General features: G+C 65.4%; 92 protein-coding genes, 1 other RNA gene and 3 pseudogenes (1 of these 96 running past the window's edge). 66 read left to right on the top strand and 30 right to left on the bottom strand.

The window, feature by feature from the left end; genetic code table 11:
- On the bottom strand, positions 1-547 hold the 5' portion of the coding sequence (locus tag DNK34_RS08865; protein ID WP_131175417.1) for a DUF808 domain-containing protein. It extends 404 nt beyond the left edge of the window; the window shows 547 of its 951 coding nt (coding positions 1-547); the start codon lies at positions 545-547; its stop codon lies off the left edge, out of view.
- A gap of 560 nt (positions 548-1,107) precedes the next feature.
- Here DNK34_RS08865 and DNK34_RS08860 point away from each other — a divergent pair.
- The 6 genes from DNK34_RS08860 to azu all read left to right on the top strand — a co-directional run bounded on the left by DNK34_RS08860 (position 1,108) and on the right by azu (position 7,152).
- Positions 1,108-2,229 carry a branched-chain amino acid ABC transporter substrate-binding protein gene (locus DNK34_RS08860; protein ID WP_131175418.1) on the top strand — a complete coding sequence of 374 codons (1,122 nt, stop codon included), beginning with the start codon at positions 1,108-1,110 and terminating at the stop codon, positions 2,227-2,229.
- 297 nt (positions 2,230-2,526) lie between these two features.
- Entirely contained in the window at positions 2,527-3,441 is a 915-nt protein-coding gene (locus tag DNK34_RS08855) for an ABC transporter permease subunit (RefSeq protein WP_131175419.1), read from the top strand.
- A 4-nt stretch (positions 3,442-3,445) separates the two neighbouring features.
- The gene (gene livM / locus DNK34_RS08850; protein WP_131175420.1) at positions 3,446-4,726 is read left to right on the top strand and encodes a high-affinity branched-chain amino acid ABC transporter permease LivM; all 1,281 of its coding nucleotides are present in this window, start codon (positions 3,446-3,448) and stop codon (positions 4,724-4,726) included.
- Positions 4,723-5,595, top strand: a complete 873-nt coding sequence (locus tag DNK34_RS08845; protein WP_131175421.1) for an ABC transporter ATP-binding protein — start codon at positions 4,723-4,725, stop codon at positions 5,593-5,595. Before livM ends, DNK34_RS08845 begins: the two co-directional genes overlap by 4 nt.
- Positions 5,592-6,311, top strand: coding sequence for an ABC transporter ATP-binding protein (locus DNK34_RS08840; RefSeq protein ID WP_131175422.1), 720 nt, complete (start codon positions 5,592-5,594; stop codon positions 6,309-6,311). The genes DNK34_RS08845 and DNK34_RS08840 overlap by 4 nt, the downstream gene beginning before the upstream one ends.
- 391 nt (positions 6,312-6,702) lie before the next feature.
- Entirely contained in the window at positions 6,703-7,152 is a 450-nt protein-coding gene (gene azu, locus DNK34_RS08835; protein ID WP_131175423.1) for an azurin, read from the top strand.
- A 545-nt stretch (positions 7,153-7,697) separates the two neighbouring features.
- Here azu and DNK34_RS08830 read toward each other — a convergent pair.
- From DNK34_RS08830 to DNK34_RS08805, 6 genes are all read right to left on the bottom strand, one after another.
- The gene (locus tag DNK34_RS08830) at positions 7,698-8,270 is read right to left on the bottom strand and encodes a HupE/UreJ family protein (RefSeq protein WP_131175424.1); all 573 of its coding nucleotides are present in this window, start codon (positions 8,268-8,270) and stop codon (positions 7,698-7,700) included.
- A gap of 34 nt (positions 8,271-8,304) precedes the next feature.
- The gene (ureG, locus tag DNK34_RS08825) at positions 8,305-8,919 is read right to left on the bottom strand and encodes an urease accessory protein UreG (RefSeq protein WP_131175425.1); all 615 of its coding nucleotides are present in this window, start codon (positions 8,917-8,919) and stop codon (positions 8,305-8,307) included.
- 14 nt (positions 8,920-8,933) lie between these two features.
- Entirely contained in the window at positions 8,934-9,608 is a 675-nt protein-coding gene (locus DNK34_RS08820; RefSeq protein ID WP_131175426.1) for an urease accessory protein UreF, read from the bottom strand.
- Positions 9,605-10,105 (bottom strand): urease accessory protein UreE, encoded by a 501-nt coding sequence (gene ureE, locus DNK34_RS08815; protein WP_131175427.1) that lies wholly within the window; start codon positions 10,103-10,105, stop codon positions 9,605-9,607. Before ureE ends, DNK34_RS08820 begins: the two co-directional genes overlap by 4 nt.
- A gap of 151 nt (positions 10,106-10,256) precedes the next feature.
- Positions 10,257-10,901, bottom strand: a complete 645-nt coding sequence (locus DNK34_RS08810; protein WP_131175428.1) for a TetR family transcriptional regulator — start codon at positions 10,899-10,901, stop codon at positions 10,257-10,259.
- Between the two features lie 293 nt (positions 10,902-11,194).
- Positions 11,195-11,635 carry a Z-ring associated ZapG family protein gene (locus DNK34_RS08805; RefSeq protein ID WP_131175429.1) on the bottom strand — a complete coding sequence of 147 codons (441 nt, stop codon included), beginning with the start codon at positions 11,633-11,635 and terminating at the stop codon, positions 11,195-11,197.
- A 131-nt stretch (positions 11,636-11,766) separates the two neighbouring features.
- Between DNK34_RS08805 and DNK34_RS08800 the strand changes: the two genes are divergently transcribed.
- The 3 genes from DNK34_RS08800 (at position 11,767) to zapE (ending at position 15,423) form a co-directional block, all read left to right on the top strand.
- The gene (locus tag DNK34_RS08800) at positions 11,767-12,396 is read left to right on the top strand and encodes an alpha/beta hydrolase (RefSeq protein ID WP_131175430.1); all 630 of its coding nucleotides are present in this window, start codon (positions 11,767-11,769) and stop codon (positions 12,394-12,396) included.
- Between the two features lie 145 nt (positions 12,397-12,541).
- A complete protein-coding gene (locus tag DNK34_RS08795; protein WP_131175431.1) occupies positions 12,542-13,891 on the top strand; it encodes a tryptophan--tRNA ligase in 1,350 nt (449 codons plus the stop codon).
- A 437-nt stretch (positions 13,892-14,328) separates the two neighbouring features.
- A complete protein-coding gene (gene zapE / locus DNK34_RS08790) occupies positions 14,329-15,423 on the top strand; it encodes a cell division protein ZapE (RefSeq protein ID WP_131175432.1) in 1,095 nt (364 codons plus the stop codon).
- A gap of 32 nt (positions 15,424-15,455) precedes the next feature.
- On the opposite strand, the gene DNK34_RS08785 is transcribed toward zapE, so the two are convergent.
- Entirely contained in the window at positions 15,456-16,475 is a 1,020-nt protein-coding gene (locus tag DNK34_RS08785) for a GlxA family transcriptional regulator (RefSeq protein WP_131175433.1), read from the bottom strand.
- A 129-nt stretch (positions 16,476-16,604) separates the two neighbouring features.
- On the opposite strand from DNK34_RS08785, the gene nfi reads away from it, so the two are divergent.
- Positions 16,605-17,318: a deoxyribonuclease V gene (gene nfi / locus DNK34_RS08780; protein ID WP_131175434.1), complete on the top strand. Its 714-nt coding sequence runs from the start codon at positions 16,605-16,607 to the stop codon at positions 17,316-17,318.
- Positions 17,319-17,469: 151 nt separating this feature from the next.
- On the opposite strand, the gene DNK34_RS08775 is transcribed toward nfi, so the two are convergent.
- Entirely contained in the window at positions 17,470-18,507 is a 1,038-nt protein-coding gene (locus tag DNK34_RS08775; protein WP_131175435.1) for an NADP(H)-dependent aldo-keto reductase, read from the bottom strand.
- A gap of 246 nt (positions 18,508-18,753) precedes the next feature.
- Here DNK34_RS08775 and rplM point away from each other — a divergent pair, with 246 nt between their 5' ends.
- The 7 genes from rplM to DNK34_RS08740 all read left to right on the top strand — a co-directional run bounded on the left by rplM (position 18,754) and on the right by DNK34_RS08740 (position 24,025).
- Positions 18,754-19,182: a 50S ribosomal protein L13 gene (gene rplM / locus DNK34_RS08770; RefSeq protein WP_007928449.1), complete on the top strand. Its 429-nt coding sequence runs from the start codon at positions 18,754-18,756 to the stop codon at positions 19,180-19,182.
- A gap of 14 nt (positions 19,183-19,196) precedes the next feature.
- Positions 19,197-19,589 (top strand): 30S ribosomal protein S9, encoded by a 393-nt coding sequence (gene rpsI, locus DNK34_RS08765; protein ID WP_131175436.1) that lies wholly within the window; start codon positions 19,197-19,199, stop codon positions 19,587-19,589.
- A 616-nt stretch (positions 19,590-20,205) separates the two neighbouring features.
- Positions 20,206-20,799 (top strand): ubiquinol-cytochrome c reductase iron-sulfur subunit, encoded by a 594-nt coding sequence (gene petA, locus DNK34_RS08760; RefSeq protein WP_131175437.1) that lies wholly within the window; start codon positions 20,206-20,208, stop codon positions 20,797-20,799.
- Positions 20,799-22,010: a cytochrome b gene (locus DNK34_RS08755; protein WP_131175438.1), complete on the top strand. Its 1,212-nt coding sequence runs from the start codon at positions 20,799-20,801 to the stop codon at positions 22,008-22,010. The genes petA and DNK34_RS08755 overlap by 1 nt, the downstream gene beginning before the upstream one ends.
- Positions 22,010-22,792 (top strand): cytochrome c1, encoded by a 783-nt coding sequence (locus tag DNK34_RS08750; protein WP_131175439.1) that lies wholly within the window; start codon positions 22,010-22,012, stop codon positions 22,790-22,792. Before DNK34_RS08755 ends, DNK34_RS08750 begins: the two co-directional genes overlap by 1 nt.
- 141 nt (positions 22,793-22,933) lie before the next feature.
- On the top strand, positions 22,934-23,551 hold the full coding sequence (locus DNK34_RS08745) for a glutathione S-transferase N-terminal domain-containing protein (RefSeq protein WP_131175440.1): 618 nt from the start codon (positions 22,934-22,936) through the stop codon (positions 23,549-23,551).
- A 60-nt stretch (positions 23,552-23,611) separates the two neighbouring features.
- On the top strand, positions 23,612-24,025 hold the full coding sequence (locus DNK34_RS08740; RefSeq protein ID WP_131175441.1) for a ClpXP protease specificity-enhancing factor: 414 nt from the start codon (positions 23,612-23,614) through the stop codon (positions 24,023-24,025).
- Positions 24,026-24,243: 218 nt separating this feature from the next.
- Here DNK34_RS08740 and DNK34_RS08735 read toward each other — a convergent pair whose 3' ends face one another.
- The 4 genes from DNK34_RS08735 to DNK34_RS08720 all read right to left on the bottom strand — a co-directional run bounded on the left by DNK34_RS08735 (position 24,244) and on the right by DNK34_RS08720 (position 27,629).
- Complete coding sequence (locus DNK34_RS08735; RefSeq protein WP_131175442.1) at positions 24,244-24,777, bottom strand: BON domain-containing protein; 534 nt, start codon at positions 24,775-24,777, stop codon at positions 24,244-24,246.
- Complete coding sequence (locus DNK34_RS08730; RefSeq protein WP_131175443.1) at positions 24,774-25,367, bottom strand: phosphoheptose isomerase; 594 nt, start codon at positions 25,365-25,367, stop codon at positions 24,774-24,776. The genes DNK34_RS08735 and DNK34_RS08730 overlap by 4 nt, the downstream gene beginning before the upstream one ends.
- A gap of 121 nt (positions 25,368-25,488) precedes the next feature.
- Complete coding sequence (locus DNK34_RS08725) at positions 25,489-25,854, bottom strand: YraN family protein (protein ID WP_131175444.1); 366 nt, start codon at positions 25,852-25,854, stop codon at positions 25,489-25,491.
- Entirely contained in the window at positions 25,851-27,629 is a 1,779-nt protein-coding gene (locus DNK34_RS08720; RefSeq protein WP_131175445.1) for a penicillin-binding protein activator, read from the bottom strand. The genes DNK34_RS08725 and DNK34_RS08720 overlap by 4 nt, the downstream gene beginning before the upstream one ends.
- 187 nt (positions 27,630-27,816) lie before the next feature.
- On the opposite strand from DNK34_RS08720, the gene rsmI reads away from it, so the two are divergent.
- The 18 genes from rsmI (at position 27,817) to lpxC (ending at position 47,247) form a co-directional block, all read left to right on the top strand.
- Positions 27,817-28,683: a 16S rRNA (cytidine(1402)-2'-O)-methyltransferase gene (gene rsmI / locus DNK34_RS08715; RefSeq protein ID WP_131175446.1), complete on the top strand. Its 867-nt coding sequence runs from the start codon at positions 27,817-27,819 to the stop codon at positions 28,681-28,683.
- Between the two features lie 109 nt (positions 28,684-28,792).
- Positions 28,793-29,151: RNase P RNA component class A (gene rnpB / locus DNK34_RS08710), an RNA gene on the top strand.
- A 302-nt stretch (positions 29,152-29,453) separates the two neighbouring features.
- Positions 29,454-29,909: a division/cell wall cluster transcriptional repressor MraZ gene (gene mraZ, locus DNK34_RS08705; protein ID WP_131175447.1), complete on the top strand. Its 456-nt coding sequence runs from the start codon at positions 29,454-29,456 to the stop codon at positions 29,907-29,909.
- Complete coding sequence (gene rsmH / locus DNK34_RS08700; RefSeq protein WP_131175448.1) at positions 29,906-30,853, top strand: 16S rRNA (cytosine(1402)-N(4))-methyltransferase RsmH; 948 nt, start codon at positions 29,906-29,908, stop codon at positions 30,851-30,853. The genes mraZ and rsmH overlap by 4 nt, the downstream gene beginning before the upstream one ends.
- A complete protein-coding gene (ftsL, locus tag DNK34_RS08695; protein WP_131175449.1) occupies positions 30,850-31,143 on the top strand; it encodes a cell division protein FtsL in 294 nt (97 codons plus the stop codon). The genes rsmH and ftsL overlap by 4 nt, the downstream gene beginning before the upstream one ends.
- Positions 31,140-32,879 (top strand): peptidoglycan D,D-transpeptidase FtsI family protein, encoded by a 1,740-nt coding sequence (locus DNK34_RS08690; protein ID WP_131175450.1) that lies wholly within the window; start codon positions 31,140-31,142, stop codon positions 32,877-32,879. Before ftsL ends, DNK34_RS08690 begins: the two co-directional genes overlap by 4 nt.
- Positions 32,879-34,342 (top strand): UDP-N-acetylmuramoyl-L-alanyl-D-glutamate--2,6-diaminopimelate ligase, encoded by a 1,464-nt coding sequence (locus tag DNK34_RS08685; protein ID WP_131175451.1) that lies wholly within the window; start codon positions 32,879-32,881, stop codon positions 34,340-34,342. Before DNK34_RS08690 ends, DNK34_RS08685 begins: the two co-directional genes overlap by 1 nt.
- Positions 34,335-35,714: a UDP-N-acetylmuramoyl-tripeptide--D-alanyl-D-alanine ligase gene (locus tag DNK34_RS08680; protein WP_131175452.1), complete on the top strand. Its 1,380-nt coding sequence runs from the start codon at positions 34,335-34,337 to the stop codon at positions 35,712-35,714. Before DNK34_RS08685 ends, DNK34_RS08680 begins: the two co-directional genes overlap by 8 nt.
- A complete protein-coding gene (mraY, locus tag DNK34_RS08675; RefSeq protein ID WP_131175453.1) occupies positions 35,715-36,797 on the top strand; it encodes a phospho-N-acetylmuramoyl-pentapeptide-transferase in 1,083 nt (360 codons plus the stop codon).
- Between the two features lie 7 nt (positions 36,798-36,804).
- Positions 36,805-38,151, top strand: a complete 1,347-nt coding sequence (gene murD / locus DNK34_RS08670; protein ID WP_131175454.1) for a UDP-N-acetylmuramoyl-L-alanine--D-glutamate ligase — start codon at positions 36,805-36,807, stop codon at positions 38,149-38,151.
- Positions 38,151-39,377 (top strand): putative lipid II flippase FtsW, encoded by a 1,227-nt coding sequence (ftsW, locus tag DNK34_RS08665; RefSeq protein WP_131175455.1) that lies wholly within the window; start codon positions 38,151-38,153, stop codon positions 39,375-39,377. Before murD ends, ftsW begins: the two co-directional genes overlap by 1 nt.
- Entirely contained in the window at positions 39,367-40,437 is a 1,071-nt protein-coding gene (gene murG, locus DNK34_RS08660) for an undecaprenyldiphospho-muramoylpentapeptide beta-N-acetylglucosaminyltransferase (protein ID WP_131175456.1), read from the top strand. Before ftsW ends, murG begins: the two co-directional genes overlap by 11 nt.
- Positions 40,430-41,878, top strand: a complete 1,449-nt coding sequence (gene murC / locus DNK34_RS08655; protein ID WP_131175457.1) for a UDP-N-acetylmuramate--L-alanine ligase — start codon at positions 40,430-40,432, stop codon at positions 41,876-41,878. Before murG ends, murC begins: the two co-directional genes overlap by 8 nt.
- On the top strand, positions 41,875-42,825 hold the full coding sequence (locus DNK34_RS08650; protein ID WP_131175458.1) for a D-alanine--D-alanine ligase: 951 nt from the start codon (positions 41,875-41,877) through the stop codon (positions 42,823-42,825). Before murC ends, DNK34_RS08650 begins: the two co-directional genes overlap by 4 nt.
- Before the next feature lie 2 nt (positions 42,826-42,827).
- Positions 42,828-43,685, top strand: coding sequence for a cell division protein FtsQ/DivIB (locus tag DNK34_RS08645; RefSeq protein WP_131175459.1), 858 nt, complete (start codon positions 42,828-42,830; stop codon positions 43,683-43,685).
- A 20-nt stretch (positions 43,686-43,705) separates the two neighbouring features.
- The gene (gene ftsA, locus DNK34_RS08640) at positions 43,706-44,953 is read left to right on the top strand and encodes a cell division protein FtsA (protein WP_131175460.1); all 1,248 of its coding nucleotides are present in this window, start codon (positions 43,706-43,708) and stop codon (positions 44,951-44,953) included.
- Positions 44,954-45,032: 79 nt separating this feature from the next.
- Entirely contained in the window at positions 45,033-46,223 is a 1,191-nt protein-coding gene (gene ftsZ, locus DNK34_RS08635; RefSeq protein ID WP_131175461.1) for a cell division protein FtsZ, read from the top strand.
- A 112-nt stretch (positions 46,224-46,335) separates the two neighbouring features.
- The gene (gene lpxC / locus DNK34_RS08630; RefSeq protein ID WP_131175462.1) at positions 46,336-47,247 is read left to right on the top strand and encodes a UDP-3-O-acyl-N-acetylglucosamine deacetylase; all 912 of its coding nucleotides are present in this window, start codon (positions 46,336-46,338) and stop codon (positions 47,245-47,247) included.
- Positions 47,248-47,424: 177 nt separating this feature from the next.
- On the opposite strand, the gene DNK34_RS08625 is transcribed toward lpxC, so the two are convergent.
- The gene (locus tag DNK34_RS08625) at positions 47,425-47,883 is read right to left on the bottom strand and encodes a DciA family protein (protein WP_131175463.1); all 459 of its coding nucleotides are present in this window, start codon (positions 47,881-47,883) and stop codon (positions 47,425-47,427) included.
- 84 nt (positions 47,884-47,967) lie between these two features.
- Between DNK34_RS08625 and DNK34_RS08620 the strand changes: the two genes are divergently transcribed.
- The 9 genes from DNK34_RS08620 (at position 47,968) to DNK34_RS08580 (ending at position 59,612) form a co-directional block, all read left to right on the top strand.
- The gene (locus DNK34_RS08620) at positions 47,968-48,894 is read left to right on the top strand and encodes a M23 family metallopeptidase (protein ID WP_131175464.1); all 927 of its coding nucleotides are present in this window, start codon (positions 47,968-47,970) and stop codon (positions 48,892-48,894) included.
- 212 nt (positions 48,895-49,106) lie between these two features.
- Positions 49,107-51,860 carry a preprotein translocase subunit SecA gene (gene secA, locus DNK34_RS08615; RefSeq protein WP_131175465.1) on the top strand — a complete coding sequence of 918 codons (2,754 nt, stop codon included), beginning with the start codon at positions 49,107-49,109 and terminating at the stop codon, positions 51,858-51,860.
- A gap of 553 nt (positions 51,861-52,413) precedes the next feature.
- Entirely contained in the window at positions 52,414-53,631 is a 1,218-nt protein-coding gene (argJ, locus tag DNK34_RS08610) for a bifunctional glutamate N-acetyltransferase/amino-acid acetyltransferase ArgJ (protein ID WP_131175466.1), read from the top strand.
- 171 nt (positions 53,632-53,802) lie between these two features.
- Positions 53,803-54,429, top strand: a complete 627-nt coding sequence (locus tag DNK34_RS08605; protein ID WP_131175467.1) for a glutathione S-transferase family protein — start codon at positions 53,803-53,805, stop codon at positions 54,427-54,429.
- A 5-nt stretch (positions 54,430-54,434) separates the two neighbouring features.
- Positions 54,435-55,388: a Nudix family hydrolase gene (locus tag DNK34_RS08600; protein WP_131175468.1), complete on the top strand. Its 954-nt coding sequence runs from the start codon at positions 54,435-54,437 to the stop codon at positions 55,386-55,388.
- Between the two features lie 67 nt (positions 55,389-55,455).
- Positions 55,456-56,385 carry an AEC family transporter gene (locus DNK34_RS08595; RefSeq protein WP_131175469.1) on the top strand — a complete coding sequence of 310 codons (930 nt, stop codon included), beginning with the start codon at positions 55,456-55,458 and terminating at the stop codon, positions 56,383-56,385.
- A 49-nt stretch (positions 56,386-56,434) separates the two neighbouring features.
- The gene (locus tag DNK34_RS08590) at positions 56,435-57,118 is read left to right on the top strand and encodes a response regulator transcription factor (RefSeq protein WP_131175470.1); all 684 of its coding nucleotides are present in this window, start codon (positions 56,435-56,437) and stop codon (positions 57,116-57,118) included.
- The gene (locus DNK34_RS08585; RefSeq protein WP_131175471.1) at positions 57,108-58,415 is read left to right on the top strand and encodes a sensor histidine kinase; all 1,308 of its coding nucleotides are present in this window, start codon (positions 57,108-57,110) and stop codon (positions 58,413-58,415) included. Before DNK34_RS08590 ends, DNK34_RS08585 begins: the two co-directional genes overlap by 11 nt.
- Positions 58,416-58,718: 303 nt before the next feature.
- Complete coding sequence (locus DNK34_RS08580) at positions 58,719-59,612, top strand: pseudouridine synthase (protein WP_131175472.1); 894 nt, start codon at positions 58,719-58,721, stop codon at positions 59,610-59,612.
- Positions 59,613-59,732: 120 nt separating this feature from the next.
- On the opposite strand, the gene DNK34_RS08575 is transcribed toward DNK34_RS08580, so the two are convergent.
- The 4 genes and pseudogenes from DNK34_RS08575 to DNK34_RS08560 form a co-directional block, all read right to left on the bottom strand.
- Entirely contained in the window at positions 59,733-60,308 is a 576-nt protein-coding gene (locus DNK34_RS08575) for a cob(I)yrinic acid a,c-diamide adenosyltransferase (RefSeq protein WP_131175473.1), read from the bottom strand.
- A gap of 24 nt (positions 60,309-60,332) precedes the next feature.
- Positions 60,333-62,339, bottom strand: coding sequence for a HAMP domain-containing sensor histidine kinase (locus DNK34_RS08570; RefSeq protein WP_131175474.1), 2,007 nt, complete (start codon positions 62,337-62,339; stop codon positions 60,333-60,335).
- A gap of 46 nt (positions 62,340-62,385) precedes the next feature.
- The gene (locus tag DNK34_RS08565) at positions 62,386-63,297 is read right to left on the bottom strand and encodes a putative 2-dehydropantoate 2-reductase (RefSeq protein ID WP_242675325.1); all 912 of its coding nucleotides are present in this window, start codon (positions 63,295-63,297) and stop codon (positions 62,386-62,388) included.
- Positions 63,298-63,310: 13 nt separating this feature from the next.
- A pseudogene (locus tag DNK34_RS08560) lies at positions 63,311-64,282 on the bottom strand (GGDEF domain-containing response regulator); the annotation flags it as partial.
- A 139-nt stretch (positions 64,283-64,421) separates the two neighbouring features.
- Between DNK34_RS08560 and DNK34_RS08555 the strand changes: the two are divergent.
- Positions 64,422-64,901, top strand: a complete 480-nt coding sequence (locus tag DNK34_RS08555) for a YajQ family cyclic di-GMP-binding protein (protein WP_131175477.1) — start codon at positions 64,422-64,424, stop codon at positions 64,899-64,901.
- Between the two features lie 128 nt (positions 64,902-65,029).
- On the top strand, positions 65,030-65,863 hold the full coding sequence (locus tag DNK34_RS08550) for a mechanosensitive ion channel family protein (protein WP_131175478.1): 834 nt from the start codon (positions 65,030-65,032) through the stop codon (positions 65,861-65,863).
- 303 nt (positions 65,864-66,166) lie between these two features.
- Here the strand turns inward: DNK34_RS08550 and DNK34_RS08545 are convergent, their stop codons facing one another.
- Positions 66,167-67,729, bottom strand: coding sequence for an AmpG family muropeptide MFS transporter (locus DNK34_RS08545; RefSeq protein ID WP_131175479.1), 1,563 nt, complete (start codon positions 67,727-67,729; stop codon positions 66,167-66,169).
- A 46-nt stretch (positions 67,730-67,775) separates the two neighbouring features.
- Positions 67,776-68,144, bottom strand: a complete 369-nt coding sequence (locus DNK34_RS08540) for an MGMT family protein (RefSeq protein WP_242675118.1) — start codon at positions 68,142-68,144, stop codon at positions 67,776-67,778.
- Positions 68,145-68,308: 164 nt separating this feature from the next.
- Between DNK34_RS08540 and DNK34_RS08535 the strand changes: the two genes are divergently transcribed.
- Positions 68,309-69,313, top strand: coding sequence for a DUF481 domain-containing protein (locus tag DNK34_RS08535; protein ID WP_131175481.1), 1,005 nt, complete (start codon positions 68,309-68,311; stop codon positions 69,311-69,313).
- 81 nt (positions 69,314-69,394) lie between these two features.
- Here DNK34_RS08535 and DNK34_RS08530 read toward each other — a convergent pair whose 3' ends face one another.
- On the bottom strand, positions 69,395-70,153 hold the full coding sequence (locus DNK34_RS08530; protein WP_131175482.1) for an SDR family oxidoreductase: 759 nt from the start codon (positions 70,151-70,153) through the stop codon (positions 69,395-69,397).
- Positions 70,154-70,256: 103 nt separating this feature from the next.
- On the opposite strand from DNK34_RS08530, the pseudogene DNK34_RS08525 reads away from it, so the two are divergent.
- The 6 genes and pseudogenes from DNK34_RS08525 to DNK34_RS08500 all read left to right on the top strand — a co-directional run.
- A pseudogene (locus DNK34_RS08525) lies at positions 70,257-70,385 on the top strand (heme iron utilization protein); the annotation flags it as partial.
- A 267-nt stretch (positions 70,386-70,652) separates the two neighbouring features.
- Positions 70,653-71,252: pseudogene (locus DNK34_RS08520) on the top strand (HugZ family pyridoxamine 5'-phosphate oxidase); the annotation flags it as partial.
- Positions 71,253-71,316: 64 nt separating this feature from the next.
- Positions 71,317-71,781: an FxsA family protein gene (locus DNK34_RS08515; protein WP_131175484.1), complete on the top strand. Its 465-nt coding sequence runs from the start codon at positions 71,317-71,319 to the stop codon at positions 71,779-71,781.
- A gap of 524 nt (positions 71,782-72,305) precedes the next feature.
- Positions 72,306-72,599: a co-chaperone GroES gene (locus tag DNK34_RS08510; protein WP_131175485.1), complete on the top strand. Its 294-nt coding sequence runs from the start codon at positions 72,306-72,308 to the stop codon at positions 72,597-72,599.
- Positions 72,600-72,647: 48 nt separating this feature from the next.
- Entirely contained in the window at positions 72,648-74,288 is a 1,641-nt protein-coding gene (gene groL / locus DNK34_RS08505) for a chaperonin GroEL (RefSeq protein ID WP_131175486.1), read from the top strand.
- A 199-nt stretch (positions 74,289-74,487) separates the two neighbouring features.
- Complete coding sequence (locus DNK34_RS08500; protein ID WP_131175487.1) at positions 74,488-74,715, top strand: hypothetical protein; 228 nt, start codon at positions 74,488-74,490, stop codon at positions 74,713-74,715.
- A gap of 121 nt (positions 74,716-74,836) precedes the next feature.
- Here DNK34_RS08500 and DNK34_RS08495 read toward each other — a convergent pair whose 3' ends face one another.
- Both DNK34_RS08495 and DNK34_RS08490 read right to left on the bottom strand, forming a co-directional pair.
- On the bottom strand, positions 74,837-77,881 hold the full coding sequence (locus DNK34_RS08495; protein WP_131175488.1) for a multidrug efflux RND transporter permease subunit: 3,045 nt from the start codon (positions 77,879-77,881) through the stop codon (positions 74,837-74,839).
- 29 nt (positions 77,882-77,910) lie between these two features.
- Positions 77,911-79,056 (bottom strand): efflux RND transporter periplasmic adaptor subunit, encoded by a 1,146-nt coding sequence (locus tag DNK34_RS08490; protein WP_131175489.1) that lies wholly within the window; start codon positions 79,054-79,056, stop codon positions 77,911-77,913.
- Between the two features lie 217 nt (positions 79,057-79,273).
- Between DNK34_RS08490 and DNK34_RS08485 the strand changes: the two genes are divergently transcribed.
- Complete coding sequence (locus tag DNK34_RS08485) at positions 79,274-80,104, top strand: isocitrate lyase/PEP mutase family protein (RefSeq protein ID WP_131175490.1); 831 nt, start codon at positions 79,274-79,276, stop codon at positions 80,102-80,104.
- A 2-nt stretch (positions 80,105-80,106) separates the two neighbouring features.
- Positions 80,107-80,796 carry an extensin-like domain-containing protein gene (locus DNK34_RS08480; protein WP_131175491.1) on the top strand — a complete coding sequence of 230 codons (690 nt, stop codon included), beginning with the start codon at positions 80,107-80,109 and terminating at the stop codon, positions 80,794-80,796.
- A gap of 80 nt (positions 80,797-80,876) precedes the next feature.
- Here the strand turns inward: DNK34_RS08480 and DNK34_RS08475 are convergent, their stop codons facing one another.
- Positions 80,877-81,287, bottom strand: coding sequence for a hypothetical protein (locus DNK34_RS08475; RefSeq protein WP_131175492.1), 411 nt, complete (start codon positions 81,285-81,287; stop codon positions 80,877-80,879).
- A gap of 98 nt (positions 81,288-81,385) precedes the next feature.
- On the opposite strand from DNK34_RS08475, the gene DNK34_RS08470 reads away from it, so the two are divergent.
- On the top strand, positions 81,386-82,162 hold the full coding sequence (locus tag DNK34_RS08470; protein WP_131175493.1) for a class I SAM-dependent methyltransferase: 777 nt from the start codon (positions 81,386-81,388) through the stop codon (positions 82,160-82,162).
- 321 nt (positions 82,163-82,483) lie between these two features.
- Here the strand turns inward: DNK34_RS08470 and DNK34_RS08465 are convergent, their stop codons facing one another.
- Positions 82,484-83,119: a TetR/AcrR family transcriptional regulator gene (locus DNK34_RS08465; RefSeq protein ID WP_131177509.1), complete on the bottom strand. Its 636-nt coding sequence runs from the start codon at positions 83,117-83,119 to the stop codon at positions 82,484-82,486.
- Positions 83,120-83,211: 92 nt separating this feature from the next.
- Here DNK34_RS08465 and DNK34_RS08460 point away from each other — a divergent pair, with 92 nt between their 5' ends.
- From DNK34_RS08460 to DNK34_RS08435, 6 genes are all read left to right on the top strand, one after another.
- A complete protein-coding gene (locus DNK34_RS08460; RefSeq protein WP_131177508.1) occupies positions 83,212-84,315 on the top strand; it encodes an efflux RND transporter periplasmic adaptor subunit in 1,104 nt (367 codons plus the stop codon).
- A gap of 6 nt (positions 84,316-84,321) precedes the next feature.
- Positions 84,322-87,390 carry an efflux RND transporter permease subunit gene (locus DNK34_RS08455; RefSeq protein WP_131177507.1) on the top strand — a complete coding sequence of 1,023 codons (3,069 nt, stop codon included), beginning with the start codon at positions 84,322-84,324 and terminating at the stop codon, positions 87,388-87,390.
- A 101-nt stretch (positions 87,391-87,491) separates the two neighbouring features.
- Positions 87,492-88,634 carry a non-hydrolyzing UDP-N-acetylglucosamine 2-epimerase gene (gene wecB, locus DNK34_RS08450; protein ID WP_131177506.1) on the top strand — a complete coding sequence of 381 codons (1,143 nt, stop codon included), beginning with the start codon at positions 87,492-87,494 and terminating at the stop codon, positions 88,632-88,634.
- On the top strand, positions 88,631-90,805 hold the full coding sequence (gene nfrB / locus DNK34_RS08445; protein ID WP_131177505.1) for a cyclic di-3',5'-guanylate-activated glycosyltransferase NfrB: 2,175 nt from the start codon (positions 88,631-88,633) through the stop codon (positions 90,803-90,805). The genes wecB and nfrB overlap by 4 nt, the downstream gene beginning before the upstream one ends.
- Positions 90,802-93,933 carry an NfrA family protein gene (locus DNK34_RS08440; protein WP_131177504.1) on the top strand — a complete coding sequence of 1,044 codons (3,132 nt, stop codon included), beginning with the start codon at positions 90,802-90,804 and terminating at the stop codon, positions 93,931-93,933. The genes nfrB and DNK34_RS08440 overlap by 4 nt, the downstream gene beginning before the upstream one ends.
- Positions 93,930-94,859 (top strand): DUF4434 domain-containing protein, encoded by a 930-nt coding sequence (locus DNK34_RS08435; protein WP_242675258.1) that lies wholly within the window; start codon positions 93,930-93,932, stop codon positions 94,857-94,859. Before DNK34_RS08440 ends, DNK34_RS08435 begins: the two co-directional genes overlap by 4 nt.
- Before the next feature lie 16 nt (positions 94,860-94,875).
- Here the strand turns inward: DNK34_RS08435 and DNK34_RS08430 are convergent, their stop codons facing one another.
- The 3 genes from DNK34_RS08430 to DNK34_RS08420 all read right to left on the bottom strand — a co-directional run bounded on the left by DNK34_RS08430 (position 94,876) and on the right by DNK34_RS08420 (position 99,964).
- On the bottom strand, positions 94,876-95,553 hold the full coding sequence (locus DNK34_RS08430; protein WP_131177503.1) for a DUF4197 domain-containing protein: 678 nt from the start codon (positions 95,551-95,553) through the stop codon (positions 94,876-94,878).
- A 131-nt stretch (positions 95,554-95,684) separates the two neighbouring features.
- Entirely contained in the window at positions 95,685-96,776 is a 1,092-nt protein-coding gene (locus DNK34_RS08425) for a peptidoglycan-binding domain-containing protein (RefSeq protein ID WP_131177502.1), read from the bottom strand.
- Positions 96,777-97,243: 467 nt separating this feature from the next.
- The gene (locus DNK34_RS08420; RefSeq protein ID WP_131177501.1) at positions 97,244-99,964 is read right to left on the bottom strand and encodes a cation-transporting P-type ATPase; all 2,721 of its coding nucleotides are present in this window, start codon (positions 99,962-99,964) and stop codon (positions 97,244-97,246) included.
- Between the two features lie 135 nt (positions 99,965-100,099).
- On the opposite strand from DNK34_RS08420, the gene DNK34_RS08415 reads away from it, so the two are divergent.
- Positions 100,100-100,948 (top strand): universal stress protein, encoded by an 849-nt coding sequence (locus tag DNK34_RS08415; protein WP_131177500.1) that lies wholly within the window; start codon positions 100,100-100,102, stop codon positions 100,946-100,948.
- Position 100,949: 1 nt separating this feature from the next.
- On the opposite strand, the gene DNK34_RS08410 is transcribed toward DNK34_RS08415, so the two are convergent.
- Together DNK34_RS08410 and olsB are read right to left on the bottom strand one after the other, a co-directional pair.
- Positions 100,950-101,717: a lysophospholipid acyltransferase family protein gene (locus DNK34_RS08410; RefSeq protein WP_131177499.1), complete on the bottom strand. Its 768-nt coding sequence runs from the start codon at positions 101,715-101,717 to the stop codon at positions 100,950-100,952.
- A gap of 239 nt (positions 101,718-101,956) precedes the next feature.
- Positions 101,957-102,715 carry an L-ornithine N(alpha)-acyltransferase gene (gene olsB / locus DNK34_RS08405; RefSeq protein WP_131177498.1) on the bottom strand — a complete coding sequence of 253 codons (759 nt, stop codon included), beginning with the start codon at positions 102,713-102,715 and terminating at the stop codon, positions 101,957-101,959.
- A 434-nt stretch (positions 102,716-103,149) separates the two neighbouring features.
- On the opposite strand from olsB, the gene DNK34_RS08400 reads away from it, so the two are divergent.
- The 3 genes from DNK34_RS08400 to DNK34_RS08390 are packed head-to-tail and all read left to right on the top strand — an operon-like array spanning position 103,150 to position 115,186.
- The gene (locus DNK34_RS08400) at positions 103,150-103,446 is read left to right on the top strand and encodes a hypothetical protein (protein WP_131177497.1); all 297 of its coding nucleotides are present in this window, start codon (positions 103,150-103,152) and stop codon (positions 103,444-103,446) included.
- Between the two features lie 40 nt (positions 103,447-103,486).
- Entirely contained in the window at positions 103,487-114,727 is an 11,241-nt protein-coding gene (locus DNK34_RS08395) for a hemagglutinin repeat-containing protein (RefSeq protein ID WP_165497346.1), read from the top strand.
- Complete coding sequence (locus DNK34_RS08390) at positions 114,728-115,186, top strand: hypothetical protein (RefSeq protein WP_131177495.1); 459 nt, start codon at positions 114,728-114,730, stop codon at positions 115,184-115,186.
- The last annotated feature ends 157 nt before the right edge of the window (positions 115,187-115,343 follow it).

Raw genomic sequence — 115,343 nt, 5'->3', positions numbered from 1 at the left:
CCAGGGCGATGCCGGACAGCACCAGCACCTGGGTGGTGAAGCTGGCCGTGGCGACGGTGCCCAGGGTGATGGCGATGATTTCCGCCGAGAGGATGAAGTCGGTGCGGATGGCGCCGCTGATCTTGCTCTTCTCGAAGGCCAGCATGTCCACCCCGGGATCGGCCAGGGCCTGGACGCGCTCGGCATGTTGCGCATCGCCCTCATCCTTGGCGTGGAGAAAGCCGTGGGCCAGTTTCTCGAAGCCTTCGTAGCAGAGGAAGGCGCCACCGAGCATCAGCAGCGGCGTTACCGCCCAGGGCGCCACCGCACTGATCAGCAGCGCCGCCGGCACCAGGATCAGCTTGTTCCTCAGCGAGCCCTTGGCCACCGCCCAGACCACCGGCAGCTCCCTGTCGGCGCGCACGCCACTGACCTGCTGGGCGTTGAGCGCCAGGTCGTCGCCCAGCACGCCGGCGGTCTTGCGCGCGGCGACCTTGGTCATCGCGGCGACATCGTCGAGCACGCTGGCGATATCGTCGAGCAGGGTCAGAAGGCTGGCACCGGCCATGGTCAGGTTCCTTTTCAAAGCGGGAGAGGGCTGTTCGCGCCAATTCTACACATGAAGTTACAGGCGGCGACCCCAAGGTCTGTTGATGTTTCCGTGCAAATCGAAGGGCCGGGCCCGTTTCTGGTGCGCGCTGCCTGGCCGTTGTTACCGGTTACAGCCGCAGTGCTCGACGGATTGCCGCCAGGGTGACCAGCCTGGCGGAGGGGATCGCTCTGGCATGCTCGTTCCAGCCGTTGCTGCCGGATCGGCGCTGGTGCGCCCGCGGATGGGAACCGATGAGGCCCTTTGGTGCGATGTGTCGGTTGGTTGCACCAGCATGGGCGATGCGGCGGACGCGGTGCTTTGCCGGCCTGGAGGGCCCCGGTTCGACGCCGGCGACGCTGGCGCCTTTTCTATCGAAAATGACGCATCTTATGACTACCTGGCGGGAAAACAATCGCCGAAGGGTGTTTTTCGTTCACAGCGCTCATTTTCTGCATCGCCCTAGCGTTTCGCGATGAGGATGGCACAGGGCTTGCTCCGGCACAGGCGCCAATCAAAACTCCCTCAGGAGCAACTCCATGCCTCACAAGTCTTTCAAAAAAGCTTTCCTGGCGCTTGCGGTCACGGGTGCGCTGGGTCTTTCCTCCATCGCCAGTGCCGATATCGTGATCGGTGTGGGCGGTCCCATGACCGGCGGTAACGCGGCCTTCGGTGACCAGCTCTGGCGGGGTGCCGAACAGGCTGCCGCCGATATCAACGCCGCCGGCGGCATCAACGGCGAGCAGATCAAGCTGGTCAAGGGCGATGACGCCTGCGAGCCGAAGCAGGCCGTTTCCGTGGCCAACCGCATGGTCGACTCGGACAAGGTAGTGGCGGTGATCGGGCACTTCTGCTCCTCGTCGACCATGCCGGCCTCCGAGGTCTACGACGAGGCGGGCATCCTGGCCGTTACTCCGGCGTCGACCAACCCGCAGGTCACCGAGCGCGGCCTGACCGCGATGTTCCGCATGTGCGGCCGTGACGATCAGCAGGGCATCGTTGCCGGCGACTACATCGTCGACGTGCTCAAGGCCAGCAAGGTCGCCGTGGTGCACGACAAGGACACCTACGGCCAGGGCCTGGCCGATGCCACCAAGGTGCAGTTGAACAAGCGTGGCGTGAAGGAAGTGATGTACGAAGGCCTGACCCGTGGCGAGAAGGATTTCAACGCCCTGGTCACCAAGATCCGTGCGAGCGGCGCCGAGGTGGTCTATTTCGGCGGTCTGCATGCCGAAGCCGGCCCGCTGGTACGGCAGATGCGCGAGCAGGGTGTGACCGCCAAGTTCGTCTCCGGCGACGGCATCGTCACCGACGAACTGGTCGGCACCGCCGGTGGTGCGCAATACACCGATGGCGTGCTGATGACCTTCGGCGCCGACCCGCGCCTGATCGCCGACGGCAAGGCGGTGATCGACAAGTTCCGCGCCAACGGCTACGAGCCGGAAGGCTACACCCTGTACTCCTATGCCTCGCTGCAGGTCGTGGCGGCGGCCTTCGCCGGCATCCAGGGCACCGATGGCGCCAAGGCCGCCGAATGGCTCAAGGCCAACCCGGTCGACACCGTGATGGGCAAGAAGGAATTCGACGACAAGGGCGACCTGAAAGTCTCGGACTACGTGATGTACCAGTGGGGCGCTGACGGCAAGTACAAGCAGCTTTAAGAGAGGAGCCCGTTCACGATCTCTCGGGCAGCGCCGGGCGTTGAACGACGAGACGCCTCGGCCGGTGGCTGCTGCTTTTGTGTGGGAGGGGCTTTTAGCCGCGACAGGGCCGCGCAGGGCGCAAGGCGCTCGCGGCTGAAGCCCCTCCCACGATAACGGTTTGCTGCTTACGCCTTTTTACGGCCGTGCAGATCGTGAACAGAGGTTCCAAACCCGGTGGGTCATGGCCTGCCGGGGCTGCTGCGGTCGCCTGCGACCGCGCGCTTCTTTCTCCGTCACTGACTCAGAGATTTCTCAATGGACGGCATCTTCCTGCAACAGATGATCAACGGCCTGACCCTCGGTTCGGTCTACGGCCTGATCGCCATCGGTTACACCATGGTCTACGGCATCATCGGCATGATCAACTTCGCCCACGGCGAGGTGTACATGGTCTCCGCCTACCTCGCCGCCATCGCCATCGCCCTGCTGGGCTTCTTCGGCGTGCATTCCTTTCCGCTGGTGATCCTCGGTACGCTGATCTTCACCATCGTCGTCACCGGTGTGTACGGCTTCGCCATCGAGCGCATCGCCTACAAGCCCCTGCGCAATTCCACACGGCTGGCACCGCTGATCTCCGCCATCGGCATGTCGCTGATCCTGCAGAACTACGTGCAGCTCAGCCAGGGGGCACGGCAGCAGGGTATTCCGACCATGCTCGAAGGCGCATTGCGCCTGCACGTGGGCGACGGTTACGTGATGATCACCTACACCAAGCTGTTCATCATCGCCGCGGCCATCATCGGCATGCTGGCGCTGACCTTCATCATCCAGAACACCCGCCTGGGGCGCATGTGCCGCGCCACCCAGCAGGATCGCAAGATGGCGCAGATCCTCGGCATCAATACCGACCGGGTGATTTCCTACGTGTTCGTCATCGGCGCCGCCATGGGCGCCCTGGCCGGGGTGCTGATCACCCTCAACTACGGCACCTTCGATTTCTACGCCGGCTTCATCATCGGCATCAAGGCCTTCACCGCCGCGGTGCTCGGCGGCATCGGCTCGCTGCCCGGCGCCATGCTCGGCGGCCTGATCCTCGGGGTGGCCGAGGCGCAGTTCTCCGGCATGGTCAACTCCGATTACAAGGACGTGTTCAGCTTCTCCCTGCTGGTGCTGATCCTCATCTTCCGACCCCAGGGCCTGCTGGGCCGTCCCCAGGTAACCAAGGTGTGAAGCCGTGAGTACGATTACTTCTTCTATCGATGTGAAAAAGAGCCTGATCGACAGCCTGATGGCCGGTCTGATCGCGCTCATCGTGTTCGGCCCCATCGTCGGCGTGGTGCTGCAGGGCTATGACTTCAACATGCGGATCGACCGCGTGGCCTGGATGGTCGGCGCGGTGATGGTCGGCCGCCTGCTGCTGAGCCTGTTCCTGCAGACCAGCAAGGGCCGCATGGTGCTGGAAGGCTTCGAGCGTTCCGGCGGTGGCGTCGGCGTGCAGCCTCCGGGCTACGTGTCGAGGATGCGCTGGATCATTCCGGGGCTGATCGTGCTGGCGATCATCTTCCCGTTCTTCGCCAACAAGTACCTGCTGACGGTGATCATCCTCGGCCTGATCTACGTCCTGCTCGGCCTGGGCCTGAACATCGTGGTCGGTCTGGCCGGGCTGCTCGACCTGGGCTTCGTCGGCTTCTACGCCATTGGCGCCTACGGCCTGACCATGGGCTACGAGTACCTGGGCCTGGGCTTCTGGAGCATGCTGCCGCTGGCCGCGGTGATGGCGGCCCTCGCCGGGACGATTCTGGGCTTTCCGGTGTTACGCATGCATGGCGACTACCTGGCCATCGTCACCCTCGGCTTTGGCGAGATCATCCGCCTGGTACTGACCAACTGGCTGGCGGTCACCGGCGGTCCCAACGGCATGAGCGCCCCGGCGCCGACCTTCTTCGGCCTGGAGTTCGCCCGCCGCGCCAGGGACGGCGGCGTGCCGTACCACGAGTTCTTCGGCGTGGCCTACAACCCCAACATGAAGTTCCTGTTCATCTATGCGGTGCTGGTGCTGGTGGTGCTGCTGGTGCTCTACGTCAAGCACCGGCTGACGCGCATGCCGGTCGGCCGCGCCTGGGAAGCCCTGCGCGAGGACGAGATCGCTTGCCGCTCCATGGGCCTGAACCACGTGCTGGTCAAGCTCTCGGCCTTCACCCTCGGCGCTTCCACCGCCGGTATCGCCGGGGTGTTCTTCGCCACCTACCAGGGCTTCGTCAACCCGACCTCGTTCACCTTCTTCGAATCGGCGCTGATCCTCGCCATCGTCGTGCTCGGCGGCATGGGCTCCACCGTCGGCGTGGTGATCGCCGCTTTCGTGCTGACCATCACCCCGGAATTGCTGCGCAGCTTCGCCGACTACCGGGTGCTGCTGTTCGGCATCCTCATGGTGGCGATGATGATCTGGCGGCCGCGCGGGCTGATTCGCATCAACCGCATCGGCATCGCCCCGCGCAAGGGGGTGGCGCCATGAGCGACAAGATCCTCTCGGTCGACAGCCTGATGATGCATTTCGGTGGCATCAAGGCGCTCAACGACGTCAACTTCTCCATCAAGCGCCACTCCATCTCGGCCCTGATCGGCCCCAACGGCGCCGGCAAGACCACGGTGTTCAACTGCCTGACCGGTTTCTATTCGGCCACCGGCGGCAAGATCCTGCTCAACGCGCAGAGCAAGCAGACCGACGTGATCCAGATCCTCGGCGAACCCTTCCAGCTGGACGATTTCGTCAAGCCGCGGCAGTTCGGCTCGCGGCTCTGGTACAAGATGTTCGGCGGTACCCACCTGGTCAACCGCGCCGGTCTGGCGCGCACCTTCCAGAACATCCGCCTGTTCAAGGAAATGACCGTGCTGGAGAACCTGCTGGTGGCCCAGCACATGCTCGCCCAGCGCAGCCTGATCAAAGGCATCCTCAACACGCCAGGTTACCGCCGTGCCGAGAGCAAGCTGCTGGATACGGCCTTCTACTGGCTGGAGGTGGTCGACCTGGTCGAGCACGCCAACCGCCTGGCCGGCGAGCTGTCCTACGGCCAGCAGCGGCGCCTGGAAATCGCCCGGGCCATGTGCACCGGCCCCGAACTGATCTGCCTGGACGAGCCGGCCGCCGGCCTCAACCCGGCGGAAACCCATGCGCTGAGCAAGATCATCCGCCTGCTGCGTGACGAACACGGCCTGACCGTGCTGCTGATCGAGCACGACATGGGCATGGTCATGAGCATCAGCGACCATATCATCGTCCTCGACCATGGCCTGGTCATTGCCCAGGGCGGCCCGGACGCCATCAAGAACGACCCGAAAGTGATCGCCGCCTACCTCGGCGCGGACGAGGAGGAAGTGGCATGAGTGCGACACCGATACTGGCGTTCAAGGACGTCGACGTGCACTACGGGCAGATCCAGGCGTTGAAGAAGGTCAACCTGCATATCGACGCCGGCGAGACGGTGAGCCTGATCGGCGCCAACGGCGCGGGCAAGTCCACGCTGCTGATGTCGATCTTCGGCCAGCCGCGGGCCAGCGCCGGGCAGATCCTCTACCAGGGCCAGGACATCAGCCGCAAGAGCACCCACTTCGTCGCCTCCAACGGCATCGCCCAGTCCCCGGAAGGGCGGCGGGTATTTCCCGACATGAGCGTGGAGGAGAACCTGCTGATGGGCACCATCCCCATCGGCATGAAGCATGCCCAGGAAGACATGCAGCGCATGTTCGAGCTGTTCCCCCGGCTCAAGGAGCGGCGCAACCAGCGGGCCATGACCATGTCCGGCGGCGAACAGCAGATGCTGGCCATCGCCCGGGCGCTGATGAGCCGGCCCAAGCTGCTGCTGCTCGACGAGCCGTCGCTGGGCCTGGCGCCGATCGTGGTCAAGCAGATTTTCGCCACCCTGCGCGAACTGGCGCAGACCGGCATGACCATCTTCCTGGTCGAGCAGAACGCCAACCACGCGCTCAGGCTCAGCGACCGCGCCTACGTGATGGTCACCGGCGAGATCCGCATGAGTGGCACCGGCCAGGAGCTGCTAGGCAACCAGGAGGTGCGCAACGCCTACCTGGGCGGGCACTGAGGGCATCACCCGCGGGGGGGGCTCCTACGTGGCCGGTGCTTCGGCCCGTTCCCGTAGGAGCTGCGGGGGCGCCTGGCCTTGCCGGCGATGCGATGTCACCCGCGTGCAGGCTGTGGTTTCACTACCGCTATCGCCCGCAAGCGGGCTCCTACGGCTATAGTGGTGGATCCGAAGATGGCTGCTCGCGGCTTGTACGGTCGCCGTCAATCGGGGCCAAGCCTGGGCGCAACCTGCGCCGTGTGACATAGTCGTGACGCTTGATTGTCCGGATCACCCGATGGGTTTTTCCGGAGAAGGCTGCGGTCCGTTGCCTCAGGTCATGGGAAATGACCGCTCGATGAGGCACGCTTCGACCCAGTAACAGATGCTTTTCACTGCCAAGGAGACTCCAATGATTCGCAAGCTTGTCGTCGCATCCGTGCTGGCCCTGGCCAGTGCTCCCCTGTTGGCCGCCGAGTGTTCGGTGGAAGTGCATTCGACCGACCAGATGACCTTCGATACCAAGGAAATCAAGGTAAGCAAAAGCTGCAAGACCTTCACCATCGACCTCAAGCACGTCGGCACGCTGCCGAAGAACGTCATGGGGCACAACGTGGTGCTGAGCAAGACCGCCGATGTCGCCGCCATCAGTGCCGACGGTATCGCCGCCGGTGTCGACAAGGATTACCTGAAGGCCGATGACGAGCGCATCATTGCCCACACCAAGCTGATCGGCGGTGGCGAATCCGATTCGGTCACCTTCGACGTGGACAAGCTGGCGGCTGGCGAGAGCTATCAGTTCTTCTGCTCCTTCCCGGGCCATTCCTCGCTGATGAAAGGTGCCGTGACCCTGGTCGACTGAGGGCCTGCGCCGCTGCATCAAGGCCGCTGCTTCGCCAGCGGCCTTTTCGTTGCTGCCGTTTGCGCAAGTCCCGCTGGAAGTTACCCACATAGCCTGTGGATAAGGCTGTTGCAAAGCTGGGGGAAACCGTCTGCGAGGCTTTGCTGACGCCGCGTGGCCTGTCCCGCGCTTTTTTTGAGCAGCGATTTTTTCTTGATAAAACAGTAACTTGTTGATCTATCGAAAAGCCTCGGGAAGTTTTCCACGACGCTTGTGGGTAGGGCTGTGGGTAACTTCAGTATGCCTTGACGCAGGCGCCGCGATACGGGCGATGCAGCATATTGATCAATAGTTGATCAGGATTCTCGCCTGCGAAAAAGGTTGTGGGTAACCTTCGCATGTCAAGAAATAATCCAGTTATTTCAAGCCGTTGTTGGGCGACGAAAGAGGATGAAGGCCGGTTATCCACGCCGGCTGTCGGGCCGTCTGTGGATAAGCCCAGCGTGTCTGGCTCCAGGCCTTGGCGGACAAGGCCTGGAGCCATCCGTCGCTTTACCGTGCAGCGCTCAACTGGCCAGCAGCCAGGCGCCGGCCAGAGCGGTGGCGCCGCCGGCCACTCGCACCAGGGGCGTGGCGGCCTGGGGGAGAAGCCGTACCACCGCGTAGCCGGCGGCATGCAGGGCGGCGGTCGCGGCGACGAAACCGAGGGCATAGCCCCAAGGGCTGGTTTGTACCGGCAGTTCCAGGCCATGGGCGATGCCGTGGGTGAGAGCGAACACGGCTGTCAGCCCCAGGGCGATGGCCATCGGCAGACGGATCGCCACGGCGACCAGCAGGCCGAAGGCCAGCACGGAGGCGGCGATGCCGGTTTCCATCAGCGGAATCTGCAGGCCGGCGAAACCGAGCAGGCCGCCGAGCAGCAGGGTGCCGACGAAGGTGGCCGGCAGGGCCCAGCGTGCTGCGCCGCTTTGCTGGGCTGCCCACAGGCCGACCGCGAGCATGGCCAGCAGGTGATCGAGGCCGAACAGCGGATGGGCCAGGCCGGCCATCAGGCCGGACGAGCCATGCCCGGGGTGGGCCAGCGCCAGGGCCGGGCTGAGGAGCAGGGCGAGGGCGAGCAAGGTTTTGTGCGGGGTCATGGACGTTCCTTTTTCTGCGAGGTGTTGATGGGGCTCAAGCGGCGCTGAGCATGCCGTGGCGTTCGATGAAGGCGATGATCTCGGCGAGGCCCTGCCCGGTTTTCTGGTTGCTGAAGACGAAGGGCTTGTCACCGCGCATTTTCCTGGCATCGCGATCCATCACCTCGAGCGAGGCGCCGACCAGTGGCGCCAGGTCGATCTTGTTGATCACCAGCAGGTCCGACTTGCAGATACCCGGGCCGCCCTTGCGCGGCAGCTTGTCGCCGGCGGAAACGTCGATCACGTACAGGGTCAGGTCGGACAGCTCCGGGCTGAAGGTCGCCGACAGGTTGTCGCCGCCTGACTCGACGATGATCAGGTCGAGGCCGGGAAAGCGTCGGTTGAGCTGGTCGACCGCCTCGAGGTTGATCGAGGCGTCTTCGCGGATCGCCGTGTGCGGGCAGCCACCGGTTTCCACGCCGATGATCCGTTCCGGCGCCAGGGCCTGGTTGCGTACCAAGAACTGGGCGTCTTCCTGGGTGTAGATGTCGTTGGTCACCACGGCCAGGTTGTAGCGTTCGCGCAGCGCCAGGCACAGGGCCAGGGTCAGGGCGGTCTTGCCGGAACCGACCGGGCCGCCGATACCGATGCGCAAGGGTTGGCTGTTCATCTGGGTTGTCCTCATCAAGAGCGGAATAAACGGCTGTACTGGCGCTCGTGCGCCATGCAGGTCAGGCTCAGGCCGAAGGCCAGGCTGCCGATGTCGTCGAGGGGCGTTGCGCTGGCCAGCGTCTGCGCCCGATCGAGGCTGGGCAGCAGTTCGGAGGTCAGTCGTTGTGCGGCCTGCTGACCCAGCGGCAGGGTTTTCATCAGCACCGCCAACTGGTTCTCCAGCCAGCCCCAGAGCCAGGCGGCCAGGGCCTGGTCCGGGCTGATCCGCCAGGCTCGCGCGGCCAGGGCCCAGGCCACGGCCAGGCCGGGTTCCGGCAGCTCGGCGAGCAGGGCGCGGGCGCTGTCATCGAGTTCCGGCAGGTCACGCAGCAGCTGTTCCAGGGAATAGCCCATCTGCCGGCTTTCCAGGTGCAGCTCGCGGGTTTCCCGGCTGGCGCGCTGGCGTTCGGCGAGGTGCCGCAGGGCCGGCCAGTCCTCGCTGGCCGCGGCGCGACAATGGGCCAGCAGCAGGGGCGCGTCGAAGCGCGCCAGGTTGAGCAGCAACTGGTCGTCGAGCCAGCGCCGGGCGCTGTCGAAGCCGTCGACCCGTTGCTGCTCGACGGCCATTTCCAGGCCCTGGGAGTAGCTGTAGCCACCGATGGGCAATTGCGGGCTGGACAGCCGCAGCAGCGCCCACTGCGCCGTCACGTGCGTGTCCCGAACTGGTGCAGGCGCGGCGCATAGCTGAACGCGGCGTCGCCGGCGTGGGAGTGGTGGTGGCCACCGCCATAGGCGCCTTGCTCCGGCTGGTAGGGCGCCTGCACGGATTCGACGCTGGCGCCGAGCTGTTCGAGCATGGCCTTGAGCACGTAGTCCTCGGGCAGGCGCAGCCAGCCATCGCCCAGTTGCAGGGCGACATGGCGGTTGCCCAGGTGGTAGGCGGCGCGCATCAGTTCGAAGGGATTGGCGCAGGTGACATGCAGCAGGCTTTCGGGGCGCGCGCGGACCCGTACGATACGGCCGTCCTCGGCGCGCAGGCATTCGCCGTCGTGCAGCGGCGGCTGGCCGCGCTCGAGAAACAGGCCGACGTCCTCGCCCTCGGTGGAGTAGCAGCGCAGGCGGCTTTTGCTGCGTGCTTCGAAGCTCAGTTCCAGTTCGGCATCCCAGGTGTCCTGGGGTTGGATACGGTGGTGGATCACCAGCATGGGGCAGTTCCGCACAGTTCGGGTTGGGTCAATAGAGCAAGGGGCTTGCCAAGCTGGCCGAGCACGCGTGGCTGCGGCCCGGCCGGCGAGGATGGCGATAGTTGGGCAATGAGTCAGGTTTTTTTGGTGCGCCGATTATTGTGTTGCCCCATTATTGTGCGTTGATCTTGCCCGCGCTCAGCCCATGCCAGCGCTTGGCGCCGATGAAGATGAAGCGCAGTTGCTCGATGATCTTCGCCTCGGCCCTCTGGTGATCGCCCTGTTCGTGTTGCGGCGGGTCGATCAGCTCCGGCAGGGTGGCGAACACGGTTTTCACCACCAGGTCGGCGAGCACGCCGCGGGCGGCATGGTCGAGGTGTTGCCACTTGGGCATCAACGCCAGGTCGGCGGCCAGATCGGCGGCGATGCCTTCGCGCAGGCTGGCCAGTGCCTGGCGTACCGGCAGCGAGCCGCCGAACTGCTCGCGGGCGAGAAACAGGAACTGCCCGCGGTTGGCCGTTACCGCCTCGAGAAAGATATGCACCGAGGCGTCGATGATGCCGCCCAGTTCGAATTCGTTGCGGCGTACCTGGCGCAGGGTATCGCGAAAGGTTTCCCCCACTTCGGCGACCAATGCCAGGCCCAGTGCGTCCATGTCGGCGAAGTGACGGTAGAAGCCGGTGGGCACGATGCCCGCACGGCGCGCGACTTCACGCAGGCTGAGGCTGCCGAAACCGCGCCCGCTGTCCATCAGGCCGCGCGCGGCTTCCATCAGCGCGTGGCGGGTCTGGCGTTTCTGGGCGTGACGCGGTGACATCGGATCGCTTCCCTTCAGTACGAACACCGGGCTGGCATGCAAAACCCGCCAGGAGGCGTAATGCCGGTCAATCAAGCCTCTGGCGGCTCGACCAGGCTTTGTAGGAGCCGCGACCCCGCGGCGATTGGTCGGTTTGTGGAATGACCACAATCGCATCGCGCCGAGGTCGACGCTCCTGCACAGCCGGCGGTTTGCCGCTTTTATACGCCCCAACTCCCCTGGATGGGAGATGAGGCAAAAAACCTGAGCTGATCGGCATTGGCCAGGCGGCGGGCTCGAGGGGCGGGTGGCGATCAGTACCTGTTCTTCAGGCCGTAGCCTTCGTCGAGCATGCCCGGTACATCGGCACCTTTCGGCGCGTAGTCCTTGGGCGTCTCGGCGGTGCGCGGCGGCGTCAGGCGTTCGCGTTTCTCGCCGCTTTCCTCGGCATGCAGGGCCGCGAGCAGGCGTTGCCGGGTGACTTCGTCGAGCGCCAGGCGATCGGCGCCCTGGGACAGGTGCTCCTGCACGTCGTGATAGCTCTGGGTGAGCTTCTTCAACAGGTTGGCGGTGGTGTTGAAATGGGTCACCACTTCGCTCTGGTACGCTTCGAAGCGTTCCTGCATGTCGTCCAGTTGACGCTGCGTGCGGCTGGGAGCGGCATTGGGCGCCAGGCGGGCGATCAGAAAACCGATGGCGATGCCAGCGACCAGGGTAAGCGCCGGTAGCAACCAGGCGGTGAGCGTCTGTTCCACGAGTCCTTCCTCTCTAAACGGCTTTGCTTTACGTTAACGGCTGGAACCTGCGCTGTATACCGCTATGTTCGGCTGTGCCGCAGGCTGAATGCTAGACGAGTCGACCCTGTTCGAGGTCACGGAGTTCACTGTTGCTCATCCGCGAAACCCCCGTAATGATCGATGGCCCCTGCGGCCAGTTGGAAGCCCTGTTTCTCGAGGTACCCGATGCCCGTGGCGCCGCCCTGATCTGCCACCCCAACCCGGTGCAGGGCGGCACCATGCTCAACAAGGTGGTCTCGACCCTGCAGCGTACGGCCCGCGATGTCGGCCTCAGCACCCTGCGCTTCAACTACCGTGGCGTCGGCGCCAGTGCCGGCAGCCATGACCTGGACAGTGGCGAAATCGACGATGCCCAGGCCGCGGCCCAGTGGTTGCGGGCGCGCTGTCCCGAGCTGCCGCTGACGCTGCTGGGCTTCTCCTTCGGTGGCTTCGTCGCCGCCAGCCTCGGCGCGCGCCTGGAGCAGCAGGGTGTGGAGCCTGCGCGACTGTTCATGGTGGCCCCGGCCGTGAGCCGTCTGAACGCGGACAACCCGCCAGCGCAGCGCTGTCCGCTGGTGGTGATTCAGCCGGATGCCGACGAGGTGATCGACCCGCAGGCGGTCTACCGTTGGTCCGCCGGCCTGGGACGTGCCCATGAGCTGCTGAAAGTGGCAGAATGCGGGCACTTTTTTCACGGCAAACTGACCGATCTGAAAGATCTGCTGCTGCCTCGTCTCTGATCTGCTGCGCGTCGATCTGGCGTCGTTAAAAACAGGCTCGGATGCTCATTTACTTCAGTAAACTCCGCTTCCTCGCCTGTTTTTGCCTAGCCAGCTTCTAGCTCGCGAGATCATCAAGCTGGTTCAAGTAAAAGCGAATCTGACCATGACCACTCGTATCCTCACCGGCATCACCACCACCGGCACCCCGCACCTGGGCAACTACGCCGGGGCGATCCGCCCGGCCATCGTCGCCAGCCGCAGCGCCGACATGGACTCCTTCTATTTCCTGGCCGACTACCACGCGCTGATCAAGTGCGACGACCCGCTGCGCATCCAGCGTTCGCGCCTGGAGATCGCCGCCACCTGGCTGGCCTGTGGTCTGGACGTGAACAAGGCGACCTTCTATCGCCAGTCCGACATCCCGGAAATCCCCGAGCTGTGCTGGCTGCTGACCTGCGTGGCCGGCAAGGGGCTGCTCAACCGCGCCCATGCCTACAAGGCCGCGGTGGACAAGAACGTCGAGGCCGGGGAAGACCCCGACGCCGGCGTGACCATGGGCCTGTTCAGCTACCCGGTGCTGATGGCGGCGGACATCCTGATGTTCAACGCCCAGCGCGTGCCGGTCGGCCGCGACCAGATCCAGCACGTGGAGATGGCCCGCGACATCGCCCAGCGCTTCAACCACCTGTTCGGCCAGGGCCGGGAGCTGTTCGCGCTGCCCGAGGCGGTGATCGAGGAAGACGTCGCCACCCTGCCGGGGCTGGACGGGCGCAAGATGTCCAAGAGCTACGACAACACCATTCCCCTGTTCGCCAGCGCCAAGCAGCTCAAGGACGCCATCGCCCGCATCGTCACCGACTCGAAACTGCCGGGCGAGCCGAAGGACCCGGACAGCTCGCACCTGTTCACCCTGTATCAGGCGTTCGCCGCGCCGACCCAGCAGGCGGATTTTCGCGCCGCGCTGCAGGACGGCCTGTCCTGGGGCGAAGCCAAGCAGGCGCTGTTCACCTTGCTCGACGGCGAGCTGGGCGAGGCGCGCGAGCGCTATCACGCGCTGATCGAGCGTCCGGCCGAGCTGGAAGACATCCTCCTCGCCGGTGCCGCCAAGGCGCGCAGGATCGCCACGCCGTTCCTCGGCGAACTGCGCGAAGCGGTCGGTCTGCGGTCGTTCCGCAGCCAGGCCAGCGCTGCCGAGACGGTGAAGAAGAAGGCCGTCAAGCGCGCCCGCTTCGTCAGCTTCCGCGACGAGGACGGCAGTTTCCGTTTCCGCCTGCTGGATGCCGAGGGCGAGCAGTTGCTGCTGTCGCCATCCTTCGCCGACGGCAAGGCGGCAGGGCAGGTGAGCAAGCGCCTGCAAGCCGGCGAGGCGCTGGACATCCGCGTGCAGGGCAACGCTTTCGGCCTGTGGCTGGATGGGCAACGGGTGGGCGAAAGCCCGGCCTTCGCCGATGTGGCGAGCACCGAGGCCGCCATCGCCCGGCTGCGCGAGGCGCTGGCCCCGGAAGAAACCTGACACCTAAATCAGGCCGTTGAAACCTAGGCGAGGCCGGCAGTTCTTGCAGGGTGGATCGAGGCGCGTAGCCGACGCCTCACCTACGTGGCCCGATCCGTCCGCCATTTGGCGACTGCAATAGTGGATCGGTGAAGCGTGATCCACCCTACAGGATTCAGCAACAAGCGCGCAGAATGGCCACATTTGTGTGGGAGCCGCGACCTCGCGGCGAATCGTGGCCATACCGCGATCTTTGCAGCATGGCCGCTATCGCATCGCGCCGGGGGGCACCGCTCCTACTTGTGAACCCTGACTGCGAACGGGCTCTTGCAGGCCAAGGATCAAGACGGTATCCATGGCCGGCTGCAAAGTCCTCTGCGCCCATAGGGCCAATTTGCCATTCCGCGGGGGCGTCGTTAAAGTGGCGCCCCCGTTTTTACTTGCCCGGTTCACGAACTATGACTCCGCTCGAGCGCTACCAGGCCGACCTCAAACGTCCGGATTTCTTCCATGATGCCGCGCAGGAACAGGCCGTGCGCCACCTGCAGCGTCTGTATGACGAGCTGGTCGCCGACGAGCGCAACAAGCCCGGCGTGTTCGGCAAGCTGTTCGGCAAGAAGACCATCACCCCGGTCAAGGGCCTGTATTTCTGGGGCGGCGTCGGCCGTGGCAAGACCTACCTGGTCGATACCTTCTTCGATGCGCTGCCGTTCAAGGAAAAGGAACGCACCCACTTCCACCGCTTCATGAAGCGTGTGCACGAAGAGATGCGCACCCTCAAGGGCGAGAAGAACCCGCTGACCATCATCGGCAAGCGTTTCGCCGAGCAGGCCCGGGTGATCTGTTTCGATGAGTTCTTCGTCTCCGACATCACCGACGCGATGATCCTGGCGACCCTGCTCGACGAGCTGTTCAAGAACGGCGTGAGCCTGGTGGCGACCTCCAACATCGTGCCTGACGGTCTGTACAAGGACGGTCTGCAGCGCGCGCGCTTCCTGCCGGCGATCGAGCTGCTCAAGGTGCACACCGAAATCGTCAACGTCGACAGCGGCATCGATTATCGTCTGCGCGCCCTGGAGCAGGCCGAGCTGTTCCACTGGCCGCTGGGCGCGGCCGCCGAGGAAAGCCTGGAGAAGAGTTTCAGGAGCCTGCTGCACGAGAACGTCAGCGTGCAGGAGAACGAGCCGCTGACGATCGAGAACCGCTCCATCACCGCGCGCAAGCTGGGCGACGACGTCGGCTGGTTCGAGTTCCGCGAACTGTGCGACGGCCCGCGCAGCCAGAACGACTACATCGAGCTGGGCAAGATCTTCCATGCCGTGATGCTGTCCAATGTCGAGCAGATGGGCGTGGCCAAGGACGACATGGCGCGGCGTTTCATCAACCTGGTGGACGAGTTCTACGACCGCAACGTCAAGCTGATCATTTCCGCCGAGGTGGAGCTCAAGGATCTGTACACCGGCGGCCGCCTGACCTTCGAATTCCAGCGTACCCTGAGCCGCCTGCTGGAAATGCAGTCCCACGAATTCCTCTCGCGCCCGCATAAACCCTAGAGCAGCCTCAAGCCGCAAGTGAACGTCCGGCGTCAGTCGGGCTGTGCCTTTGCTTGCAGCTTGTGGCTTGCCGCTTGCCGCTGCCTGTATTGGTTGGGCGACAGGCCCGTGTGCAGGCGGAACAGGCGGGCGAAGAAGCTGGCGTCGTCGTAGCCGACCTCGTAGCTCACGGTCTTGATGCTCTTGCGCGAGGTCGACAGCAGCCCCCTGGCCGTTTCGATCCGTAACCGCTGCAGGTAGTGCAACGGTTTGTCGCCGGTGGCGTTGTGGAAGCGGCGCATGAAATTGCGAATGCTCATGCCGTGTTCGCGGGCCACGTCCTCGAAGCGGAAGCGCTCGGCGAAATGCTCCTCCAGCCAGTGCTGGATCTGCAGGATGTTGAGGTCGTGGTGCTGCTTCTGGCCGCCGAAACCGATACGCCCCGGGGTGTAGTTGCGCCGCACCTCGTAGAGGATGTCGCGGGCCACGCCCTGGGCCACGCTGGTGCCGCAGAAACGCTCGATCAGGTAGATGTACAGGTCGCAGGCCGAGGTGGGGCCGGCGCAGCAGTACAGGTTGTCGGCGTCGGAGAGGTGCTTGTCCTGATTGAGCAGCACCTGGGGAAAGCGTTCGGCGAACTCGCCGAAGAAGCGCCAGCAGGTGGCGGCTTCCTTGCCGTCGAGCAGGCCGGTGGCGGCCATCCAGAACACCCCGGTGGCCTCGCCGCAGAGGCTGGCGCCCGCCGCGTGACGTTCCCGCAGCCAGGGGAGTACCTGGGGATGGCGCTCGCGCTGCGCATCGAAGTCATCCCAGAAGGCGGGCAGGATGATCACGTCGGCGTCATCGAGGGCGCCGTCCACCGGGATGAGCACATCGCTGAAGCTGCGCACCGGCAAGCCGTCCGGGCTGACCAGGCGTATCTCGAAGGTCGGCACCAGACCCAGGCCCTGGCGCTTGCCATGGCGCAGACTGGCCATATGAAAGAAATCTCTGGCTTGCATGAGGGTCGAAGCGAATACGCCGGGCGTGGCGAGAATGCTCACGCGAGTGAGCGGGGATGGCAGGCTGGGCATGGCTGTTGTTCTTATTCGAGTGATGGGGTCAGGCTGATGGTAAAGCCGTCAGGCCGTGGCTGAATCGTCTTCTTTTATGCCGGCTGCGTCCAGCCTGGTCTTGTCATCTTTGTCTTGGGAGCTTTCGCCATGATCGCCTTTTCCGAACTTGCCGCCTCGCCATTCGCCGACTGGGATGGCACCCCGGCCGCGGCGAGAATCCTGCAGAAACAGCTCGCTGAACAGGTCCGCCTGGAAGATGACTATCCGCCGCTGCGCCTGCTGGCGGGCGTCGACGTCGGCTTCGAGGAGGGCGGCGAGATCACCCGCGCCGCGGCGATACTGCTCGACGCCGAGACCCTGCAGCCGATTGCCGAATGCGTGGCGAGAATTCCCACCAGCATGCCGTACGTGCCGGGCCTGTTGTCGTTTCGCGAGCTGCCGGCGCTGATCGACGCGCTGGCGGGTTTGCCGCAGGAGCCGGACCTGATCGTGGTCGACGGCCACGGCATCGCCCACCCGCGGGGGCTGGGGATCGCGGCGCACCTCGGTGTGGTCAGCGGCCGACCGACCATCGGCGTGGCGAAGAAGATCCTCACCGGCCATCACGGCGAGCTGGGGGAAGAGCGGGGTGACAGGGTCGAGTTGCTCGATCGTCAGGGGCGACAGATCGGCTGGGTGCTGCGCAGCAAGCGCAAGGTGCGGCCACTGATCGTCTCGCCGGGCCATAGGGTGAGCATGGCTCGTGCGGTAGAACTGGTGCTGGGTTGGGACGGTGGTTATCGACTGCCTGAGCCGACCCGCCTGGCCGATCGCCTGGCATCGCGGCGCGATGCCAGGGACAGGCAAGCGCCCCTGCTGTAAGTCGTCGAGGCCCAGGGCTTCAGCGATGTCGGGATTATCATCGTCTGCACGATCGATCCTGGGTATCGCTGCGCTCAACCTCAGGCTACGAGAGCGAGGCGATGTTGCCGAAGGTACATCGCCACTTGCCGCTTGAAGCTTGTGGCTGCTTTCAGGGCGCCGGGTTCGGCTGGGTCTTGTGAATGGCTTCGATACCCTCCAGCACCGCGTCACTGAGCTGCAGCTCGCTGCTCGCCAGGTTGGCCTCCAGCTGTTTCGGCGAGGTGGCGCCGATGATGTTGCTGGTGACGAAGGGGCGGCTGGTGACGAAGGCCAGGGCCATCTGTGCCGGATCCAGGCCGTGTTCGCGCGCCAGCGCCACGTAGCGCGAGCAGGCGGCCTCGGCCTGCGGGTTGGTGTAGCGGGTGAAGCGGCTGAACAGGCTGATCCGCGCATTGTGCGGGCGGGCACCGCCTTCGTATTTGCCGGAGAGCATGCCGAAGGCCAGCGGCGAATAGGCCAGCAGGCCGCACTGTTCACGGATCGCCACTTCCGCCAGGCCCACTTCGAAGCTGCGGTTGAGCAGGTTGTAGGGGTTCTGGATCGAGGCGACGCGGGCCTGGCCGCGGCTTTCGGCCAGGTGCAGGAATTTCATGGTGCCCCAGGGCGTTTCGTTGGACAGGCCGATGTGGCGTATCTTGCCGGCCCTGACCTGCTCGTCCAGAACGTCGAGGGTTTCCTCCAGCGGCGTGCTGTCGCTTTCCTGGTGCTGATAGCCGAGTTGGCCGAAGAAGTTGGTCGGGCGTTCCGGCCAGTGCAACTGGTACAGGTCGATCCAGTCGGTCTGCAGGCGCTTGAGGCTGGCGTCCAGGGCCGCGACGATGTGCTTGCGGTCGTGCTTGAGCTGGGCGTCGCGGATGTGGGTGATGCCGTTGCCCGGGCCGGCGACCTTGCTGGCCAGGATCCAGTCGGCGCGGTCGCCACGCTGCCTGAAGTACTCGCCGATGATCTGCTCGGTCTTGCTGTAGGTCTCCGCCCGGGGCGGCACCGGGTACATTTCGGCGGTGTCGATGAAATTGATGCCGTACGCCTTGGCGCGGTCGAGCTGGGCGAAGGCTTCATAGGCGTCGTTCTGCTCGCCCCAGGTCATGGTGCCCAGGCACAGGGCACTGACGTCGAGATCGGTTCGGCCGAGCTTGCGGTATTCCATGAATTGCTCCTTTGGCAAAAGAGTCATACAAGCAGGTTGAAATTTTTTTCGCAATCGGCATAATTCCGCACCTCTTTCTGCAGTGGAAGTGATGCGCCGCCTGCCGAAGAATCTTGCCGTACGCGGACGCGCTGACCCGAGCCCCCGATAGCGTCTGTAGCCGGCTGCCTTTGACTTGTCAAAGTACGCACTATTCAGTAAGATCCGCCGTCTATTTTCGCTGGACGGCCCCTGAGGCTATAAAGAATGAAAACTTTTACTGCTAAACCGGAAACAGTAAAACGCGACTGGTTCGTCGTTGACGCTGCTGGTCAGACCCTGGGTCGTCTGGCCACAGAAATCGCGAGCCGTCTGCGTGGCAAGCACAAGCCTGAGTACACCCCTCACGTTGACACCGGCGACTACATCGTCGTCATCAACGCCGAGCAGGTCCGTGTGACGGGTGCCAAGACCACTGACAAGATGTACTACTCCCACTCCGGTTTCCCGGGCGGCATCAAGTCGATCAACTTCGAGAAGCTGATCGCCAAGGCCCCTGAGCGCGTGATCGAGACCGCGGTCAAAGGCATGCTGCCGAAGAACCCGCTGGGTCGCGACATGTACCGTAAGCTGAAAGTCTATGCGGGCGCTGCTCACCCTCATACTGCTCAGCAGCCCCAAGAACTGAAGATTTAACGGAATAGTTCATTATGTCGGCGACTCAAAATTACGGCACTGGCCGTCGCAAGACCGCAACCGCACGCGTTTTCCTGCGTCCGGGCACTGGCAAGATCTCCATCAACAACCGCACCCTGGATACCTTCTTCGGTCGTGAAACGGCCCGCATGGTCGTTCGCCAGCCGCTGGAGCTGACCGAGACCGTCGAGAAGTTCGACATCTACGTTACCGTCATCGGTGGCGGTGTCAGCGGCCAGGCCGGCGCGATCCGTCACGGTATCACCCGTGCGCTGATGGATTACGACGAATCCCTGCGTCCGGCCCTGCGCAAGGCAGGCTACGTGACCCGCGATGCGCGTGAAGTCGAGCGTAAGAAAGTCGGTCTGCGTAAAGCACGTAAGCGTCCGCAGTACTCCAAGCGTTAATTCGCTGCTGCGTTCGAAAGGACGCCCAGTTTCCTCGCGGAACTGGGCGTTTTTTTATGGCCTGCCATCCCTGGCAGCCCCGCCGTCGCAGGCGACGTTAAAAATGGCTCCCGGCCATTTCCGGCGGCCATCCTCTCCGGGTCGTCGCCAGGCGACATGAACATGCCCCGGCGATTTCATGTGCCCACCTTTGCGTCCCGCATGCCGCCGCTCATCGCCTTTTCCGCGCCTTCCTTGATGCGCGTCATGAGTCCGTGCGCGCGCCTGTGCGAACCTCGCGCCGGGCTGTACCGAGGGCTGTTGTGAAGGAGGGCTTGTCCATCCGTGCGCTGACGGCCTGCGCGCATTCCCTTGCTCGCCAAGGGGACTTTTTCCGTGCCTTTGCAGCCGATCGTCGGGAATGGGGCTACAGTCTTTGATGGATGCGCGATCACTTGCGGCAACATGCCGCAGCGTTGCAGCCCGCGCCCTGCAAGGCTTTCAGCCTCCTGGGCAATGGTAAGTCCCTTGTAATTGAAGGGTCTTTTTAATTACCATCTGGCCACTTTTCGCGCGACCAACACTTACTTATTAGAGGCCTGAACAACAGGCCGGAAAGCCGATGGGAGACGACTGAATGAGCAATGACGGCGTGAATGCGGGCCGGCGTCGCTTCCTGGTGGCAGCCACTTCGGTGGTGGGCGCTGCCGGAGCGGCGGGAGCTGCGATCCCGTTCGTGGGGTCATGGTTCCCGAGTGCCAAGGCCAAGGCGGCCGGTGCACCCGTGAAGGTGAATGTCAGCAAGATCGAGCCGGGGCAGCAGATGGTGGCCGAGTGGCGGGGGCAGCCGGTGTTCATCATGCGCCGTACCGAGGAAATCCTCGGCAACCTGACCAAGCTCGAAGGGCAGTTGGCGGATGTCGAGTCCAAGGACTCCGTGCAGCCTGCTTACGTCGATCCGAAAACCCGCTCGATCAAGCCGGAAATCCTGCTGCTGGTCGGGCTCTGTACGCACCTGGGGTGTGCACCGTCGTTCCGCCCCGAAGTGGCCCCGGCCGACCTGGGTCAGGCCTGGGTCGGGGGCTATTTCTGCCCTTGCCACGGCTCGCGCTACGACCTTGCCGGGCGGGTCTACAAGTCTCAGCCGGCGCCCTTGAACCTGCCGGTGCCGCCGCACAGCTACGAGTCGGACGACGTGATCATCATCGGCGTGGATCAGGAGCAAGCATGATGAGCAAATTCATGGAATGGGTGGATGCACGCTTTCCCGCCACCAAGATGTGGGAAGACCACCTGAGCAAGTATTACGCGCCGAAGAACTTCAACTTCCTGTATTTCTTCGGCTCCCTGGCGCTGCTGGTGCTGGTCAACCAACTGGTCACCGGCGTCTGGCTGACCATGAGCTTCACGCCGTCCGCCGAGGAGGCCTTCGCCTCGGTGGAGTACATCATGCGTGACGTCGAGTACGGCTGGATCCTGCGCTACATGCACTCCACCGGCGCCTCGGCGTTCTTCATCGTGGTCTATCTGCACATGTTCCGTGGCCTGCTCTACGGCTCGTACCAGAAGCCCCGCGAGCTGGTGTGGATCTTCGGCATGCTGATCTACCTGATGCTGATGGCCGAAGCCTTCATGGGCTACCTGCTGCCCTGGGGGCAGATGTCCTACTGGGGCGCCCAGGTGATCATCTCGCTGTTCGGCGCCATTCCCGTCGTGGGCGATGCGCTGACCGAGTGGATCCGTGGCGACTACCTGATTTCCGGGATCACCCTCAACCGCTTCTTCGCCCTGCACGTGGTGGCGCTGCCGATCGTGATCCTGGGGCTGGTGGTGCTGCACATCCTGGCCCTGCACGAGGTCGGTTCGAACAACCCGGATGGCGTCGACATCAAGAAGCACAAGGACGAGAACGGCATCCCGCTGGACGGCATTCCCTTCCATCCGTACTACACGGTGAAGGATATCGTCGGGGTGGTGGTGTTCCTCTTCGTGTTCTGCTTCGTGGTGTTCTTCTTCCCGGAAATGGGCGGCTATTTCCTGGAGAAGCCCAACTTCGAACAGGCCAACGCCTTCAAGACGCCGGAGCACATCGCCCCGGTCTGGTACTTCACCCCGTTCTACGCCATCTTGCGCGCCATCCCTGACAAGCTGATGGGCGTGGTCGCCATGGGCGCGGCGATCGCGGTGCTGTTCGTCCTGCCATGGCTGGATCGCAGTCCGGTCAAGTCCATGCGCTACAAGGGCTGGCTGAGCAAGATCTGGTTGCTGGTGTTCTGCGTGTCCTTCGTCATTCTCGGCGTGCTGGGTGTGTTGTCGCCGACTCCGGGTCGTACGTTGCTGTCGCAGGTATGCACGTTCCTGTACTTCGCGTACTTCATCCTGATGCCCTTCTACACCAGGATGGAAAAAACCAAACCGGTTCCTGACAGGGTGACAGGCTGATGAGAAAGCTATTTGCTGCGTTTGTAGTGGCCGCACTGCCGGTCTTGTCCTGGGCGGCCGGTGGCCATGGCGTGGAGCTGGACAAGGTCGAGATCGACCTGGCCGACAAGGCCGCCCTGCAGGATGGCGCGCGTACCTTCGCCAACTATTGCATGGGCTGCCACAGCGCCAAGTTCCAGCGCTACGAACGGGTCGCCAGCGACCTGGGCATTCCCGAGGAGGTGATGCTGGAGAACCTGGTGTTCACCGATGCCAAGATCGGCGATCACATGACGATCGGCATGACGACCGAAGACGCCAAGCGCTGGTTCGGCGCCGCGCCCCCCGACCTGACCCTGGTCGCCCGGGTACGCGGCAACGACTGGTTGTACACCTACCTGCGCACCTTCTACGACGATCCCGCGCGGCCGCTGGGCGCCAACAACGTGGTCTTCCCCAATGTCGGCATGCCCAACGTGCTGGTTGGCCTGCAGGGGCGTCAGTACATGGGCTGCAAGCAGGTTCAGGTGGTCGAGAACGGCAAGCGGCAGTTCGATCCGCTGACCGGCACGCCGCTTACCCATGAGGCCTGCGATCAACTGGTGATCGAGCCGAACAGCGGCACGCTGAGCGAGGCGCAGTTCGACGAGAAGATCCAGAACCTGGTGACCTTCCTGGCGTACTCGGCCAATCCGGTGAAACTCCAGAGCCAGCGCATCGGCACCTATGTGTTGCTGTACCTGGCCTTCTTCTTCGTCTTCGCCTACCTGCTCAAACGCGAGTACTGGAAAGACGTGCACTGACTCCTTCCGTTATCATTGCCGGCCTGCGCGCTCCCCTGGGGGCGCGCAGGTTTTTTTATATCCCGGATTCAGCCTGTGCCGAGGTTTCGCTGCATGCAGCGAGGCGTTGGCCGGGCCTAATTACAAGCGAGGAGGATCACCATGGGCGTGACCAACCGGTTGGCCTGTTATTCCGACCCCGCCGACCACTATTCCCACCGCGTACGCATCGTGCTCGCCGAGAAGGGTGTCGGTGCCGAGATCATCAGCGTCGAACAGGGCCGCTTTCCGCCCCGGCTGCTGGAGGTCAATCCCTACGCCAGCCTGCCGACGCTGGTCGATCGCGATCTGGCGCTGTACGAGTCGACCGTGGTGATGGAGTACCTGGAGGAGCGTTACCCGCACCCGCCGCTGATGCCGGTGTATCCGGTGGCGCGCGGCAATACCCGGCTGCTGGTGCATCGCATCCAGCGCGACTGGTGCTCGCTGGTCGACCTGATTCTCGATTCGCGCAGCAAGGAGCCGGCACGGGTGCAGGCGCGCAAGGAGCTGCGCGAGAGCCTGACCGGCGTATCGCCGCTGTTCGCCGACAAGCCATTTTTTCTCAGTGAGGAGCTGAGCTTGGTAGACTGCTGCCTGTTGCCGATTCTCTGGCGCCTGCCGGTGCTGGGGATCGAACTGCCGAAGCCAGCCAAGCCGCTGCTCGATTACATGGATCGGCTGTTCGCTCGTGAGGGTTTCAAGGCCAGTTTGTCCGCGCTCGAGCGCGACATGCGCTGAGCCTGTGAAGCCGTTTTCCCTGCACGCTGCCGGCCGGCGTGCCAATGCCGAGGAGGTTCGATGAACTCCAGTCGTCCCTATTTGATTCGTGCCCTGTACGAATGGATCGTCGATAACGATTGCACGCCGCATCTGCTGGTCAATGCCGACTATGCTGGTGTCCAGGTGCCGTCGGGGTTTGCCAGCGACGGGCAGATCGTACTCAACGTATCGCCCAGCGCGGTGCGCCATCTGCACATGGACAACGACGCGGTGAGCTTCGAAGGCCGTTTCGGCGGCGTGGCCCATAGCCTGTACGTGCCGTCGGCTGCGGTGCTGGCGATCTATGCCCGGGAAAATGGCCAGGGCATGGTGTTCGACCTGGAGCCTCCGGTGGCCGAGGGCGAAGCCGCGGCCGAGGTGGATGAGCAGGGGCCACCCGATGACGAGCCGCCGCGGCCGAGCGGCCGGCCGAGCCTCAAGGTGGTCAAGTAGATGGCTGTGGCCGCATAGGGAACAGGGCGCCGATGGCGTAATGCCGGTCAGTTGGGCATTTGGCCCGTAAAACGGCGGCTTGCCCGGCTCTGTAGGAACCGCGATCACGGGCCGCACCACGGGGGGCCGCCATCGCCTCGCGCCGAGGTCGGCGCTCCTACACAGGCGGCGGTTTGCCGCTCTTTTGTGGGCGCCCTCGTTCCGACCGCGCGGGTCGTTCAGTCGGTGTACTGGAACAGCTTGATGATCTTCTGCACGCCGGAAACGTTCTGTACCAGGTTGCTGGCGCGGTTGGCTTCCTGGCGGCTGACCACGCCGAGCATGTAGACGATGCCGTTCTCGGTGATCACCTTGATGCGGCTGCCCGGGACGCTGCTGTCGGTGAGCATCTGAGCCTTGATCTTGGTGGTCAGCAGCGAGTCGTTGCTGCGCGCCAGCAGCGAGGTCGGTTGCAGAACCTGCAGTTCGTTGTGCACCTTGCGCACGCCCTGCACCTTGCGGGTCGCCTGTTCGGCGATGTTCTTCAGTTCCTCGCGCGGGGTCTGCCCGGCGAGCAGGATCACGCCGTTGTAGCTGGTGACCACGATGTGCGAGGTGGGGCTGGCCAGATCCGCATGAGCCCGGGAGATGGCGTTGGCGACATCGGGCGCGACGAACTGGTCGTCGATCTTGTTGCCGATGCTGCGGCTGCCGCAGCCGCCGAGAATCAGGCTCAGTGCCAGAGCGGCGAAGATCAGTGGTGAACGGGTCATTCTTCACTCCCAAACAGTTGACTGTCGATAAGGTCGCACAAGCAGTGGATGGCCAGCAAATGGACTTCCTGTATACGCGCCGTGACTTTGCTGGGCACGCGAATCTCCACGTCCTCCGGCAGCAGCAGCGAGGCCATGCCGCCGCCATCGCGCCCGCTCAGGGCGACTACGGTCATCTCGCGGTCGTGGGCCGCCTGAATCGCCTGGATCACGTTCGCCGAGTTGCCGCTGGTGGAGATGGCCAGCAGCACGTCGCCGGGTTGTCCGAGGGCGCGGATCTGCTTGGAGAAGATCTCGTTGTAGCTGTAGTCGTTGGCGATCGAGGTGATCGTCGAGCTGTCCGTGGTCAGGGCGATGGCCGGCAGGCTGGGGCGCTCGCGTTCGAAACGGTTGAGCAGTTCCGAGGAGAAATGCTGGGCGTCGCCAGCGGAGCCGCCGTTGCCGCAGGAAAGGATCTTGCCTTCGCTGAGCAGGGCCTGAACCATGACCTGGCTGGCGTGCTCGATGAAGGGCGCCAGCACCTCCATGGCGTGTTGCTTGGTCTCGATGCTGGCTTGAAACAGCTGGCGAATACGGGCTTGCATATCCATGTGGACTTTTAACCTTGACTGTATCGGCTCGTCGAGCCGGTTCGGTGCCTGCAGCGCACGGGGCATGCGGCGCCGTTTGCAATGCTGGCGAATGTCTGTCGTGCGAACCTGGATTCGACTGTCAGCTATCGAATGCGTTCTTGATCCACTCCAGCGGCGATGATTGGCCGGAGCCGATGGCGATCACGTCGAAGCGGCACGGCTGTCTGGCCCAGCGCGGCTGCTGCTGGAGAAACTGCATGGCCGTGGCGATCAGCTTGTCGCGCTTGCGCCCGTCCACGCTCTCGATAGCGCCGCCCCAGGCACTGTGCTTGCGGTAGCGGACTTCGACGAATACTACTGTATCGCCATCGAGCATGACCAGATCGAGCTCGCCGCGGCGGCCGCGCCAGTTCTGTGCGAGCAGGCGCAGGCCGTGTCGCTCGAGGTACTGGCGGGCGCAGGCTTCGGCCTCGCGCCCGCTGGCGTGGCGGGGGTCGTCGCTCAATGGCTGCTGTCGGGCAGGCGCTGAACCTGGCCGCCACGGAACTCGGCCCAGGGCAGCTGGCGTTCGATGCGCTGCGCCGGGTTCAGGCCAAGGCTGCCGGAGAGGCCGGCGACGCGATTATCCGGCAGCACCTTGAGCTGGCCCAGGCGCGGTGCCAGGCGAAAGGCGTCGACGCCCATGGCGTACAGCCGGCCCAGGCTGCCACCGGCTTGCGGCCACTGGCTGTTGACCTGCTGGCGCAGCGGGTCGTTGACGTCCAGCAGCCAGGGGGTCTCGCAGAAGCGAATGCCTTCGAGGTCGCGGTACTGCGCGGCGTTCATGCTGCCGCTGAACAGGTGCGAGGTGGCGTATACCGGCACCTCGCCAGCGTACTGGTAGGCCAGGGTCGGCTTGATCTGCTGGGCCTGCTGCGGGGTGGCGGCGAGGAAGATGAAGTCCACGTCCTGGCGGCGCGACGGCTCGCCGGCGGCGCCTCCCGCGGTGCCGCGCAGCTGGAACAGGTCGGCGATCTGCCGGGCCATGTCCACCGGCTGGTCGATGTGTTCGGCGCCGAGCAGGGTGCCGCCAGCGGCCTGCCAGCTCTGGCGGAAGGCATTCAGCACACGGTCGCCCCAGTCGCCCCTGGGCACCAGGGCCACGGCGTTGCGCATGCCGTCCGCCCAGGCGCGGCGCGCCACTTCGCGGGCTTCGTCCTCGGCGGCCAGGCCGAACTGGAACAGCTGGGGCGGGCCTTCCTGGCTGGATTCGCTGTAGTTGAGGGCCAGGGTGGTGATGGGCAGTTCGGCACGGTTGCCCAGTTGGGTGACCAGGTTCTTTTCCAGAGGGCCGACGATCAGTTGCACGCCATCGGCCTGGGCCTGGCGGTAGAAATCATCCAGGGAGGTCAGGCGGGCGCTGTCGTACAGCTGGATCTGCGGCGGGTTCTCGCCGGCCTGCTGCGCCTGGTAATGGGCGGCGAGAAAGCCGTCGCGCAGGGCGCGGGAGACGGAGGCCAGCTGGCCTTCCTGGGGCAGCAGCAGGGCGATCTTCTGCAGCGGCTGGCTGGACAGCGCCAGCAGGTCGGCCAGTGCCTGCGGCAGTTGCAGGGCGGCCGGGTGGCTCGGGTGCTGGGCCAGCCAGTTGTCGATGGCATTCTGCTGTTGCTCCAGGGTGCCGACGGTCTTGGCGGCCTGGGCCAGGCTCAACCAGCCGGAGAGGTCGGCGTCGCCGCCGGGTTGCAGGGCCTCGGCGGGCAGGCTGGATACCAGTTGCCAGATGCGATCGTGATTCTGCCGGGCTTGCTCGCCACTCAGCAGGGGGGCGATGAACACCCGCTCGCGGGCGGCGGCGAGGGTCTGGCCGTCGTCCTCCAGGGCGGTGGCACGGGCCAGTTGGGTGCGTACCTGTTGCTCCACCGGTAGCTCGCCGAGGCGTTCCAGGCTCGGGTGGGTCAGGGCCTGCAGCGCGGCCTTGGGGTCATTGCCGGCAAGCGCCAGTTCGGCGGCGAGGGTGCTGGCGTAGATCTGCTGGGCGGGTTTCAGGGTTTCCAGGTTGACCTGGGCAAGGATGCTCGAGGCGCGGCCCACGTCGTTCTGCTGGTAGGCCAGGTCGGCAGCGGACAGGCGCAGCAGCTGCGCGTCTTCGCTCTGGCTGTCGCCAGCTTGCTGCAGCATCTGTTCGAGGCTGGCCTGAGGGGTGCGCGGCAGTTCGCCCAGACTGGAGGAGGGCGAACTGCTACAGGCGGCGAGCAGGCCGACGAGGCAGAGTGCGGAGAGCGGACGCAGGCAAGCGATCATGTAAACGATCCCGGTTCTTGAGCGAATGAGCGACGAATTGTACCCAAGGGACGGCGCGGGTGCGATGTCGAAGGTGTTAACCGCTGCCCAGTTGGCGCCTGTGCCTGCCCGTTGCGCCTGCCGCGCAAGACCCTGAGGCGTCAGCCACGTTACAATGGCCGCTTTGTGAATCTTGCGAGGCGTTGCCGTGACTGCTAGCGGAGTACCCAGTGGCACCCCCGGTATCCTGTATGTGGTGGCCACGCCGATCGGCAATCTTGAGGACCTCAGCGCGCGTGCCCTCAAGGTGCTGAGCGGTGTGGCCCTGATCGCGGCCGAGGATACCCGCCATTCGGCGCGGCTCATGCAGCATTTCGGCATCGGCACGCCGCTGGCGGCCTGCCATGAGCACAATGAGCGCGACGAGGGCGGGCGCTTTCTCGGGCGGCTGCTGGCCGGCGAGGACGTGGCGCTGATTTCCGATGCCGGTACGCCGCTGATTTCCGACCCGGGCTATCACCTGGTGCGGCAGGCGCGGGCCGCCGGTGTGCAGGTGGTGCCGGTGCCGGGCGCCTGTGCGCTGATCGCGGCGCTGTCGGCCGCCGGCTTGCCCTCCGATCGTTTCGTCTTCGAAGGTTTTCTGCCGGCCAAGACGGTTGCCCGGCAGGCTCGCCTGGAGCGGGTGCGCGAGGAACCGCGCACGCTGATTTTCTACGAGGCCCCGCACCGCATTCTCGAATGCCTGCAGGACATGCGGCAAGTGTTCGGTGGTGAGCGTCAGGCCGTGCTGGCCCGCGAACTGACCAAGACCTTCGAGACGCTCAAGGGCTTGCCGCTGGCCGAGCTGTGCGCCTGGGTCGAAGCCGACGCCAATCAGCAGCGCGGCGAATGCGTGGTGCTGGTGGCCGGCTGGCAGGCGCCGGAAGGCGAGGAGGCGATGAGCACCGAGGCGCTGCGCGTGCTCGACCTGCTGCTGGCGGAAATGCCGCTCAAGCGCGCGGCGGCGCTGGCCGCGGAGATCACCGGGGTGCGCAAGAACCGGCTCTATCAGGTGGCGCTGGAGCGCCAGCTCTAAGCCGCAAGCCACAAGCTTCAAGTAAAAGCGAGGCGGTTCGGTCGTTTGCGCTTTAGCTTGCGGCTTGAAGCTTGCCGCTTGAGGCTGCACCCGTTACCCTTGGCGGCGGAGAGTCGATCGGACAGTCGCTGCCGTGGGTCGTCATGCGATTCGCGGGGGAGGAAAGTCCGGGCTCCATAGGGCGGAGTGCCAGGTAATGCCTGGGGGGCGTGAGCCTACGGAAAGTGCCACAGAAAATAACCGCCTAAGCGCTTCGGCGCCGGTAAGGGTGAAAAGGTGCGGTAAGAGCGCACCGCGCGGCTGGTAACAGTCCGTGGCTAGGCAAACCCCACTCGGAGCAAGACCAAATAGGGTTCCATTGGCGTGGCCCGCGCTGGAACCGGGTAGGTTGCTAAAGACGTACAGTGATGTCCGTCGTAGAGGAATGACTGTCCTCGACAGAACCCGGCTTACAGATCGACTCTCCACCTCCCCTCGCTTTTCCGTTCATCGTCTCATTTCCCGATACCGAAAAAATCCTGCTCTTAACAAACTACTTTAAGTTTGTGTGGCAGGTTCTTGTATGTGCTTGTTTTTACCCCGCCTCTTGCCTCGCAAGCTCTGTCCCGCTCCCTCCTTTACTCGCTAAATCTCCGTTCTATAAGGACTTTTCCCTGTTGGCGCGCCTTGACGGTGGGGTGCGCGCGTTCCTATAGTGTGCTCCGGTGGTGAAAAGTGGCATGAAGTGGGTTTTTTTGGATGCAGATGGCTGATTAAGGGGAAACGCAACAGTGTTTCGCGGAGCTAACGCCATAAGTCTCGACGCCAAGGGGCGACTCGCGATGCCTAGCCGGTATCGGGACGAGCTCGTGTCGCGTTCGGCTGGCCAGCTCATCGTCACCATCGATGCCATCGACCCTTGCCTCTGCGTTTATCCGCTGCCCGAGTGGGAAATCATCGAAAACAAGCTGCGCGAGCTGGCTTCCTTCCGGGAAGAGAACCGTCGCCTGCAGCGTTTGCTGATTGGTAATGCCGTCGACCTGGAGCTGGACGGCAGCGGTCGTTTTCTGGTGCCGCCGCGCCTGCGTGAGTACGCCAAGCTGGACAAGCGCGCGATGCTGGTGGGGCAACTCAATAAATTTCAACTGTGGGATGAGGATTCCTGGAATGCCGTGGCGGATGCCGATCTGGCCGCCATCAAGCAACCCGGTGCGCTCTCCGACGAACTACGTGACCTGATCCTGTGACCATGACCAGTAGCCTGCGCCATATCACCGTGTTGCTCGACGAGGCCGTCGAGGGGCTGGCCGTGCGCGCGGATGGCTACTACCTGGACGGCACCTTCGGGAGGGGGGGGCACAGCCGGCTGATCCTCGAGCGGCTCGGACCGGATGGTCGCCTGCTGGGGTTCGACAAAGATCCCCTGGCAATTGCGACGGGAAATACGCTGGCGGCCGAAGACGGCCGCTTTGTCGTTGTACAGCGCAGTTTTGCGGAACTCGGCGACGAACTTGTTGTCCGCGGGCTGGCTGGCCATGTCAGTGGCGTGCTGCTGGATCTGGGCGTGTCCTCGCCGCAGCTCGACGATGCCGGGCGTGGTTTCAGCTTTCTCAATGACGGCCCGCTGGACATGCGCATGGATCCGACGCGCGGCGTCAGCGCCGCGCAGTTCATCGCCAGTGCCGACGAGGACGAGATCGCCCGGGTGTTCAAGGAGTACGGCGAGGAGCGTTTCGCCAAGCGCATGGCCCGGGCGGTGGTGGCGCGGCGTGGCGAACAGCCGTTCGAGCGCACCGCGGATCTGGCCCAGGTGCTGACCGTGGCCAATCCCGCCTGGGAAAAGGGCAAGAATCCGGCGACCCGGGCCTTCCAGGGCTTGCGCATCCACGTCAACAACGAACTGGGCGACCTGCAGCGCGGCCTCGATGCCGCCCTGGAGGCGCTGGAAGTAGGCGGGCGCCTGGTGGTGATCAGCTTCCATTCCCTGGAAGACCGCATCGTCAAACAGTTCATGCGCAAGCATGCCAAGGGCGAGCTGGACACGTTGCCGCGCGACCTGCCGATCATCCCCAAAGCCTTCGAGCCGCGTCTGAAACTGATCGGCAAGCCGCAGTTCGCCTCGCCGGCCGAGCTGCAGGCCAACCCGCGCTCGCGCAGTGCGGTCATGCGTGTTGCGGAGAAGCTGCGATGAACGGTCTGTTCGCCAAGCGTTTTCCCAGGGGCAGCCTGCTGATGCTGGTGCTGTTCGTCTCGGTGCTCGGTTCCGCCCTGGCGGTTTCCTACAGCGCGCACTGGAATCGGCAACTGCTCAACAGCCTGTACGGCGAGCTCAGCGTGCGCGACAAGGCGCAGGCCGAGTGGGGCCGGCTGATCCTCGAGCAGAGCACCTGGACCGCGCACAACCGTATCGAGACCCTGGCCAGCGAACAGCTGAAGATGCGCATTCCCGATGCCGCCGAAGTGCGCATGGTGGCGCCATGATGAGGCTCGAAGGCGCTCTCTATCCCTGGCGTTTCCGCCTGGTCATGCTGCTGCTGGCGCTGATGGTCGCGGCCATCGCTGCGCGCATCGTCGAGCTGCACGTGTTCGACCATGATTTCCTCAAGGCCCATGGCGATGCCCGCAGCGTGCGGCATATCCCCATTCCGGCGCACCGTGGCCTGATCACCGACCGCAATGGCGAGCCGCTGGCGGTCAGTACGCCGGTGACCACGCTGTGGGCCAACGGCAAGGAACTGCAAGCCGGCAAGGCTCAGTGGCCGGTGCTGGCCGCGGCCCTGGGGCAGGAGCCGGACGCCTTCGCCGCGCGGCTGCAGGCCAATGCCGAGCGCGAGTTCATGTACCTGGTGCGTGGCCTGACCCCGGAGCAGGGCCAGCGCGTGCTCGATCTCAAGGTGCCGGGGGTCTATTCGATCGAAGAATTCCGCCGCTTCTATCCGGCCGGGGAAGTGACCGCGCACATGGTCGGCTTCACCGATATCGACGACCGTGGCCGCGAGGGTGTCGAACTGGCGTTCGAGGACTGGCTGGCGGGCGTGCCCGGCAAGCGCCAGGTGCTCAAGGATCGCCGTGGCCGGCTGATCCGCGACGTGCAGGTCAGCCAGAACGCCAAGGCCGGCAAGGCGCTGGCGCTGTCCATCGACCTGCGCCTGCAGTACCTGGCCCACCGCGAGCTGCGCAATGCCCTGACCGAGTTCGGCGCCAAGGCCGGCAGCCTGGTGATGGTCGACGTCAAGACCGGCGAAGTGCTGGCCATGGTCAACCAGCCGACCTACAACCCCAACAACCGGCGCAACCTGCAACCGGCCGCCATGCGTAACCGCGCCATGATCGACGTGTTCGAGCCGGGCTCGACCATGAAGCCGTTCTCCATGAGCGCGGCCCTGGAAACCGGACGCTGGAAGCCCACCGACAAGGTCGACGTCAAGGGCGGTACCCTGCAGATCGGGCGCTACACCATCAAGGACGTTTCCCGCGCTCCGGAAGGCGTGCTCGACCTGACCGGCATCCTGATCAAGTCCAGTAACGTCGGCATGAGCAAGATCGCCTTCGATATCGGCGGCGCGGCCATCTATGACGTGATGCAGCAGGTCGGCCTGGGTCAGGACACCGGCCTGAGCTTCCCCGGCGAGCGCGTCGGCAACCTGCCCAACCACCGCGAGTGGCGCAAGGCGGAAACGGCCACCCTGTCCTACGGCTACGGCCTGTCCGTCACCGCCGTGCAACTGGCGCATGCCTATGCCGTGCTGGGCAACGGCGGGCGCAGCGTGCCGCTGTCGCTGACCCGCACCGACCGTCCGCGCGATGGCGTGCAGGTGATTCCCGCGGATGTCGCGCATACCCTGCAGGGCATGCTGCAGCAGGTGACCGAGGCGCCGGGCGGTGTGTTCCGCGCCCAGGTGCCGGGTTACCACGTGGCCGGCAAGAGCGGTACCGCCCGCAAGACCGCAGCCGGCACCAAGGGCTATACGCCCAATGCCTACCGTTCGCTGTTCGCCGGTTTCGCCCCGGCGAGCAACCCGCGTATCGCCATCGCCGTGGTCATCGACGAGCCGAGCAAGAGCGGCTACTACGGCGGCCTGGTCTCGGCGCCGGTGTTCAGTCGGGTCATGGCCGGTGGCCTGCGCCTGATGAACATCACCCCGGACAACCTGCCGGAAACCGCCGCGGCAAAGGCCGAAGCGCCGCTCGTCAACGACAATGGAGGGCGCGGCTGATGCCCATGCCATTGAACCAGTTGCTGCCGCAGGCGCAGAGCGCCGTACTGATCCGTGAACTGACCCTGGACAGCCGCAAGGTGCGCCCTGGCGATCTGTTCCTGGCCGTGCCCGGTAGCCAGCAGGACGGCCGCGTGCACATCGTCGACGCCATCGCCCGTGGCGCTGCCGCCATCGCCTATGAGGCCGATGGCGCCGAGGCCATGAGCGCCGAGAGCGCCGAACTGGTGCCGATCAAGGGCCTGGCCGGGCAACTGTCGGCCATCGCCGGGCGCTTCTATGGCGAACCGAGCCGCGGCGTGCACCTGGTCGGCATCACCGGCACCAACGGCAAGACCAGTGTCAGCCAGTTGCTGGCCCAGGCGCTGGATCTGCTCGGCGAGCCGTGCGGTATCGTCGGCACTCTGGGCAACGGTTTCTACAATGCCCTGGCCCAGGGCCTGCACACCACGCCGGATCCCATTGGCGTCCAGGCCACCGTGGCCGGATTGAAGAAGGCCGGCGCGCGCGCCGTGGCCATGGAAGTGTCGTCCCATGGCCTGCACCAGGGCCGCGTTGCCGCCCTGGACTTCGATGTGGCGGTGTTCACCAACCTGTCGCGCGATCATCTGGATTACCACGGTTCGATGGACGCCTACCAGGCCGCCAAGTCGGCGCTGTTCGCCTGGCCGAGCCTGCGTTGCCGGGTGCTCAACCTGGATGATGCGGTCGGTCGCCAACTGGCCGAAGAGCCCCGCGAGTCGCGCCTGATCGGGTACAGCCTGGAGGATTCCGGCGCCTACCTGTTCTGCCGCGACATCCACTTCGATGACCAGGGCGTGCGCGCCACCCTGGTCACCCCGCGTGGCGAGGGCCGCCTGCGCAGCCCGCTGCTGGGGCGCTTCAACCTGAGCAACCTGCTGGCCGTGGTCGGCGCCCTGGTGGCCATGGATTACCCGCTCGACGAGATTCTCAGGACGCTGCCGCGCCTGCAGGGGCCGGTCGGCCGCATGCAGCGCCTGGGTGGGCAGGGCAAGCCGCTGGTGGTGGTCGATTACGCCCATACCCCGGATGCCCTGGAGAAAGTGCTCGAGGCCTTGCGCCCCCATGTCAGCGGACGCCTGCTGTGCCTGTTCGGCTGCGGCGGCGATCGCGATCGCGGCAAGCGTCCACTGATGGCCGCCGTGGTGGAGCGTCTCGCCGATGGCGTGCTGGTCACCGACGACAACCCGCGCAGCGAGCCGGCCGAGCAGATTTTCGCCGATATCCGCGCCGGCTTCGTCGCCCCCGAGCGCGTGCGTTTCGTCCATGGTCGTGGCCAGGCCATCGCCCAGTTGATCGCCGAGGCCGAGAGTCGCGACGTGTTGGTGCTGGCCGGCAAGGGCCATGAGGATTACCAGGAGATCAATGGCCAGCGCCAGCCGTTCTCCGATCTGGATCAAGCCGGTCAGGCACTGGCGGCATGGGAGGCAGCGCATGCTTAGGGCGATGCATTTGAGCGAAGTGGCCGGCCCCCTGGCCGCTCGTCTGCAGGGTGAAGACCGTGCCTTCGATGCGGTGAGCACCGATAGCCGCAGCATCGTGCCCGGCCAGTTGTTCATCGCCCTCAGCGGGCCACGCTTCGACGGCCACGACTACCTGGCCCAGGTCGCCGCCAAGGGCGCCGTGGCGGCGCTGGTCGAGCGTGAGGTGGCGGGTGTCGATCTGCCGCAACTGGTGGTGGCCGATACCCGTCGCGCCCTCGGCCAGTTGGGTGCGCTGAATCGGCAGGCCTATGGTGGGCCGCTGGCGGCCGTGACCGGTTCCAGCGGCAAGACCACGGTCAAGGAAATGCTCGCCAGTATCCTGCGCGCGGCGTTCCTCGAACTCGGCGGTACGGTGCTGGCCACCCGTGGCAACCTGAACAATGAACTGGGCGTGCCGCTGACGCTGCTCGAACTGGCCCCGGCGCATAAAGGCGCGGTCATCGAGCTGGGTGCGTCGGGGCTCGGCGAGATCGCCTATACCGTCGGCCTGGCGCAGCCCCAGGTGGCCATCATCACCAACGCCGGCAGCGCCCACGTTGGCGAATTCGGCGGGCCGGAAAACATCGTGCTGGCCAAGGGCGAGATCCTCGAGGGCCTGAGCGAGGGCGGTGTGGCCATCCTCAATCGCGATGACCCGGCGTTCGCGCGCTGGGTCGCGCGGGCGGCGGGGCGCCGGGTGCTGAGTTTCGCCCTGCGCGACAGCGCGGCCGACTTCCACGCCAGCGAGCTGGGCCGCGATCCTCGCGGTTGCCCGGCCTTCACCCTGTACTGCGCCGATGGTCAGGCGCGCATCCAGTTGAACCTGCTCGGCGAGCACAACGTGAGCAACGCCCTGGCCGCCGCCGCCGCCGCCCATGCCCTGGCGGTACCGCTGGTCGATATCAAGAACGGCCTGGAAAACCTGCTGCCGGTCAAGGGCCGCGCGCTAGCGCAGCTGGCGACGAACGGCGCGCGGGTGATCGACGATACCTACAACGCCAACCCGGCCTCCATGTGCGCCGCCATCGATATACTCGCCGGCTTCTCCGGCCGCAAGGTGCTGGTGCTCGGCGATATCGGCGAGCTGGGCGCCTGGTCGGAGCAGGGCCACCGCGAAGTTGGCGAGTACGCGATCGGCAAGGCGGACGTTCTGTACGCGGTCGGGCCGCAGATGAAACACGCCGTACAGGCTTTCGGTTCCGAGGCCCGGCATTTCGCCGACCAGGCCGCACTGATCGAAGCGGTAAGCGCCGAGCCGGGCGACACCACCATTCTGATTAAAGGTTCACGCAGCGCCGCGATGGAAAACGTCGTCGCCGCGCTGTGTGGCCATTCCGGGGAGATGCACTAAATGCTGCTGCTGCTGGCCGAGTACCTGCAACAGTTCCACAAAGGGTTCGCCGTGTTCCAGTACCTGACGCTGCGCGGCATCCTTGGCGTGCTCACGGCGCTGGCGCTGGCGCTGTTCCTGGGGCCGTGGATGATCCGTACCCTGCAGGTCCGTCAGATCGGCCAGTCGGTGCGCAACGACGGCCCGCAGTCGCACCTGTCGAAGAAGGGCACGCCGACCATGGGCGGTGCGCTGATCCTCTCCGCCATCGCGGTGAGCACCCTGCTGTGGGCCGACCTGAGCAACCGCTACGTGTGGGTGGTGCTGATCGTGACGCTGCTGTTCGGCGCCATCGGCTGGGTCGACGACTACCGCAAGGTGATCGAGAAGAACTCGCGGGGCCTGCCGAGCCGCTGGAAGTATTTCTGGCAGTCGGTGTTCGGCCTCGGCGCGGCGTTCTTCCTTTATATGACCGCGCAGACCCCGGTGGAAACCACCCTGATCGTGCCGCTGCTCAAGGACGTCAGCATTCCCCTGGGCATCGGCTTCGTGGTGCTGACCTATTTCGTCATCGTCGGCTCGAGCAACGCGGTCAACCTGACCGACGGCCTCGACGGCCTGGCCATTCTGCCCACGGTGATGGTCGGCGCTGCCCTGGGCATCTTCTGCTACCTGTCGGGCAACGTGAATTTCTCCGAGTACCTGCTGATTCCCTACGTGCCCGGCGCCGGCGAGCTGATCGTGTTCTGCGGCGCGCTGATCGGTGCCGGCCTGGGCTTCCTGTGGTTCAACACCTACCCGGCCCAGGTGTTCATGGGCGATGTCGGCGCACTGGCCCTCGGGGCGGCGCTGGGCACCATCGCGGTGATCGTGCGTCAGGAAATCGTGCTGTTCATCATGGGCGGCGTGTTCGTCATGGAAACCCTGTCGGTGATCATCCAGGTGGCTTCGTTCAAGCTCACCGGCAAGCGCGTGTTCCGCATGGCGCCGATCCATCACCACTTCGAATTGAAAGGCTGGCCCGAGCCACGGGTCATCGTCCGTTTCTGGATCATCACCGTGATTCTGGTGCTGATCGGCCTTGCCACCTTGAAACTGCGTTGAGGAACGAATGAGCCTGATCGCTTCCGACCAATTCCGCATCGTTGTCGGCCTCGGCAAGAGCGGCATGTCCCTGGTGCGCTTCCTCGCGCGCCAGGGCGTGCGCTTCGCCGTGGCCGACACCCGTGCCGAGCCGCCGGAGCTGGGCACCTTGCGTGAACGTTTCCCGCAGGTGGAAGTGCGTTGTGGCGAGCTGGACGTCGAATTCCTCTGCCGCGCCAGCGAACTGCTGGTCAGCCCGGGCCTGGCCGTGGCCACCCCGGCCCTGCAGGAGGCGGCGCGGCGCGGCGTCAAGCTGTCCGGCGACATCGATCTGTTCGCCCGCCAGGCCAAGGCGCCGATCATCGCCATCACCGGTTCCAACGCCAAGAGCACGGTGACCACCCTGGTCGGCGAGATGGCCGCCGCCGCTGGGCGCAAGGTCGCCGTCGGCGGCAACCTCGGTACGCCGGCGCTGGATCTGCTGGCCGACGATGTCGAGCTGTATGTGCTCGAACTGTCCAGCTTCCAGCTGGAAACCACCGAGCAGTTGAACGCCGAAGTGGCGACCTGCCTGAACGTCAGCGAAGACCACATGGATCGCTATGCCGATCTGCCGGCCTATCACCTGGCCAAGCACCGTGTGTTCCGCGGCGCGCGGCAGGTGGTGGTGAACCGCGACGACGCCCTGTCGCGGCCGATGATCGCCGACCAGGTGCCGTGCTGGAGCTTCGGCCTCGGCAAGCCGGACTTCAAGCGTTTCGGTCTGCTCGAGGAAAACGGCGAGAAGTACCTGGCCTACCAGTTCGACGCGCTGTTGCCGGTACGCGAACTGAAGATCCGCGGTGCGCACAACCAGTCCAACGCCCTGGCGGCGCTGGCCCTGGGACATGCCGTCGGCCTGCCGATGGCGCCCATGCTGGAAACCCTGAAGCGTTTCAGTGGCCTGCCGCACCGTTGCCAGTGGGTTGGCGAGCATGCTGGCGTGAGCTACTACAACGACTCCAAGGCGACCAATGTCGGCGCGGCGCTGGCGGCCATCGACGGCCTCGGTGCGGATATCGCCGGCAAGCTGGTGCTGATCGCCGGTGGCGATGGCAAGGGCGCCGATTTCTCCGCGCTGCGCACGCCGGTGGCCCGCTACTGCCGCGCCGTGCTGCTGCTGGGCCGCGATGCCGGGAAGCTCGCCGCCGCGCTCGAGGGCAGCGTCGAACTGATCCGTGTCGACAGCCTCGATACGGCCGTCACGCGCGCCGCGCAGGTGACCCGGGCCGGCGACGCGGTGCTGCTGTCGCCGGCCTGCGCCAGCCTGGATATGTTCAAGAATTTCGAAGAACGCGGGCGCCTGTTCGCCCAGGCCGTGGAGGCGCTCGCCTGATGCTGACCTTCCTGCGCCCATACCCGTCCCCGATGTTCAGCCGCCGCGGCCTGGACATGGACTTCCCGATGCTCGCCGGTTGCCTGGCGCTGCTCGGCCTCGGGCTGGTGATGATTTCCTCGGCGTCCACCGAGGTGGCGGCGGTCAACGCGGGTAATCCGCTGTACTACATGATCCGTCACCTGATCTATCTGCTGATCGGCCTGGGCGCCGCCGGCGTGGTGCTGATGATCCCCCTGGCGACCTGGCAGCGCTGCGGCTGGATGCTGCTGCTGGCGGCCTTCGCCTTGCTGGTGGCGGTGCTGGTGCCGGGTATCGGCCGCGAAGTGAACGGCTCCATGCGCTGGATCGGTTTCGGCATGTTCAACGTGCAGCCCTCGGAGATCGCCAAGGTCTTCGTGGTGATCTACCTGGCCGGCTACCTGGTGCGCCGCCAGGAAGAAGTGCGCGAGAGCTGGGCCGGTTTCTTCAAGCCCTTCGTCGTGTTGCTGCCGATGGCCGGCCTGCTGCTGATGGAGCCCGACTTCGGCGCCACCGTGGTGATGATGGGCGCGGCGGCGGCCATGCTGTTCCTCGGCGGCGTCGGCCTGTTCCGCTTCTGCCTGATGGTGGCGCTGGCGGTCGGCGCCGTGACCCTGCTGATCTACACCCAGCCTTACCGCATGGAGCGCCTGACCAACTTCAGCGATCCCTGGGCCGATCAGTTCGGCGCCGGCTACCAGCTCAGCCAGGCGTTGATCGCCTTCGGCCGCGGCGAATGGCTCGGCGTCGGCCTGGGCAACAGCATCCAGAAGCAGTTCTACCTGCCCGAGGCGCACACCGACTTCGTGTTCGCCGTGCTCGCCGAGGAACTGGGCATGGTCGGCGCGCTGGCGACGGTGGCGCTGTTCGTCTTCGTCTGCGTGCGGGCGCTGTACATCGGCCTGTGGGCGGAAAAGGCCAAGCAGTTCTTCGCCGCCTATGTGGCCTTCGGCCTGGCCTTCCTGTGGATCGGCCAGTTCCTCATCAACATCGGCGTCAACGTCGGCCTGCTGCCGACCAAGGGCCTGACCCTGCCGTTCCTCAGCTACGGCGGCAGCTCGCTGGTGATCTGCTGCGTCAGCCTGGCGCTGCTGCTGCGCATCGAGTGGGAAGCGCGCACCCAGCTGGGCAGCGAGGACGTGGTGTTCGACGAGTCGGACTTCCTCGAGCCCGCCGCCGGGCAGGAGGTGCCCCATGGCCGCTAACGTGCTGATCATGGCCGGCGGCACCGGCGGCCACGTGTTCCCGGCGCTGGCCTGTGCCCGCGAGTTCCAGGCCCGCGGTTATCGCGTGCACTGGCTGGGCACCCCGCGGGGCATCGAGAACGACCTGGTGCCGGCGGCCGGTTTGCCCTTGCACCTGATCGACGTCAGCGGCCTGCGTGGCAAGGGCAAGCTGTCCCTGCTCAAGGCGCCGCTGCAACTGCTCAAGGCGCTGTTCCAGGCGCGCAGGGTGGTGCGTGAGCTGCAACCGGTGTGCGTACTGGGCATGGGCGGCTACGTGACCGGCCCCGGTGGCCTGGCCGCGCGCCTGGCCGGGGTACCGCTGGTCATCCACGAGCAGAATGCCGTGGCCGGTACCGCCAACCGCAGCCTGGTGGCCTTCGCCAGCCGCGTGTGCGAAGCCTTCCCGGATACCTTCGCGGCCTCGGCCAAGCGCCGTACCACCGGCAACCCGGTGCGCGAAGAGCTGTTCCTGGAAACGCCACGGGCAGCGTTGCGCAATCGTCGGCCGCGCCTGCTGGTGCTCGGTGGCAGCCTGGGCGCCGAACCGCTGAACAAACTGCTGCCGGAGGCGCTGGCGCAGGTATCTGCCGAATTGCGCCCCGAAGTCTTCCACCAGGCCGGCAAGCAGCACGCCACGGTGACCGGCGAACGTTACGCCAGTGTTGGCGTCGAAGCGCAAGTCGCGCCTTTTATCATCGACATGGCGCGCGCCTACGCCTGGGCCGACCTGGTGGTCTGCCGCGCCGGCGCGCTGACCGTCAGCGAACTGGCGGCGGCCGGTCTGCCCGCGTTCCTGGTGCCGTTGCCCCATGCGATCGACGACCACCAGACGCGCAACGCCGATTATCTCGCGAAGGAGGGCGCCGCCATCCTTCTGCCACAACGCTCCACTGACGCGGCCGGGCTGGCCGCGCAGCTGACCGAGGTCTTGATGCACCCCGAACGACTCAACGAAATGGCCACCACCGCTCGTCGCCTGGCCAAGCCCGATGCTACCCGTAGCGTTGTCGATGTCTGCCTGGAGGTGGCCCATGGCTAAGTCCCCCGCCGCGGTCAAGGCAGAAGTACGGCGCATGCGCCGCATCCGCCGCATCCATTTCGTCGGTATCGGCGGCGCCGGCATGTGCGGTATCGCCGAAGTGCTGCTCAACCTGGGCTACGAAGTGTCCGGTTCCGACCTCAAGGCTTCGGCGGTGACCGAGCGTCTGGAAAACTTCGGTGCGCAGATCTTCCTCGGCCACCGTGCCGAGAACGCCGAGAACGCCGACGTGCTGGTGGTTTCCAGCGCCATCAACACCTCCAACCCGGAAGTGGCCACCGCCCTCGAGCGGCGCATCCCGGTGGTGCCGCGCGCCGAGATGCTCGCCGAGCTGATGCGCTACCGGCATGGCATCGCCGTGGCCGGCACCCATGGCAAGACCACCACCACCAGCCTGCTGGCATCGGTGTTCGCCGCTGCCGGCCTGGACCCGACCTTCGTCATCGGCGGCCGGCTGAACGCCGCCGGCACCAACGCGCAGCTCGGCACCAGCCGTTACCTGATCGCCGAAGCCGACGAGAGCGACGCCAGCTTCCTGCACCTGCAGCCCATGGTCTCGGTGGTCACCAACATCGACATGGACCACATGAGCACCTACGAAGGCGACTTCAACAAGTTGAAGAAGACCTTCATCGAGTTCCTCCACAACCTGCCGTTCTACGGACTGGCGGTGGTCTGCGTGGATGATCCGGTGGTGCGCGAGATCCTTTCCCAGGTCGGCCGCCCGACCGTGACCTACGGCTTCAGCGCCGACGCCGACGTGCGCGCCATCAACGTGCGCCAGGAAGGCATGCAGACCTACTTCACCGTGCTGCGCCCGGACTGCGAGCCGCTCGACGTGTCGGTGAACATGCCCGGCAACCACAACGTGCTCAACGCCCTGGCGACCCTCTGCATCGCCACCGACGAAGGCATCAGCGACGAGGCCATCGTCCAGGGCCTGTCGCAGTTCCAGGGCGTCGGCCGGCGCTTCCAGATTTACGGCGAACTGCCGGTCGAAGGTGGCGAAGTGATGCTGGTCGACGATTACGGCCACCACCCGCGTGAAGTCGCCGCGGTTATCAAGGCCGTGCGCGGCGGCTGGCCGGAGCGCCGCCTGGTGATGGTCTACCAGCCGCACCGCTTCAGCCGTACTCGCGACCTGTACGACGATTTCGTGCAGGTGCTGGCCGATGCCAACGTGCTGTTGCTGATGGAGGTCTATCCGGCGGGCGAGGAGCCGATCCCCGGCGCCGACAGCCGCCAGTTGTGCCACAGCATCCGCCAGCGCGGTCAGCTGGACCCCATCTACATCGAACGCGGGGTCGAACTGGCGCCGCTGATCAAGCCCCTGCTGCGTGCCGGCGACATCCTGCTGTGCCAGGGTGCCGGCGATATCGGCGGGGTGGCCCCACAACTCCTGCAAAGCCCGCTGTTCAGCGCGCAAGGTCAAGGGAAATGAGTGCCGAAACCCTGAAATCCAACCTGCCGGTATCGGCATTCGGTCGCGTCGCCGTGCTGTTCGGCGGCAAGAGCGCCGAGCGTGAGGTCTCGCTGAAGTCCGGCAATGCCGTGCTGCAAGCGCTGCAGAGCGCCGGCGTGGACGCCTTCGGTATCGACGTCGGCGATGACTTCCTGCAGCGGCTGCTCGACGAGAAGGTCGACCGGGCCTTTATCGTGCTGCATGGCCGTGGCGGCGAAGACGGCAGCATGCAAGGGCTGCTCGAGTGCGCCGGCATCCCCTACACCGGCAGTGGCATCCTGGCCTCGGCCCTGGCCATGGACAAGCTGCGCACCAAGCAGGTGTGGCAGAGCCTGGGCCTGCCCACGCCGCGCCACGCGGTACTGGCCAGCGCCGAGGATTGCCGCCGCGCCGCCGCCGAGCTCGGCTTCCCGCTGATCGTCAAGCCGGCCCACGAGGGCTCGAGCATCGGCATGGCCAAGGTCGCCGATGTCGAGGCGCTGATCGCGGCCTGGCAGGACGCCGCCGGCTACGACAGCCAGGTGCTGGTCGAGCAGTGGATCCATGGCCCGGAGTTCACCATCGCCATGCTGCGCGGCGAGGTGCTGCCGCCCATCGCCCTGGGGACGCCGCATACCTTCTACGACTACGACGCCAAGTACCTGGCCGATGACACCCAGTACCGCATTCCCTGCGGCCTCGATGCGGCCAAGGAAGCCGAACTCAAGGAACTGACCGCCAGGGCCTGCGAGGCCGTCGGCACCCAGGGCTGGGCGCGCGCCGATGTGATGCAGGACGGCGAGGGGCGTTTCTGGCTGCTCGAGGTGAATACCGTACCGGGCATGACCGATCACAGTCTGGTGCCGATGGCCGCGCAGGCCGCCGGTCTGGACTTCCAGCAACTGGTGTTGGCGATTCTCGCCGACAGCCTCGCAGGCAGGGGTTGAGCATGAGCGCCGTTCTGCGTCATCAGCCAGGTACAGCCCGCGCGCCCATGCGTGGCAAGACTGTGCCGCGCGGCGCCAGCCGTCTGGTGGCGAAGGAGCCGATCAGCCTGCGCCTGCCGCGGCCCAACCTGGCGCTGCTCAAGCGCATCACCTGGCCGATCCTGCTGCTGGTACTGGGCTTCGGCGCCTATGAACTGGCGCTGCGCCTGCTGCCCTATGCCGATCGGCCCATCGCCAAGATCAGCGTCGAGGGCGACCTGAGCTATATCAGCCAGCAATCGGTGCAAAGACGTATCGAACCTTTCGTCAGCGCCAGTTTCTTCAGTGTGGATCTGCTCGGCATGCGCCATGAACTGGAGCAGATGCCCTGGATCGCCAGCGCCGAGGTGCGCCGCGTATGGCCGGACCAGGTGATGGTGCGCCTGGAAGAGCAACTGCCGATCGCCCGCTGGGGCGACGAGGCGCTGCTCAACAACCAGGGCCAGGCGTTCGCGCCCAAGGAGCTGGCGCATTACGAGCACCTGCCGCAGCTGTATGGCCCGCAACGCGCGCAGCAGCAGGTGATGCAGCAGTACCAGGTGCTCAGCCAGATGCTGCGGCCGATGGGCTTCACCGTGTCGCGCCTGGAGTTGCGCGAGCGTGGCAGCTGGTTCCTGTCCACGGGGCAGGGCATCGAGTTGCTGCTGGGCCGCGACCACCTGCTGGAAAAAATACGTCGTTTCGGCGCCATCTACGGCAAGGCGCTGAAAGAGCAGAAAGAGAACATCGCGCGGATCGACCTGCGCTACGCCAACGGCCTGGCCGTGGCGTGGCGTGAGCCGCCCGCACCCACGGCGGCCGAAACCGCTGTCGTGCAGTGAATCAGGAGAAGGCAAGAGTCATGGCAAACGTGCAGAGCGGCAAGATGATCGTCGGTCTCGACATCGGTACCTCCAAGGTGGTGGCGCTGGTGGGCGAAGTGACCGCCGATGGCCAGCTGGAAATCGTCGGCATCGGCACGCACCCGTCGCGCGGCCTGAAGAAGGGCGTGGTGGTCAATATCGAGTCCACGGTGGCGTCGATCCAGCGCGCGGTGGAAGAGGCGCAGCTGATGGCGGGCTGCCGTATCCACTCGGCCTTCGTCGGGGTGGCCGGCAATCACATCCGCAGTCTCAACAGCCATGGCATCGTCGCCATCCGCGATCGCGAAGTGAGCCCGGCGGACCTGGAGCGTGTGCTGGATGCCGCCCAGGCCGTGGCCATCCCGGCGGATCAGCGGGTGCTGCACACCCTGCCGCAGGATTACGTGATCGACAACCAGGAGGGCGTGCGCGAGCCCCTGGGCATGTCCGGCGTGCGCCTGGAAGCCAAGGTGCACGTGGTTACCTGCGCGGTGAACGCGGCGCAGAACATCGAGAAGTGCGTGCGCCGCTGCGGCCTGGAAGTCGACGACATCATCCTCGAGCAACTGGCCTCGGCCTATTCGGTGCTCACCGACGACGAGAAGGAACTGGGCGTGTGCCTGGTCGATATCGGTGGCGGCACCACCGACATCTGCATCTTCACCGAAGGCGCGATCCGCCATACCGCGGTGATTCCGATCGCCGGCGACCAGGTCACCAACGACATCGCCATGGCGCTGCGCACCCCGACCCAGTACGCCGAGGAGATCAAGATCCGCTACGCCTGCGCCCTGGCCAAGCTGGCCGGCGCCGGCGAGACCATCAAGGTTCCGAGCGTGGGCGACCGTGCGCCGCGCGACCTGTCGCGCCAGTCGCTGGCCGAAGTGGTCGAGCCGCGCTACGACGAACTCTTCACCCTGATCCAGGCCGAACTGCGTCGCAGCGGCTACGAAGACCTGATCCCGGCGGGCATCGTGCTCACCGGTGGGACGGCGAAAATGGAAGGCGCGGTCGAGCTGGCCGAAGAAATCTTCCACATGCCGGTGCGCCTGGGCGTACCGCATAGCGTCAAGGGGCTCGCCGATGTCGTGCGCAACCCCATCTATTCCACGGGCGTGGGCCTGTTGCTGTACGGGCTGCAGAAGCAGTCGGACGGTATTTCCATGTCCAACATCGGCAGTTATGGCGATGAAGCGAAAACACCTGTTCTGGAACGGCTCAAACGCTGGATCCAGGGCAATTTCTGATGTTTCACACCGGTGCGACGGGCGTGTGCAACGGCGTGTGCAGTGGGCGTTAAAAAACTAGAAAGTTAAGGAGAGAACCATGTTTGAACTCGTAGACAACCTCCCGCAAAGCGCGGTCATCAAAGTCATCGGTGTCGGTGGTGGTGGCGGCAACGCCGTCAATCACATGGCCAAGAGCAACATCGAAGGCGTCGAATTCATCTGCGCCAACACCGATGCCCAGGCACTGAAGAACATCGGTGCCCGCACCGTGCTGCAACTCGGCCCGGGCGTGACCAAGGGCCTGGGCGCTGGCGCCAACCCTGAAGTCGGCCGTCAGGCGGCCCTGGAAGACCGCGAGCGCATCGCCGAAGTGCTGCAAGGCTGCGACATGGTCTTCATCACCACCGGCATGGGCGGCGGTACCGGTACCGGCGCTGCGCCGGTGATCGCCGAAGTGGCCAAGGAAATGGGCATCCTCACCGTCGCGGTGGTGACCCGTCCGTTCCCGTTCGAAGGCCGCAAGCGCATGCAGATCGCCGATGAAGGCATCCGCGCGCTGTCGGAAAGCGTCGACTCGCTGATCACCATCCCCAACGAGAAGCTGCTGACCATCCTCGGCAAGGACGCCAGCCTGCTGTCGGCCTTCTCCAAGGCGGACGACGTGCTGTCCGGTGCCGTGCGCGGCATCTCCGACATCATCAAGCGTCCCGGCATGATCAACGTCGACTTCGCCGACGTGAAAACCGTGATGAGCGAAATGGGCATGGCGATGATGGGCACCGGCTGCGCCAGTGGTCCGAACCGCGCCCGCGAAGCCACCGAGGCGGCCATCCGCAATCCGCTGCTCGAGGACGTCAACCTGCAGGGCGCCCGCGGCATCCTGGTCAACATCACCGCCGGTCCGGACCTGTCCCTGGGCGAATACTCCGACGTGGGTAACATCATCGAACAATTCGCCTCCGAGCACGCCACCGTCAAGGTGGGGACCGTGATCGATCCGGATATGCGCGACGAACTGCACGTGACCGTGGTCGCTACCGGCCTGGGCGCGCGCATCGAGAAACCGGTCAAGGTCATCGACAACACCGTTCAGGTGGCTGCCGCTCCGAGCACTGCCCCCGCCGCAGCCCCGGCGCGCAGCGAGCAGAACGTCAACTACAAGGACTACGAGCGCCCGACCGTACAGCGTCAGAGCCATGGTGGCGCCGCCACCGCGGCGAAGATGAACCCGCAGGACGACCTGGATTACCTGGACATTCCAGCCTTCCTGCGTCGCCAGGCCGATTGATGGAAACTATCAGGAGTATGAGGGCGATTGGTGTTCAGCAAAGGCCGGTTCTGCTATTATCGCCGGCCTTTGTTGAAAACAATTCGCAACTAGCGCTATAGCGGCCAGAGCCATGATCAGACAACGCACCCTGAAGAACATCATCCGCGCCACTGGCATCGGCCTGCATTCCGGGGAGAAGGTATACCTGACCCTGAAGCCGGCACCCGTGGATACCGGTATCGTGTTCCGTCGCACCGACCTCGACCCCGTGGTAGAGGTTACCGGTCACGCCCTGAACGTCGGTGAAACCACCATGTCGACGACGTTGATCAATGGCGATGTCAAGGTGGACACGGTAGAGCACCTGCTCTCGGCCATGGCAGGCCTGGGTATCGATAACGCCTACGTCGAGCTCTCCGCCTGCGAAGTGCCGATCATGGATGGCAGTGCTGGCCCCTTCGTTTTCCTGATCCAGTCGGCGGGCCTGCAGGAGCAGGACGCGCCGAAGAAGTTCATCCGCATCATCCGTGAAGTGACCGTGACCGATGGCGACAAGCGCGCCACCTTCGTCCCGTTCGAAGGCTTCAAGGTGAGCTTCGAGATCGATTTCGATCACCCGGTGTTCCACGACCGTACCAAGATCGCGAGTGTGGATTTCTCCAGCACCTCGTTCGTCAAGGAAGTCAGCCGTGCACGCACCTTCGGCTTCATGCGCGACATCGAGTTCCTGCGTTCGCAGAACCTGGCGCTCGGCGGCAGCGTCGACAACGCCATCGTGGTGGACGAGTTCCGCGTGCTCAACGAAGACGGCCTGCGTTACGAGGACGAATTCGTCAGGCACAAGATTCTCGATGCCATCGGCGACCTCTACCTGCTGGGCAACAGCCTGATCGGCGAGTTTCGCGGCTACAAGTCGGGCCATGGCCTGAACAACCGTCTGTTGCGCGCCCTGATCGCACAGCCGGATGCCTGGGAAGTGGTCACCTTCGACGACGCCAACACTGCACCGATCTCTTACATGCGCCCGGTCGCGGCGGTGTAAGACAACTCTCCTTAGCTTCAATTTGATGGGCCACCTTCGGGTGGCCCTTTTTTTTAGCTTCAAGCCAGATTTTTAGCTTCAAGCTTCAAGCCAATTGGCGGTGCTGGCACTATTTTGCTTGCAGCTTGCAGCTTGCAGCTTGCAGCTTGCAGCTTGCAGCTTGCAGCTTGGCTGCGGCTAATCGCCGCGCTTGCGCCGATGGCTGGCCAGGCGTTCGAGCGCGGCGCGCAGCTTGGGGTCGCGGACGCCATCGGCGGTGGCCTGGATGCTTTCGGCAGCACGCTCGGATAGCACCACGGGGTGACCGGCTTCACGCCTTTCGACGGTCGGAGGTTGCACCTTGAAGAGAATTTTCGCTAAGGTCGCGAACGCTTCGAGCGTCTGCAATTGCCTGAGCAGGCGTCGTTGCTGATAACGCAGCCGGGTGGCCCAGTGGCCATCGGTGACGACAAGAAGTAGACAACCTTCGCGCCAGGACGCCACATGGCAGTGTTCCCGGGCGGCGGGTTGCAGCTGGCTTTCCAGCAGACGCTGCAGGTGTTCGAGCCGCTGAGCCTGATTGAACAGGGCTTTCAGGGGCTTCGCCTCGCGCAGCAGTGCTGCGGGCGCCTTGGCCGGCAAGGGACGAAAACTCATGGCAGGACGCCTAAGATTGTGGGGCCGACATGGTAGCAGAACCCTGCTGCCGACTTGGGTTCCGCCTTTTTTCATGGGGACGTCATGCACATCATCTTACTCAGCCGACGCCATGGCGCCGCGCGCTCGCTCAGCCTGGATCTGCGCTGGCTGGTGCTCAGCCTGGCATTGCTGATCGTGCTGGCGCTCGCCGCTGGCGTGGCTGTCGGCTCCTGGCTGGCGCCCACCTCCGCGCCGCTGCCGGACAGCACGCAGATCGCCGAGGCGCTGGATGCCCAGCGCGCCGAAGTGGGGGAGGTGCGCATCGATGCGCAACGTCAGCTGGACGCCTTCGCCGCCCATGTGGCCGAGTTGCAGGCGCGCCTGACCCGGCTCGACGCCCTGGGCGAACGCCTGACCGAACTGGCCGAGCTGGACGCCAGCGAATTCGATTTCTCCCTCAGCGTCGGCCAGGGCGGCCCGGAAGAGCTGCTCGATGGCGCGGCCTATGCGCCGCCGCCGTTCATGAGCACCCTCGACGAGCTGGCGCTGCGCATGGACAGCCGCGAGCAGCAGCTCGAAGTGCTCGAGCAGTTGCTCGCCGACCAGCGCCTCGACGAGGCCGCCTACCTGGCGGGGCATCCGGTGCTGCAGGGCTACGTGTCTTCGCCGTTCGGCCGGCGGGTGGACCCGCTGACCGGCCGGGTGAGCGTGCACAAGGGCGTGGATTTCTCCGCCAAGGCGGGCAGCGACGTGGTCGCCGTCGGCGCCGGTGTGGTGACCTTCGTCGGCTGGCGCAACGGCTATGGCAACACGGTGGAAATCAGTCATGCCGATGGTTACGTCACCCTGTATGCGCACAACCGCAGCAACCTGGTTCAGGTCGGCGACCTGGTGAGCCGTGGCCAGGCCATCGCCACGGTCGGCAGCACCGGTCGTTCGACCGGCAATCACGTACATTTCGAGGTCAGCCGCAATGGTCGGCTGATCAACCCGAGTGCCTATATCGCCCGTGTGAGCAGCGACGAATGACGGCGCTGGGCGTCTTCGCGCGCACCTCCCAGGCCCCCGCGCACATCCCGGACCGACGGCTTTCGTCCAGCCACGCCGGGCGTGCCTCCCCATAACGCCGCTTTCCTCAACTTCGTTTCCGGGTAGAATGCCCCCTTCGCACGCAGCCATGAGGGCTGCATGGGCGACTCACGGGGCCGCCCTCCATCCATAGCGTGGAAGATCCTGTCGATATGTTTGCGCCTTTGTTGAAAAAACTCTTTGGAAGCAAGAACGAGCGTGAAGTCAGACGCATGCTCAAGGCGGTCCAGGCCGTCAATGCCTTCGAGGAGCAGATGCTTGCGCTCTCCGATGAGCAACTGCGTGCCAAGACCGAAGAATTCAAAGCCCGCCTGGCCAAAGGCGAAACCCTCGATCAGCTCCTTCCCGAAGCCTTTGCCGTCGCGCGCGAGGCCGGCAAGCGGGTGATGGGCATGCGCCACTTCGACGTCCAGTTGATCGGCGGCATGACCCTGCACGAAGGCAAGATCGCCGAGATGCGCACCGGTGAGGGCAAGACCCTGGTGGCGACCCTGGCGGTGTACCTCAATGCCCTGGAAGGCAAGGGCGTGCACGTGGTCACGGTCAACGACTACCTGGCCCGCCGCGATGCCAACTGGATGCGCCCGCTGTACGAGTTCCTCGGCCTGTCGGTGGGCATCGTCACCCCGTTCATGCCGCCGGAAGAAAAGCGCGCCGCCTATGCCGCCGACATCACCTACGGCACCAACAACGAATTCGGTTTCGACTACCTGCGCGACAACATGGCGTTCAGCGTGGAAGAGAAGTTCCAGCGCGAGCTGAACTTCGCCGTGATCGACGAAGTCGACTCGATCCTCATCGACGAAGCGCGTACCCCGCTGATCATTTCCGGGCAGGCCGAGGACAGTTCCAAGCTGTACATCGAGATCAACAAGCTGATCCCGCGCCTCAAGCAGCACATCGAAGAGGAAGAGGGCGTCGTCACCCAGCAGGGCCACTACAAGGTCGACGAGAAGAGCCGCCAGGTCGAACTCAACGAGGAAGGCCACCAGGTCATCGAGGACATGCTGACCCAGTCCGGCCTGCTGGCCGAGGGGGAAAGCCTGTACTCGGCGCACAACCTGGGCCTGCTGACCCACGTCTATGCCGGCCTGCGGGCGCATACGCTGTTCCAGCGCAACGTCGAATACATCGTGCAGAACGGCCAGGTGATCCTGATCGACGAGCACACCGGCCGCACCATGCAGGGTCGGCGCCTGTCCGAAGGCCTGCACCAGGCCATCGAGGCCAAGGAAGGGGTGAATATCCAGGCCGAGAGCCAGACCCTGGCGTCGACCACCTTCCAGAACTATTTCCGCCTGTACAAGAAGCTGTCCGGCATGACCGGCACGGCCGATACCGAGGCGTTCGAGTTCCACCAGATCTACGGCCTGGCCGTGGTGGTGATCCCGACCAACCGCCCGCTGGCGCGCAAGGACTTCAACGACCTGGTCTACCTGACCCAGGAAGAGAAGTACGCGGCGATCATCAACGACATCAAGGAATGCCAGGCCCAGGGCCGGCCGATCCTGGTCGGCACCGCGACCATCGAAAGCTCCGAGTACGTGTCGCAGCTGCTGGAGAAGGAAGGCATCGAGCACAAGGTGCTCAACGCCAAGTTCCACGAGAAGGAAGCCGAGATCATCGCCCAGGCCGGTCGCCCGGGCGCGCTGACCATCGCCACCAACATGGCCGGTCGCGGTACCGACATCCTGCTGGGCGGCAACTGGGAAGTGGAAGTCGCCGCGCTGGAACTCTCCAGTCAGGAGCCGCCCAGCGACGAGCAGGTCGCCCAGATCAAGGCCGACTGGCAGAAACGCCACCAGCAGGTACTGGAATCCGGCGGCCTGCACGTGATCGCCTCCGAGCGTCACGAATCGCGGCGTATCGACAACCAGTTGCGTGGCCGTGCCGGCCGCCAGGGCGATGCCGGCTCCAGCCGCTTCTACCTGTCGCTGGAAGACAGCCTGATGCGCATCTTCGCCTCCGACCGGGTGAAGAACTTCATGAAGGCCCTGGGCATGCAGGCCGGCGAGGCCATCGAGCACCGCATGGTGACCAACGCCATCGAGAAGGCGCAGCGCAAGGTCGAGGGCCGCAACTTCGACATGCGCAAGCAACTGCTCGAGTTCGACGACGTGGCCAACGAGCAGCGCAAGGTGATCTACCACATGCGCAACACCCTGCTGGCGTCCAACGACATCGGCGAGACCATCGAGGACTTCCGCAAGGAAGTGCTGGACAACACCATCAACGCGCACATGCCGCCGCAATCGCTGCCCGAGCAGTGGGACATCCCGGGTCTGGAGGAGGCGCTGTACGCCGGTTTCAACCTGCGCCTGCCGATCCAGCAGTGGCTCGACGAAGACGACAAGCTGTACGAGGAGACCCTGCGCGAGCGCATCCTCAAGGAGCTGGTCGACGCCTACCACGAGAAGGAAGACCAGGCCAGCGCCGAGGCGCTGCGCACCTTCGAGAAGCAGATCCTGCTGCGTGTGCTCGACGACCTGTGGAAAGACCACCTGTCGACCATGGATCACCTGCGCCACGGCATCCACCTGCGCGGCTATGCGCAGAAGAACCCCAAGCAGGAGTACAAGCGCGAGTCCTTCGCCCTGTTCCAGGAACTGCTGGACTCGATCAAGCGCGATGCCATCCGCGTGCTGTCGCACGTGCAGGTGCGCCGCGAGGACCCGGCCGAGGAAGAGGCGCGTCTGCGCCGCGAAGCCGAAGCCCTGGCCGAGCGCATGCAGTTCCAGCACGCCGAGGTCTCGGCGCTGGAAGAGCCCGAAGCCCAGGCCCAGGATGGCGGTGACGTGGCCGTCGCCCAGGCGCCGGTGCGTGCCGAGCAGAAGATCGGCCGCAACGAGCCCTGCCCCTGCGGTTCCGGCAAGAAGTACAAGCACTGCCACGGTCAGGTCAACTGAGAACCTGCCCACGACTAGCAGGCCGTTGAAAAACTACCTGCGTTGCCATCGCGGCGTTAAAAACAGGCTCAAAATGCTCATTTACAACTCGTAAACTGCGCTTTTTCGCCTGTTTTTGCCTTGCGCTGGCTGCCTCGCCAACGTTTCTCAACAGCCTGCTAGCTGCGCGTCGGCCCTGCGGCGTTGAAAACAGGCTGGATCGCCAGCCCGGTCGGAAAGCCGCTTGCGGCTAACGCACTTCAGTGCGGCTCCGAAGGGGCGAGCGAAGCGAGTCATGCTCATGTACAAAAGTACACTCGTGTGCGAGCCCAGTCCGCTTGATTCGCTGCGCTCACCCTGCGGGCCAGCCGTTGGCTGTTACTACGCTGCGCTGCGTTTCTCGCCTGTTTTTGCGGGGCCGCCTAGGCCTTGCATGGCTCTAGCTCGCAAGGTCGTGAACGGGTTCTTATCCTGAGCTGGCTGAAACGTCCGAGCGCCGCGAAGGGTCTACCCTTTCGCGGCGTTTTCGTATCGACGATACTGCGCCAATCCACCTAATTCGAGGAGCTTCCCCATGGCTGTTGGTCTTGGCCCGCTGTCTACCCTGCATCCGGTTCCAGGTTTCGAACTGGGCATCGCGTCGGCCGGCATCAAACGCCCGGGACGCAAGGACGTGGTGGTCATGCGTTGCGCCGAGGGCAGCAGCGTGGCGGGGGTGTTCACCCTCAATGCCTTCTGCGCCGCGCCGGTGATTCTGGCCAAGAAGCGGGTGTCCGGCAGCGTGCGCTATCTGCTGACCAACACCGGCAATGCCAATGCCGGCACCGGCGAACCGGGCCTGCACAACGCCATGCGTACCTGTGCCAGCCTGGCCGGTCTGGCGGGCGTGGATGAAAGCGAGGTACTGCCGTTCTCCACCGGGGTGATCGGCGAGCCGCTGCCGGTGGAGAAGATCGAGGGCGCGCTGCAGGCCGCCCTGGACGATCTGTCGGTCGATAACTGGGCCGAAGCCGCCACCGGCATCATGACCACCGACACCCTGCCCAAGGGCGCCAGCCGCCAGTTCGTGCATGACGGCGTCACCGTCACCGTGACCGGCATTTCCAAGGGCGCCGGGATGATCAAGCCGAACATGGCGACCATGCTCGGCTACATCGCCACCGACGCCAAGGTCGCCCAGGGCGTGCTGCAGGATCTGCTGCGCGACGCGGCGAACAAGTCGTTCAACCGCATCACCATCGACGGCGACACCTCGACCAACGACTGCTGCATGCTGGTGGCCACCGGTCAGGCGGCGCTGCCGGAAATCACCCAGGCCAGCGGCGCCCTGTTCGCCGCGCTCAAGCAGGCGGTGTTCGAGGTGTGCATGGAGGTGGCCCAGGCCATCGTCCGCGACGGTGAAGGGGCGACCAAGTTCGTCACCGTGCAGGTCAACGGTGGCGCCACCCACCAGGAATGCCTGGACGTCGGCTATGCCGTGGCCCACTCGCCGCTGATCAAGACTGCGCTGTTCGCCTCCGACCCCAACTGGGGGCGCATCCTCGCCGCGGTCGGCCGCGCCGGTGTGGCGCAGCTGGACGTCAGCAAGATCGACGTGTTCCTTGGCGACGTATGCATCGCCAGCAAGGGCTGCCGTGCTTCCAGCTACACCGAAGAGCAGGGCGCGGCGGTGATGGCCGAAGCGGAAATCACCATCCGTATCGAGCTGGGCCGCGGCACCTGCAGCGAGACCATCTGGACCACCGATCTGTCCCACGAGTACGTGAAGATCAACGCCGAATATCGGACGTAAGGTAGCTGCAAGCCGCAAGTTTCAAGCTGCAAGCGAGCCGTTCGCTGTCCAGCTTCCACTTGCAGCTTGAGGCTTGAGGCTTGAGGCTTGCAGCTTGTCGCTCAAGTCCATGGCTATCGGGCGAGCCATGGTGGAAGCTGATCCCAGATTCATGGCAGATGGAGAGCGCTGATGTCGCTGGAGTTGGTGATAGGCAACAAGAACTACTCGTCCTGGTCGCTGCGCGGCTGGCTGGCGATCGAGCTCAGTGGCGCCGCTTATGTGGAAACCCTGGTGCCGCTGTACGCGGCCGATAGCCATGCGCGCCTGCTGAGCCATTCGCCGACGGCCAAGGTGCCGGTGCTCAAGACCGCCGATGCCGGCGTGATCTGGGACTCCCTGGCCATCGCCGAGTACCTGGCCGAGCGCTACCCCGAAGCCGGGATGTGGCCGCGCGATAGCGCTGCCCGGGCCATGGCCCGGTGCGCCTGCGCGGAGATGCACAGCGGTTTCGGCGCCTTGCGTAGCCACATGCCGATGAACATGCAACGCCAGGCGCCGCTGGCCAGTGTGCCGGAGGAGGTGCAGGCCGATATCCAGCGCATCGTCACGCTCTGGGCCGACTGCCGCCAGCGTTTCGGCGCGGATGGCGAGTTCCTGTTCGGGCGTGCCAGTATCGCCGATGCCTGTTTCGCCCCGGTGGCCAGTCGTCTGCGCAGCTATGCGGTGCCGCTGCCGGCCAGCGCCGAAGCCTATGTGGAAAGCATTTTTCAGTGGCCTGCCTTCAAGCGTTGGCAGCAGGCGGCCCTCGAGGAGTAAAGCTTGTGAAGCGGGTTCATGTAGCGGCAGCGGTGATCCGTGGCGAGGATGGCCGTATCCTTATCGCCAGGCGTGCGGATGACAAGCACCAGGGCGGGCTCTGGGAGTTTCCCGGTGGCAAGGTGGAAGCGGGGGAGGCGGTGCAGGCCGCCCTGGCGCGCGAGCTCGAGGAGGAACTGGGCATTCGTCCCAGTGCCTCGCGGCCGTTGATCCAGGTGCGCCATGACTATCCGGACAAGCAGGTGCTGCTGGATGTCTGGGAGGTCAGTGCGTTCACCGGCGAGCCCCATGGGGCCGAGGGCCAGCCCCTGGCCTGGGTCGGCGCCCGGCAGTTGAGCGACTACCCGTTTCCCGCCGCCAACCGGCCGATCATCGCCGCCGCGCGCTTGCCCGAGCACTATCTGATCACCCCCCAGGATCTCGACGGCCCCGCCTTGCTCGCCGGCATCCGCGCCGCGCTGCAGCGGGGCATCCGCCTGATCCAGCTGCGCGCGCCGGCCATGTTCGATGCCCAGTACCGCGATCTGGCGGTGGACATCCAGGGACTCTGCGCCGGCAAGGCCCAGTTGATGCTCAAGGGGCCGCTGGAATGGCTGGGCGACTTTCCCGCCGCCGGCTGGCACCTGACCGCGCAGCAGTTGCGCAAGTACGCCGCCATGGGCCGGCCGCTGCCCGCCGAGCGCTGGCTGGCCGCCTCCTGCCATGATGCCGAGGAACTGGCGCTGGCGACGCAGATCGGTGCCGATTTCGTCACCCTGTCGCCGCTGCAGGCCACCCAGAGCCATCCCGATGCCAGGCCGCTGGGCTGGTTGCAGGCTACCACGCTGTTGCAGGGGTTCAACCAGCCCTGCTACCTGCTCGGCGGGGTCGGCCCGCAGCAGACCGAGCAGGCCTGGCAGGCTGGCGCCCAGGGCGTGGCCGCGATCCGCGCGTTGTGGCCACAGGCTCCGCAGTCCTGAAGTGGTTGCCGCTATGGCGGCTCGTCGCGAGCCGCCGACCCTTAACCCATAGCGAGTCGTCCGGCCCATGGCCTCGGTCTTCAATGTCATCCTGCCCGTCTTCGCCCTGATCCTGGCCGGCTACCTGTGCCGGCGCAGCGGCATTCTCGGCCCTGGCGCCGCCTCGGAGATCAACCGCATGGTGGTCTGGCTGTGCCTGCCGGCGCTGCTGTTCGAGGCCATGGCCACGGTGGTGTGGGAACAGATCTGGCAACCGGGTTTCATCCTCGCCTACGGCATCGCCACCCTCGGCGTGTTCGCCCTGACCCTGCTGTGGCGTCTGCGCCGCGTCGGCAACCTGGCCGATGCCAGCGTGCAGGGGCTCAGCGCCGCCTATGCCAATACCGGCTACATGGGCATCCCCCTGTGCCTGCTGGTGTTCGGCGAGGCCGGCATGGAGCCGGCGCTGATCGCCTGCCTGATCGTCATCTGCGTGCTGTTCGCCCTGTCGGTGGTGTGCATCGAAGTCGGCCTGCAGAACGAGAAGAGCCTGTACCGCGCCGTGCTCAAGGTCGGCCTGGCGCTGCTGAAGAACCCCATCGTGGTGGCGCCGCTGCTCGGTGCATCGTGGGCGGCCACGGCGCAACCTCTGCCGGCGCCGTTGCATCAGTTCCTCAAGCTGCTGTCGGCGGCCACCGGGCCCTGCGCCCTGATCGCCCTGGGGCTGTTTCTGGCGCACAAGCAGAGTGGCCGGCGCGAGGGCGCCACCAGCCTGGTGCTGATCAAGTTGATCGCCCATCCGCTGATCACCTGGGTGCTGGCTTTCCAGGTCTTCCAGCTGCCGCTGCTGTGGGCCCAGGCGGCCCTGCTGCTCAGTGCGCTGCCCACCGGCACGGGGCCGTTCATGCTCGCCGAGTTCTATCGCCGCGACGGGTCCGTGGTGTCGGGCAGCATCTTGCTGTCGACCCTCGGTTCGCTGGTCAGCCTGTCGGTATGCCTCTACCTGATCGCGCCCTGACGGCGTGTCCCGTCGTATGATGGGCGGGTGTCGTCGTGGGGGAGTGGGCATGCGTATTCTGGTGGTGGAGGACAATCGCGATATCCTGGCCAATATCCTCGATTACCTGGCCCTCAAGGGCTATGGCGTGGACTGTGCGCAGGATGGCCCCAGCGGGCTGCATCTGGCGATGAGCGGGCATTACGACCTGATCGTGCTCGACATCATGCTGCCCGGCCTGGATGGCTATCAGCTGTGCCGGCGGCTGCGCGACGAGGCACGGCGCGATACGCCGATCATCATGCTGACCGCCCGCGATGCCCTCGACGATCGCCTCAAGGGGCTGGAGTCGGGCGCCGACGATTACCTGCTCAAGCCCTTCGCCCTGTCCGAACTGGTGGCGCGCATCGAGGCCATCCTGCGGCGCACCCAGGGCAGCCGCAAGCGCTGCCTGCAGGTCGCCGACCTGCTCTATGACCTCGATACCCTGCACGTCAGCCGCGCGGGCCAGCCGCTCAAGCTCAATCCGCTGGGTATGAAACTGCTCGCCGTGCTGATGCAGCGCAGCCCGGCCGTGGTGCGCCGGGAGGCCCTGGAAGAGGCGCTGTGGGGGGACGACTGCCCGGACAGCGACAGCCTGCGCAGCCACATCCACCAGTTGCGCCAGGCCCTCGACAAACCCTTCGCCACGGCCCTGCTGCACACCGTGCATGGCGTCGGCTATCGCCTGGCGGACGCCGCCCATGCTGTCTAGGCAGCCGCTGCTGCGGCGTATCGTGATCGCCTTCGTGCTGATGACCCTGGTGGTCAGCGGCGTATTTTCCCTGAGCATCGTCGCCATCGTGCATTTCGTCGAGCAGCACCTGGTGTCCCAGGAGTTGGACAGCGAGCTGAGCATCGTCCTCGACGAGGATCTGCGGCGGGGCGAGCGTCCGCGGCTGGACAAGAGCACGCGTTTCTTCGCCTCGCACCTGGCGGGTTATCCGATCCCCGCGCAATTCGCCGAGGTGGGCGAGGGCTTCTCCGAGGTCTTCGAGGGCGACGATGCCTTCTACGTATTCAAGCGCAGCACCGCGCCGGGCGATTACCTGCTGGTGCAGGAGCAGCATGAATTCGAGGCCCGCGAGCGCCTGCTGTTCAACGTGGTGCTGGCCGGTTTTCTGCTCAGCGTGGTGGCGGCCTGGGGGCTGGGCTGGTGGCTGGCGCGGCGGGTCATGGCGCCGGTGATCCGCCTGGCCAACCAGGTGCGCCACGGTGACCAGTTGCAACCGCTGGCGCCACTGCTGGCACCGGAGTACCCGGATGACGAGGTCGGTCATCTCGCCGCGGCCTTCGACAGCACCCTGGGCCGCTTGCGTCATTCCCTCGAGCGGGAGCAACTGTTCACCAGCGACGTCAGCCATGAGCTGCGCACACCGCTGATGATCATCGCCAGCTCCTGCGAGTTGCTGGTCGAGGCGCCCAACCTGGATCGGCGCCAGCGTGAGCAGGTGCAGCGCATCGCCCGCGCCACCGAGGACATGCGCGACCTGGTGCAGACCTTCCTGCTGCTGGCGCGGGCGGTTGCCGACGAGCCCCAGCTGGGCGGCGGCATGAGCCTGGCGGACGTGGCGCTGGAGCAGAGCCGGCACTGGGGGCCGCAGTTGCAGGAAAAGGGCCTGCGCTTCGAGCTGCTCGACCAGGGCAGCGATGCCACCCCGTACAATGCCACCTTCCTGCGCACGGTGATCTCCAACCTGTTGCGCAATGCCCTGCACTACACCGAACAGGGATCGGTACGGCTGATTCTCCAGGCGCAGGCTTTCCGGGTCGAAGACAGCGGCATCGGCATCGCCCAGGAGCAGCAGGATCAGATCTTCCAGCCCTTCGTCCGGGGTGACCACGCCCGGGGCGAGGGCCTGGGGCTGGGCCTGTCGCTGGTCAAGCGGATCTGCAGTCACCAGAGCTGGGCGGTGCGCGTCAGCGAGCTGCCGCCCCGGGGCAGTGTGTTCGAGGTGACGCTGCAGGCCGTGGCGGCGTCCAGCCGTAGCGTTTCCGCCATCCCCGGCTAGGGTCTGTTGACGTTTCAACTGGTAGCCCGGGTTGAGCGCAGCGATACCCGGGAGCCGTTGTACGGCCACGCTCCCGGGTTACGCCTGCGGCTAACCCAGGCTACGGGGGGAAGTCTTGGCCATGGGGGATATGAGCCCGCCTCAGGGTCTCGCCATGGGCCTGGCGGAGCGCCATCCGTCCAGGTCTGGCCGTGCGCGGCAGCGCAGCTTGCGCTGGAACGTCAACAGCCCCTAGCCGGTACTTTTGACGTTGCCCGCCGGCTTGCGGCCTAATACCGCTCCAGGCCCAGCGAGCTCCCCCCGATGCCGGTATCCGCCCGTTCCCCGTCCAATATGCGCCCCAGCACCCTGCACCTGCCGGCGGGCGCCTGGACGACGGTGCTCGATTGCCTGTGCGCGCATTTCCCGGCGATCGGCCGCGATGTCTGGCTCGAGCGGATGGCCCGGGGGCGTGTGCTGGATGCCAGCGGCGCGCCTATCGATGCCCGCCACCCGTACCGGGTGGGGTTGCGCGTGCACTATTTCCGTGAGGTGGCGCAGGAGCCGGTCATCCCCTTCAGCGAAACCGTGCTGCACGTCGACGAGCACCTGCTGGTGGCGGACAAGCCGCATTTCCTGCCGGTGATGCCCGCTGGCGCCTATGTCGAGCAGACCCTGCAGGCACGTCTGGCCAAGCGCCTGGGCAATGCCGACCTGGTGCCGCTGCACCGCATCGATCGACACACCGCCGGGCTGGTGCTGTTTTCCAGCAACCCACAGAGCCGTGGCCGCTATCAGGCGCTGTTCCGCGAGCGGCAGATGGTCAAGCGTTACGAGGCCCTGGCCGCTCCCTTGCCGTCATTGGCGTTTCCGCTGCTGCGCGAGACGCGTCTGGAGGCGGGCGAGCCGTTCTTCCGCATGCGGGAAGTCGAGGGGCCGGCCAACACCCGTACGCGCATCGAGGTGCTCGAGCGCCGTGGCGAGCTGTGGCGCTATGCGCTGCATCCGGTGACCGGCAAGAAGCATCAGCTACGGGTGCACATGGCCGCCCTCGGCGCGCCGATCTGCAACGATCCGTTCTACCCCGAGGTCAGCGCCGCCGAGGATGCCATCGACGACTATGCGCGGCCGCTCAAGCTGCTGGCCCAGGGCTTGTCCTTCGTCGATCCGCTGAGCGGCGAGACGCGCAGTTTTCACAGTCGCCTCGCGCTTAGCTAACTTGGGTTGACGTGACAGAACCCGTCTCAGTGCAATGGCTGCAATCGTATCGCCCCGAGGTCGGGGCTCCTACAGGTCGCTGACAACTGCAATCGTTCGCGCGGCGATTGGCGGCCGAAATCAGTCCCTGGCCGCCGCCCGCCACAGCACTTCGTCGATCCGCTGGCGCCTGGCGATCAGCCGGGCGGCGACGAACAGCAGGTCGGACAGGCGGTTGACGTAGGCCAGCAGCACGGCGCGCAGCGGTTCCACGGCATTGAGCTGCTGGCAGCGGCGTTCGGCGCCGCGGGCCTGGCTGCGGCACAGGTGCGCCTGGGCGATCAGGCGCGAGCCGCCGGGCAGGATGAAGTTTTCCAGCGGGCCGACTTCCTCGTTCCAGCGGTCGATGGCCGTCTCCAGGCGTTCGACTTCCTCCGGGTTCAGGGCCTGGTAGTCAGGCATGGCCAGTTCGCCGCCCAGGTCGAACAGGCGGTGCTGGCAGGGCGCCAGGGTGTCGATCAGCTCGCCCAGTCCCAGGTGGGTCGCGGCCTGTTCGGCCAGCTCGGCGAGCAGCAGGCCGAGCTGGCTGTTCAGCGTGTCGACCTCGCCGATGGCTTCGATGCGCGGGTGATCCTTGCCCACCCGGCGGCCGTCGGCCAGGCCGGTTTCGCCGGCGTCGCCGGTGCGTGTGTAGATCTTCGAGAGTCGGTAGCCCATGTGCGTATCCCGTTATGCAGGCAGTCAGCCACGGCTGGCGCCGAGCGGCAGGCGCAGGGTGAAGCAGGTGCCCTGGCCGGTTCTGGAGTGCACCTCCATCTGCCCCTTGTGGTTGTTGGTGACGATGAAGTACGAGACCGACAGGCCTAGGCCGGTGCCCTGGCCGACTTCCTTGGTGGTGAAGAACGGCTCGAAGATGCGCTTGCGCACCGACTCGGGCATGCCCACGCCATTGTCCTCCACCTGGACTTCCGCCCAGGGCGGTGCCAGGCGGGTGCGCAGCACGATCTTGCCGGGCGCGCTGTCGTCCTCGCGCTGATGGATCGCCTGGGCGGCGTTCTTCAGCAGGTTGAGCAGCACCTGCTCCAGCTCGTTGGCGATGCCGGGAATCGGCCCCAGCGCCGGGTCGAAGTCGCGCTCGATCAGCAGGCTCTTGAAGTCGAAGCTTTCGGTCAGGTCGAAGTCGTTGCTGGCGATCTCCACGGCCTGGTCGATCAGCGCCGGAAGCTGGCAGGCCACCAGTTGGCGGTTGCTCAGGCGACTGAAGCTGAGCATGTGGCTGACGATCTTCGAGGCGCGGGTACCGGCCTGCTGGATGCCGTCGAGCAGCATGGGGATTTCCCGCGCGCCTAGGTACTGGTCGATGGCGGCCAGGCTGACGCCGGCGCGTTCGGCCTGTTCGCGGTTGCGTTCCAGCTCCGGGGACAGACGCCGGCGGATGTTCTGCACGTTGTGCAGGATCGCCCCCAGCGGGTTGTTGATCTCGTGGGCCATGCCGGCGGCGAGCCCGCCGACCGAGAGCATCTTTTCCGACTGCACCATCACCTCTTCCAGGTTCAGGCGCTGGGTGATGTCGTCGATGCGGATCACCACGCCGCGGCCGATGCTGCCGATCAGCGGGTAGAAGGTCAGGGCGTAGTGGTGCGGTTCGCCGTCGCGGCTCCAGGTCACGCGCTCGATCTTCTCCACGCGGTGCTGGTCGGCGGTACGCTTGAGCTTGGACAGGTACGGCTTGAGCAGCGGGAAGGCGAGGAACACCGGCTGGTTCACCGCTTCGTCCAGGGAGGTACCGGACAAGGCGCTGGCTTCCTGATTCCACTGGGCGACGTAGAGCTGCTCGTCGAGGGCGATCAGCGCCGAGGGCATGGAGTCGATGATGCTGTTGAGGTAGTTCTGGAAGCCCGTGAGCTTCTTCTCGATCTTGCTGCGAACCTGCACCTCGAGTTCCAGCTTGCGGTTCGACAGGCGGGTTTCCTCGGCCAGGCTCTGGGCCTGGTCGAAGGCTTCCTGGGAGTCGTCGCGGGCTCGCTTGAGCTGTTGCTCGCGGGCTTCGATGCGCATCAGCATGGTGTTGAAGGCGTCGGCCAGGCTGCCGATCTCGTCCTGGTTGCCGCGCCGGGCGCGCAGCGAATAGTTCTCTTCGCGGGTGACCTGGCGGGTGAGTTCTTCCAGGCGCTTGATCGGGCTGGTCACCAGGCGGCGGATCTGCCGCGCCACCAGCAGCCAGAGCACCAGGCTGAAGCCGAGGATCACCAGGCTGGCGGTCAGGGTGCCGGTGTAGAAGGCCCCGGGCAGTTCGCTGGAGGCGACCAGCAGCAGGTAGCCGGGCGGCGCATCGGGTTGCGGCAGTTCGACCAGCTGGTTGGCGCGGAACTCGCCGATGCGCCAGTTATCCAGTTCGTCGACCCGCGACGGCAGTTGCAGTTTTTCCCCGCGCTGCAGTTGCGCCAGGCTGTCGCCCTGGGCGTCGTAGATCACCGCCGCGCGCAGCGGCGCATAGCCGTCGAGACGCCTGAGCAGATCATCGGCGGCTTGCGCCGAGCTCAGGGCCTCGCGGCTCAGGGCCGGACTGGCGATCAGCCGGCTGAGGGTCTGCAGCGCCTGGGGCGCGACGCTTTCCTGGGAAATCCAGTAGGCCGCACTGATGAAGGTCAGGTTGGCCACCACCAGCACCGCCGCCAGCAGCACCAGCAGGGCGGCGAGCAGTTTACGGCCAACCGGGAGGTTTTTCAGGCGATGGCGCAGGCGCATGGGGCGGTGTCGTGGTGGCAACAGAGGGGGCAGGGTAGCGCGTGACTCAGTGGCGCGGCAATCCGCGCGCAGCGAGGTGCTCGAGCAGGCGCCGCTGCAGCGCCTGCAGGTGCGGCAGCGCCAGGCGGTGGCGGTTGGCCGCGGCGCAGGCGTAACCGAGCAGGTAGGCGATCTCGGTGCGGCGGCCCCGGGCGACGTCCTGGTGCATGGACGAGTAGTTGGCCGCCGTGGCGCGGATCACCCGCCAGACATCCTCCAGCAGGTTCTCGGCCGCCGCCGGCTGGCCGCAGCACTGCAGCAGCTCGACGAGTTCGGCGCAGAGCGTGGCGACTTCCACCGGGTGCTGCTCGAGGCCGCCGTTGGGGCAGTCGTAGAGCACCGTCAGCGGGTTGATCGCGCAGTTGAGGGCCAGCTTGCGCCACAGGCGTGCCAGGATATCGGGGCTCCAGGTGTGGGGGATGGCGGCCTGCTGCAGGTGCTGCAGCCAGTCCGGCGGCGTCGGGTCGTGAGGATCGCCGAGCCAGGTGTGGCCATGGCCGGCGAATACCACGCGCCAGTCGCCGTCGCGAAAGGCGCCCTCGGTACTCGAGGCGAACAGGCAGCGTGCCTGGGGCAGACGCAGCGCCACCTCGTCCTGGCTGCCCAGGCCGTTCTGCAGCAGGATCACCTCGGCGTCGCGGCTCAGGCGCCGGGCCAGTTGAGCGGCCGCGGCCTGGGCGTCGTAGGCCTTGCTCGCCAGCAGCAGGCGGCGGATCGGCTCGTTGGCGTCGATGCTCTGCGCGGCAATGGCATGGCGGCTGGCCACGCCCTGTTCGACCAGGGTCAGGGCGCCGCTGCGCTGGTAGGCGGCCAGGCGCTGGCGGTCACGCAGGATCAAGCGCACCGGGATGCCGGCGCGGTGCAGGCGCGTGGCCCACAGGCTGCCGAGGCTGCCGGCGCCAAGCACGTGCCAGCTCACGCCGCCGGGCCGCTCATGGCAGGGGCAGGCGCCGGGCGGCGACCCGCCCGCTGGCATGGGCGTCCGGCAGCAGCGCGGCGGCGTGATCGAGCAGGGTCTGTGGCTGCAGCGGCAGGGCCTTGCTGTCGAGCCCGACCAGGCAGATGCCGGCTTTCAGCGAAATGAAGCCTTCGCTGGTCTTGAACGCCTTGAGGTTCAGGCCTTCGTGCAGGCGCTTGAAACTGCTCGGCGAGCACGCCTGCAGATCCTCGAGCAGGGTGATCAGGGCGAAGTGACGATCGTCCAGGCTCACCAGTACATCCAGCGGGCGTACCAGTTGCTGCAGGCGTCGGGCCACGCCGCGCAGCAGTTCGTTGTAGAAGCTGGCACCATGCCGCGCGCGCAGCTCCTCGACGCCTTGCAGGCCGATCAGCAGATAGCACAGCGCACCGCCACGCGATTCCACCTGGCGCAGGCTGTCGGCGAGCTTCTGCTGCAGGTAGCGGGCGTTGCCCAGGCCGGTGAGCGGGTCGACCAGGTTGCGCTCCTCCAGGCTGGTGACGTTCTGCGTGAGCAGGACGTTTTCCTGAAGCAGGCGCTGCAGGGTGTTGCACAGGCGATCGGCGGCGAACACCCGGGGCACCAGTTGTTCGTTCATCTGCGACTTGCTGATGAAGTCGTCGACGCCGCGGTCGAAGGCTTCGCTCAGCACGTTTTCGCCTTCCTTGCCGGTGAGCAGGATGATGTAGGTGTAGTGATCGGCCATTTCATCGAGCTGACGGACGCGGCCGGTCAGTTCCAGGCCGTCCATTTCCGGCATCAGCCAGTCGGCCAGCAGGACGCTGGCCGGGCGTTGTTCGAGGTTGCGTATGGCTTCGGCGGCGCTGCTGGCGAAACGTACGTCCTGGTAGCCGGCCTGGCTCAGGGCGCGGCCGATCATGGCGCTGGAGAACTTGGCGTCGTCCACCACCAGGATGCTGAGATGGGGGTTGGGCATTGGGCAGCTCGCTGGGCAGTCGCAAGGAACCGGCATGTGCCGGGCAGTGTTTTGCAGATACGGATATATAATGACCGGGATTTTCAATCGTCAAGCCAGGCGCCCTGCATCCGTGATGCGGATCGCGCCGTCTATCTGGAGGAAACCCATGCCCTCGTTCGACGTGGTGTCCGAACTGGACAAGCACGAAGTGACCAATGCCATCGACAACGCCATCAAGGAACTGGAGCGTCGTTACGACCTGCGTGGCAAAGGCAGCTTCGAACTCAAGGATCTGACCGTCAACCTGACCGCCGATGCGGAGTTCCAGTTGGAGCAGATGGTCGAGATTCTCAAGCTCTGCCTGGTAAAGCGCAAGATCGACGTGCAATGCCTCGAGTTCAAGGAGGCTTACGCCTCCGGCAAGAGCACCAAGCAGGACGTGATTCTGCGTGAAGGCATCGACAAGGAGCTGGCGAAGAAGATCGTCGCCCACATCAAGGAGAGCAAGCTCAAGGTACAGGCCGCCATCCAGGGGGAGCAGGTGCGCATCACCGGCAAGAAGCGCGACGACCTGCAGGAGGCCATCGCCAACCTGCGCGCCAAGGACTTCGGCATGCCGCTGCAGTACAACAACTTCCGCGACTGATGACGGCCAGGCCAGGATTGGGTTCATTGAACCCGGGCCGCTGGATTGCCGTCGCATGGGTGACCGCCCACGCACACGCCATGGCCTGTCAGGGTGTGTGCGTTTCAACTTCTTAGAAGGAACGCCAGATGGATATGAGCGTCGATCAACTGATCGTCATGTCGCAAGCCTGGATACCGGTTCTGCTGCAGTACAGCGGCAAACTGACCCTGGCCCTGTTCACCCTGTTGCTCGGTTGGTGGCTGATCAGCAAGCTGACCGCCAAGGTCAGCGCGCTGATGGATGGCCGCAAGGTCGACCGCGCGCTGAGCAGTTTTATCGGCAGCCTGGCGAGCATCGCGCTCAAGGTGCTGCTGATCATCAGCGTGGCCTCGATGATCGGCGTGGAGACCACCTCGTTCATCGCCGTGATCGGCGCCGCCGGCCTGGCCATCGGCCTGGCCCTGCAAGGCAGCCTGGCGAATTTCGCCGGGGGTGTGCTGATCATGCTGTTCCGCCCGTTCAAGGCCGGCGACTTCATCGAGGCCCAGGGTATTTCCGGTTCCGTGGATTACATCCAGATCTTCCACACCGTGCTGCGTACCGGCGACAACAAGGTGGTGATCGTGCCCAACGGCAGCCTGTCCAACGGCATCATCACCAACCATTCGCGCCAGCCCATCCGCCAGGTGCTGTATGACGTCAAGCTCGACTACGAGGCCGACTTGGCCAAGGCGCGCAAGGTACTGCTGGAGCTGTCCGAGGACTCCCGCGTGCACAAGGACCCGGCGCCAGTGGTGGTGGTATCCAACCTGGGCGAGACCTCGATCAACCTGTCGCTGCGCATGTGGACCTCGGCCGGTGACTACTGGCCGGTGATCTTCATGCTCAATGAAAGCGTCCGTGATCGCCTGCGTGCCGAAGGTGTCGAGCTGGCACAGCCACCGCGCATGGTTCAGGTGCTGCCGGCCAAGGCGAACTGAGCGCCGTGTGAGGAAGGCAAGGACCGGCATTGCCTGATGCCGGTCAGTTAAGCGTTTGGTCCGCAAGACGGCGGCTTGCCCTGCCCCTGTAGGAGCCGCGCCCCCGCGGCGATTGGTGGCCGCGCCATGGATTCTGCGCGATGGCCGCCACCGCATCGCGCCGAGGTCGACGCGCCTACGCGGGCGGCGGGTTGCCGCTCTCCTGTTTCTACTGAAACCTTATCTGATCTGCATGACGGCAGTGCCGGCCTTTTTATGGCATGGCGGCCAGCCGGCGCTCCGAGGCTTTTCCGCAACGCAGGATCAGGCCTGGGGCTTCTCTGCTTCGGCAGCAGGCCCTTCCGTGGGTGGCGCAGGGTCTGGCCGGGTGCGTTCGCGTCGCCACTGCACCAGGATCAGGATCAGGGTCGGTACGCCCATCAGCGCGGTGATCAGGAAGAAGTCGGCATAGCCGAACTTCTCCACCATCACCCCGGAGTAACCGCCGATCAGGCGTGGCAACAGCAGCATGATCGAGCTGAGCAGGGCGTACTGGGTGGCGGAGAACTTGAGGTTGGTCAGGCTCGACAGGTAGGCGACGAAGGCGGCGGTGGCCAGGCCGGCACTGAAGTTGTCGGCGGAAATGGTGAAGACCAGCATCTGCAGATCCGCGCCCATGCCGGCCAGCATGAGGAACAGCAGGTTGGTCGCCGCCGAGGCCGCGCCGCCGATGAACAGGATCGGCAGGATGCCGAAGCGCACGATCAACAGGCCACCGGCACCGGCGCCGAGCAAGGTCATGACCAGGCCGAACAGCTTGCTGACGCTGGCGATCTGGTCCTTGGTGAAACCCTGGTCGATGTAGAAGACGTTGGCCATGACCCCCATCACCGTATCCGACATGCGGTAGGTGGCGATCAGGCCGAGCAGCAGCAGGGCCTGCCAGCGGTAGCGCAGGATGAAGTCGTTGACCGGGGTCAGCACCGGCGCCAGCCCGCGGCGGCCAAAGGAGGAGAGGCACAGGCTGGTGAGGATGGTGTAGAGGATGGCGCGCAGGAAGGCGCGGTCTTCGAGCAGCAGGTCCACCAGGCTGGCCTCGCCGCGCACCAGGCTGGCGAAATCGGTCTGGTAGAGCTGGGTGAACATGGCCGGTACCGAGACCAGCAGCACGATCAGCACCACCACCGAGGCGATCTGATGGTTGAAACCATACTTGGCGGCGGCCAGCTGGGTCTTCAGGGAAACATCCGGCTCGCGCATCCACAGGCTGGTGAGCAGGCCCGGCAGCATCAGCAGGGCGAACAGCAGGTAGGTGCCGGCCCAGGCGGCATGCTGGTAGAACAGGGTGGTCGAGCCCAGGCCCTCGGCGATGTACAGCGCGCCGGCGGTGGCCAGCAGCGCGGCGACCCGGTAGCCGGCCATGTAGCTGGCGGCCAGGGCGGCCTGGCGGGTGTCGTCGACGATCTCCAGGCGGTAGGCGTCGACGGCGATGTCCTGGGTCGCCGAGGCGAAGGCCACCAGCACCGCCAGGGCGATCAGCCAAGTCAGGTGGGTATGCGGGTCGCACAGGGCCATGCCGGCCAGGCCGATGGCGATGAGAATCTGCGCCAGCACCAGCCAGGAGCGGCGCCGGCCCAGCTTGCCGAGCAGCGGCAGGCGCCACTGGTCGAGCAGCGGCGACCACACCCATTTGAAGGCGTAGGCCAGGCCGATGAGACTGGCGAAACCGATGGTTTCGCGGGCTACTCCGGCCTCGCGCAGCCACACCGAGAGGGTCGAGAACACCAGCATGTAAGGCAGGCCGGCGGCGAACCCGAGGAGCAGGAGAACCAGTGTCGAGGGACTGGAGTAGGCGGCGACTGCGTCGCGCCAGCTTTTACGATGCATTGAGCGGGTTCAGCCTGGGGGATAAGACCTGAAGAAAGGGCGCACTCTAACCGTTGTGCTCCATGGGGCGCCAGCCATGACGACGGATATCCACCCGGTCGTTGTGGATTAGCACCCCTTCGACGCGCAAACGCTGCCGTTGTTCAAAGCCCGATGGGCTACCCGCCGCCAGACTCAGCCGGCCGCCGGCGGCGACCACCCTGTGCCAGGGCAGTGTGCTGCCATCGGGCAACTGGCTCAGGGTCCGGCCCACCCAGCGCGCGGCGCGGCCCAGGCCGGCGAGGGCGGCGAGTTCACCATAGGTGACCACCTTGCCCGCGGGCACCTGGGCCAGGACCAGGTACAGGGCGTCGCGCCGGGCCTGCTGATCGCCGGCCGGCAGCAGGGGGGCATGCTCAGGTTGTCGCGCCGCCATCATCGGCCTCCAGTGCGCTGGTCAGTGATGACCGTTCGGCATACAGGTATTTATCGTCCTTTCTTGCTGAACTCGAGTGGATTCCGTCGGTCATTTCTTGCTCATGGGTCGGGTATGCGGATAATGCCCGATTTATCGCGAACCGGAGCCGTAGTCGTCCACTTATGTTTAATCGAACCCTGTTGTGCCTGACCCTCACCGCGGCGGCAACACCGCTGATGGCCGATACCGTGTGGATGAAGAACGGCGACCGGCTGACCGGAACCATCAAGGTTTTCGACGGCGGCAAGCTGATGCTGGAAACCGATTACGGCGGCTCCATCCCGCTGGACTGGAGCAAGATCGCCACCCTGGAAAGCGACCAGGAGTTGCTGGTCAAGGAAAACGACGTGACCGGCGAGCGGGCCAAGTCCCTGCAGGCCTCCGATGCAGGCAAGGTCACCCTGGCCAACGGCGATACGCCGAAGACCGTGGAGCTGGCCAGCATCAAGCAGCTCATGAAGCCCAAGCCCTTCGTCGAGGATTTCCTGTGGAAGGGCAATATCGACGTGGCCATGGACTACAAGCGCGCCGAGAACGACACCGATGACTACGACATCGACCTCAAGACCCAGGCGCGTCATGGCAAATGGCGGCATAACGCCACGGTGGATTACAACCGTGAGCTCAGGAACGACGTCGTCAGCACCGACAACTGGGGGGCCGAGTACGCCCTCGACCGCTTCCTCGACGAACAATGGTTCTGGCAGGGGCGCCTGGAGTACAAGCGCGATCAGATCGAGGACCTGGCCCGCCAGCGTACCGTCGGTACCGGTCCGGGTTACCAGTTCTGGGATAACGAACTCGGCGCCTTCTCCGTCGCCGGGCTGTTCAACCGTTCCGATTACGAGTATGCCAATGGCGACAAGGATAATTTCTACGCCATCAGCATGAGGTGGGACTACAACCGTTACCTGATCGGCAAGACTGTCGAGCTGTTCAGTACCGGTGAAGTGGGCAAGCCCCTGGCGGGCGCCGCCGACTACTCCCTGGATGCCGAAGTGGGCCTGCGCTACAAGGTCACCGACTGGGCGTCCCTGAACATGAAGGCGTCGAAGGATCAGGTCAGCGGTTCGGACGGCGACAAGGACGAGACCCGCTATACCCTGGGCTTTGGTGTGGGCTGGTAAGACCGTGTGCAAGACGCTCCACGAAAAAGCCCCGCCTCGATGCGGGGCTTTTTCGTGGCCTGCCAAGAACCCTGCGAGAGGCTACAGGCGCATGCCGCCGTCGAGTTCGAGAATACGTCCGGTGTAATAGTCGTTTTCCAGAATGTAGGCCACCGAATGGGCGATTTCCTGCGGCGTGCCCAGGCGCTTGAGCGGGATGGCCGTGGTCATGCGTTCCAGGGCTTCGGGTTTCATGCTGGCGACCATGTCGGTTTCGATGAAACCCGGTGCCACGCCGGCCACGCGGATGTCGTAGCGGGCCAGTTCGCGGGCCCAGACCACGGTATCGGCGGCGACACCGGCCTTGGCGGCGGAGTAGTTGGCCTGACCGATGTTGCCGGCGCGCGAGATCGAGGAAATATTGACGATCGCGCCCTGGTTCTGCAGTTCGATCATCTTCGCCGCCACTTCACGGGTGCAGAGGAACACCCCGGTCAGGTTGACGTCGATCACCGACTGCCACTGCGCCAGGCTCATCTTGCTCATCTCGCCGTCCTTGACCTTGATGGTCAGGCCGTCGCGCAGGATGCCGGCATTGTTGACCAGACCGTTGATCGAGCCGAAGTCTTCGGCGATCTGGGCGATGGTCTGAGTCACCTGCTCCTCGCTGGCCACGTTGCACAGATAGGTGCGGACCTGAACGCCCAGCGCCCGGCAGGCGGCAGCGGTTTCGTCGAGTTTTTCCTGATTGAGATCGACCAGTGCCAGGCGTACGCGTTTTTCCGCGAGGTATTCGGCCATGGCCCGTCCGAGTCCCTGGCCGCCGCCGGTGATGATGATGACCTTGTCTTCGAGTTGCATGGCAATCTCCTGGGGTCGACAGACCCCCATGCGAATGGGCGATCCCGTTACGGCGCGCTAGCGGCTATTCTAGACGCTTGTCCGATGACCGGGAGTCATGACCGTGAGCGTGAAGGCCAGCAAGCATGCCCGAGAACTGCTGCTCAAGGAATACCGCGGCGTGCTCTCCACCCATTCCAAGGCCATGCCCGGTTTTCCGTTCGGCTCGGTGGTGCCTTATTGTCTCGCGAAGGGGCTGCTCCCGTTTCAGCACGACCGCGCCGGAGCCCGTTTTGCCGCGAGGCAAGGCACGAGCCACGAAGTTTGGTCGTTCCAAATGAGTGGCGAGAAACGCAGCATTCGCGGCAAAACGGGCCCGGCCCTGCGGGTTGCGCGAAAAATCTCGCCATGCGTTGTTGGAGGACTTGGCAAGGGAACGCCACTCCCGGCGTCCTCCGCCTAGCCTGGCGAGATTTTGCGCAGCAACGCGGCTTGCGCTGAAACGGGAGCAGCCCCTTGGGGCTGGCCGCTGATCCTGATCAGCCGCATCGCCCAGCACACCCATAACCTCAAGATGGACGCCAGGTGCTCCCTACTGGTGGGCGAGCGCGACGCCGAGGATGTGCAGGCCGTAGGCCGCCTGACCCTGCTCGCCGAGGCGCGGATGCTGGCGGACGAGGCGAGCATCGAGGCCGCCGCGCAGCGCTATTACCGCTACTTTCCCGAATCCCGCGGCTATCACAGCGCCCACGATTTCGATTTCTGGCGCCTCGAGCCGGTGCGCTGGCGCTACATCGGCGGTTTCGGCGCGATCCACTGGCTCGACGAGGTGGCCCTGGCCAATGCCTTCGCCGGTGACGGCGAGTTGCGCATGCTCGAGCACATGAACAGCGACCATGCCGACGCCATTGCCCATTACGTGGCCCTGGCCGGGCTGCCTGACCGGGTGCCGGCGCAGATGGTCGGCATCGACAGCGAAGGCTTCCATCTGCGTATCGGCCAGGGGCTGTACTGGCTGGCCTTCCCAATATCCTGTAACAGTGCTGGCGAGGTTCGCCAGGCCCTGGTGCAGCTGGCGCGCGCGCCAAGCTGGCCGACCAGTGGCGGGGTTTCAGCTTGAATTAAGCGCAATGCCCCATACTGTCTATCCCATCGGAAGCCGTTCTTCCGCCAAGGAAACCCTGATGCGCGTTTTTATGTTGTTGTTCCTGCTGTTCCCCATTCTCGAATTGGCCGTGCTGATTCAGGTGGGCAGCGCTATCGGCGTACTGCCCACCGTGCTGCTGGTCATCGGTACGTCCCTCTTCGGTGGCCTGATGCTGCGTATCGCCGGCATCGCCACCGCCTGGCGCGCCCGCGAGAAACTCGCCCGCGGCGAGCTGCCCGACCAGGAAGTGCTCGAAGGCCTGATGATCGCCGTCGGTGGCGGTCTGCTGCTGTTGCCGGGTTTCATCAGCGACTTCTTCGGCTTGCTCTGCCTGCTGCCGATCACCCGCCGCCTGCTGGTCGGGCGCATGCGTCGCCGCGCTGCCGAGCAGGCCATGCGCCAGCGCGCCTTCGCCGACGACCTGGCCGCCCGTTCCGGGCAGGCCCGGCCGGGTGGGTCCCAGCCCAACGTCCTGGAAGGCGAGTACGAGCGCCGCGACTGACTGGCCCTGTAGGAGCCGCGACCCCGCGGCGATTGGTGGTCCGGCGCACTCGTGCGATGGCCTCCCTCGCATCGCGCCGAGGTCGGCGCTCCTACACGGGCGGTGGTTTGCCGCTCTCCTACAGGCGCCCCCTGCTTCTGCAAAAACCTTATCTGATCGGTATCAGGCGCATGTCCAGGGGCGCCGGGTGGACAGTCGATCAATGACCGGGCGCCATTCTTGCCATCGCCTGCGACGGCCCGCAGGGTGGCCGCCAGGGATGGCAGGCCACAAAAAATGGCCGGGAGTCATTTTTGACGTCGCTTGCGACGGCCCGCAGGGTGGCCGCCAGGGATGGCAGGCCACAAAAAAATTCCCGCCCCGCCCTTGAATTACTCTTGTTCGACCTTATGTAGCGGTCACCGCAAGGTTTTCCGTCGTTCTGCGACGGAACATATTTCCGCGTCGCGCGCTTGGCGCAACGCAACCGGTCCCGCCGGTGACCGCACCGGCTGATGTCAACAAACTATTGGGAGAGATCGACAATGAAGCTTCGTCCTTTGCATGACCGCGTCGTGATCCGTCGCAGCGAAGAAGAAACCAAAACCGCTGGCGGTATCGTGTTGCCGGGTTCCGCGGCGGAAAAGCCGAATCAGGGCGAAATCGTTGCTGTCGGCACTGGCCGTGTACTGGATAACGGCGAAGTCCGTGCCCTGGCCGTGAAGGTGGGTGACAAGGTGGTGTTCGGCCCTTACTCGGGCAGCAACACCGTCAAGGTCGACGGCGAAGACCTGCTGGTGATGAGCGAGAGCGAAATCCTCGCTGTCGTCGAAGCCTGATTTCCCGCGAATCTCCGTTTAACCGTCAAGAATTGAGGATCAATTTCCATGGCTGCTAAAGAAGTTAAGTTCGGCGACTCCGCCCGCAAGAAAATGCTCGCCGGTGTGAACGTCCTGGCTGACGCCGTTAAAGCTACCCTCGGCCCGAAAGGCCGCAACGTGGTGCTGGAAAAGAGCTTCGGCGCTCCGACCATCACCAAGGACGGCGTTTCCGTCGCCAAAGAAATCGAGCTGAAAGATCGCTTCGAGAACATGGGCGCGCAACTGGTCAAGGACGTTGCGTCCAAGGCCAACGACGCTGCCGGTGACGGCACCACCACCGCTACCGTTCTGGCTCAGGCCATCGTCAACGAAGGCCTGAAGGCCGTCGCTGCCGGCATGAACCCGATGGATCTGAAGCGCGGCATCGACAAGGCCACCATCGCCATCGTCAAGGAACTGAAAGAACTGTCCAAGCCGTGCGCCGATACCAAGGCCATCGCTCAGGTCGGTACCATTTCCGCCAACTCCGACAGCTCCATCGGCGACATCATCGCCGAGGCCATGGAAAAAGTCGGCAAGGAAGGCGTGATCACCGTTGAAGAAGGCTCGGGCCTGGAAAACGAACTGTCCGTCGTCGAAGGCATGCAGTTCGACCGTGGCTACCTGTCCCCGTACTTCATCAACAAGCCGGACACCATGGTTGCCGAGCTGGACAGCCCGCTGATCCTGCTGGTCGACAAGAAGATCTCCAACATCCGCGAAATGCTGCCGGTGCTGGAAGCCGTGGCCAAGGCCGGTCGTCCGCTGCTGATCGTGGCTGAAGACGTCGAAGGCGAAGCCCTGGCCACCCTGGTGGTCAACAACATGCGCGGCATCGTCAAGGTCGCTGCGGTCAAGGCGCCTGGCTTCGGCGATCGCCGCAAGGCCATGCTGCAGGACATCGCCATCCTCACCGGCGGTACCGTGATTTCCGAAGAAGTCGGCCTGAGCCTGGAAAGCGCCACCCTGGAGCACCTGGGTCAAGCCAAGCGTGTCGTCCTGAACAAGGAAAACACCACCATCATCGACGGCGCCGGCCAGCAGGTCGATATCGAAGCCCGCGTTGCGCAGATCCGCAAGCAGGTCGAAGACACTTCTTCCGACTACGACAAGGAGAAGCTGCAAGAGCGTCTGGCCAAGCTGGCTGGCGGTGTTGCCGTAATCAAGGTCGGCGCCGGTACCGAAGTCGAAATGAAAGAGAAGAAAGCCCGTGTCGAAGACGCCCTGCACGCGACCCGCGCAGCCGTCGAAGAAGGCGTGGTACCTGGCGGCGGTGTTGCCCTGGTGCGTGCGCTGCAGGCGATCTCCGACCTGAAAGGCGACAACGACGACCAGAACGTCGGTATCGCCCTGCTGCGTCGCGCTGTCGAGGCGCCGCTGCGTCAGATCGTGGCCAACGCTGGCGACGAGCCGAGCGTCGTGGTCGACAAGGTCAAGCAGGGTAGTGGCAACTACGGCTACAACGCGGCGACCGGTGTCTACGGCGACATGATCGAGATGGGTATCCTCGATCCGGCCAAGGTCACCCGTTCGGCACTGCAGGCTGCCACCTCCATCGGCAGCCTGATGATCACCACCGAAGCGATGATCGCCGAAGTGGCTGACGACAAGCCGGCTCCGGCCATGCCGGACATGGGCGGCATGGGTGGCATGGGCGGCATGATGTAAGCCACCCGGCACCTGTCGAAAAAAGAACCCCGCGCTTGTCGCGGGGTTTTTTTCGCCTAGGGTTTGTTACCCGCGATCTGGCTTGTACCGAGGCGGCATGGGCCGTTCGTGACCGTTCGTCTTGAGCGGCACCACCTCTGGCATTCGTGATCTAGTGTTAGCGAACAGCGTATGGCAGCGCTATCAAGAGGTTGCAGTGATGAAGCTAGAAATAGCACGAGGTATGTTCCTGGTCGCGGCGCTGGGTGTGACCGCGCTGGCCGCGGCGGCATGGCATGAGCCGGGGCCGGGGGTGGTCAGCAGTCACGGCCGCAGTTACTGCCCGTTCCCGCCCAACAAGCCCGCTGCGCTGGTTCAGGCGCGGCCGACCCAGGACCTGCTGTGGCTGGTGCTGGGCCTGTCCCAGGGCCTGCGTCCTCAAGGCTGAGCCGTTGCCTGCCTGAAAAGGCCCCCGCCATCGCGCAGTGCGGGGGCGCACTTTTTTGACCCTCTCCCCAGCCCCTCTCCCGGAAGGTGAGCGGCGCTGGCGTTTTCTGTTGCCTGGGTATCTACCCCTGAGTGGCGGCCGGGGCGGCGTCCGGATGCGCCAGCAGAGAATAGACGCAGGGCAGCACGAACAGGGTGAACAGGGTGCCGACCGACATGCCGGTGGCGATCACCAGGCCGATGTCGAAACGGCTCACCGCCCCGGCGCCGCTGGCCAGAATCAGCGGCAGCATGCCGAAGACCATGGCGGCGGTGGTCATCAGCACCGGGCGCAGGCGGATGGCAGCCGCTTCCTCGACGGCGGCGCGGCGTGACAGGCCCTGGTCGCGGCGCAACTGATTGGCGAACTCGACGATCAGGATGCCGTGCTTGGTGATCAGGCCGATCAGCGTCACCAGCCCCACCTGGGTGTAGATGTTCATGCTGGAGAAGCCCAGGAACAGCGGAACCAGCGCGCCGCAGATCGACAGCGGCACGGTCACCAGGATCACCAGCGGGTCGCGGAAGCTCTCGAACTGCGCGGCCAGCACCAGGAAGATCAGCGCCAGGGCCAGGCCGAAGGTGAGGTACAGGGCGCTCCCCTCCTGAATGAATTGTCGCGAGGCGCCGGCGTAGTCGAAGCTGAAGCCGCTGGGCGCTTCCTCGGTGGCGATCTGCCTGATGGTGTCGATCGCTTCGCCCATGCTGACGATCGGGAAACCCTGGATGATCGCCGCGTTGAGCTGCTGGAACTGGTTGAGCTGGGTCGGACGGGCACGGTCGCTGACCGTGACCAGGGTCGCCAGCGGCAGCATCTCGCCCGCGGCGTTCCTGACGTAGTAGCTGCCCAGCCAGCCCGGGTTGTCGCGGTAGGCGCGCTCGACCTGGGCGATGACCTTGTAGCTGCGCCCGTCGAGGGTGAAGCGGTTGATCTCGCCTTCGCCGAGCAGGGTGGCCAGGGTCAGCCCCAGATCCTGCATGGAGACGCCCATCTGCGCGGCTTTCTGGCGGTCGATGGCGACCACCACTTCCGGCTTGTCGAAGGCCAGGTCGATGTCGAGGAAGGCGAACTTGCCGGAGTCCTGGGCGCGTTTCCTGATGCGTTCGGTCACCTGCAGCAGCGACTCGTAATCGTTGGGCGTGGTGACCGCGAACTGGAACGGCAGGCCTTCGCCGGTGCCGGGCAGCGAGGGCAGGTTGAAGCCGAAGATCTGCAGGCCGGCGATCCGGTCCAGGCGCGCCTGCACTTCGGGAAGGATGTCCATCTGGCTGCGCTCGCGCTCGTGCCAGGGTTTGAGCAGGAAGCCGCCGATACCCGACTGCACGCCGTCGAAACCGTTGATCTGGAACGAGGAGTAGTACTCGGGGAACTCCCTGAAGACCTCGATGAACTGGTCGGTATAGCGGTTCAGGTAGTCCAGGTTGGCCGGTTGCGGCGCCTTGGACATCAGAAAGACGATGCCCTGATCTTCCTCGGGCGCCAGTTCGCTCTGGGTGAACATCAGCAGCACGGGAATCAGGCACAGTACGATCAGGGCGAACACCACGACCACCGGCCGGGTCTCGAGGGTGCCGTGCAGTGCGCGCTGGTAACGGCCCTTGAGGCCTTCGAAGATGGCATCCAGGCGGTGGGCCAGGCCCGACGGGTTTTCCTCGTGGCGCAGCAGCTTGGCGCACATCATCGGCGACAGGGTCAGGGCGACGATGCCGGAAATGATCACGGCCCCGGCCAGGGTCAGGGCGAACTCCTTGAACAGGGCGCCGGTGAGGCCTTCGAGGAAACCGATGGGGGCGTACACCGCGGCCAGGGTGATGGTCATCGAGACCACCGGCACGGCGATCTCGCGGGCGCCTTCGATGGCGGCGTCGAAGGGCGTTTTGCCGTCCTCGATGTGGCGGTGGATGTTCTCCACCACGACGATGGCGTCGTCCACCACCAGACCGATGGCCAGCACCATGGCCAGCAGGGTCAGCAGATTCAGCGAATAGCCCATCAGCTGCATGAAGAACAGCACGCCGATCATCGACAGCGGAATGGTGATCACCGGGATCAGCACCGAGCGCAGCGCGCCGAGGAACAGGAAGACCACGACGATGACGATCAGCACCGCTTCGGCGAGGGTCTTGATCACCTCGTCGATGGAGGCCTGGATGAACTCGGTGGCGTCGTAGGCGATGGACACGTGCAGATCCGGCGGCAGCTGGGCTTGCAGCTCCGGCATGATGGCGCGCACTTCCCTGATCACGTCCAACGGGTTGGCGCTGGGCGTGGCCTTGATGCCGATGTACACCGAGGGAATGCCGTCGAAGGAGCTGACCGCGTCGTAACTCGCCGCGCCCAGTTCCACCCGCGCCACATCGCGCAGCAGCACCCGGCTGTCGCCGGCGGTCTTGAGGGGAATGGCGGCGAAGGCCTCGGGGGATTTCAGCTCGGTCTCGGCGTTGATGCTGGTGACCACGTATTCGCCCTTGACCTCGCCGGCGGCGGCCAGGAAGTTGTACGCGCGCACGGCGTCGTTGACATCCGCGGCGCTGACCCCATAAGCGGCCATCTTCACCGGGTCGAGCCACAGGCGCATGGCGAACACCTGGTTGCCGAGAATCTCGGCTTCGGCCATGCCCGGCAGGGTGGCGAGCTTGGGCTGGATCACCCGCGACAGGTAGTCGGTGATCTGCGGGTTGCTCAGCACCTCGCTGTGGAAGCTGACGTACATCAGCGCCGTGGAGTCGGCCGCCTCGCGGGACAGCACCGGGTCCTCGGCCTCCTGGGGCAACTGGTTCTTCACCTCGTTGGCCTTGGCCAGCAGTTCGGTGAACAGGCGGTCGCTGTTGCCGCCGATGCGGGCGTAGATGGAGATCACCGAGAAGTTCTGCCGGCTCACCGAGGTCATGTAGTCGATGCCTTCGGCGCTGGCCAGGCTCTGCTGCAGCGGCTGGGTGATATAGCCCTGGATGGTTTCGGCGTTGGCCCCGGGGTAGGCGGTGGTCACCGTGATCAGGGCGTTCTCCATCTGCGGATACTGGCGGATGGTCAGTTTGCCGAAGGCCTGCGCGCCGAGCAGGATGATCAGCAGGCTGACCACCGTCGCCAGTACCGGGCGACGGATGAAGGGATCGGTAAAAGCCATGGGCGATATTCCTTTGCGTCAGCGCTGGATCAGCGTGCGGCGTCCGACTGGCCGTTGCCGTCGACCGGCTCGTCGACGATGGTCACGTGGGCGCCGTTGTCCAGTTTCAGCTGGCCGGCGCTCACCACCTGCTCGCCGGCCCGCAGGCCCGCGAGAATCACCGCCAGGCCGTCGCGGCGTTCGCCGGTCTCGACGAAGCGCCGCTTCACGCCGAGCTGCGCCTGACCCTGCTCGTCCTTGAGCGGCTGGCCCTGGTCGTCCTGCTGCGCGGCGATGACGTACACCGAGTTGCCGTACAGGGTGTAGGTGATCGCCGTTTCCGGCACCACGATGTGCCTCGGCGCGCCGGGCAGCAGGACTTCGAGGTTGGCGAACATGCCCGGCAGCAGTTTCTCCCCCGGGTTGGCCAGGGTGGCGCGCACCTGCACGTTGCGGGTGGTGTTCTCGACCTTGGGGTTGATCGCGGCGACCCGCCCCTCGAACAGCTCGCCGGGGTAGGCGCTCACGCCGAGGCGCACCACCTGGCCCACGGCCAGTTGCGGCACGTTCTGTTCCGGCAGGAAGAAGTCGACGAACAGGGTCGAGAGATCCTGCAGGGTGGCGATGGTGGTGCCGGACGCCAGGTAGTCGCCGACTTCCACCTGGCGGATGCCGATGGTGCCGGCGAAGGGCGCGAGGATGCGTTTCTTGGCCAGCAGGGCCTTGAGCTGGGCGACGCTGGCGTTGGACTTCTGCAGTTCGGCGGCGAGGCGGTCGAACTCGCTCTTGGAAATGTTCGAGCGGCTCACCAGGCTGCGGCCGCGTTCGAACTCGACCCGGGCCAGGCCGAGTTCGGCCTCGGCGGTGGCCAGGTTGGCCTGTTCGACGGCGCTGTCCATCTGCAGCAGGGGTTGCTGCAGCGCGACCTTCTCGCCGGAGTCGAACAGCATCCGGCTGACTGTGCCGCCGACCTCCACGGTCAGGTCGACGCCCTTGAACGCCTTCAGCGTGCCGATGGCCGGCAGGCGTCCTTGCCAGGGCCGTTCCTCGGCCGTGGCCGCGGCCACGCTGATGGCCGGCTGCGGCGCCGAGAACTGCTGGATCTGCCGATAGATGGACAGGCCTTTGTAGGCGGCCAGGGCGATGATCGCGAGGACGACGATCCCCAGCATGATCAGCATGCGGCGCAGCAACATATTCCGATTCCTTGGACGGGCAGGCGAGGCGAGACGGGGACATTAGTCGCACTTCCCGGGCAAGTCAAAACAGGGAATTTCTCCATCCGCGAGGAACTCCGATACCCTGCGCAGGCCGCATCGTCGCCAGACGGTTTTTACCGCTGCCGCCATGCGCGCGCATCCGCCTATCGACCATGCGGCGCTCAACGGGGCGTCGACCGCCAGGGAGAAGATCATGTCCAACCATGCGCAACGCGCCGCCCGCTTTCGCGATCTGCACCAGCGCAAAGAGCTCCTGGTGCTGCCCAATCCCTGGGATGCCGGCTCGGCGAAGATGCTCGCGGCGCTGGGCTTCGAGGCCCTGGCGACCACCAGTGCCGGGCTGGCGTTTTCCCTCGGCCGGCCGGACGCCGAGCAGGCGGTGAGCCGTGACGAGACCCTGGCCAATGCCCGCGCCATCGTCGAGGCCACGCCGCTGCCGGTCGCCGCCGACCTGGAGAACGGCTATGGCGACAGCCCCGAGGCCTGTGCCGAGACCTTGCGCCTGGCCGCCGCGGTCGGCCTGGTCGGCGGCTCCATCGAGGACGCCAGCGGCCGCCAGGATGCACCGATCTATCCGTTCGAGCTGGCGGTGGAGCGCATTCGCGCCTCGGTCGCTGCGCTGCGCAGCCTGGAGGTGCCCTTCACCCTGACGGCCAGGGCGGAAAACCATCTGCACGGGCGTGTGGATCTGGATGACACCATCCGCCGGCTGGTGGCCTATGCCGAGGCCGGCGCCGACGTGCTCTACGCCCCCGGCTTGACCCAGGCCGACGATATCCGCGCGGTGGTCGAGGCCGTGGCGCCGCGCCCGGTCAACGTGCTGGTCGGCTCGCCGGGCCTGAGGCTGTCGCTGGATGACCTGGCGCAACTGGGTGTCAGGCGCGTCAGCCTGGGGTCCAACCTGGCCCGGGTGGCCTATGGCGCCTTCCTGCAGGCGGCCACGACCCTGGCCGATTCCGGTGACCTCGGCGAGGCGCAGAAGGCGATCGGCTTCGACCGTATCAACAGCCTGTTCAAGGCCTGAGCATGCGCAATTTCCTGGTCGCGCTGTTGCTGCTCGTGGTGCTCGGCGGGCCACTGGCGCTGTACCGCCAGTGGATCGATGTGCCGCCGCGCTGGAACCCCTGGGCGCCGCTGGATATCCGCGATGCGCCCAACTGGCTGACGGCCTACAAGCTCCGCCGCCTGCAGGGCGACCCCGCGTTGTGCCGGACGGTGCTGGACAGCTCGTCGTTGCGCTATGTGCCCCTGCCGGACAGCACGGCGAACGCCGACTGCCCGCTGACCAATACGGTCCGGGTGCAGGGCAGCGACGTGGGCCTGAGCAGCAGTTTCATCGCCACCTGCCCGGTGGCCGCGGCGTTCGCCCTGTTCGAGCGACATGGCCTGCAGCCGGCGGCGCAGCAGACCTTCGGGCAGCGGGTGAGCACGGTCGAGCATGTCGGCAGTTTCGCCTGTCGCAGCATCGCCGGCAGCCAGCGGCGCAGTCAGCATGCCTCGGCCAACGCCCTGGACATCGTCGGTTTCCGCCTGGCCGATGGCCGGCGCATCAGCGTCCTGCGCGACTGGCCGGGCAGCGGCGAGAAGGCGCTGTTCCTGCGCCAGGTGCAACAGGCCGCCTGCGCCAGCTTCAACACCACCCTGGGGCCGGAATACAACGCTGCGCATCGCGACCATTTCCACCTGGATATGGGCACCTTCCGCATGTGTCGCTGAGAGGGCGTTTACACATTATTGCGTTTGGCCGTGCGGCGTTGCATGACCATCGCTCGCTACTGTTGTAAACACCCTCTGAGTCAGCCCGCCAGGCGTTGCTGCAGGGTGAGACGGCCGAGCAGCAGTTCCCAGGGATCCAGCGCCGCGTCGAGCGGTTCGCGACTGGCAGGCTGTGCAGTCTCGGCGGCCGGTGACGTAGGCTGTTGCAGCTGCAGGGCCAGGGCATCGGCGGGGGCGGCGACGTCCAGGTCGTTCAGCGAACAGTTGAACTGACGCTGCAGGAGGATATCTTCGAGGGTGCGGTTTTCCTGCCAGGGCGCTGCATCGGCCGCCGCGGGCGGCGGCGCAGCGCTGGTGGCAGCGGGGGCTTCCAGGGCCAGCAGCACGCTGCGCAGGATCTGGTCGTAGAGCGCCGCGCTGGCGCTGCTGACGGCCGCGCCGGCCTTGTGCGGCGCGCCGTCGCCGGGGATGCGGGAGATGACTTCGAACATGGGGCGGCCGGCTCTGGCAAACTATTGCGTCAACAGGGTATCGGCCGATCGCGTATCGAGTTGAGCCCATTCGCACGGCATTCGATGGACAACCTGCAATGAGTGAGCAACAGCCCGCCGCGAGCATCCGCATGGAGGCCCTGGTGCCCCACCTGCAAGAAGCGGCGGCCCGCTGGGCGCAACGCCTGGAGCTGCCCATGGCCGGGGCGGCCGGATTCGCCCTGCAACTGGGCGAGGCCGGTCTGCAACTGGTGGAGCTCGGTCCCCAGGCGCCGGGGCCGATGCGGGTGGATTTCGTCGAGGGCGCGGTGGCGCACCGGCGCCTGTTCGGCGGCGGCAGCGGGCAGATGATCGCCAAGGCGGTCGGCGTGCAGCCGGGCGTGCGGCCCCATGTACTGGACGCCACGGCCGGCCTGGGGCGCGATGCCTTCGTGCTCGCCAGCCTGGGCTGCGAGGTCGATCTGATCGAGCGCCAGCCGCTGATTGGCGCCCTGCTGGAGGAGGGCCTGCAGCGCGCCGCCGGCGATGCCCAGGTGGGCGCCATCGTCGCGCGCATGCGGCTGAAACTGGGCAATGCCATCGCACTCATGGCCGACTGGCAGGGCGATGCGCCCCAGGTGATCTACCTCGACCCGATGTTTCCCCATCGCGACAAGAGCGCCCTGGTGAAAAAGGAAATGCGCCTGTTCCGCCCCTTCGTCGGCGACGATCCCGACGCCCCGGCATTGCTCGCCGCGGCCCTGGCCCTGGCCAGCCACCGGGTGGTGGTCAAGCGCCCGCGCAAGGCCCCCATCATCGAAGGGGCCAGGCCGGGCTACGCCCTGGAAGGCAAATCCAGCCGCTACGATATCTATCCGTTGAAGAAGCTGAAATAAGCGGCAAGCTTCAAGCCAGTCGGTAGGGTGGATGACGCTTTTTTCATCCACCGTCTCTCGATCCCAACGGTGGATGGGTGAAGCGTCATCCACCCTACGTGAAGGCGTCTACTATCGCCTGTTCGGAGGCGACAGTTGACACACAAGGATGGGGCGGGCCGGGCGGGTGAGACCCATCGGCAGATTGATGGGTTTCACCCATCCTACGGACTTCAAGCTTCAAGCTTCAAGCTTCAAGCCAGCAGCCAGCAGCCAGCAGCAAAGCATAGGCGTTACGCCTGGAGCGCTTTTAACTTGCCGCTTGAAGCTTATGGCTGCTGTTCAAGGGCGATAGGCGCGCAGGAACATCCGCACCACGTGCTGCGCGTGCTGCTCCTGTTCCGTTTCGCCCTGGGGCTCGCCACAGCCGATCATCAGGCGGAAGTTGGCGCAGCCCTTGAGCAGCGAGAAGAACTGATCCGCCGCGACCTTGGCCGATTCGAGGCGTAGCTGGCCGCGCTGCTCGGCCTTGCTCAGCAGGCGCTCCATCTCGCACAGCAGGCGCTGCGGACCGGCTTCGTAGAATACCCGTGACAACAATGGGTCCTGGGCGCCGAGGCTGATCATCAGGCGGTGCAGTTCGATCGATTCGGCGCTGTTGATCAGGCGATTGAAACCGTGCGCGATGTTCAGCAGCGTGCCTTCCACGGCCACGCCATCGGGCAGCTCGAACAGCAGTTCGGGCAACTGTTCTTCGCACTTGGCCTTCACCGCGGCGCAGAACAGCGTCTCCTTGTCGGTGAAGTGGCTGTATACGGTCAGCTTGGAGACACCGGCATGGGCGGCGATGGCGTCCATGCTGCTACCCGCGTAGCCATGGCGCAGGAACAGGCACTTGGCGGCTTCGAGGATGGCTTTGCGCTTGGCGGGGTCCTTGGGGCGGCCGGGGCCGCTGGTGGGTAACACGTTATCTGGCATCGGTTCGCTTTTAATACTGGACTGGTGAGTACGCTATTTCTACTATACTGGCCAGTATAAGTATTCCAACGCTTCTTGAAAGGTCATTCATCATGTTCCGCCATGCTCTGTCTTTCCCGTTGCCTGCCTGTCTTGCCCTGTTCCTCGTCGCCTGCGGCAATGGCGAAGCGCCCCAGCCGAGCATCCGTCCCGCCATGGTGGTACAGCCGCAACTGGCGGCCGAGCTGGTGGACACCTACCCTGGCGAGGTGCGCGCGCGGCTGGAGCCGGAGCTGGCGTTTCGCATCGCCGGCAAGGTGAGCAAGCGTCTGGTGGACGTCGGCCAGCGGGTGGACAAGGACGCGCCGCTGGCCGAACTCGATCCGCAGGACGTACGCCTGCAGCTGGACGCCGCGCGGGCCCAGGTGCTGGCGGCCGAGGCCAACCTGCAACTGGCGCGGGCCGAGCGTGACCGTTATCGCACGCTGCTGGGGCGGCAGATGGTCAGCCAGTCGCAGTACGACAATGCCGAAAATACCTTCCGTGCCGGCGAGGCGCGCCTGCGTCAGCTGCGCGCCGAATTCAACGTGGCCGACAATCAGGCCGGTTATGCGGTGCTGCGCGCGCCCCAGAGCGGCGTCATCGTCCAGCGCAACGTCGAGGTTGGCCAGGTGGTGGCCGCCGGGCAGCAGGTGTTCGCCCTGGCCGCCGATGGCGAGCGCGAAGTGCTGATCGATCTGCCGGAGCAGGCGATCAAGCGTTTTCGCATCGGCCAGGCGGTGGCGGTGGAGCTCTGGTCGCAGCCCGGGCAGCGCTTCGCAGGGCGCATCCGCGAGCTGTCGCCGGCGGCCGATCCGCGTTCGCGCACCTATGCCGCGCGCATCGCCTTCAGCGAGGGCGAGGTGCCCGCCGAACTGGGGCAGAGCGCGCGGGTGTTCATCGCCCACGACGGCGATGTGCCGCTGGCCGTACCGCTGTCGGCGCTGACCGCGGAGAAGGATCAGCCCTATGTCTGGGTGGTCGATCCGCAGGACTCGACGCTCAGGCGCACGCCGGTACGGATCGGCCCCTACGCTGAAAAGCAGGTGCCGGTGCTCGACGGGCTCAAGGCCAGCGACTGGGTGGTGGTGGCCGGGGTGCAGGTGCTGCTCGAGGGCCAGCAGGTACGCCCGGTGGACCGGCAGAACCGCGCGGTAGACCTGGCGGCGAAGGAGTAATCGGGCATGGGTTTCAATCTCTCCGCCTGGGCGCTGCACAACCGCCAGATCGTCCTCTACCTGATGCTGCTGCTCGGTATCGCCGGGGCGCTGTCCTATTCCAAGCTTGGCCAGAGCGAGGATCCGCCATTCACCTTCAAGGCCATGGTGATCAAGACCAACTGGCCGGGCGCCACCGCCGAGGAGGTGGCCCGGCAGGTCACCGAGCGCATCGAGAAGAAGCTGATGGAGACCGGCGAGTACGAGCGCATCGTGTCGTTCTCGCGCCCGGGCGAATCGCAGGTGACCTTCATGGCCCGCGACTCCATGCATTCCGACGAGATTCCCGAACTCTGGTACCAGTTGCGCAAGAAGGTCGGCGATATCCGGCATACCTTGCCACGCGGCATCCAGGGGCCGTTCTTCAACGACGAGTTCGGCACCACCTTCGGCAATATCTACGCCCTGACCGGCGCGGGTTTCGACTATGCCGTGCTCAAGGACTACGCTGACCGCATCCAGTTGCAGTTGCAGCGGGTCAAGGACGTGGGCAAGGTCGAGCTGATCGGGCTGCAGGACGAGAAGATCTGGATCGAACTGTCCAACACCAAGCTGGCCACCCTCGGCCTGCCTCTGGCGGCCGTGCAGCAGGCTCTGGAAGAGCAGAACGCGGTGGCCGTGGCCGGCTTCTTCGAGACCGCGAGCGATCGCGTGCAACTGCGCGTCAGCGGCAGCTTCGAGACGGTCGAGCAGATCCGCCAGTTTCCCATCCGGGTGGCCGATCGCACCTTCCGCATCGGTGACGTGGCCGAGGTCAGCCGCGGTTTCAACGACCCACCGGCGCCGCGCATGCGCTTCATGGGCGAGGACGCCATCGGCCTGGCGGTATCGATGAAGCAGGGCGGCGACATCCTGGTGCTGGGCAGGGCCCTGGAAGGCGAGTTCACCCGCTTGCAGAACAACCTGCCGGCCGGCATGCAGCTGCGCAAGGTGTCGGATCAGCCGGCGGCGGTGAAGACCGGCGTCGGCGAGTTCGTCAAGGTGCTGACCGAGGCGCTGGTCATCGTGCTGCTGGTGAGCTTCTTCTCCCTGGGCCTGCGTACCGGCCTGGTGGTGGCGCTGTCCATTCCGCTGGTGCTGGCGATGACCTTCGCCGCCATGCACTACTTCAACATCGGCCTGCACAAGATTTCCCTCGGCGCCCTGGTGCTGGCGCTGGGCCTGCTGGTGGACGACGCGATCATCGCCGTGGAGATCATGGCGATCAAGATGGAGCAGGGCTACGACCGCCTCAAGGCGGCCAGTTTCGCCTGGACCAGCACGGCCTTTCCCATGCTCACCGGCACCCTGATCACCGCGGCGGGCTTCCTGCCCATCGCCACGGCGCAGTCGGGTACCGGCGAGTACACCCGCTCGATCTTCCAGGTGGTGACCATCGCCCTGTTGATGTCCTGGGTCGCGGCCGTGGTCTTCGTGCCCTATCTGGGCGCCAAGCTGTTGCCCGACCTGGCCAGGCGCGCCGCCGCGAAGCATGGCGGCAGCGGCGACGGTCATGACCCCTACGGCACGCCGTTCTACCAGCGCGTGCGGCGTGTGGTGCAGTGGTGCGTGCGGCGGCGCAAGACGGTGATCGTGCTGACCCTGGCGCTGTTCGTCGGCGCCATCGCGCTGTTCCGCTTCGTGCCCCAGCAGTTCTTTCCGGCGTCGGGGCGGCTGGAGCTGATGGTCGATTTCAAGCTGGCCGAAGGGGCCTCGCTGAGTGCCACCGAGGCCGAAGTGCGGCGCCTGGAGCAACGCCTGGCCGGGCATGCCGGGGTGGATAACTACGTGGCCTATGTCGGCACCGGTTCGCCGCGTTTCTACCTGCCGCTGGATCAGCAACTGCCGGCGGTGAGCTTTGCCCAGATCGTGGTGCTGGCCAGGACCATCGAGGAGCGCGAGGCGCTTCGCAGCTGGTTGATCGAGGTGCTGCACGACGAGTTCCCCGGCCTGCGCACGCGCATCTCGCGGCTGGAGAACGGCCCGCCAGTGGGCTACCCGGTGCAGTTCCGCGTCTCCGGCGAACACATCGACGAGGTGCGCGCCCTGGCCCGGCAGGTCGCCGACAAGGTGCGCGCCAACCCGCACGTGGTCAACGTGCACCTAGACTGGGAAGAACCGAGCAAGGTGGTGCGCCTGAACATCGACCAGGATCGGGCGCGGGCGCTGGGGGTGAGCACGGCCGCTGTGTCGCGCTTCCTGCAGAGCTCGCTGAGCGGCTCGTCGGTCAGCGATTACCGCGAAGACAACGAACTGATCGAAATCCTCCTGCGCGGCACGCCGCTGGAGCGTCAGGCATTGCAGTCGCTGCCGAGCCTGGCGGTGCCCACCGACAGCGGCAAGAGCGTACCGCTGGCGCAGATCGCCACCCTGGAATACGGCTTCGAGGAGGGCATCATCTGGCACCGCAACCGGCTGCCGACGGTGACCGTGCGCGCCGATATCTATGGCCAGCAGCAGCCGGCGACCCTGACCCAGCAGATCCTGCCGACCCTCGCCGAGGTGCGCAGCCGGCTACCCGATGGCTACCTGCTCGAAGTGGGCGGCACGGTGGAGGATTCCTCCAAGGGCCAGGCTTCGGTGAACGCCGGCGTGCCGCTGTTCATCGTGGTGGTGTTGACCCTGCTTATGGTGCAACTGAAGAGCTTCTCGCGCTCGGCCATGGTGTTTCTCACCGCGCCGCTGGGGCTGATCGGCGTCACCCTGTTCCTGCTGATCTTCCGCCAGCCGTTCGGCTTCGTCGCCATGCTCGGCACCATCGCCCTGTCGGGGATGATCATGCGCAACTCGGTGATCCTGGTCGACCAGATCGAGCAGGATCGGGCCGCTGGCCTGGCTACCTGGGATGCGATCATCGAAGCCACGGTGCGGCGTTTCCGCCCCATCGTGCTCACCGCGCTGGCCGCCGTGCTGGCGATGATCCCGTTGTCGCGCAGCGTGTTCTTCGGACCCATGGCCGTGGCGATCATGGGCGGGCTGGTGGTGGCCACGGCGCTGACCCTGTTGTTCTTGCCCGCGCTCTACGCCGCCTGGTTCCGGGTCAGGAAAACAGCGTGAAAGCGTTTCTGTAAGCGTTTTGTATAGGTCCGGTACAGGTTTTTCTGAACACTTCGCGATTAGCAGGGTCGGTTTCATGACTAAAGTTAAGAGCGAAACTGATGCCGCATCGAGTAATGATGGTCTTCGGCACCCGGCCGGAGGCGATCAAGATGGCGCCACTGGCGCATGCCTTGCGCCAGGCGGGTGATATCGACCTGCACATCTGCGTGACCGGTCAGCACCGGGAAATGTTGCACCAGGTCCTGCACACCTTCGAGTTGCAGGTCGAGGAGGATCTGCAACTGATGACCCAGGGCCAGACCCTCAATGGCCTGACCCAGCAGTTGCTGGTCCATCTCGATCAGGTCTATGGCCGGGTCAAGCCGGACCTGGTGCTGGTGCACGGGGATACCACCAGCAGCTTCGGCGCCACGCTGGCGGCTTTTCATCGGCGTATTCCCGTCGCCCACATCGAAGCCGGATTGCGCACCGGCAATCTGCGCTCGCCCTGGCCGGAAGAGGCCAACCGGCGCCTGACCGGGGTGCTGGCCGACCTGCATTTCGCCCCCACGCCCGTGTCGCGGGACAACCTGCAGCGTGAGGGCGTGCCCCACGAGCGTGTCGAGGTCACCGGCAATACGGTGATCGATGCGCTGCTGTGGATGCATGAGCGTTTGCAGCGCAGTGGCTGGCAGCCGGAGGCCGGGTCGCCGTTGCACGGGCTGCCGGCACAGGCGCGGGTGGTGCTGATCACCGGGCATCGGCGGGAGAATTTCGGCGCCGGGTTCGCCCGTATCTGTGCGGCCCTGGCGACCCTGGCGCAGCGTTACCCGCAGGTATGCTTCGTCTATCCGGTACACCTCAATCCGCAGGTCCAGCAGGCCGTGTATGGGGTGCTGGACGGTCATGCCAACGTGCTGCTGATCGATCCGCTGGACTACCGCACCTTCGTCTGGCTGATGGATCGCGCCAGCCTGATCCTCACCGATTCCGGTGGCGTGCAGGAGGAGGCGCCCTCGCTGGGCAAGCCGGTTCTGGTGCTGCGCGACACCACCGAACGGCCGGAAGCGGTCGAGGCCGGTACCGTACACCTGGTGGGCACCGACCCGGCGCAGATCGTCGCGGCCACGGCGCGCCTGCTGGACGATGAGCAGGCCTATGCGCGCATGAGCCAGGCGCACAATCCCTATGGCGATGGCCGCGCCAGCGCGCGCATCGTCGCCGGTCTGCAGCGCTGGCTGCGGGATAAGCGCGCTACATGAGCTATCTCGCCGTCGATGTATTGAGCTATGTGTTGTATGGGGTGAAATGGCTGGCAATCGCCCTGGCCTGGTTGATGCTGATCCTCGGTCTCGATGATCTGTTCATCGATCTGGTGTACTGGACGCGCCAGGTCAAACGCCGTTTCGGCATCTATCGGCGACGCGAGCGCGCCGACGAGGATCGCCTGTTCCTGGCCGCCGAGCAGCCCCTGGCGATCATGGTGCCGGCCTGGCAGGAAGTCGGAGTGGTCGGCGAGATGGCGCGCCTGGCCGCCTCGACCCTGGATTACGAGAACTATCAGATCTTCGTCGGCACCTACCCCAACGATGCCGAGACCCAGGCCGACGTCGACGCGGTCTGCCTGCACTATCCCAACGTCCACAAGGTGATCTGCGCCCGGCCGGGGCCGACCAGCAAGGCCGACTGCCTGAACAACGTGATCGACGCCATCCTGCGTTTCGAACGGGAGGCGCGGGTGCAATTCGCCGGCTTCATCCTGCACGACGCCGAGGACGTGGTCTCGCCCATGGAGTTGCGCCTGTTCAACTACCTGTTGCCGCGCAAGGACCTGATCCAGGTGCCGGTGTATCCCTACGCGCCGACCTGGAGGGGGTTCACCGCCGGACACTATGTCGACGAGTTTTCCGAATACCACGGCAAGGACGTGGTGGTGCGCGAAGCGCTGATCGGTCAGGTGCCCAGCGCCGGGGTGGGCACCTGCTTCAGCCGGCGGGCGATCACCGTGCTGCTGGAGGAGGGCGACGGCATCGCCTTCGATGTACAGAGCCTCACCGAGGACTACGACATCGGCTTCCGGCTCAAGCAGAAGGGCATGCAATGCATCTTCGCCCGCTATCACGTGCGCGACCCGCAACTGGCCTCCCTGCGCGAGCGCAAGTGGGGGGTGGCGCCACGTTCGAGCCGGGTGATCTGCGTCCGCGAACACTTTCCGCGCACGCTCAGGTACGCGATCCGGCAAAAGTCGCGCTGGATCACCGGCATCGTCTTCCAGGGCACCGCTTCGCTGGGCTGGAGCAAGGACTGGCGAATCAACTACTTCCTCTGGCGCGACCGCCGCGGCGCGGTGGCCAATGCCCTCGGCGCCCTGGTCAACCTGCTGTTCCTGGTGTTGCTGAGCCTGTGGCTGGTGGGGTTGTATCTGCCCAATGCCTGGCATTTCCCCTCGTTGCTCGCAGACAGCCCGGTGCTGATCACTCTGTTGCTCATCAACGGCCTGCTGCTGCTCAACCGGCTGTTCCAGCGCTTCTACTTCGTGACCCAGTACTACGGGATTCGCCAGGGTCTGCTGTCGGCGCCACGGATGATGTGGAGCAACCTGGTCAACTTCCTCGCCAACCTGCGGGCCTTGCGCCAGGTGCTGCTGATAGGCGATGCCCGGCGGGTGGCCTGGGACAAGACCACCCACGAGTTCCCCGCCCTGGGCGTGCCCAGGCGCCAGCCCATCGGCCTGCGTCTGGTCGAGCTCGGCGCCTTGCGCCAGGAACAGCTGGACGAGGTGGTGGTGTCGCCACGCCTGCGCCGCCTGGGGCGCGAGTTGCTGCTGCGTGAGCTGATCGACAGCGAGCAACTGGCCCAGGTGCTGGCCGAGCAGGCCGACCTCGAGTGGGCGCCGCTGGACCCGTTCGACATCGCGCCTCGCCTGATCGAGGCCTTTCCCCAGCGACTGGCCCTGCGTTATTCGGTGCTGCCGGTGGCGCAGGAGGGCGACAGCCTGATCCTGGCCAGCGAGCGGGCGATCAGCGCGGTGTCGCTGGGCGCCATCAGCCGCCAGCTCAAGCGTCCGGTGCGCTGCCGCCTGGCGCCGCAAGGGCGGGTGACCCTGGGGCTGCGCTACTGGTATGGCGGCAGCAATCAGCCTGCGCCGATGAAGCACCTGCTCGAGGTGCTCGCCAGCCGCCATCGCGACGCCGAGTTGATGGAGCAGGTGTGTCGTCATCAGGTGCTGCTCGGCGACCTGTTGCAGGAGCGGGGCATGTTGCCGGCGAGCCTGTTCGGCCAGGCGTTGATCGACTTCGACCCGGCCAACGACTCCCTGGGCGAACACCTGATCGAACGTGGTCTGATCAGTCGCCAGACCCTCGAGCAGGCGCTGGCCGAACAACAGGAAGAGCAGCAAGCCGCCTATCGCTGGATCGGGAGGTCGGCATGAACAGAGCGCTGATCACCGCCAGCCTGCTGCTGTGCCTGAACGGCCCGACCCAGGCGCAGCAGGCCCTGAGCGGGTTCGCCGAATTCCGCAGCTTCCCGTATCTGGACCGCGCCTATCGGGCCGCCCAGCGCGAGGACTGGCAGCAGGTCGAGCAGCTCATGCGCCACCTGCTCGAGCGGGTGCCGCAGCAGCAGGAGGCGCAGCGATTGCTGGTGCAGGCGCTGGCGCAGCAGCGCCGTTATGACGAGGCCGCGCTGTTGGCCGAGTCGCTGGCCGATACGGCAGACGGCGCGCAGCTCCTGCTGGAACTGCGCCTGGCCTGGATCGAACAGGGGCACCCGGGCAGCGCCCGGGTCGAAGGCTGGATGTCCGCCAGCGAGGCCGCCGCGCGGCAGCGTCTGTGGCAGGCCCACAGCCTGGCGCTGGCCGAGCGCCAGAGCGATGGCGCGGCGCTGCAGTGGTTGCAGGGGCTGCCGGGCGACGCGCCGCAACTGCAGCGCTGGCGCGCCGTATGGGCGGAAAAGCAGCAGGACTGGTCGGCGCTCATCGCGCAACTGCAACCGCTGGCCGAGCGTAATGAACTGCATGGCCAGGATTGGCAGCGCCTGGGGCTGGCCTACGCCAGCCGCCAGGACGATGCGGCCCTGCGCCGGCTGCTGGCCAGCGCGCCATCCCGCCAGGCCGCCAACCAGCTGCGTGAGCAGGCCGGCGAGCGGGCCATCGCCGCCGGCCAGCCGCAGCGGGCCATGGCCTGGCTGGTCGAGCTGTATCACCAGCAGGCGTTGAGCCCTGCGCAGCAGCTCCGCCTGTGGGAGCTGGCCCGGCAGAACCAGGCGGTCGACTGGGTGCAGCGCCTGGCCGACGAACTGCAGCGGCCCTGCCTGGAAACCAGCGAATGGTTGTCGCGACGCGATGCCGACAAGGCCCTGCTGCAACTGCGTCGCTGCGACCCGCAGGGCGATCCGCAGCAGTGGCTGATTCTCGCTCAGCGCCTGGGCGACAGCCAGTCGCTGGCGCAACACCGCCTGGCCGAACCCTGGGACAGTCAGCGCCGCGCCGTGCTGGTCGAACGCTGGGTCGCGCAGGGGCAGAGCGAGCAGGCCATCGCCTGGCTGGGCCGGCAGCGACAGACGCCCGCGGTGCTGCGCCAGCGCGCCGAGCTGCTGCAACGCGCGGGCCGCAACCGCGAGGCGGCCCCCGTGTGGCTGAGCCTGTACCGCAGCGATGGCGACCTGCAGGCGCTGGATCAGGCCAGCTTCATCGGCTTGCAGAACGGTCAGCGCGATGAGGTGCTGGCGCTCCTCGCCGGTGCCTACGCGACCCATGGCGCACGTTTGCCGACGCGCCTGCTGCAACGCCTGGCCGGATTGTATGCCGAGCCGTCGACGCGCCTGGCGGTGGGGCCGATCGAGTCCCTGCTCGAGGACGTCGACCCGGCATCGCGTGCGCAACTGCTCGGCCGTCTGGCCGAAGCCGGCGCCTGCGAGCCGGTGTATCGCAATGCCGGCGACGCGCCCGGGGAAACCGGGCAACTGCGCGCGCTGGGCCGCTGCGCCATGCCCGGGCAACCCGGCGTGGCGGTGGTGTATTACCGGCAGGCGCTGGCCCGTGGCGATGCCGGCAGTCGCCTGCCGCTGGCCTACGCCCTGGACGCGGCGGGCGACCCGCAGGCGGCCTACGAGATCTGGCGCCGTTACCCGAGTGCCCAGCTCGACCCCGAGGCCCGCCTGGCCGCCGCCCGCAGTGCCTTGAGCGCCGGGCAGGTCCGCGAGGCGCAACAGCGTTGGCAGTCGCTCGAGCAGGAGAGTGCCGAGGTCTGGCGCCTGGGCGCGGCCATCGCGCTCGCCGACGGGCAGGCGCAGACGGCCCTGCAGTACCAGCGTCGGGCCATCGATGCGCAGCCCAGCGCCGAACACCTGTACGAGGGCTCGAACATCGCCCTGGCCGCCGGTGACGCCGCCCTGAGCCTCGCCTGGCTGCAGCAGGCGCTGCGCCAGGCGCCTGACGTGGCGCGCTACCGCAGCGATTACGCCCAGCGCCTGGCGGCCTCCCGCGACCCGGCGCAGCGGCGTGAGTCGATTGCCTGGTTGCAGCGCGTGGCGCAGGGCGACCCGCAGGACTACCGCATCGCCGAAACCCTGGCCGCGCGCTACGACGAAGTCGGCGACAGCGCCGCGGCCCGGGAACAACTGCGCCGCGCCATCGACCTGCAGCAGGTACCGATGGCGGTGGCCGAGGACGCCGAGCGCGATATGCGGCAGCGCCGCTACCGCTTGCGCCGTGGCCACGAATCCTTGTCGCGGCGCGACAGTGTCAGCCTTTCCAGCACCTGGTCGCCGGCCGGTGTCGCCGCGGCCGATGCGCAGAGCGCCGGCACCCGCGCCGGCGCGCAGAACGTGCAGATCGCCATGTGGGATCACGCCCTGGGCGAGGAGCCGAGCCGCGCCGGGCGCAGCCTGTCGGTGTATGCCCGGGCGCTGCTGGGCTCGCAGCAGCGCAGCCGCTATGGCGAGTCCCTGGGCGCCGGCCTGGGCCTGCGCTACAAGCCCTTCGGCGCGCTGAACCTCAACCTCTACGGCGAACTCTACGGCGAGAGCCGTTTGCCCGATGAGCACAGTGGCCTGGCCCTGGGGCAACTGTTCGATCCCGGGCGGCTGGGCGACAGCCTCGGGGATCACCGGCGCGAGGGACGCAGCGATGTCGACCTGCTGCTGCGGGCCAGCGCCTCGCTGCTCGATCAGGGCAAATGGCGCAACGACTGGCGCACCGACGAGCGCGACTGGGGCGAGCGTTCCCTGTACCTGGACGCGGCCTGGTGGAGCAAGAGCGGCGACAAGCAGTTGCTCGCCCGCTACCAGCAGGGCCACGTCTTCAAGCTGCCGACCGCCAGTGCGCAGACGCTGATGCCGTATGCGCTGCTGCAGGCCGGCAGTCAGAGCGGCGAGCTCGACTGGCGCGAGGACCTGCGGGCCGGTGTCGGCGTGCGCTGGCAACTGTGGTTCGACGATGACCGCTACAATGCCTTCCGTGGTCGCCTGTCGCTGCGCGTGGAATACCAGCAGTCGCTGGGCGGGACCCTGTACGACGGTGAAGGCGGCTGGCTGACCGGACTGGAGCTCAACTTTTGACCAAGCGCCTGATGCTCACCCTGTTGCTCTGTACCGCCCTGGGCGTCCAGGCGGATACGCGGCTGTTCTATCAACCGCTCAACGCCGATGCCAACCTGAGCCCGGCGCAGTGGCGCGGCATCTGGCGCGACAGCGTGGCCAACGGGGTCGAGACCCTGGTGGTGCAGTGGACGCGTTTCGGCAACGAGGATTTCGGCGGGGCCGCCGGCTGGCTGGCCACGGCCCTGCGCGAAGCCGACGGCCAGGGACTCGAGCTGATCCTCGGGCTCCACTACGACCCGGACTACTACCGCAATCTCGCCAGTCGCGATGACTTCAGCTACTACTGGCACGAGCAACTGAGCCTGGGCATGCAGCAGCAGCGCGAACTGCTGGCGAACTGGCGGCTGCCGGTCGCCGGCTGGTACCTGCCGATGGAACTGGACGACTGGAATTTCCGTGAACGCGAGCGACGTGTCGAACTGCGCCGGCAGTTGCACAGTTTCGCCCAGCAACTGAACCGGCCGCTGCACCTGAGCGCCTTCACCGGCGGCTTTCTCGCCCCGCAGGTATTCGCACAGTGGCTGGACGGGCTGGCCGGCACGGGCCTCGAGGTCTGGTGGCAGGATGGCGTCGGGACCGCGGCGCTGACGCCGCTGGTGCGCCTGGCCTATGCCACGGCGTTGCCGTGCCGCATCGGCATCATCCGCGAGTCGTTCCGTCAGGTGAGCCAGGAAGGGCAGCCCTTCCTGGCGCTGCCGTCCACTCCGGCCACCTGGCCGCCGTGCCACCCGACGGCGGTGTTCGAACTGCGTTACCGGCCCTGGGGCAAGCTGCTCTACGACAACCAGCACGGCGCGAGCGACCCGCTGGCCGGCCGCGCTTCGCCCCTGCTGATGCGGCCGTTGCCACGCTTGCCGGTGGTGAGCCCCGCCCCGTTGAGGTGAGCGCGGTGGCCGGCGCTCACAGCGCGCCGAAGACCTTCTTCGCCAGGCTGGTGGCGGCCGCCGCCGGGTTCTGGCGGATGCTGGCTTCCTGCTTGGCGATCACCTCGAACAGGCCGTCGAGCGCCTGCTCGGTGACGTAGCTCTCGATGTTCGCACTCTTCGCGTCGAGCACGCCGAAGGTGGCCGCCTGGCCGGCGAAGCTGTTGTACTGCTTGGCCAGGCCGACCTGGTCGGTGGCTTGCTTGACGATGGGCAGGAATTTGGCGCGGATCTGCTCGCGGCTGCTCTTGTCGAGGTACTGGGTGGCGGAATCCTGAGGGCCGGCGAGGATGCTCTTGGCGTCCTGCACGGTCATCTTCTTCACCGCCTCGACCAGCAGCGCCTGGGCCTGCGGCACGGCGGCCTCGGCGGCCTTGTTCATGCTGCTTTCCAGTTGCTCGACCTGGGCCCCCATGCCCATCATCTTCATGGTCTTGGCGGCTTTGCCCAGGGTGCCCGGCAGTTCGATGCGCACGTTCGGGTCGTTGCTGAAGCCGCCCGGCTTGCCCAGTTGCTGCACGGCGATCTTGGCCCCCTGGGTGAGCGCATCCTTCAGGCCGCCACTGGCGTCCTGCTGGCTGAGGTCGGCAAGCGACAGGGCGAAAACGTTGGCGGACAGCAGCAGGCCGGCGACGAGAGCAGGGATGCGGAGCATGGGTATAACCTTCTTGCGTTGGGATATACGGCGAGCTTAGCAGGCTGTTGGCGCGATATGGCCATTGCTTGCAGCGGATGGCGCAGGGCGCTGGACTGCCGGCGCGCCCGGGCGGGCGTGCCGGAGACGGCTCAGTCGAGTTCCAGAACCGTCAGGCTTTCCAGGGTCAGGGCGCCGATGGCGAGGCCGTTGGCGGCCTGGAACTCGCTCAGCGCGCCGATGGTGCGCTTGCCCAGCAGACCGTCGGCGCGGCCCGGGTCGAAGCCGCGCCTGGCCAGGCTGTGTTGCAGGCGGGTGACCAGCTCCTTGTCGATATCGCCTTCGCACACGGTCTGGCGCGACACGATGCGGGCCTTGCCTTCGAAGCGGGTGACCTGCAGTTGCTTCTTCTTTTCCGGGAGGATGACCTGATTGGCCTCCACCGGCCTGCTGATCTCGCTCATCGCCAGTTGGGTGACTTCCGGATCGAGGATCACTTCGACGGCCTGGGCCGGTTTGTCGATCACCCAGCGCTTGACGCTCTTGTACTCGGCCGGTTCGGTTTCGACCCTGACGGTTTCCGGGGACACCAGCTCCTGTACCTTGACCACTTCCTCTCTGGCCGGCACTTCGCGGGCACAGAACGCCATCACCCCGGTGCCGCGCGCGTAGCCGGTGCCCGCGGTGCGGCACGGGTCGAGCACGGTCTTGGCCTCTTCGAGTACCACGGTCTGCTGGCGTTCCCGATACACCGCCGGCACCACGACATAGCGTTTGAGTTCCGGGCGGATCATCACCTGCTCGGTCACTTCGCGGTAGGTCGGCGGCTCGATGCGATAGGTCTTGGCGCCCTCGCGGGTGACGACCTGGGTGAAGCCCTTCTGCAGTTCGGCAGGGGTGACGGTGATCTTGTTGACCGAATCCTTGACCACCACATCCAGGGTGCTCTGCACCGGGCGCGGCTTGACCTGGGCATAGACCCAGCACTGACCGGCCTGGATCTCGTGTTCTTCGGGTTCATGACGGGAATCCAGCCCGGCGATGGCGGGCGCACTGTTCAGCGCCTCGCCGCTGGGCGCGACGAAGGCGACGCCCGGCACGACGGCTTGTTCGGCGGGGGCTGCAGGCTGCGGCGCAGTGGGTGCCGGTGTCGTCGCGGCGCTGTCGGGCACGGAGGCCGACGGCTGCAGGGCGCAGCCCGAAAGCATGATCGCCAGCGATCCCAGCAGTGTGTAATAACGCACGGAAAGTCCCTGTCCTGAATACTCCCAAGCGGCGCATCTTAGGGTCTGTTGACGTTTCAGCGCAAGCCGAAGAGCGGCCCCCTGTGCGGTTATCCAGCCTATGCCTTGATGAAGGCGCTGGAGGCTGGAAAGCCCTGCGCAAAGTCCGGCTGGCCGCTCGATGCCGATCAGACAAGGTTTTTGCAGGCGCCTCGCCGCCCGTGTAGGCGCGTCGACCCCGGCGCGATACGCCCGTGGCCATCCTGCGAAAATCGCGGGATGGCCACCAATCGCCGCGGGGGCGCGGCTCCCACGGGAGCAGGGCAAGCCGCCGTTTTGCGAGCCAAAGGCTTATTAGGCTGGCCGCTGGTCTTTCGTTCAGCCGTCCAGCTTTCCGGCGTTCTTTCTAGGCTCCTTGAGCGCGCAGTGCGACCGCCCTGATAGGCCCCTGCGCCAGCCGGTCACTCTGGCGCAGGGCGTTTCCCGACCTAACGACCGCTGGGGTGCAGATCGAAGCGGCGGATCAGGGTCTTCTCCAGTTCGGCGACGCAGAACAGCAGGGCGCCGGCCGCCAGTACCCGCAGCCATTCGCTGGCGCTCAGGCCGGTAGCGCCGAACACCTGTTGCAGCGGCGGGGCGTAGGTGAACAGCAACTGCAGCACCACGCAGGCGGCAATGGCGATCAGTACGGCGGGGTTGCCCAGCAGCCCTTCGCGGTTGAGCACCGAGTCGAAGATGTGGCGGCTGTTGAACAGGTAGAAGATCTCGCACATCACCACGGTGTTGACGGCGATGGTGCGCGCGCTTTCCAGGCTGGTGCCGCGTTCCAGCTCCCAGAGGAACAGGCCCAGGGCGCCGGCCATCATCAGCACCGAGACCATCAGCACGCGCCAGACGAAGAAGCCCGACAGAAGCGGTTCGGCGGGGTCGCGCGGGGCGCGCTTCATCAGGCCGCTCTCCGAGGGTTCGAAGGCCAGGGCCAGGCCCAGGGTGCTGGAGGTGACCATGTTGATCCACAGCACCTGCACCGGGGTCAGCGGCAGGGTGAGCTGGAACAGGATCGCGCTGATGATGATCAGCGCTTCGCCGCCGTTGGTGGGCAGCATGAACAGGATGAATTTCTTCAGGTTGTCGTAGATCGCCCGGCCTTCGCGCACCGCCCCGGCGATGCTGGCGAAGTTGTCGTCGGCCAGCACCACCTCGGCCGCCTCCTTGGCCGCTTCGGTGCCCTTGCGGCCCATGGCCACGCCGACGTCGGCGCGTTTGAGGGCGGGCGCGTCGTTGACCCCGTCGCCGGTCATCGCCACCACCTGGCCGCTGGCCTGCATGGCCTGTACCAGGCGCAGCTTGTGTTCCGGGCTGGCGCGGGCGAACACCTCGACGGTGGGCAGCACCTGCGCCAGGCGCTGGTCGTCGAGCAGCTCGATCTCGGCACCGGTCATGGCCGGGCGGTCGATGCCGATGCCCAGCTGCGCGCCGATGGCGCGGGCGGTGTCGACGTGGTCGCCGGTGATCATCCGCACCGAGATGCCGGCCCGGCGGCATTCGGCGACCGCGGCGATGGCTTCCTCGCGTGGCGGATCGATGATGCCGACCAGGGCCAGCAGGCTGAAGCCCTGCTCGACGTCGGCGATGTTCAGGTTGCGTTGTTCGGCCGGCGCCGCGCGCGCGGCGATGGCCAGCAGGCGCAGGCCGCGGGCGGCCAGGTCGGTGGCCTGGCGCCGCCAGTAATCGGCGTCGAGGGGCTGTTCACTGCCGTCGCCGCCGCGCTGGCTGGCGCACATCTCGAGGATGCGCTCCGGCGCGCCCTTGAGGTAGATGACGCCGTGGCCCTGATGGTCATGGTGCAGCGTGGCCATGAAGCGGTGTTCGGACTCGAAGGGAATGACGTCGCCGCGTGGCAACTGGCCGTGCAGTTCGGCAACGTCCAGGCCGGCCTTGAGCGCCAGGGTCAGCAGGGCGCCCTCGGTCGGGTCGCCGTGCAGCAGCCAGTGGCCGTCGTTGTCCTGTTGCAGCCGGGCATCGTTGCACAGCAGGGCGGCGCGGCCGATTTCCTGCAGTTCGGCATCGCCGTCGCCGACCGCCTGGCCATGGCGCTGGAAGCCGCCCTCGGGCGCGTAGCCGACGCCGCTGACATCGACGATGGAGCTGGCGCTGACCACGCGCTGCACGGTCATTTCGTTGCGCGTCAGGGTGCCGGTCTTGTCCGAGCAGATCACCGTCACCGAACCGAGGGTCTCCACCGCCGGCAGGCGCCGCACGATGGCGTTGCGCTTGGCCATGCGCTGCACGCCGAGGGCGAGGATCACCGTCATGATCGCCGGCAGGCCTTCGGGGATCGCTGAGGCGGTCAGCGCCACCACCATCATGAACATGTCCGCCGCCGGCTGGCCGCGCCACAGGGTGCCGAGGACGAAGGTCGCCGCGCCGAACAGGACGATGGCTAGCGCCAGCCAGCGGCTGAACCGGTCGATCTGCCGCAGCAGCGGCGTGGACAGGCTCTGCACCTGGCGCAGCAGGGTGCCGATACGTCCCAGTTCGGTGTCGACGCCGGTGGCGACCACCAGGCCGACGGCCTGGCCACTGCTGACCAGGGTGCCGGAATAGGCCATGCCGCGGCGGTCGCCGAGGGCGGCGTCGGGCGCCACGGCGTCGACGGATTTTTCCACCGGCACCGATTCCCCGGTGAGGGCTGCTTCCTCGACGTTGAAGTTCTTCACGCTGAGCAGGCGCAGGTCGGCCGGCACCTTGTCGCCGGAGGCCAGCAGCACCACGTCGCCGGGCACCAGTTGTTCGGCGGGGATCTCCCGGCGTTCGCCGCCACGCAGCACCATGGCATGGGCCGAGAGCAGGTCGCGGATGGCATCCAGGGCGTTCTCGGCCTTGCCTTCCTGGATGAAGCCGATGATCGCGTTGACCAGCACCGCGGCGAGGATCACCGCGGTATCCAGCCAGTGGCCGAGCAGTGCGGTGACCAGCGACGCGGCGAGCATCATGTACAGCAGCACGTTGTGGAATTGCGCCAGCAGGCGGCGCAGGGGGCCCCGGCGTTTCGGCGGTGGCAGACGGTTGGCGCCATGCTGGTGCAGGCGCCGGGTGGCTTCGTCCTGGCTCAGGCCATCGTTGCCGCTGGCCAGTTCGTCCAGGGCGTGTTGTTTATCCAGGGCATGCCAGTGGCGTTCGGCAGCGGTGGGGTGTCGCTGGGGCATCTCGACGTTCTCCATCGGTTTCCTGGGGCAGAACGGTAGTCCGGCTGCCTGCCTGCGATCTGACCTGGGTCAAGAACCGATGCCGCATTGCGGCGTTCAATAGACATGAACCCAGTGTCAGCGAGGTGACCAACAATGAAAAAACTACTGGTGGCAACCGACCTCTCGGAGCGCTCTGCGCCAGCCATGCAGCGTGCTACGCAACTGATGCGCAAGCAGGGCGGCGGTGAATGGACATGGTTGCATGTGGTGGATGACGATGCGCCCGAAGACTTTGTAACAGCACATGTTCAGCGTGCCGAGACCCTGTTGCAGGAGCAGGCGCAGCAGGTCGCCGAGCAGGCTGGCAGCCGTCCGCGGGTATTGGTCCTGCGCGGGCAGGTGGAGGAGGTCATCGTCGAGATCGCCGAACAGTTGCACCCCGACCTGATCCTGGTCGGTCTGCACCGGCCCAGCCGTCTGCGCGACCTGTTCAGCGGCACCACGGTGGCGCGGGTCATCCGCGCCTGCCATGTGCCGGTGTTGCGCGTGACCGACAAGGTGCAGGGGGACTACGCCCATGCCCTGCTGGCGCTGGATCTGTCGCCGGCTTCGCTGCAGGCCTTGCAGCGTGCCCGCGAGCTGGATCTGCTCGACCTCGAGCACTGCGACGCGGTCTATGCCATCACGCCGATCCCGGTGAGCGTGGTGGCCGAGGTGGGCAACGACCGGCGCCTGCTGCAGGCCCAGGCCCGCGAGGCGCGCGAGCAACTGCTGCGTGGCCTGGAAGGGGCCGGCGTGAACTTGCCCGAAGCGCGTCTGCACCTGCCCGTGGGCGAGCCGGCCCATGCCCTGGAGCTGGTGAGGAAGGAGACCGCGGCGGATCTGCTGGTGATGGGCACCCATGCCCGCCAGGGGATTCAGCGTTTCCTGCTCGGCAGCATCGCCAGCCGCATGCTGGCGGACTACCTCGGCGACGTGCTGGTGGTGCCGCCGCGCGTCTGAGTCAGGCCGCCTGCCGCACACTGGTTTCGCCATACAGCGCCTGGGCGACGGCCGCCTGGGCGCGGCGGGCGAGTTCGTTGCGGTTGCCCGACTGGCTGTCGATCGGTTCCAGCAACTGGATATGCACCTCGGCGATGTCGCTGTCGAGCAGGCGCAGCAGGTGCGAGAGCATATCGTCGTCGCCGATGAAGGGGGCGACGCGGCAGGGCTGCCCGTCGCGCAGGTAACGAATGGCCACCGGCTGCAGGGCCACACCGCTTTCGATGGCGCTGCTCAGCAGGCGGCCATGGAAGGTGCGCAGGCTGGTGCCGTCGCCGGTGGTGCCCTCGGGGAAGATCAACAGGTGCCGGCCCTGCTGCAGATGACGGCCGAGCTGCTGGTTGAGCAGACTGCCGTCGCCGGCGCCGCGACGGATGAACAGGGTGCCGGCCTTGTGCGCCAGCCAGCCGGCCAGCGGCCAGGTGCGCACCTCGGCCTTGGACAGGAACGACAGCGGCGCGAGCCTGCCGAGCAGGGGGATGTCCGCCCAGGACACGTGATTGCTCAGCCACAGCATGGGTGTCCGCGGCAGTTCGCCATGCACCTGCAGGCGGAACGGCAGGGCATTGCCGAGGCGGGCAAGGAACCAGCGCGTCAGGCGTTGGCGCAGGCCCATCAGGTCGCGCCGGGTCAGGCGTTCCAGGGGCGTGAACAGGGTGGCGAGCAGCAGGCCGAGGCCGATCACCGCCAGCAGACGTGCCAGGCGCAGGTACAAACGCAGTTTTCCCATCGATGACTCCAGGGTCGTGCTCGCCGCCTCGGCATCGCTGCGGCGAAGGGCGTGAGGCTCGGGTTGGCGCTTGCGCTGGTTGCCTCGGCTCGGGCCTCCTGCTTCGCCCTACCTCCTGCATCCATGCAGTCGTCGCCAACGTTTTTCAACGGCCGGTTACGGCTCTACCGGCGTGGCGCCGGCGCCGCACTGTTTACCGCGCCTGGCCGGCGCGGGCAAGGTGCGGGCACGCCAGGCGCTCAGACCGCGGCCTTGAAGTGCCGGGCGTAGCGTGGGCAGAGCTCGTCGCGCTTGAGCAGGATGAACACGTCGGCGACCTGGAAATCGCGATCCCAGCAGGGCTCGCCGCAGACCTTGGCGCCCAGGCGCATGTAGGCCTTGAGCAGTGGCGGCATTTCCGCGATGACGTTGCCCGGCAGGTCCAGCGCTGGCAGCGGGGTCTTCGGTTCCGCCCGCAGGTACTCGGTGCACAGGTGGCGCTCGCGCAGGCGCTGCATGATCGCCTGGGCCTGGATGCCGCCATCCTGCATGGGGATGCTGGCGCAGCCCATCAGGTAGCGGTAGCCGCCTTCGTTGAGCACTTCGGCCAGCTCGGCCCAGAGCACGGCGATGGTGGCGCCGTTGCGGTAGGCGCCGTCGACGCAGGTCCGGCCGATTTCCAGCAATGGCCCGGCGAGGTGCGGCAGGCCGTGCAGGCTGAATTCCTCTTCGCTGTAGAAACGCCCCAGGTGGGCGGCGGCCTGATGGTCGAGCAGGCGGGTGGTGGCGACCAGTTCGCCGCTGTTGAGGTCGCGCACGCCGATGTGGCGGCAGTGGTTGTCGTAATCGTCGACGTCCAGGCCCGCTTCGGCGCCCTTGAGCTTGGCGTCGAACTCGGCGCTGAATACGCGAAAACGCAGGGCCTGGGCTTCACGCAGAGCCTTGGCACCGGTCAGGCGTTCGGCCTGCAGGCGGCGGGGAGCGGTCGTACGTATGCGTGCGATGGCGTTCTGGGTCATGCCTTACCTCCGTTACGGGCCGGTCGTGCAGCCTGGATGATGCTGCGAGCGCCAGCCGGGATTAGCCCGCTTGTGCCTGCCGCTCCGAGTGATCTCAGGACGGCAGACTCAGGCTAGGCAGACCCGGTGTCATGACTGTGAAGCTTCGGTGATGCTTGTGTGACAGGCCCCGGCGAGGCGCCGCGCCTGGCTCTACGGCGTGGGAAAAGCGTTTGGCCGATGCCTTGAGCGCCTTGGGGCGTTTTCGTACTGATGTTTTCATGCGGTCGCCTCGGGGCCCGTGTCCTATCGCCATGGGGCCTCGTGGCCAGGTTGTGAAACGCAGCACATTCATCTGAGCGAAAAATGAGCGGTAGGTCTCGGGGCGTACGAAGAGGGTGATGGCACAATGCCGCGCATCGGCAGGGATGTCCTTTCTTCTCCAGGTATGGATCATGACGCGTTCGTTATTTCCCTTGTTTTTCGTGGCCGCGCCCTGGTTGGCGCTGGCCCAGCCCCCGCAGTCGGGGCTGCCCTCGCCACTGGATCGGGAGAGGAGCCGCGAGCGTCAGGAGCGCTCCGTACGCGGCCTCGACGTGATGCAGGTCGAAGGGCGCGGCAGCCCGAGCCGGCACGACCACGGCCAGCTTCGCGTTGCCTCGCCCACCATGGTCCCTTCCCTGGAACACCCGCACGCCATCCCTGGCAAGGGAGAGCGGCCGGTGCACTTCCGTCTCGACGTTTTCTTCTGATTTTTCGTTTTCTGATTCGATGCGCCTTGGAGTCATTGACATGGACGTTCGCCGCCCCTTCTTCCAGAACATCGCCCTGATTCTCGCTGGCGTGCTGTTCCTCAACCCCATCGTCGCCACGGCGGCGCAACTGGCGGTGGACAGCGCCGCTGGCGGTAATACCAGCCTGGGCCAGGCGGGCAACGGCGTGCCCATCGTCAACATCGCCACGCCCAATGGCAGCGGCCTGTCGCACAACAAATTCAGCGACTACAACGTCGGCCAGCAGGGGCTGATCCTCAACAACGCCACCGAGCGCCTGCAGGGCACCCAGCAGGGCGGCATCATCCTCGGCAACCCGAACCTGAGCGGCCGGGCGGCGGGGGTGATCCTCAACGAAGTCACCGGCAGCAACCGCAGCCAGCTCCAGGGCTACACCGAGGTGGCGGGGCAGGCGGCCCACGTCATCGTCGCCAACCCCCACGGCATCAGCTGCGACGGCTGCGGCTTCCTCAACACCCCGCGCGCGACCCTGAGCACCGGCACGCCGGTGATCGACAATGGCCAGCTGCGCAGCTTCGACGTCAATGGCGGCGACATCGCCATCGAGGGCGCCGGCCTGAATGCCAGCAACCTCGACCAGTTCGACCTGATCACCCGCAGCGCCAAGCTCAATGCCGAGCTGCACGCCCAGCGCCTGAACGTGATCACCGGGCGCAACGAAGTGGATGCCGCGACCCTGCAGGCCACGGCCAAGGCGGCCGACGGCAGCGAGGCGCCGCTGCTGGCCATCGATAGCTCGGCGCTGGGCGGCATGTACGCCGGGGCGATTCGTCTGGTCGGTACCGAGGCTGGTGTGGGGGTGAAGCTGGCCGGCGACCTGGCGGCCAGCGCCGGGGATATCCAGATCGAGGCCAATGGCCAACTGACTGTCGCCAATGCCGCGGCCAGCGGGCAGATCGCCGTCCTGGCCGGGCAGGTGGAAACCCAGGGCCAGGTGTACGCCGGCACGCGTCTCGATGTTCAGGCTCAGGGCAATCTGGTGAACCGCGGCAGCCTGGCTGCCCGTGACAGACTAGCGCTGAGCAGCGGGGCGACCCTCGAGAATCGGGGACACGTCGAGGCCGGGGTGAATGCTGACAATAGCCGCAACGGTACTGGTACTGTCGAGCTCGTCGGCCAGCAGGTGCGCAACGCCGGCAGCGTGGTCGCCAGTCGTGATGTGCATGTCGAGGCCAAGGGTGAACTCGATAACAGCGGTGGCCATATCGCCAGCCAGGGCGATCTGGCTGCCGAGGTCGGGCAACTGACTCAGGTCGCCGGTGAGCTGCTGGCCGAAGGCGATCTGCGCTTGACGGGGCAGCGTCTGGACAACCGGAAGGGCGTTGTCGCTGCCAATGGTCAGTTGGCCCTGACGGCGGACGCCATCGACAACCGTGGTGGGGAAATCTCCAGCCGCGGTACCGTGAGCCTGACCGCCACCAGCCTGGACAACAGCGACAGTGGCCGCCTGCTGGCGGCGCACCTCAACCTTGCTGCGGTGCGCCTGCTCAACCGCGACCAGGGGCTGATCTTCGGCCGTGATCAGGTTCACCTCAGCGGCGCCCACCTGAACAATGCCGGCGGCACCCTCGCCAGCGATACCCGCGTGCTGATCGAGCTCACCGCCCGCGCTGGTGATCCGGCCCGCGACGGCCAACTGATCAACAGTGAAGGGAAACTCAGCAGCGAAGGCACATTGAGCGTCAGCGCGGCTGGGGTCGACAACAGCGGCGGTAATCTTTCCAGTGCTGGCGCCATGCAGATCACCAGCCAGGGCGCACTGCTCAATCAGCAGGGGCGCCTGCTTACCGATGCCGGGCTGGTGCTGCGCAGCGCTGGTCTGGACAACCGCCATGGCCAGATCTCCGCGGTGGAGCATCTGAGCGTCACGACCGGGCGCTTCGATAACGACAGCGGCCGCCTGACCGGCAGCGCCACTCTCGATTTGCAGACCGGCCAGATCAGCAACGCCCAGGGACGTATAGCCACCAGTGGCCCCTTGTCGGTGCAGGCCAGCGGTCTGGCGCAGCAGGGTGGTGAGCTGTTCAGCCAGAGCCGCCTCACCCTCGACCTCAACGGCGGGGATCTGAATAACGACGCTGGCTTGCTGCATGCACCCGACCGACTGCTGTTGAACAACCTGGGGGCGGTGAGTAACCGCCAGGGCGAAATCTCCAGCAGTCAGGGCTTCAGCCTGGCTGCGACGAGCCTGGACAATGCCCAGGGCCGACTGCTCTCCGAACGGAACCTGACCCTGCGTATCCAGGGCGTGTTGGACAACCTGGCGGGGCTGATCAGTGCCAAGGGCGTCGACCTGCGCGCCAAGGGTCTGGTCAACGAGGCGGGCACGCTGTTCGCACGCGATGACCTCGCCATCGACGTCACAGGCACCCTCAGCAACGCCAGCAAGGGCCTCATTCAGAGTGCCGGCGACTTGCGCCTCGCCAGCGGCATGCTGAGTAATGCCGGCGGCACGCTGCTGGCCGGCCAGGCTCTCGACCTGCGCAGCGCTGGCGCCGTGGACAATCGCAACGGCGGTCTGATCAACAGCCAGGGCACCTTGACCGTAGATGCCGCTTCGCTGGACTCCAGCCAGGGCGGTGAAGTCTCGGCCAAGGGCGACTTGCGGTTGAGCCTCGACCGCCTGACCCAGCAGCAGGGGGCCTTGATCGGCGAAAGCGCCCTGACCCTCGACTTGCGCCAGGGCGAGCTGGACAACCAGCAAGGCCTGATCACCAGCAACGGCCCGCTGACCCTCAGCAACCTGCGCGCTCTCGATAACCGTGGCGGTGAGGTCTCCAGCCTCGGCGTCCTGGCTCTGGCCGCGGCCAGCCTGAACAACCAGAACGGGCACCTGATCAGTCGTGAGTGGCTGCGCCTGAGCCTGGGCCATAGCGACAACCAGGGTGGCTTGCTCTCCGGCTGGCAGGGCCTGCAACTGATCGGCACAACCCTCGACAACCGCCAGCTCGGTACGCTCTCCAGCCGCGATGGCGACCTCGACGTGCAACTTACCGGCGCGCTGCTCAACAGCGGCGAAGGTGCCCTGGTGGCCGCTGGCCGTCTCGACGTCGATGCCGACAGCCTGGACAACAGTGATCGAGGCATCCTCTCCAGCGGTGCCGGTCAGCACCTGCTGATCGCACAGGATCTGGATAACCGTGGCGGGCAGATCGACGCCAGTGGAAACCTGGTTATCGACACCGGGAGTCTGAGCAATGCAGGTGGTTCGCTGCTGGCTCGTCAGGATCTGACGCTCTCCAGCGGTGGGCTGGACAATGCCGGCGGGCGCATCAGCGCCAGCGGTGCCGCCACGCTCAACGTCGACGGCACACTCGTTAACACGGCCGGGCAGCTGGCCAGCGGCGGGCCACTGCGCATCGACGCCAAGACCCTGAACAACCAGGGCGGCACCCTGGCCAGCCAGAGCACCGGCCACTTCGCCGTCACCCAGTTGAACAACAGCGACAGCGGCACCCTGGCTGCCAACGGTGCACTCCACCTCGATGTCGCTGGGGCCGCGCACAACCGTGCGGACGGTCTGATCTACAGCCGCGATGCCAATTTGCACCTGAACGCCGCTAGTCTCGACAACAGCGGTGGTGCCATCCAGGGGCAGGGCGACCTGCTGCTGAACATCGGCGCGGCGCTGAACAACCAGAGCGGCACTCTGCAGAGCCGTACGGGTGCCGTCGAACTCACAGCCGCCAGCCTCGACAATCGCCAGGGCACCCTGGCCAGTCTGGAAGACTGGGTGCGCATTCGTCTTTCGGGTTGGCTGCGCAACGGTGCCAGCGAGCAGGGCGGCCTGATTCAGGGCCAGCACCTCGACCTGCTGGTCGCTGGCAACCTCGACAACACGGCCGGACGCATCCACGCCTTGGGCGGCGCGGCCACGCTGCAGGCCGGCGCCTTCGACAACCAGAACGGTACTCTATATGCCCAGGGCGATCTGCTGCTGCGTGGCGGCGACCTGAACAACCGGAGCGGCAAGATAGGGGCGGCCAATATCGCCCTGGAACACGACAGCAGTGCCGTGCTGAACAACCAGCAGGGTATCGTCGAAAGTCGCGGCGCCCTGCGCCTGCAAGGCGCCAGCCTGAACAACCAGGGCGGCCAGTTGCGTGCCCTGGGCACTAGCGGCACGACCTTCTTCACCCTGGGTGGGCTGCTGGACAACCGCAGCGGCCTCCTTGAAACGGCCAACCGCGACCTGACCCTGAACCTCGGCAGCCTGCTCAACCAGAATGGCAAGCTGCTGCACGCCGGCAGCGGTGAGTTCGGTGTCGCCCTGGCGCAGGTCGCCAGGGCTGGCGGCAGCTTCGTCACGCAAGGCAGCCTGACCCTCAAGGCCGACAGCTGGAGCAACGACAGCATCCTTCAGGCCGGGCACCTGACCCTGGATATCGGCACTTTCGAGCAGACCGCCAACGGGCAACTGCTGGCCACCGGTTCGCTGACCGGCAAAGGCGGCAACTGGATCAACCACGGCCTGATCGCCAGTGACGGCCCCCTCAGCCTGACCCTCAGTGGTGGCTACAGCGGCAACGGTAGGGTCACCAGCCAGGGCGACCTCGACGTCAAGGCGGCGCGCTTGAGCCTGAGCGATACCGCCAGCATCACCGCTGGTGGCGCAGCCACCTTCGCACTCGGTGGTGCTCTGCTCAACCAGGGCCGCCTGACCTCCGCCGAAAACCTGACCCTCAGCGCCACCAGCCTGAACAACCAGGGCACCCTGGGCAGTGCCGGACGCCTGATCCTGACCACGCCGAGCCTGGTCAACGAGAACGGCCTGCTGTTCAGCGGCGACGACATGGCGCTGTACGTCGATACCTTCATTAACCGGTATGCGGATGTTTATAGCCTGGGGAATATTTTCCTGGCCAGGAATGCCTCAGGGGCCATGGCCAGCCGCCTGGACAATCTATCCGCGACGTTGGAGGCCGTCGGCGATACGACGTTGAGGGTCGGCATACTCGACAACGCGCGTGATCGTCTACTTATCGAATCAGGTATCTACAGCGCTCGTATCGACGAACGCTTCTGTGTCCAGCCAGGCATCGATTGCAGTGGAAAACGAAGTTCCTGGTTCGAGATCACCCAGCGTGATCGGTTGCAGGTCACCGAGGCAAGCGCCATGTCGCAGATCGTGGCCGGCGGTGATCTGCGTATTTATGGTGATGTGCTGAACAACAACAGCAGTCTGATCAGTGCAGGCGGCGATTTTTCGGCCGACCTCCGCCGTTTGGACAACAGTGGCGTAGAGGAGGGGGAAATCCAGACCACGCGTATGTTCCGGTTGGTACGCATGGACGGCAAGTACATCGTTCGCCACCAGAACAATGCGCAGGCATTCACCCAGCAGTATTGGCATGAGAGCGCCGGATACGATCAGCAGCGCACGGGTGAAATCGCTGGCGCCATCAACCGCATCATCAGCGATGGCGATTTTGAACAGGAGCTTCATAGCTACGGCAGCCGCACCATCCTGAGTAGCGGTGATCAGCGTTATGCCGGGATCATCCAGGCGGCTGGCAACGTTGCCATCAATGCTCAGCAAAACGTCGGCAACGGTGTGACGCGTCCCGGTTCGACACACGTAATCAGTGGCAACCGTAGTGGCTCGACTAGCGCAGGGGCGGCGGATTCGTTCATTCCGATCACCCTGAACTCCCAGCTTCCCCCCGACCTCGCCCAACAACAGATCAATCCGCTGACCTTGCCAGGTTTCAGCCTGCCCAGCGGCCAGAACGGACTGTTCCGCCTCAGTGACCAGGCCGGCAGCGACAGCCAGGTAGGTGAGTCGGCCAGCGGCCAGCAGTGGGCGTTGGCCGGTACGACTCTCGATCAGGCTCAGCGTGACAGCGCTAACGGCATGCAGATAGACGGTGTCTTTGTCGGCCACCTAGGGCAGGCACCGGGTGCTGTACCGATTGCAACGAACCAGCCCCACAAATACCTGATCGAAACCAACCCGGCGCTGACCGAACTGAACCGCTTCCTCAGCTCCGACTACATGCTCGACCTGCTCGGCTACGACCCCGATCAGGCGCAGAAGCGCCTGGGCGACGGCCTCTACGAGCAGCGCCTGATCCGCGAGGCCATCGTCGCGCGCACCGGCCAGCGCTTCATCGCCGGGCTGGACAGCGACGAAGCCATGTTCCGCTACCTGATGAACAACGCCATCGCCAGCAAGGAAGCGCTGAACCTGGGGCTGGGGGTGAGCCTGAGCGCCGAACAGGTGGCGGCGCTGACCCACGACATCGTGTGGATGGAAGAACAGGAAGTGCTGGGCGAAAAAGTCCTGGTGCCGGTGCTCTACCTGGCCCAGGCCGAAGGCCGTCTGGCACCCAACGGCGCGCTGATCCAGGGCCGCGACGTAGCGCTGATCAGCGGTGGCGACCTGAGCAACCAGGGCACTCTGCGTGCCAGCGGCGAGCTCGATGTGCAGGCGGTCAATATCGCCAACAGTGGCCTGTTGCAGGCCAGCGAGCGCCTGCAACTGCTGGCCGAAGACAGTATTCGCAATGCCCAGGGCGGCATCATCGCCGGGCGCGACGTGAGCCTGGTAGCGGGCAACGACATCGTCAACGAGCGCACGGCCAACCTGCAGCAGAGCAGCCTGGGCGACCGCGCCTGGGCCACCAGCTTCGTCGACAGCGCTGCCCGCATCGAAGCGAGCGACAGCCTCAGCCTGGCGGCCGGGCGTGACGTGAGCAACCTCGGCAGCGTGCTCGACAGCCGTGGCGACCTGACCATCGAAGCCGGTCGCGACCTGACCATCGCCTCGGTGCAGGACGTGCAGCACCAGTCGCGGGGCAGCAACTTCCTCAACGAGCGGGTGACCCAGCTGGGCGCCGAAGTGAGCGCCGGTCGCGACCTGCAGGTCAGCGCGGGGCGCGATCTGGGCGTGGTTGCCAGTCAGGTCACTGCAGGCCGTGACCTCGATCTGGGGGCCGGGCGCGACCTGGTGCTGTCCAGTGCGGCGGACGAGAGCCACACCTATTTCAAGAGCAAGAAGGTCACCTCGATCAATGACCGAGTTACCCAGCAGTCGAGCGAGATCCAGGCTGGCGGGAATACCACATTGGTCGCGGGTGAGAGCATCACTGTTGTGGCCAGCAAAGTGGGGGCGGGTGCCGATATCGTGCTCAGTGCGGGTGAGGACATCAATCTGGATGCCGCGCAGAACGAGCAATACAGCTACTTCTACAAGAAAAAGAAAGGCGGGCTATTCAGCAGCAGCAAGGAGCGGATGAGTGAGAGTCAGAGCAGTGAAGCGGTGCTTAGCACCCTCTCTGCGGGCAATGATTTGGTCGTGCTTGCCCAGAATGACATCGCCGCTCGTGGTGCGCGACTCATCAGTGATCAGGATATCTATCTGAGTGCTGGAAACGATGTGGTTTTGGCTGCTGCCGAGAACTCTCAGAGTTCAGCCCAGGCCAAATCCAAAAGCCGGCTGTTTTCCAGCAAGGCCAGCAGCCAGAGTTCGGGTAGCACCACGGTGGTCGGCACCGAGCTCGAGGGGCGCAATGTCACCGTACAGGCGGACAACGACATCTTCATGCACGCTGCCGGCCTGCGTGCCGATAACGCCATCAGCCTGGAAGCGGGGCGTGACATCGATGTGGGGACGGCGCAGCAAGACCAGTATTCGAGCCAGGCCAGCAAGTCCAGTTCGCTGAAGTGGCACATCTTCGACTCCCTGGCTACCAATGGCTCCCTCACGCTCGAGCAGAAGGCCAAGGCGGCGCAGTCGACATCTTCCCTGGAGGTAGGCAGTACGCTGAGCGGCGCGACCATCGATATGGTCAGTGGCCGGGATACCGCCATCCGGGGCAGCACCCTGGTAGCCGACCAGGACATACGTGTCGACGCCGGTCGTAACCTGTTCATCACCAGCGGTGAAAGCAAGGACGACTCCAGCGCCAAGTCGAGTTCGAAGAAGTCCGGGGAGATCGGCAACTGGTGGCAAGGTGCGACGGGGGTCGTGAGTCTCAAACAGAGCAGCGAAAACAGCACCACCCAACAGTTGGGAAGCCAGATCGCCTCACTGGGCGGTGATGTCGAGTTGACGGCCGGTGAAGCTTATCGACAGCAGGCGAGCCAGGTGATCGCGCCGCAGGGCGATGTCGCTATCACTGCCAAACGTGTCGATATCGAGGCAGGTTACGACCTGCTCAGTGCCAGCCAGAAACAGAGTTCGAACCGAACCGCTGTCGGTGGCACTGTCAGTTCGCCACTTATCGACGCAGTACAAGGCGCCCAGCGCATGATCAATGCCGCAGGTGACACCCAGGACAGCCGATTGACTGCATTGGCTGCAGTCAACACGGCAATGAGTGGCTACCAGGCCTACGAAGGGGCACAAACGCTGGCCAGTGGTGATCTCACGGGCTTCAAGATCAGTGTCAACCTGAGCAATAGTAAAAGCCAGAGTAGTGGTAGCCAGTCTGGGCAGAACGTCGTTGCCAGCAGTATCGCCGCAGGGGGCGACATCACCATCAATGCGACAGGGGACGGTGACAACAGCAACCTGAATATCGTGGGCAGCACCCTCGATGCAGGTCGCAACGTGTCGCTCAACGCCGATGGCAGTGTCAATCTGAGTGCAACCCAGAACACCGCCAACCTGCAGGGCAAGGACAGCAACAGCGGCTGGAGTGCGGGGGTAGGCTTCGGAGTAGGCCAACAGAACGGGTTCACCCTCGAATTGGCGGCCAACAAAGGCAAAGGGATGTCTGAGGGGGAGGCGGTAACCTATACCAATACGTTGGTGAACGCTGGCGAAAAAGTCACCCTCAACAGCGGTGGCGACACCAACCTCAGAGGCGCGATCGTCACTGCCAAGCAAGTCACGGCGGAGGTGGGTGGTGACCTGAACCTGGCCAGCCTGCAAGACATCGACAACTACAAATCGAAACAGCAAAGCGCAGGCGTTGGCCTCAGCCTGTGCATTCCGCCTTTCTGTGCGGGCGTGTCCACGGTATCTGGGAGCTTCAGTCAGCAGAAAATCGACAGCGAGTACGCGAGCGTTGGTCAGCAAACCGGTATCAAGGCCGGCGATGGTGGCTTCCAGATCAATGTGGCGGGCAACACTGACCTGAAAGGCGCGGTCATTGCCAGCAATGACAAGGCTGTGGAAGACGACAAGAACCGTCTGACGAGCGCAACACTCACTCACTCCGATATCGAGAACAAAGCCGAATATAAAGGCAACAGCATCAGCCTGAGTGGTAGCTACAGCGGCGCTGCCCATGATAAGCAGGGCCAGGTCATCAACGGCACGGATGGCAAGCCTTTACACGAGGCAGGAGTTACCGCAGGCACACCCATAGCGCTGAGTGCCAGTGGCAACGACAGCAGTACGACGCATAGCGGCATCAGTGCTGGTGCTATCACCATCACCAATGAAGCGAAGCAACAGGAACTGACTGGGCAGACGGCCGAAGAGGCAGTGGCCGGTGTTAACCGCGATGTCTCCAGCGACAAGGATGGCAGCAATACGCTCAAGCCCATCTTTGACCGCAAGGAAGTGGAGGCGGGTTTCGAGATCACCGAGCAGTTCGTGCGCAATGTGGGCACCTTCCTGGAGCAGCGCTCGCAGGAGTCCACTCAGGCCAAACGCGATCTGGAAGCGGAGTTGGCCAAGCCGGTCGAGCAACGCGACAACGCGAGGATCGAGCAGCTTGCCGGTACCGTCGAGAGCAATGCTACCTGGGAGGTCGGTGGGCTTGGGCGCACCCTGGTGTCGGCCATCAGTGGCGCGGCGGGCGGCAACGTCATGGGCGGTGGCGGGCAGCTTCTCCAGGGGGCGGCAGTCAACTACCTGCAAGGGCTGGCCACGGAACAGGTGAAGGCGATAGCCGACCATCTGGATTCGGAGACGGCGCGCACCGCCTTGCACGGCATCGTCGGTTGCGTGGGAGCCGCGGCACAGAGCCAGAGTTGTGGCGGTGGAGCGCTGGGCGGCAGCGCGAGCGTGGTGCTGAACAACTTGCTGGACACGCTGAGCGATCAGACTGCTTCAGGGATGACCGATGAGCAGAAGCAGAACCGCCTGAACCTGATCGGCACGCTGGTAGCGGGCATCACGGCAGCGGCGGGCGGGGAGGTGGCGGTTGCGGCGAATGCGGCGCAGATCGAGACCGAACATAACTTCCTGGGGCCAGCCTCCGCCGAACGCCTGGCGGAAGCGCGGGAGCAACTGAAGAACAAAACCTACTCGGTAGAGTCGCTCCGGGAACTGATCTCCATGGATCAGTCCGATCAGCGCAGTGATGCGCTGCTGAGCAAGTACATCGCGGACAAGGACTCGCTGAGCGAGGATGAGGCAGCGAGGCTGGGCGGCTACCTACAGCTCTATTACTACGAGATGGCCAGCAAGCATGGCGAGCAGTCTGCGGATCAAGCTGTGGCGTCCCTGTTGTCAGGCAATCCTGCGTGGCTGGGATACCAGTTCCCATACGCTGGAACCAGCGAGCAGAAGGATGCGGCAGCACTTGCCTTGGGGTATGGCTTTTTCAACACTCGAGCCAAGAGTGAAAACGAGCAGTTGTATACGGACGCCACGAAGCTGCTGCAGATCCATAACGAAACGCAGGGGCTAGCTAATCTGGGAGATCCGGCCATCTACTTCCTGAGTGGTGCTGTAGGGAGTGGAGTAAGGGCTACTGCAGCTACGAACGGTGCCTTGCAACTGACCTATGCTGGAACCCAGGCGGCTGATGGTGATGGCTGGAATGCGGCTGGCAACGCTGTCGTCGGGCTACTGGGCATTGCTTCGTTGAAAGCTCCTACCGTAGTCACCTCCTTGGACGGAGCGCTGGTAGGGGGTAATCTTGATACAGCGTTAGCCGTTCCAGCGTGGCTGCGTTATGGTGCTGCGTTGGATGGGAATGGGGCAAAAAGCGCAGGTGAGGTTGCCTCTATAGGCGGAAAGACCTGTGTTTATAACTGTGTTGTTGATGGCGTGACTCGTTATGTTGGAATAACCGACGACATAGTTAAGCGTGGTCAAGCTCACCTCAGAGAAAAAGGTATAGTGGTTTCAAAAATCAGAGGGCTGGACAATATTTCTCGTGCTGACGCACGGGCAGTTGAGCAAACACTGATCGATTACCATGGCCTTGGTAAAGATGGCGGCACGTTAATCAATAAAATCAACTCCATATCGTCTGTCAAAAACCCGACCAAGTATGAGCAGGGTTTGATTCGCGGTGCTGAGCTGCTGAAAAAAGCTGGATATGAAGGATTTTAAATGGCTAAGAAAGTAAAGTTGGGCGATATTTTGCAGGTGTTAACCTCGCAAGGTGTCGCATATGCGCAAGTTACTCATAAGCACCCAGAGTTCGGTTTTTTAATTCGTGTTTTCCCCGGGTTTCATAATGAACAACTAAAAGATTTTTCAGCGATGGTCGAGGGCGAGCCACAATTTTCTGCATTCTTTGTTGTTCAAAGTGCGGTAAATCAAGGCCTCCTATCCGTTGTGGCAAATGTCCCGGTTCCCGAAAGGTTACAGGTATTTCCTATATTCCGTTCCAGGAATGGCGGGCCGGGTGGTTCCCTTTGGCTGTGGGATGGTAAAGAGTCATTTCGACTCGAAAGAGAATTTAGGCCTAATGAACTGGAGTATCCGACAGAAGGAATTGTCAGTGCGCCATTGCTTGTTGAGCGTATTGAAAATAATTACAGAGCGGAGACTCATGAGGTCTGGTGAGTAACGCGGTAAAAGAAAAGGGGACAGATTCTGAGGAATCCCCACAAATCTACTCCAGTTGCTGAGCTTGGCGGCGCACCTCATCACGCAGCAGTAGTTCCATTTCAGCCAGTACGGAGTTGGGCAAATCGTTTGCTGAGCGCCCCAGGTATTCGAG

The sequence above is a fragment of the Phytopseudomonas dryadis genome (assembly GCF_004327355.1).
Taxonomy (GTDB): Bacteria; Pseudomonadota; Gammaproteobacteria; order Pseudomonadales; family Pseudomonadaceae; genus Aquipseudomonas; species Aquipseudomonas dryadis.
Note: the sequence above shows the minus strand (reverse complement) of the source record. Positions and strands in the feature narration are given on the sequence as shown.

Excerpts from the sequence above, each read along its gene's own strand:
- DNK34_RS08855 (WP_131175419.1), top strand. The coding sequence starts at position 2,527 with ATGGACGGCATCTTCCTGCAACAGATGATCAACGGCCTGACCCTCGGT.
- DNK34_RS08490 (WP_131175489.1), bottom strand. The coding sequence starts at position 79,056 with ATGTTGCTGCGCCGCATGCTGATCATGCTGGGGATCGTCGTCCTCGCG.
- zapE (WP_131175432.1), top strand. The coding sequence starts at position 14,329 with ATGACTCCGCTCGAGCGCTACCAGGCCGACCTCAAACGTCCGGATTTC.
- olsB (WP_131177498.1), bottom strand. The coding sequence starts at position 102,715 with ATGACCCAGAACGCCATCGCACGCATACGTACGACCGCTCCCCGCCGC.
- petA (WP_131175437.1), top strand. The coding sequence starts at position 20,206 with ATGAGCAATGACGGCGTGAATGCGGGCCGGCGTCGCTTCCTGGTGGCA.
- lpxC (WP_131175462.1), top strand. The coding sequence starts at position 46,336 with ATGATCAGACAACGCACCCTGAAGAACATCATCCGCGCCACTGGCATC.
- DNK34_RS08395 (WP_165497346.1), top strand. The coding sequence starts at position 103,487 with ATGGACGTTCGCCGCCCCTTCTTCCAGAACATCGCCCTGATTCTCGCT.
- DNK34_RS08810 (WP_131175428.1), bottom strand. The coding sequence starts at position 10,901 with ATGTCACCGCGTCACGCCCAGAAACGCCAGACCCGCCACGCGCTGATG.
- DNK34_RS08485 (WP_131175490.1), top strand. The coding sequence starts at position 79,274 with ATGTCCAACCATGCGCAACGCGCCGCCCGCTTTCGCGATCTGCACCAG.
- murC (WP_131175457.1), top strand. The coding sequence starts at position 40,430 with ATGGCTAAGTCCCCCGCCGCGGTCAAGGCAGAAGTACGGCGCATGCGC.
- DNK34_RS08470 (WP_131175493.1), top strand. The coding sequence starts at position 81,386 with ATGAGTGAGCAACAGCCCGCCGCGAGCATCCGCATGGAGGCCCTGGTG.
- DNK34_RS08735 (WP_131175442.1), bottom strand. The coding sequence starts at position 24,777 with ATGACCCGTTCACCACTGATCTTCGCCGCTCTGGCACTGAGCCTGATT.
- DNK34_RS08860 (WP_131175418.1), top strand. The coding sequence starts at position 1,108 with ATGCCTCACAAGTCTTTCAAAAAAGCTTTCCTGGCGCTTGCGGTCACG.
- DNK34_RS08440 (WP_131177504.1), top strand. The coding sequence starts at position 90,802 with ATGAACAGAGCGCTGATCACCGCCAGCCTGCTGCTGTGCCTGAACGGC.
- DNK34_RS08605 (WP_131175467.1), top strand. The coding sequence starts at position 53,803 with ATGTCGCTGGAGTTGGTGATAGGCAACAAGAACTACTCGTCCTGGTCG.
- DNK34_RS08830 (WP_131175424.1), bottom strand. The coding sequence starts at position 8,270 with ATGACCCCGCACAAAACCTTGCTCGCCCTCGCCCTGCTCCTCAGCCCG.
- DNK34_RS08420 (WP_131177501.1), bottom strand. The coding sequence starts at position 99,964 with ATGCCCCAGCGACACCCCACCGCTGCCGAACGCCACTGGCATGCCCTG.
- ftsZ (WP_131175461.1), top strand. The coding sequence starts at position 45,033 with ATGTTTGAACTCGTAGACAACCTCCCGCAAAGCGCGGTCATCAAAGTC.
- DNK34_RS08625 (WP_131175463.1), bottom strand. The coding sequence starts at position 47,883 with ATGAGTTTTCGTCCCTTGCCGGCCAAGGCGCCCGCAGCACTGCTGCGC.
- ureE (WP_131175427.1), bottom strand. The coding sequence starts at position 10,105 with ATGCTGGTGATCCACCACCGTATCCAACCCCAGGACACCTGGGATGCC.
- DNK34_RS08390 (WP_131177495.1), top strand. The coding sequence starts at position 114,728 with ATGGCTAAGAAAGTAAAGTTGGGCGATATTTTGCAGGTGTTAACCTCG.
- DNK34_RS08555 (WP_131175477.1), top strand. The coding sequence starts at position 64,422 with ATGCCCTCGTTCGACGTGGTGTCCGAACTGGACAAGCACGAAGTGACC.
- DNK34_RS08680 (WP_131175452.1), top strand. The coding sequence starts at position 34,335 with ATGCTTAGGGCGATGCATTTGAGCGAAGTGGCCGGCCCCCTGGCCGCT.
- rpsI (WP_131175436.1), top strand. The coding sequence starts at position 19,197 with ATGTCGGCGACTCAAAATTACGGCACTGGCCGTCGCAAGACCGCAACC.
- DNK34_RS08500 (WP_131175487.1), top strand. The coding sequence starts at position 74,488 with ATGAAGCTAGAAATAGCACGAGGTATGTTCCTGGTCGCGGCGCTGGGT.
- DNK34_RS08530 (WP_131175482.1), bottom strand. The coding sequence starts at position 70,153 with ATGCAACTCGAAGACAAGGTCATCATCATCACCGGCGGCGGCCAGGGA.
- DNK34_RS08840 (WP_131175422.1), top strand. The coding sequence starts at position 5,592 with ATGAGTGCGACACCGATACTGGCGTTCAAGGACGTCGACGTGCACTAC.
- DNK34_RS08515 (WP_131175484.1), top strand. The coding sequence starts at position 71,317 with ATGCGCGTTTTTATGTTGTTGTTCCTGCTGTTCCCCATTCTCGAATTG.
- DNK34_RS08795 (WP_131175431.1), top strand. The coding sequence starts at position 12,542 with ATGACCACTCGTATCCTCACCGGCATCACCACCACCGGCACCCCGCAC.
- DNK34_RS08410 (WP_131177499.1), bottom strand. The coding sequence starts at position 101,717 with ATGGGAAAACTGCGTTTGTACCTGCGCCTGGCACGTCTGCTGGCGGTG.
- DNK34_RS08550 (WP_131175478.1), top strand. The coding sequence starts at position 65,030 with ATGGATATGAGCGTCGATCAACTGATCGTCATGTCGCAAGCCTGGATA.
- mraY (WP_131175453.1), top strand. The coding sequence starts at position 35,715 with ATGCTGCTGCTGCTGGCCGAGTACCTGCAACAGTTCCACAAAGGGTTC.
- secA (WP_131175465.1), top strand. The coding sequence starts at position 49,107 with ATGTTTGCGCCTTTGTTGAAAAAACTCTTTGGAAGCAAGAACGAGCGT.
- wecB (WP_131177506.1), top strand. The coding sequence starts at position 87,492 with ATGCCGCATCGAGTAATGATGGTCTTCGGCACCCGGCCGGAGGCGATC.
- DNK34_RS08645 (WP_131175459.1), top strand. The coding sequence starts at position 42,828 with ATGAGCGCCGTTCTGCGTCATCAGCCAGGTACAGCCCGCGCGCCCATG.
- DNK34_RS08460 (WP_131177508.1), top strand. The coding sequence starts at position 83,212 with ATGTTCCGCCATGCTCTGTCTTTCCCGTTGCCTGCCTGTCTTGCCCTG.
- DNK34_RS08720 (WP_131175445.1), bottom strand. The coding sequence starts at position 27,629 with ATGATCGCTTGCCTGCGTCCGCTCTCCGCACTCTGCCTCGTCGGCCTG.
- nfrB (WP_131177505.1), top strand. The coding sequence starts at position 88,631 with ATGAGCTATCTCGCCGTCGATGTATTGAGCTATGTGTTGTATGGGGTG.
- ftsA (WP_131175460.1), top strand. The coding sequence starts at position 43,706 with ATGGCAAACGTGCAGAGCGGCAAGATGATCGTCGGTCTCGACATCGGT.
- DNK34_RS08455 (WP_131177507.1), top strand. The coding sequence starts at position 84,322 with ATGGGTTTCAATCTCTCCGCCTGGGCGCTGCACAACCGCCAGATCGTC.
- DNK34_RS08775 (WP_131175435.1), bottom strand. The coding sequence starts at position 18,507 with ATGGAATACCGCAAGCTCGGCCGAACCGATCTCGACGTCAGTGCCCTG.
- DNK34_RS08785 (WP_131175433.1), bottom strand. The coding sequence starts at position 16,475 with ATGCCCAGCCTGCCATCCCCGCTCACTCGCGTGAGCATTCTCGCCACG.
- DNK34_RS08845 (WP_131175421.1), top strand. The coding sequence starts at position 4,723 with ATGAGCGACAAGATCCTCTCGGTCGACAGCCTGATGATGCATTTCGGT.
- DNK34_RS08585 (WP_131175471.1), top strand. The coding sequence starts at position 57,108 with ATGCTGTCTAGGCAGCCGCTGCTGCGGCGTATCGTGATCGCCTTCGTG.
- groL (WP_131175486.1), top strand. The coding sequence starts at position 72,648 with ATGGCTGCTAAAGAAGTTAAGTTCGGCGACTCCGCCCGCAAGAAAATG.
- ftsL (WP_131175449.1), top strand. The coding sequence starts at position 30,850 with ATGAACGGTCTGTTCGCCAAGCGTTTTCCCAGGGGCAGCCTGCTGATG.
- argJ (WP_131175466.1), top strand. The coding sequence starts at position 52,414 with ATGGCTGTTGGTCTTGGCCCGCTGTCTACCCTGCATCCGGTTCCAGGT.
- DNK34_RS08540 (WP_242675118.1), bottom strand. The coding sequence starts at position 68,144 with ATGGCGGCGCGACAACCTGAGCATGCCCCCCTGCTGCCGGCCGGCGAT.
- DNK34_RS08570 (WP_131175474.1), bottom strand. The coding sequence starts at position 62,339 with ATGCGCCTGCGCCATCGCCTGAAAAACCTCCCGGTTGGCCGTAAACTG.
- DNK34_RS08730 (WP_131175443.1), bottom strand. The coding sequence starts at position 25,367 with ATGGATATGCAAGCCCGTATTCGCCAGCTGTTTCAAGCCAGCATCGAG.
- DNK34_RS08685 (WP_131175451.1), top strand. The coding sequence starts at position 32,879 with ATGCCCATGCCATTGAACCAGTTGCTGCCGCAGGCGCAGAGCGCCGTA.
- DNK34_RS08430 (WP_131177503.1), bottom strand. The coding sequence starts at position 95,553 with ATGCTCCGCATCCCTGCTCTCGTCGCCGGCCTGCTGCTGTCCGCCAAC.
- DNK34_RS08415 (WP_131177500.1), top strand. The coding sequence starts at position 100,100 with ATGAAAAAACTACTGGTGGCAACCGACCTCTCGGAGCGCTCTGCGCCA.
- DNK34_RS08740 (WP_131175441.1), top strand. The coding sequence starts at position 23,612 with ATGAACTCCAGTCGTCCCTATTTGATTCGTGCCCTGTACGAATGGATC.
- murD (WP_131175454.1), top strand. The coding sequence starts at position 36,805 with ATGAGCCTGATCGCTTCCGACCAATTCCGCATCGTTGTCGGCCTCGGC.
- DNK34_RS08750 (WP_131175439.1), top strand. The coding sequence starts at position 22,010 with ATGAGAAAGCTATTTGCTGCGTTTGTAGTGGCCGCACTGCCGGTCTTG.
- DNK34_RS08535 (WP_131175481.1), top strand. The coding sequence starts at position 68,309 with ATGTTTAATCGAACCCTGTTGTGCCTGACCCTCACCGCGGCGGCAACA.
- DNK34_RS08475 (WP_131175492.1), bottom strand. The coding sequence starts at position 81,287 with ATGTTCGAAGTCATCTCCCGCATCCCCGGCGACGGCGCGCCGCACAAG.
- ureG (WP_131175425.1), bottom strand. The coding sequence starts at position 8,919 with ATGAACAGCCAACCCTTGCGCATCGGTATCGGCGGCCCGGTCGGTTCC.
- DNK34_RS08580 (WP_131175472.1), top strand. The coding sequence starts at position 58,719 with ATGCCGGTATCCGCCCGTTCCCCGTCCAATATGCGCCCCAGCACCCTG.
- DNK34_RS08545 (WP_131175479.1), bottom strand. The coding sequence starts at position 67,729 with ATGCATCGTAAAAGCTGGCGCGACGCAGTCGCCGCCTACTCCAGTCCC.
- ftsW (WP_131175455.1), top strand. The coding sequence starts at position 38,151 with ATGCTGACCTTCCTGCGCCCATACCCGTCCCCGATGTTCAGCCGCCGC.
- DNK34_RS08510 (WP_131175485.1), top strand. The coding sequence starts at position 72,306 with ATGAAGCTTCGTCCTTTGCATGACCGCGTCGTGATCCGTCGCAGCGAA.
- DNK34_RS08595 (WP_131175469.1), top strand. The coding sequence starts at position 55,456 with ATGGCCTCGGTCTTCAATGTCATCCTGCCCGTCTTCGCCCTGATCCTG.
- DNK34_RS08755 (WP_131175438.1), top strand. The coding sequence starts at position 20,799 with ATGAGCAAATTCATGGAATGGGTGGATGCACGCTTTCCCGCCACCAAG.
- nfi (WP_131175434.1), top strand. The coding sequence starts at position 16,605 with ATGATCGCCTTTTCCGAACTTGCCGCCTCGCCATTCGCCGACTGGGAT.
- DNK34_RS08690 (WP_131175450.1), top strand. The coding sequence starts at position 31,140 with ATGATGAGGCTCGAAGGCGCTCTCTATCCCTGGCGTTTCCGCCTGGTC.
- DNK34_RS08400 (WP_131177497.1), top strand. The coding sequence starts at position 103,150 with ATGACGCGTTCGTTATTTCCCTTGTTTTTCGTGGCCGCGCCCTGGTTG.
- DNK34_RS08495 (WP_131175488.1), bottom strand. The coding sequence starts at position 77,881 with ATGGCTTTTACCGATCCCTTCATCCGTCGCCCGGTACTGGCGACGGTG.
- DNK34_RS08590 (WP_131175470.1), top strand. The coding sequence starts at position 56,435 with ATGCGTATTCTGGTGGTGGAGGACAATCGCGATATCCTGGCCAATATC.
- DNK34_RS08575 (WP_131175473.1), bottom strand. The coding sequence starts at position 60,308 with ATGGGCTACCGACTCTCGAAGATCTACACACGCACCGGCGACGCCGGC.
- DNK34_RS08650 (WP_131175458.1), top strand. The coding sequence starts at position 41,875 with ATGAGTGCCGAAACCCTGAAATCCAACCTGCCGGTATCGGCATTCGGT.
- DNK34_RS08745 (WP_131175440.1), top strand. The coding sequence starts at position 22,934 with ATGGGCGTGACCAACCGGTTGGCCTGTTATTCCGACCCCGCCGACCAC.
- DNK34_RS08465 (WP_131177509.1), bottom strand. The coding sequence starts at position 83,119 with ATGCCAGATAACGTGTTACCCACCAGCGGCCCCGGCCGCCCCAAGGAC.
- DNK34_RS08480 (WP_131175491.1), top strand. The coding sequence starts at position 80,107 with ATGCGCAATTTCCTGGTCGCGCTGTTGCTGCTCGTGGTGCTCGGCGGG.
- rplM (WP_007928449.1), top strand. The coding sequence starts at position 18,754 with ATGAAAACTTTTACTGCTAAACCGGAAACAGTAAAACGCGACTGGTTC.
- DNK34_RS08620 (WP_131175464.1), top strand. The coding sequence starts at position 47,968 with ATGCACATCATCTTACTCAGCCGACGCCATGGCGCCGCGCGCTCGCTC.
- murG (WP_131175456.1), top strand. The coding sequence starts at position 39,367 with ATGGCCGCTAACGTGCTGATCATGGCCGGCGGCACCGGCGGCCACGTG.
- azu (WP_131175423.1), top strand. The coding sequence starts at position 6,703 with ATGATTCGCAAGCTTGTCGTCGCATCCGTGCTGGCCCTGGCCAGTGCT.